The organism is Chroococcus sp. FPU101, from assembly GCF_017312365.1.
GTDB lineage: Bacteria > Cyanobacteriota > Cyanobacteriia > Cyanobacteriales > Microcystaceae > Chroococcus.
Map to the genome: position 1 here is coordinate 57,672 of NZ_BLJI01000010.1, position 87,537 is coordinate 145,208.

76 protein-coding genes, 2 tRNA genes and 5 pseudogenes (1 of these 83 cut by a window edge) are annotated in these 87,537 nt (G+C 37.9%); 47 read left to right on the forward strand and 36 right to left on the reverse strand.

The window, feature by feature from the left end; all coding sequences use genetic code 11:
- Positions 1-1,783 carry the 3' portion of a DUF3536 domain-containing protein gene (locus CFPU101_RS11265; protein WP_206815445.1) on the forward strand. 797 nt of this gene lie to the left of the window's left edge, so only the last 1,783 of its 2,580 coding nucleotides appear in the window; the start codon falls outside the window, past its left edge; the stop codon is at positions 1,781-1,783.
- 59 nt (positions 1,784-1,842) lie between these two features.
- Here the strand turns inward: CFPU101_RS11265 and CFPU101_RS11270 are convergent, their stop codons facing one another.
- Positions 1,843-4,677 carry a CARDB domain-containing protein gene (locus tag CFPU101_RS11270; protein WP_206815446.1) on the reverse strand — a complete coding sequence of 945 codons (2,835 nt, stop codon included), beginning with the start codon at positions 4,675-4,677 and terminating at the stop codon, positions 1,843-1,845.
- Positions 4,678-4,921: 244 nt separating this feature from the next.
- Here CFPU101_RS11270 and CFPU101_RS11275 point away from each other — a divergent pair, with 244 nt between their 5' ends.
- The 4 genes and pseudogenes from CFPU101_RS11275 to CFPU101_RS11290 all read left to right on the forward strand — a co-directional run bounded on the left by CFPU101_RS11275 (position 4,922) and on the right by CFPU101_RS11290 (position 9,545).
- Positions 4,922-5,863 carry an SGNH/GDSL hydrolase family protein gene (locus CFPU101_RS11275; RefSeq protein ID WP_206815447.1) on the forward strand — a complete coding sequence of 314 codons (942 nt, stop codon included), beginning with the start codon at positions 4,922-4,924 and terminating at the stop codon, positions 5,861-5,863.
- Positions 5,853-6,380, forward strand: a complete 528-nt coding sequence (locus tag CFPU101_RS11280) for a carbonic anhydrase (RefSeq protein WP_206815448.1) — start codon at positions 5,853-5,855, stop codon at positions 6,378-6,380. Before CFPU101_RS11275 ends, CFPU101_RS11280 begins: the two co-directional genes overlap by 11 nt.
- A 60-nt stretch (positions 6,381-6,440) precedes the next feature.
- A pseudogene (locus CFPU101_RS11285) lies at positions 6,441-8,167 on the forward strand (succinate dehydrogenase/fumarate reductase flavoprotein subunit).
- A gap of 169 nt (positions 8,168-8,336) precedes the next feature.
- Positions 8,337-9,545 (forward strand): M20 family metallopeptidase, encoded by a 1,209-nt coding sequence (locus CFPU101_RS11290; RefSeq protein WP_206815449.1) that lies wholly within the window; start codon positions 8,337-8,339, stop codon positions 9,543-9,545.
- On the opposite strand, the gene CFPU101_RS11295 is transcribed toward CFPU101_RS11290, so the two are convergent.
- The gene (locus tag CFPU101_RS11295) at positions 9,542-11,287 is read right to left on the reverse strand and encodes a bifunctional diguanylate cyclase/phosphodiesterase (RefSeq protein ID WP_206815450.1); all 1,746 of its coding nucleotides are present in this window, start codon (positions 11,285-11,287) and stop codon (positions 9,542-9,544) included. The two genes, CFPU101_RS11290 and CFPU101_RS11295, sit on opposite strands and share 4 nt — an antisense overlap.
- 310 nt (positions 11,288-11,597) lie before the next feature.
- Here CFPU101_RS11295 and CFPU101_RS11300 point away from each other — a divergent pair, with 310 nt between their 5' ends.
- The 3 genes from CFPU101_RS11300 to CFPU101_RS11310 all read left to right on the forward strand — a co-directional run bounded on the left by CFPU101_RS11300 (position 11,598) and on the right by CFPU101_RS11310 (position 13,149).
- Entirely contained in the window at positions 11,598-12,173 is a 576-nt protein-coding gene (locus CFPU101_RS11300) for a hypothetical protein (protein WP_242577877.1), read from the forward strand.
- A gap of 126 nt (positions 12,174-12,299) precedes the next feature.
- Complete coding sequence (locus CFPU101_RS11305; protein WP_106456661.1) at positions 12,300-12,623, forward strand: phasin family protein; 324 nt, start codon at positions 12,300-12,302, stop codon at positions 12,621-12,623.
- Between the two features lie 7 nt (positions 12,624-12,630).
- The gene (locus CFPU101_RS11310) at positions 12,631-13,149 is read left to right on the forward strand and encodes an FKBP-type peptidyl-prolyl cis-trans isomerase (protein WP_206815451.1); all 519 of its coding nucleotides are present in this window, start codon (positions 12,631-12,633) and stop codon (positions 13,147-13,149) included.
- 144 nt (positions 13,150-13,293) lie between these two features.
- Here CFPU101_RS11310 and CFPU101_RS11315 read toward each other — a convergent pair whose 3' ends face one another.
- The gene (locus tag CFPU101_RS11315) at positions 13,294-14,073 is read right to left on the reverse strand and encodes a DUF4079 domain-containing protein (RefSeq protein ID WP_206815452.1); all 780 of its coding nucleotides are present in this window, start codon (positions 14,071-14,073) and stop codon (positions 13,294-13,296) included.
- A 357-nt stretch (positions 14,074-14,430) separates the two neighbouring features.
- Between CFPU101_RS11315 and CFPU101_RS25570 the strand changes: the two genes are divergently transcribed.
- The 3 genes from CFPU101_RS25570 (at position 14,431) to CFPU101_RS11325 (ending at position 16,641) form a co-directional block, all read left to right on the forward strand.
- The gene (locus CFPU101_RS25570; protein ID WP_242577878.1) at positions 14,431-14,673 is read left to right on the forward strand and encodes a hypothetical protein; all 243 of its coding nucleotides are present in this window, start codon (positions 14,431-14,433) and stop codon (positions 14,671-14,673) included.
- A gap of 62 nt (positions 14,674-14,735) precedes the next feature.
- A complete protein-coding gene (locus CFPU101_RS11320) occupies positions 14,736-15,311 on the forward strand; it encodes an RnfABCDGE type electron transport complex subunit D (protein WP_242577879.1) in 576 nt (191 codons plus the stop codon).
- Between the two features lie 25 nt (positions 15,312-15,336).
- Entirely contained in the window at positions 15,337-16,641 is a 1,305-nt protein-coding gene (locus CFPU101_RS11325; protein ID WP_206815453.1) for a DUF2330 domain-containing protein, read from the forward strand.
- A 57-nt stretch (positions 16,642-16,698) separates the two neighbouring features.
- On the opposite strand, the gene aqpZ is transcribed toward CFPU101_RS11325, so the two are convergent.
- Positions 16,699-17,484 carry an aquaporin Z gene (gene aqpZ, locus CFPU101_RS11330; protein WP_206815454.1) on the reverse strand — a complete coding sequence of 262 codons (786 nt, stop codon included), beginning with the start codon at positions 17,482-17,484 and terminating at the stop codon, positions 16,699-16,701.
- Positions 17,485-17,841: 357 nt separating this feature from the next.
- Here aqpZ and hisG point away from each other — a divergent pair, with 357 nt between their 5' ends.
- The gene (hisG, locus tag CFPU101_RS11335; protein ID WP_206815455.1) at positions 17,842-18,474 is read left to right on the forward strand and encodes an ATP phosphoribosyltransferase; all 633 of its coding nucleotides are present in this window, start codon (positions 17,842-17,844) and stop codon (positions 18,472-18,474) included.
- A 17-nt stretch (positions 18,475-18,491) separates the two neighbouring features.
- Here hisG and CFPU101_RS11340 read toward each other — a convergent pair whose 3' ends face one another.
- From CFPU101_RS11340 to CFPU101_RS11350, 3 genes are all read right to left on the reverse strand, one after another.
- Entirely contained in the window at positions 18,492-20,132 is a 1,641-nt protein-coding gene (locus CFPU101_RS11340; RefSeq protein ID WP_206815456.1) for an alpha-keto acid decarboxylase family protein, read from the reverse strand.
- Between the two features lie 190 nt (positions 20,133-20,322).
- Positions 20,323-21,192 (reverse strand): HEAT repeat domain-containing protein, encoded by an 870-nt coding sequence (locus CFPU101_RS11345; protein WP_206815457.1) that lies wholly within the window; start codon positions 21,190-21,192, stop codon positions 20,323-20,325.
- Positions 21,193-21,204: 12 nt separating this feature from the next.
- On the reverse strand, positions 21,205-21,417 hold the full coding sequence (locus tag CFPU101_RS11350) for a hypothetical protein (protein ID WP_242577881.1): 213 nt from the start codon (positions 21,415-21,417) through the stop codon (positions 21,205-21,207).
- 147 nt (positions 21,418-21,564) lie between these two features.
- Here CFPU101_RS11350 and CFPU101_RS11355 point away from each other — a divergent pair, with 147 nt between their 5' ends.
- Positions 21,565-22,827, forward strand: coding sequence for a HEAT repeat domain-containing protein (locus CFPU101_RS11355; RefSeq protein ID WP_206815459.1), 1,263 nt, complete (start codon positions 21,565-21,567; stop codon positions 22,825-22,827).
- A 155-nt stretch (positions 22,828-22,982) separates the two neighbouring features.
- Positions 22,983-23,489 carry a YHS domain-containing (seleno)protein gene (locus CFPU101_RS11360; RefSeq protein ID WP_206815460.1) on the forward strand — a complete coding sequence of 169 codons (507 nt, stop codon included), beginning with the start codon at positions 22,983-22,985 and terminating at the stop codon, positions 23,487-23,489.
- Between the two features lie 325 nt (positions 23,490-23,814).
- Here the strand turns inward: CFPU101_RS11360 and CFPU101_RS11365 are convergent, their stop codons facing one another.
- The 3 genes from CFPU101_RS11365 to CFPU101_RS11375 all read right to left on the reverse strand — a co-directional run bounded on the left by CFPU101_RS11365 (position 23,815) and on the right by CFPU101_RS11375 (position 29,440).
- On the reverse strand, positions 23,815-25,866 hold the full coding sequence (locus tag CFPU101_RS11365; protein ID WP_206815461.1) for an NAD(P)H-quinone oxidoreductase subunit 5: 2,052 nt from the start codon (positions 25,864-25,866) through the stop codon (positions 23,815-23,817).
- A gap of 295 nt (positions 25,867-26,161) precedes the next feature.
- Positions 26,162-29,173, reverse strand: a complete 3,012-nt coding sequence (gene sbcC, locus CFPU101_RS11370; RefSeq protein ID WP_206815462.1) for an exonuclease subunit SbcC — start codon at positions 29,171-29,173, stop codon at positions 26,162-26,164.
- A gap of 108 nt (positions 29,174-29,281) precedes the next feature.
- Entirely contained in the window at positions 29,282-29,440 is a 159-nt protein-coding gene (locus CFPU101_RS11375; protein ID WP_206815463.1) for a hypothetical protein, read from the reverse strand.
- A 266-nt stretch (positions 29,441-29,706) separates the two neighbouring features.
- On the opposite strand from CFPU101_RS11375, the gene CFPU101_RS11380 reads away from it, so the two are divergent.
- Positions 29,707-30,732: a 2OG-Fe(II) oxygenase gene (locus CFPU101_RS11380; protein ID WP_206815464.1), complete on the forward strand. Its 1,026-nt coding sequence runs from the start codon at positions 29,707-29,709 to the stop codon at positions 30,730-30,732.
- A gap of 2 nt (positions 30,733-30,734) precedes the next feature.
- On the opposite strand, the gene CFPU101_RS11385 is transcribed toward CFPU101_RS11380, so the two are convergent.
- Positions 30,735-31,421, reverse strand: a complete 687-nt coding sequence (locus tag CFPU101_RS11385; protein ID WP_242577883.1) for a chemotaxis protein CheB — start codon at positions 31,419-31,421, stop codon at positions 30,735-30,737.
- A gap of 169 nt (positions 31,422-31,590) precedes the next feature.
- On the opposite strand from CFPU101_RS11385, the gene CFPU101_RS11390 reads away from it, so the two are divergent.
- Positions 31,591-32,319: a Crp/Fnr family transcriptional regulator gene (locus CFPU101_RS11390; protein ID WP_206815465.1), complete on the forward strand. Its 729-nt coding sequence runs from the start codon at positions 31,591-31,593 to the stop codon at positions 32,317-32,319.
- A gap of 36 nt (positions 32,320-32,355) precedes the next feature.
- Here CFPU101_RS11390 and nirD read toward each other — a convergent pair whose 3' ends face one another.
- The 5 genes and pseudogenes from nirD to CFPU101_RS11415 all read right to left on the reverse strand — a co-directional run bounded on the left by nirD (position 32,356) and on the right by CFPU101_RS11415 (position 37,605).
- Positions 32,356-32,718: a nitrite reductase small subunit NirD gene (nirD, locus tag CFPU101_RS11395; protein WP_206815466.1), complete on the reverse strand. Its 363-nt coding sequence runs from the start codon at positions 32,716-32,718 to the stop codon at positions 32,356-32,358.
- Between the two features lie 152 nt (positions 32,719-32,870).
- Complete coding sequence (nirB, locus tag CFPU101_RS11400; RefSeq protein ID WP_242577885.1) at positions 32,871-35,429, reverse strand: nitrite reductase large subunit NirB; 2,559 nt, start codon at positions 35,427-35,429, stop codon at positions 32,871-32,873.
- Between the two features lie 153 nt (positions 35,430-35,582).
- Positions 35,583-36,035: pseudogene (locus CFPU101_RS11405) on the reverse strand (DUF29 domain-containing protein).
- 19 nt (positions 36,036-36,054) lie between these two features.
- Positions 36,055-36,264 carry a DUF2809 domain-containing protein gene (locus tag CFPU101_RS25575; RefSeq protein ID WP_242577887.1) on the reverse strand — a complete coding sequence of 70 codons (210 nt, stop codon included), beginning with the start codon at positions 36,262-36,264 and terminating at the stop codon, positions 36,055-36,057.
- Between the two features lie 327 nt (positions 36,265-36,591).
- Positions 36,592-37,605: a glycoside hydrolase family 10 protein gene (locus tag CFPU101_RS11415; protein ID WP_242577889.1), complete on the reverse strand. Its 1,014-nt coding sequence runs from the start codon at positions 37,603-37,605 to the stop codon at positions 36,592-36,594.
- 116 nt (positions 37,606-37,721) lie between these two features.
- Between CFPU101_RS11415 and CFPU101_RS11420 the strand changes: the two genes are divergently transcribed.
- On the forward strand, positions 37,722-39,974 hold the full coding sequence (locus tag CFPU101_RS11420; protein WP_206815467.1) for a PBP1A family penicillin-binding protein: 2,253 nt from the start codon (positions 37,722-37,724) through the stop codon (positions 39,972-39,974).
- A gap of 6 nt (positions 39,975-39,980) precedes the next feature.
- Positions 39,981-41,893, forward strand: a pseudogene (locus CFPU101_RS11425) (ABC-F family ATP-binding cassette domain-containing protein).
- Positions 41,894-41,990: 97 nt separating this feature from the next.
- On the opposite strand, the gene CFPU101_RS11430 reads toward CFPU101_RS11425, so the two are convergent.
- The 5 genes from CFPU101_RS11430 to CFPU101_RS11450 form a co-directional block, all read right to left on the reverse strand.
- Positions 41,991-43,319, reverse strand: a complete 1,329-nt coding sequence (locus CFPU101_RS11430) for a vanadium-dependent haloperoxidase (RefSeq protein ID WP_206815468.1) — start codon at positions 43,317-43,319, stop codon at positions 41,991-41,993.
- Positions 43,320-43,531: 212 nt separating this feature from the next.
- Positions 43,532-44,362 (reverse strand): metallophosphoesterase, encoded by an 831-nt coding sequence (locus CFPU101_RS11435; RefSeq protein ID WP_206815469.1) that lies wholly within the window; start codon positions 44,360-44,362, stop codon positions 43,532-43,534.
- A gap of 79 nt (positions 44,363-44,441) precedes the next feature.
- On the reverse strand, positions 44,442-45,443 hold the full coding sequence (egtD, locus tag CFPU101_RS11440) for an L-histidine N(alpha)-methyltransferase (protein WP_206815470.1): 1,002 nt from the start codon (positions 45,441-45,443) through the stop codon (positions 44,442-44,444).
- A gap of 134 nt (positions 45,444-45,577) precedes the next feature.
- A complete protein-coding gene (locus CFPU101_RS11445; protein WP_206815471.1) occupies positions 45,578-46,960 on the reverse strand; it encodes a UDP-glucose/GDP-mannose dehydrogenase family protein in 1,383 nt (460 codons plus the stop codon).
- A 64-nt stretch (positions 46,961-47,024) separates the two neighbouring features.
- Entirely contained in the window at positions 47,025-47,960 is a 936-nt protein-coding gene (locus CFPU101_RS11450; RefSeq protein ID WP_206815472.1) for a UDP-glucuronic acid decarboxylase family protein, read from the reverse strand.
- 346 nt (positions 47,961-48,306) lie between these two features.
- On the opposite strand from CFPU101_RS11450, the gene CFPU101_RS11455 reads away from it, so the two are divergent.
- The gene (locus tag CFPU101_RS11455) at positions 48,307-48,768 is read left to right on the forward strand and encodes a GNAT family N-acetyltransferase (RefSeq protein ID WP_206815473.1); all 462 of its coding nucleotides are present in this window, start codon (positions 48,307-48,309) and stop codon (positions 48,766-48,768) included.
- Here the strand turns inward: CFPU101_RS11455 and CFPU101_RS11460 are convergent.
- The 6 genes from CFPU101_RS11460 to CFPU101_RS11485 form a co-directional block, all read right to left on the reverse strand.
- Complete coding sequence (locus tag CFPU101_RS11460) at positions 48,740-49,486, reverse strand: sensor histidine kinase KdpD (protein WP_206815474.1); 747 nt, start codon at positions 49,484-49,486, stop codon at positions 48,740-48,742. The two genes, CFPU101_RS11455 and CFPU101_RS11460, sit on opposite strands and share 29 nt — an antisense overlap.
- A gap of 21 nt (positions 49,487-49,507) precedes the next feature.
- Positions 49,508-50,092 carry an L-threonylcarbamoyladenylate synthase gene (locus CFPU101_RS11465; RefSeq protein ID WP_206815475.1) on the reverse strand — a complete coding sequence of 195 codons (585 nt, stop codon included), beginning with the start codon at positions 50,090-50,092 and terminating at the stop codon, positions 49,508-49,510.
- A 7-nt stretch (positions 50,093-50,099) separates the two neighbouring features.
- A complete protein-coding gene (gene prmC, locus CFPU101_RS11470; protein WP_206815476.1) occupies positions 50,100-50,996 on the reverse strand; it encodes a peptide chain release factor N(5)-glutamine methyltransferase in 897 nt (298 codons plus the stop codon).
- A gap of 6 nt (positions 50,997-51,002) precedes the next feature.
- The gene (locus CFPU101_RS11475) at positions 51,003-51,794 is read right to left on the reverse strand and encodes a Tic22 family protein (protein WP_206815477.1); all 792 of its coding nucleotides are present in this window, start codon (positions 51,792-51,794) and stop codon (positions 51,003-51,005) included.
- A 275-nt stretch (positions 51,795-52,069) separates the two neighbouring features.
- Positions 52,070-52,143: transfer RNA gene (locus CFPU101_RS11480), tRNA-Pro, on the reverse strand.
- A 110-nt stretch (positions 52,144-52,253) separates the two neighbouring features.
- Complete coding sequence (locus CFPU101_RS11485) at positions 52,254-52,778, reverse strand: GNAT family N-acetyltransferase (protein ID WP_206815478.1); 525 nt, start codon at positions 52,776-52,778, stop codon at positions 52,254-52,256.
- Between the two features lie 444 nt (positions 52,779-53,222).
- Here CFPU101_RS11485 and CFPU101_RS11490 point away from each other — a divergent pair, with 444 nt between their 5' ends.
- Together CFPU101_RS11490 and CFPU101_RS11495 are read left to right on the forward strand one after the other, a co-directional pair.
- The gene (locus CFPU101_RS11490; RefSeq protein ID WP_206815479.1) at positions 53,223-54,089 is read left to right on the forward strand and encodes an alpha/beta fold hydrolase; all 867 of its coding nucleotides are present in this window, start codon (positions 53,223-53,225) and stop codon (positions 54,087-54,089) included.
- 320 nt (positions 54,090-54,409) lie between these two features.
- A complete protein-coding gene (locus CFPU101_RS11495) occupies positions 54,410-54,721 on the forward strand; it encodes a DUF6679 family protein (protein WP_206815480.1) in 312 nt (103 codons plus the stop codon).
- A 150-nt stretch (positions 54,722-54,871) separates the two neighbouring features.
- Here CFPU101_RS11495 and CFPU101_RS11500 read toward each other — a convergent pair whose 3' ends face one another.
- From CFPU101_RS11500 to CFPU101_RS11505, 3 genes are all read right to left on the reverse strand, one after another.
- Positions 54,872-56,515, reverse strand: a complete 1,644-nt coding sequence (locus CFPU101_RS11500) for an MBL fold metallo-hydrolase (protein ID WP_206815481.1) — start codon at positions 56,513-56,515, stop codon at positions 54,872-54,874.
- 36 nt (positions 56,516-56,551) lie between these two features.
- A complete protein-coding gene (locus tag CFPU101_RS25985; protein WP_277988746.1) occupies positions 56,552-56,674 on the reverse strand; it encodes a hypothetical protein in 123 nt (40 codons plus the stop codon).
- A gap of 101 nt (positions 56,675-56,775) precedes the next feature.
- Positions 56,776-58,686, reverse strand: coding sequence for a sodium:proton antiporter (locus CFPU101_RS11505; protein WP_206815482.1), 1,911 nt, complete (start codon positions 58,684-58,686; stop codon positions 56,776-56,778).
- 476 nt (positions 58,687-59,162) lie between these two features.
- Here CFPU101_RS11505 and CFPU101_RS11510 point away from each other — a divergent pair, with 476 nt between their 5' ends.
- Complete coding sequence (locus tag CFPU101_RS11510) at positions 59,163-60,791, forward strand: glycosyltransferase family 39 protein (RefSeq protein ID WP_206815483.1); 1,629 nt, start codon at positions 59,163-59,165, stop codon at positions 60,789-60,791.
- Between the two features lie 137 nt (positions 60,792-60,928).
- Here the strand turns inward: CFPU101_RS11510 and CFPU101_RS11515 are convergent, their stop codons facing one another.
- On the reverse strand, positions 60,929-61,318 hold the full coding sequence (locus CFPU101_RS11515) for an AbrB family transcriptional regulator (RefSeq protein WP_206815484.1): 390 nt from the start codon (positions 61,316-61,318) through the stop codon (positions 60,929-60,931).
- 278 nt (positions 61,319-61,596) lie between these two features.
- Here CFPU101_RS11515 and CFPU101_RS11520 point away from each other — a divergent pair, with 278 nt between their 5' ends.
- From CFPU101_RS11520 to glgA, 4 genes are all read left to right on the forward strand, one after another.
- Positions 61,597-62,040: an RrF2 family transcriptional regulator gene (locus tag CFPU101_RS11520; protein WP_206815485.1), complete on the forward strand. Its 444-nt coding sequence runs from the start codon at positions 61,597-61,599 to the stop codon at positions 62,038-62,040.
- Between the two features lie 14 nt (positions 62,041-62,054).
- Complete coding sequence (locus tag CFPU101_RS11525) at positions 62,055-62,444, forward strand: GFA family protein (RefSeq protein WP_206815486.1); 390 nt, start codon at positions 62,055-62,057, stop codon at positions 62,442-62,444.
- A 9-nt stretch (positions 62,445-62,453) separates the two neighbouring features.
- Positions 62,454-63,461 (forward strand): adenosylcobinamide-phosphate synthase CbiB, encoded by a 1,008-nt coding sequence (cbiB, locus tag CFPU101_RS11530; RefSeq protein WP_206815487.1) that lies wholly within the window; start codon positions 62,454-62,456, stop codon positions 63,459-63,461.
- A 158-nt stretch (positions 63,462-63,619) separates the two neighbouring features.
- Positions 63,620-65,095 carry a glycogen synthase GlgA gene (gene glgA, locus CFPU101_RS11535; protein ID WP_206815488.1) on the forward strand — a complete coding sequence of 492 codons (1,476 nt, stop codon included), beginning with the start codon at positions 63,620-63,622 and terminating at the stop codon, positions 65,093-65,095.
- Between the two features lie 84 nt (positions 65,096-65,179).
- Here the strand turns inward: glgA and CFPU101_RS11540 are convergent, their stop codons facing one another.
- The 3 genes from CFPU101_RS11540 to CFPU101_RS11550 all read right to left on the reverse strand — a co-directional run bounded on the left by CFPU101_RS11540 (position 65,180) and on the right by CFPU101_RS11550 (position 67,424).
- Complete coding sequence (locus tag CFPU101_RS11540; RefSeq protein ID WP_206815489.1) at positions 65,180-66,895, reverse strand: diflavin flavoprotein; 1,716 nt, start codon at positions 66,893-66,895, stop codon at positions 65,180-65,182.
- A 113-nt stretch (positions 66,896-67,008) separates the two neighbouring features.
- Positions 67,009-67,209, reverse strand: a complete 201-nt coding sequence (locus CFPU101_RS11545; RefSeq protein ID WP_242577891.1) for a type II toxin-antitoxin system HicA family toxin — start codon at positions 67,207-67,209, stop codon at positions 67,009-67,011.
- A 5-nt stretch (positions 67,210-67,214) separates the two neighbouring features.
- Positions 67,215-67,424 carry a type II toxin-antitoxin system HicB family antitoxin gene (locus tag CFPU101_RS11550; RefSeq protein WP_206815490.1) on the reverse strand — a complete coding sequence of 70 codons (210 nt, stop codon included), beginning with the start codon at positions 67,422-67,424 and terminating at the stop codon, positions 67,215-67,217.
- A gap of 64 nt (positions 67,425-67,488) precedes the next feature.
- Between CFPU101_RS11550 and CFPU101_RS11555 the strand changes: the two genes are divergently transcribed.
- The 8 genes and pseudogenes from CFPU101_RS11555 (at position 67,489) to CFPU101_RS11590 (ending at position 75,529) form a co-directional block, all read left to right on the forward strand.
- Positions 67,489-70,572, forward strand: coding sequence for an alpha-mannosidase (locus CFPU101_RS11555; RefSeq protein WP_206815491.1), 3,084 nt, complete (start codon positions 67,489-67,491; stop codon positions 70,570-70,572).
- A 20-nt stretch (positions 70,573-70,592) separates the two neighbouring features.
- Positions 70,593-70,799: pseudogene (locus tag CFPU101_RS11560) on the forward strand (DUF167 domain-containing protein); the annotation flags it as partial.
- A gap of 55 nt (positions 70,800-70,854) precedes the next feature.
- Positions 70,855-71,001: a hypothetical protein gene (locus tag CFPU101_RS11565; protein WP_206815492.1), complete on the forward strand. Its 147-nt coding sequence runs from the start codon at positions 70,855-70,857 to the stop codon at positions 70,999-71,001.
- 107 nt (positions 71,002-71,108) lie between these two features.
- Positions 71,109-72,638: an ABC transporter permease subunit gene (locus tag CFPU101_RS11570; protein WP_242577893.1), complete on the forward strand. Its 1,530-nt coding sequence runs from the start codon at positions 71,109-71,111 to the stop codon at positions 72,636-72,638.
- A 232-nt stretch (positions 72,639-72,870) separates the two neighbouring features.
- Positions 72,871-73,610: pseudogene (cbiM, locus tag CFPU101_RS11575) on the forward strand (cobalt transporter CbiM).
- 16 nt (positions 73,611-73,626) lie between these two features.
- The gene (locus CFPU101_RS11580) at positions 73,627-73,962 is read left to right on the forward strand and encodes a PDGLE domain-containing protein (RefSeq protein ID WP_206815493.1); all 336 of its coding nucleotides are present in this window, start codon (positions 73,627-73,629) and stop codon (positions 73,960-73,962) included.
- A 4-nt stretch (positions 73,963-73,966) separates the two neighbouring features.
- Positions 73,967-74,740, forward strand: coding sequence for a cobalt ECF transporter T component CbiQ (cbiQ, locus tag CFPU101_RS11585; protein WP_206815494.1), 774 nt, complete (start codon positions 73,967-73,969; stop codon positions 74,738-74,740).
- A gap of 6 nt (positions 74,741-74,746) precedes the next feature.
- Complete coding sequence (locus tag CFPU101_RS11590) at positions 74,747-75,529, forward strand: energy-coupling factor ABC transporter ATP-binding protein (RefSeq protein WP_206815495.1); 783 nt, start codon at positions 74,747-74,749, stop codon at positions 75,527-75,529.
- Between the two features lie 53 nt (positions 75,530-75,582).
- Here the strand turns inward: CFPU101_RS11590 and CFPU101_RS11595 are convergent, their stop codons facing one another.
- Positions 75,583-75,996, reverse strand: coding sequence for a nucleotidyltransferase family protein (locus tag CFPU101_RS11595; protein ID WP_206815496.1), 414 nt, complete (start codon positions 75,994-75,996; stop codon positions 75,583-75,585).
- 187 nt (positions 75,997-76,183) lie between these two features.
- On the opposite strand from CFPU101_RS11595, the gene thrC reads away from it, so the two are divergent.
- The 4 genes from thrC (at position 76,184) to CFPU101_RS11615 (ending at position 79,744) form a co-directional block, all read left to right on the forward strand.
- A complete protein-coding gene (gene thrC / locus CFPU101_RS11600; protein ID WP_206815497.1) occupies positions 76,184-77,488 on the forward strand; it encodes a threonine synthase in 1,305 nt (434 codons plus the stop codon).
- Between the two features lie 79 nt (positions 77,489-77,567).
- Positions 77,568-77,843, forward strand: a complete 276-nt coding sequence (locus CFPU101_RS11605; RefSeq protein WP_206815498.1) for a MoaD/ThiS family protein — start codon at positions 77,568-77,570, stop codon at positions 77,841-77,843.
- Between the two features lie 34 nt (positions 77,844-77,877).
- Positions 77,878-78,237 carry a hypothetical protein gene (locus CFPU101_RS11610; RefSeq protein ID WP_206815499.1) on the forward strand — a complete coding sequence of 120 codons (360 nt, stop codon included), beginning with the start codon at positions 77,878-77,880 and terminating at the stop codon, positions 78,235-78,237.
- Between the two features lie 154 nt (positions 78,238-78,391).
- The gene (locus CFPU101_RS11615) at positions 78,392-79,744 is read left to right on the forward strand and encodes an AAA-like domain-containing protein (protein ID WP_206815500.1); all 1,353 of its coding nucleotides are present in this window, start codon (positions 78,392-78,394) and stop codon (positions 79,742-79,744) included.
- A 1-nt stretch (position 79,745) separates the two neighbouring features.
- Here CFPU101_RS11615 and CFPU101_RS11620 read toward each other — a convergent pair whose 3' ends face one another.
- A complete protein-coding gene (locus tag CFPU101_RS11620; protein ID WP_206815501.1) occupies positions 79,746-79,949 on the reverse strand; it encodes a hypothetical protein in 204 nt (67 codons plus the stop codon).
- A gap of 134 nt (positions 79,950-80,083) precedes the next feature.
- Between CFPU101_RS11620 and CFPU101_RS11625 the strand changes: the two genes are divergently transcribed.
- From CFPU101_RS11625 to CFPU101_RS11665, 9 genes are all read left to right on the forward strand, one after another.
- Positions 80,084-80,764 (forward strand): TIGR04283 family arsenosugar biosynthesis glycosyltransferase, encoded by a 681-nt coding sequence (locus tag CFPU101_RS11625; protein WP_206815502.1) that lies wholly within the window; start codon positions 80,084-80,086, stop codon positions 80,762-80,764.
- 173 nt (positions 80,765-80,937) lie between these two features.
- Complete coding sequence (locus tag CFPU101_RS11630; RefSeq protein ID WP_206815503.1) at positions 80,938-83,250, forward strand: DUF3769 domain-containing protein; 2,313 nt, start codon at positions 80,938-80,940, stop codon at positions 83,248-83,250.
- A gap of 347 nt (positions 83,251-83,597) precedes the next feature.
- The gene (locus CFPU101_RS11635; protein WP_206815504.1) at positions 83,598-84,149 is read left to right on the forward strand and encodes a response regulator; all 552 of its coding nucleotides are present in this window, start codon (positions 83,598-83,600) and stop codon (positions 84,147-84,149) included.
- Positions 84,150-84,401: 252 nt separating this feature from the next.
- Positions 84,402-84,704 carry a hypothetical protein gene (locus CFPU101_RS11640; RefSeq protein WP_206815505.1) on the forward strand — a complete coding sequence of 101 codons (303 nt, stop codon included), beginning with the start codon at positions 84,402-84,404 and terminating at the stop codon, positions 84,702-84,704.
- 209 nt (positions 84,705-84,913) lie between these two features.
- Positions 84,914-85,390, forward strand: coding sequence for an NAD(P)H-quinone oxidoreductase subunit N (locus tag CFPU101_RS11645; protein WP_206815506.1), 477 nt, complete (start codon positions 84,914-84,916; stop codon positions 85,388-85,390).
- A gap of 28 nt (positions 85,391-85,418) precedes the next feature.
- The gene (locus CFPU101_RS11650; RefSeq protein WP_206815507.1) at positions 85,419-86,024 is read left to right on the forward strand and encodes a VWA domain-containing protein; all 606 of its coding nucleotides are present in this window, start codon (positions 85,419-85,421) and stop codon (positions 86,022-86,024) included.
- A gap of 13 nt (positions 86,025-86,037) precedes the next feature.
- Complete coding sequence (locus tag CFPU101_RS11655; RefSeq protein WP_206815508.1) at positions 86,038-86,628, forward strand: VWA domain-containing protein; 591 nt, start codon at positions 86,038-86,040, stop codon at positions 86,626-86,628.
- Positions 86,629-86,648: 20 nt separating this feature from the next.
- Positions 86,649-87,164, forward strand: a complete 516-nt coding sequence (locus CFPU101_RS11660; protein WP_206815509.1) for a salt stress protein, Slr1339 family — start codon at positions 86,649-86,651, stop codon at positions 87,162-87,164.
- Between the two features lie 64 nt (positions 87,165-87,228).
- Positions 87,229-87,299 (forward strand) — tRNA-Gly (locus tag CFPU101_RS11665).
- Positions 87,300-87,537 lie beyond the last annotated feature (238 nt).

Sequence of the window (87,537 nt, forward strand, 5' to 3'; positions counted from 1 at the left end):
TGACACCGATCATTTAGTAGGACGTGTGGCACAAGCGATTAAAGGGGATCATCGACCTTCGCAGTTAATTAGTGCAGCAACCGATGGCGAAACCTTTGGTCATCATAAAGCAGGTACCGAAAAATGTTTAGCTTATGCCTTTACCCATGATTTCCCGAAACGAGGCTGGGTTGTCACGAACTATGCACATTATCTAAGTATATGTCCGCCGACTTGGGAAGTTGAACTAAAACCCGTGACCGCGTGGAGTTGTTCACATGGTGTAGAACGCTGGCAGGATGATTGTGGTTGCGGTGGTGGGGGTGACTGGCATCAGAAATGGCGTAAACCTCTCAGAAATGCTCTAAATTGGTTAAGGGATCAACTAATTAAAGTATACAAAGAAAAGGGAAGCATTTTACTGAGAGATCCTTGGTTAACTAGAGATGAATATATTCAGGTCATTTTAGATCGTTCTCCAGAAAGCGTAACCGAATTTCTGATGCGTCATCAAAAATATTCTCTAAGCGATGCTGAAAAAATTGATGCTCTGCGGTTATTAGAGATGCAGCGTCATACATTATTAATGTATACGAGTTGTGGCTGGTTTTTTGATGAACTGTCTCGACCCGAAGGAACCCAAATTTTACGTTATGCGGCACGTGCTTTAGAATTAGCGGGTGATATCGCAGGAATTCACTTAGAATCAGAATTCGTTCTTCGTCTAAAACTTGCGCTGAGTAATGTCGAGATTTTTGGTCATGGGGCCCAAGTCTATCAACATTTAGTCCTACCCGCACAAATTAGCTTTAAACAAGTTGCGGCACACTACGCGATCAGTTCTTTGTTTACCACCTATCAGCCTCTACAACGGGTTTATTGTTACGATGCTGAAAAATTAGATTATCAGAAACAGCAGATCGGTTCTTTAACTCTAGCAGTTGGTCAAGTTGGTTTAACTTCGGAAATTACATGGGAAAGTCATAATTATATTTTTGCTGTCTTGCATATGGGAGGTTGGGACTTCCATTGTTGTATTCAACCTTTTAACGGAAGATTGCGTTACACACAAATTAAAGAACAGTTATTTACTTCTCTTAAACAAGCTAGTGCCGCTAAGATGATCATTGAGATGAGTCAACTGTTTGGTAATCAATCTTTTGATCTACAACATCTGTTTGCTGAAGAACGACACCGCATCATGCAGCAAGTGACCAATCATACTAAGCAGCGTTTAGATCAGCTTTATACTCAGGTGTATCGGGATAATTATGGAATTTTAGTCGCCTTCCAACGCGATGAATTACCCGTACCCCAAGAATTACAGGTTGCTGCCGAAATTGCGATCGCCTATCGGTGTCTAAAAACGATCACCGCTTTAGAACAAACTACTGATGATCCCCAAACGATAGGAACTCATTTAGTCGAATTATCTGCGATCGCCCAAGAAGCCAATCACTTACGCTGTAATTTGAGAATACCTGAAGCCAAGCAAACCTTAGAACGTCTAATTTTACAGTTACTTTGGCAAGTATTACACGATGACGATCCCACTTATTTAGAAACCAAAATCGAGTTAATGAGTCAAACGATCGCCGTCGCTAATGAGCTACATTTAGGTGTATCTTTAGCCAAAGCACAGGAACTTTATTACAACTGTTTATTTGAGGACATTGTACCGTTCTGTTTCGGAGAAAAAGCGGCTCAAAATCATTATTCTTACTGTCGTTGGACACCCTCTCAGATTTTACCTTTATTGGGATTGGGACAAAAGTTAGATATTGATGTCAGTGCTTGGTTATAGTGATTTGCATCTAATGAAAATAGAGACGAAATATTTTTCTCGTCTCTATCCCATTTGATCTAAACCGCTTCCCCATCAGTGAAATAGGAAGGGAATACTAAACCTGTTACATAATCAAAACTTGTCAGCGAAGCTTGCTCATACTGAATTTGATTAGAGATATGAACCGTTTTTCTGAGGGTTGTTGACGGCTCAGATGATTCAAAATCATGAGGAGCAACGGTTGGGGCTGAGGTGTGAGTTAAGGTTAATGAATCAGGTGTTGACGCTAGAGATGCTTGTAAAGGTAAAGAATTTGTTGTTGGAGCAGTGGGGCTATTTTCGGCGGTTGATGACAAAATTTGTCTGACTTGAGCATCCGTTAAACCAGCTTTCGCACTGAGCATCAAGGCAACAACACCCGCAACATGAGGAGTAGCCATAGATGTTCCACTATAGGAATCATAGCCATTATTTGGAACCGTCGAGTAAACATCAACACCAGCAGCAGTAACATAGGTTAAACGAGTTCCACCAGCGCGGTTAGAGAAATCAGCCATTTGATTGTATCTATCTACAGCACCGATCGCTAAACCCCATTGAGTCGCATAAGCCGCAGGAAAATGACCCATCGTAGTAGAGTCGCCATCATTACCTGCTGCCATCACTACAATTGCGCCTTTACTGCTGGCATACTGTACAGCCGCCTTCAATTCGGCATCATCATCACTGCCCCCCAAACTCATATTAATCACCTTCGCACCGTTATCGGCAGCATAGCGAATTCCTCTAGCAACACCACTATCAGAACCCGAACCTGAATCACTGAGAACCTTAACGGGCATAATTTTCGCATTATAGGCAATTCCCGTAACACCAAAACTATTTTTCACAGCAGCAATTGTCCCTGCTACGTGGGTACCATGGCTGTGGCCATCCATCGTATTATTATTGTTGCTATCAAAGTTCCAACCCCAATAATCATCGACAAAGCCATTACGATCGTCATCAATGCCATTACCATTAATTTCACGTGTATTACGCCAAATATTACTACTTAAATCAGAATGATTGCGATCAACTCCTGTATCTAGCACAGCAACGATAATACCTTGTCCTGTATATCCTTTCGCCCATACTTCGGGTGCGTTGATTAAATCGGCTCCCCAATTATTGCCGCCCAAATTGGGTACACTCGGAAAAGGATTTTGTCCGAGAGCTTTAGCGACAGCCGCCGACGCATTGACTAAACCATAGCCATTAATTGAACTATAACCATCCAAAGAAGGGTTAATTTGGATTGTTCTGTAAAAAATGTTATTATTTTCGTTCTTTTCGACAATATCATTATTGCCATCAGCTTGAGCAATTAGATAATAGGTTCCACCAGCAAGCCTAGAACTCAGTGGAATAGAGGCGGTTTCAGTAACAGAGGTGTTAGGATCGATCGAATAAGAGGAAACTTGATCGAGATAAGTATCTGCGGCATCAAGAATCGTATCTCTGGAAAAGTAGAATTTAGTATCACTACCATACCAACCCGTTGAAGCATTACCCTGATTTTTGAGGGTAAACGTTACAGATAGTGCATCCCCCGCAGTTACTTGTTGAGGTGCGACAAGACTGGTAATTGTTAAATCCGCTTTAGGGGCTTCGGTAATGTTAATGGCTCGATAGAATACATTATTATTCTCGTTGCTTTCTAAAACAGAATTATCACCATCAGCTTTAGCAAATAGATAATAAGTACCAGTTGTGAGACTTTCATCTAAATGAACATAAGAAAGAGTGCTAGTTTGAGAGGCACCAGCAGCCAAAGAATAAGCATAATCATAGCCTAAGTCGAGATCAGAGCTATCTAATGTGGTATTCGTCGATAGATAAAAATTCGTATAGTTGCTATATCCTGCTACACCTGCGTTTCCTTGATTTTTTAAGGTATAGCTAATATCGATATAATCACCGCCTACTGCTGATGTAGGTGCTGAGAGATTAGAAATCACTAAATCGGGTTTAGTAACAGTAATAATTTTGCTCGTAATGTTGTTGTTTTCATTAGTTTCTACAACCGTATTATTGCTATCTGTTTTAGCAATAAAATAATAAGTCCCACCTGCTACATTTTCATCGATTGAAAACCAATAAGACTCAGTGAACGATGCTCCTGGATCTAAAGCATAGAGATAATCAGTCGCTAAATGGATATCTGAACTATCCAAAGTAGAATTAGTTGAAAGATAAAACTTCGTTTCACTACTAGACCAATCTGTTGCGGCTGTACCTTGATTTTTAATCGTATAGCTAAAGTTGACATAACTCTCTCCCGCAGCAACCACAGTCGGCGTAGTGAGATTAGTAAACATTAAATCAGGTTGGGGCGTTGTTGTCAGCGTGATCGCTTTAGCTAAGACGTTATTACTTTCGTTACTTTCAGCAATTGCATTTTGTCCATCTGCTTTAGCGAGTAGATAATAAAGTCCACCCGTTAAATTATTATTAAAAGTAACAGAAGCCGATTCTACTCGTGAGGCTCCCGCAGCTAAAGAAGACACCGCATCAGTACCGAGTAAGGTATCTGTACTATCAAGGATATTATTTCTAGATAAGTAAAAGCGAGTAGAGCCAGCAGATGTTCCCGTCGCACCACCTAAATTTTTGATGGTATAGTTAAAGTTTAAAGTACTTCCAGTCACCGCCGAGGCTGGTGTGGCAATTTGACTAATCCTTAAATCGGGGAGAGTCACTGCCTGTGTTGAAAAGTTCGCAGCATCAGTATATTGTTTTAGGGTAGTCTCAAACTGATCATGCTCAAAGCTTGAACCTAAAGAATTAGAATCAGAAATCAAGTTATTGGTTTGAAGAGGATCTAAGGTGAAAGCTGAAGCACCTGCATCGATCAAAGCGTTGTCAAACATTTCTGTAGCTCCTAGTAGTGTCTGTAGAGGTTAGGGTTCAATCCGTTGAAAGCTGAAAAATACTACTTCATTTCAATCGGTTTGTTTTCTAATCAATCGCCCTTTAGTCTCTCTGTTTTATAGACTAAAGATGAATCGAGAAGAAGTAGGGAAGATCAAAAAAAAATGAGACTTACGAGTTGATAATGATTTAGGGAAGCTAAAGTCTGTAATTAATATCATTGTAATATTTCAAGTGAAACGAGTGAACATTTTTGTAATTTTGTTGGGAATTCTAGTCGGTGCGATCGCGTTACTAGAAGGTAGTTTACGATATGTTGGTTTTGGCAATCCTTTACTTTATCAAGCCGATCCAGAAATGGGTTATATTCTATCGCCCAATCAAAATGTACGCCGCATGAATAAACAAATTTTAATCAATAATTATTCAATGCGAAGTGATTCTGTGGTCAACAAACGTCCTGAGAATACTTTAAGAATCTTTTTACTGGGAGATTCGATCGCAAACGGTGGCTGGTGGACAGATCAAGAAGAAACAATCTCATCTTTAATTCAAAAACACTTAAAAAACTCTAAATATTCTCAAATCGAAGTATTAAATGCTTCTGCTAACTCTTGGGGGCCAAGAAATCAACTTGCTTATCTAAAACGTTATGGTTTATTCGACTCCCAAGTTGTCATTTTGCTGTTAAATACGGATGATTTCTTTTCTAGCCTTCCTAGTTCTGAGAAAGTTGGCAATGATATTAATTATCCTAATCATAAACCTGCATTAGCTATTAGTGAACTATTGAATCGCTATCTTCCATCGGCTAAAACCACTAAAGATAACAGCCCAAAGCTTAAAGAAAAAGACAATGAAAAAAATAATTTAGCTGCAATTCAAGACATTTATCAAGTTTGTCAAACCAATCAAGCTCAATTAATCATTGCAGTAACACCATTATTACGAGAAGTTGAACAATCTTCTAAAGACTATGAGCAACGAGCCAAAAAACGTTTAACAGAATTCACTCAATCACAATCTATTCCTTTGATTGACTTTCTCCCACGCTTTAAACAAATTAATCCTCCTAATTCGATTTACCGCGATACCATTCATATTACACCCGATGGAAATCAAATTGTGAGCAAAACTTTAATAGAAGAAATTGATAAAATCATCAAGGAAAAAAATGATGACTAATTGCTCTTATCAACGACGTTGGATACTTCACTCATTATTGAGTGCTTCAATACTTTTACCATCCTTATCTTTTTCGCGTTCAGTGGCTGCGGTTCCTCTTCAGCCTAAAGTTTTAGTTTTAAGTTGTATTGACTATCGCTTTTTTGAAAACGAACAAATCTTTTTAAACGACAAAAATTTAGCACATCAATACGACTGGACAGCCTTAGCGGGAGCTTCTTTAGCCTTATCTGGTTTTCCCCATTCTGAAGATGCTACTGCTTTTTGGGATCAACTGGCTATATCTGAAAAACTACATCACATTAAAAAAGTAATTATTATTGATCATCAAGATTGTGGGGCATATGCTCAAAAAATAGACACGAATTTGAGTAAAAATCCCGAACAAGAAAAACAAATTCATCGTCAATACCTCAGCCAAGCCTATCAAGAAATCCTCACCCGTTATCCTCAGCTTGAAATTGAATTATATTTCGCCACCCTCGCTGGTGAATTTATAGAAATTTTCCCTAATTGAATCGCTCAATCCCTCAATAAATAGGTCACTATAGAAAGAGAACGCTCTAGACGATCCAAAATGAGAGAACACGATGTAGTCATTGTCGGCGGTGGTTTAGCTGGTTGTCGCGCCGCCTTAGAAATTAAACGCCTTGCCCCAAATACTGATGTAGCTGTTGTTGCAAAAACTCATCCCATTCGTTCCCATTCGGTAGCCGCACAAGGAGGCATCGCCGCCACCCTGAAGAATGTTGACCCTACTGATACTTGGGAAGCTCACGCTTTTGATACGGTTAAAGGCTCGGACTATCTAGCGGATCAAGATGCTGTAGCAATTTTAACTCAAGAAGCCCCAGATGTACTAATCGACTTAGAACATTTAGGCGTTTTATTTTCGCGTCTTCCCGATGGCAGAATTGCACAACGCGCCTTTGGTGGACATTCCCACAACCGAACCTGTTACGCTGCCGATAAAACAGGTCATGCCATCCTACACGAATTGGTGAACAACCTGCGTCATAACGGTGTTCATCTCTATGACGAATGGTATGTGATGCAACTCATTCTAGAAGAAGGAGAAGCTAAAGGAATTGTCGTCTATCGAATTCGCGACGGTTCATTAGATGTCATTCGGGCGAAAGCGGTAATGTTTGCCACTGGAGGTTATGGCAGGGTTTATAATACCACCTCCAACGACTACGCCTCCACAGGAGACGGGTTAGCGATGTCCGCAATGGCTGGTATTCCCCTCGAAGATATGGAATTTGTGCAGTTTCACCCCACAGGGCTTTATCCAGTCGGTGTTTTAATTTCGGAAGCTGTACGGGGAGAAGGGGCGTATCTAGTCAATAGCGAAGGAGAACGCTTTATGCAACGCTATGCTCCCTCGCGGATGGAACTCGCACCCCGTGATATTACTTCTCGTGCTATTACTCTTGAAATTCGTGCTGGACGCGGGGTTAAAACTGATGGTAGTGCAGGTGGGCCGTTTGTTTATCTCGACTTACGGCATATGGGACGCGAAAAAATTATGAATCGTATTCCCTTTGCATGGGAAGAAGCGCATCGACTGCTAGGTATTGATGCGGTGGTCGAAAAGATGCCAATTCGTCCGACGGTACATTATTGTATGGGGGGAATTCCCGTTAATACTGAAGGGCAAGTACGTCGTAGTTTTGATAGTTTAGTCGAAGGGTTTTTTTCAGCAGGTGAATGTTCTTGTGTTTCGGTACATGGTGCTAATCGTTTAGGAAGTAATTCTCTGTTAGAATGTGTGGTCTATGGACGACGCACAGGACGAACGATCGCGCAATACGTTCAAGGTCGTAAGTTTCCTAAAATTAATGCCGAACTGTATTTACAAGAGGCTCAAAAACGGATTTCTGATTATTAGAACAACAAGGAACGATCCGAATTGGAGATTTACGACAACAATTTCAAGATTGTATGACGGAACATTGTGGTGTTTTTCGGAGTGAAGCAGTGATGCAAGAAGGCTTAAAAAAACTACAACAATTGAAGCAACAATACAATCAAATTTATCTAGATGATCAAGAGCCATGCTGGAATACAGAAATCATTGAAGCGATGGAATTACAAAGTATTATGATGGTCGGTGAAATTATTCTAACTTCAGCGGCCCAACGTAAGGAAAGTCGCGGTGCACATTCGAGGGAAGATTATCCTGAGCGAGATGACGAACATTTCTTGCAACACACTTTAGCGTATTATTCTTCGGCGGGAATTGATATTAATTATATGCCTGTTGTGATTAATATGTTTGAACCACAGGAAAGAAAATACTAACAATTTGCTCATTTGAGGTAAGGGATCAGCATAAAAATGTATTAAATCCCTTACGCTTTCTTAAAATAAGTTAACCTTTTTGTGGAGCATAATAAATGTCCTCGTAAAATGCTCATTTATCCATCAAATTCAGGTTACACTAGGGATCTAACGGCTCAATTGATGTACTATGCTCTCCACTATTCCTTCTTTAGCGGCTGATTTATCCCAAATTCGTTTAGAAATTCGTGCTTTACAAGGTCAGTTAGTGACTTGGCGACGACAGTTACATCAAAAGCCAGAACTCGCTTTCTCTGAATGTCTCACTGCTGAATTAATTGCCCAAAATCTAAAAAAAATGGAGATTGATTTCATGAGCGAAATTGCTCAAACAGGAATTGTAGCTACTATTAGGAGTGCCTATCCTGGCCCTGTTTTAGCGATTCGTGCCGATATGGATGCGCTACCTATTCAAGAAGAAAATAAAGTAGATTATCGATCGCAACATGACGGAAAAATGCACGCTTGCGGTCATGATGGCCATATAGCGATCGCACTAGGAACGGCTTATTATCTCTCGCAACATCGTGACACCTTTTGCGGTACCGTTAAAATGATCTTCCAACCCGCAGAAGAAGGGCCAGGCGGTGCAAAACCGATGATCGAAGCAGGTGTACTATACAATCCTGATGTTGATGCGATTATTGGGTTACACCTTTGGAATAATTTACCCCTGGGAACCGTTGGCGTACGAAATGGCGCGTTAATGGCGGCTGTTGAGACATTTCGAGTCTTGATTCAAGGTAAAGGGGGACATGGTGCAATGCCTCATCAAACCGTTGATTCTATTGTAGTCGGCTCACAGATTGTTAATGCTCTACAAACGATCGTCGCTCGTAATATTAATCCAATTGATTCAGCCGTTGTTACAGTCGGGAAATTCCATGCGGGGAGTGCCAATAATGTAATCGCCGATACGGCCCTATTAGAGGGAACGGTTCGCTATTTTAATCCTGTCTATGAGAATTATTTTAAACAACGTTTCAAAAGCATAATTGAGGGAATTTGTCAAGGAACTGGAGCCACTTACGAGTTAGATTATGAGCAACTTTACCCACCTGTGATCAATGATGCTCAAATGGCTGAGTTAGTTCGCTCTGTCGCAGTAGAAGTTGTAGAAACGCCTGCGGGAATTGTGCCAGAGTGTCAGACGATGGGGGGTGAAGATATGTCCTTCTTTTTACAAAAAGTGCCTGGATGTTATTTCTTTTTAGGTTCAGCTAATTCTGAAAAAGGTTTAGCTTATCCCCATCATCATCCCCGTTTTGATTTTGATGAAACCGCTTTAGCGATGGGTGTTGAGATTTTTGTACGATGTGTTGAAAAATTCTGCGTTTAGTGCCATTGCGGATCTTGTAGTAATTTTTCGGCATCTTGTGAGGATAATGGTTTAGCAAAAAAATCGCCTTGTCCATAATCACAAGCTAAATCGGTTAATTGAGAAAACTGTGTATTTGTTTCTACTCCTTCAGCTACGACTTTCATCTTTAGAGCATGAGCTAAAGTAATAATTGCTTTTACAATTTCTAGATAATGATTATTAGTTTGTTGTCCAACGATGAAAGAACGATCAATCTTCACAACATTAAACGGGAATTGATGTAAATAGGAAAGTGATGAATAGCCTGTCCCAAAATCATCTAAACACAGTTCAATATTAGAATGACTAAGATCGATTAAAATTGCTCTTGCTACCTCGATATTTTCGATGAGATTACTTTCCGTGATTTCAATTTTTAAGCAAGATGGATTAATTTGAGATTGATTGAAAGTCTTTAAAATATGCTCGACAAGGTTTTGAGCGCAAAGTTGTTGATAGGATAGGTTAATACTAATTTTTAAATTAGCATGATTTGGATAAGCCTTTTGCCATTTCTGGAGTTGTTGACAAACTTCTTGAATTACCCAGATTCCTAGTAAAACGATTAAGCCTGTTTGTTCAGCAAGGACAATAAATGAATCGGGTAACAGTAAACCTTTTTCGGGGTGTTGCCAACGAATAAGGGCTTCAAATTCAGTAATTTTATGATCGATTAAAGACACAATCGGCTGATAATATAACACAAATTCTTGTTTAGCAATCGCTTGACGCAATTCAATTTCTAACTGTAATTGTTCAAGTGCCTTTTGACGCATTTGTTTGTCAAAAATAGCATACTGACTTCCTTGTTTTTTTGCATGATTCATAGCCATATCAGCATTTCTAAGAATTGCTTCAGCATTCGTGTACTCATTTTCTTTTAAAGCAATACCAATTTTTAGATTAATTAAAATATCTTGCTCATTAAAAATAAAAGGTTTAGCTGACTCTTGACAAATATTAGTAACAATCTGAATCACTTCTTGAACTGAGGTAATTTCAACTAATAAAATACTTAATTCATCACTACTTAAGCGAGCGATTATATCATTCGACTTCAGACAAGTTTTTAACCGTTGAACGAGATTAATTAAAAGTTCATTGCCTTGTAAACTTCCTAGAATATCATTAATTATCTTAAAATTTTCAAGCTCTAAAAATAAAACTGAGAAATTATGTTCAAAGTGATTTTGTGATTGTTCTAAAACTTGCTTAAGCTGTTCTAAAAATAAAACTCTATTTGATAATTGGGTTAAAGTATCAAAGTTTGAGGTCATTGTTAACTGTTGTTGCTCACTAATAACTCTAGCACTGCCATATATTAAATTTTCTGCTAGATAAGGAACTGCCGTCCAAGCTAAAACATGATAGGTACCATCAGCATAACAATAACGATTTTCAAAATAAATTAACTTTTCTCCTTGAGCTAGCTTTTCAACTTGTTCTAGGGTTTTTTCGCGATCATCAGGATGTACAAAATCAACATAAGGTTTAGAGATTAATTCATCAACTGAATATCCTAAAGTTTGAGCAAAAGTTAGATTAATCTGACGAAAATACCCTTGAAAATCAGCAATACATAACAAGTCCAAAGATAAATCAAAAAAACGCTGATAATAAATTTTCTCGTCATCTGTCTCTAATGAATTAGGCTTTTTTCCTTTGTTGATCTCAGATAAAATACGATAGTTCAGCCCATAATTAGTACTTAGAATAAACATTCCTCCTAAGGTTAAACTTGCTAGGTTTAAAAAAATTAAAGAATCAAACATAAAAAATTAATAACTCAATTATAATGAAAAATTATATATTATAATGTTGATAGCTAGATAGCACTCAATAATGTTAATTTAATTTCACTACTTTTTCAAAAAAACAAAATTAGAAACACAGGCAGCGAACAAGAGCAATTTTTGATTCATTAATATATATTTATTATACTAATGATCCTTAAGGTAGATTTATGGACTTATGGCTTGATTGAATGTCTCTTACAATGTTATAAAAAAATTATGTTTTTCATTAATAAACATGATTTCAGAAAGCGAGATTACAAATATCCTTAACAATTACTTTGGGAGTGAAACGATTACACGTCCGTCTCCTGAAGTATGGCAAGTTGATACAGATCAATTACGTTTATTGCTTCTGCTCTCCTCAGATAAATCGTGGATCAGAATTTTAGTGCCAATTGTTCCCATACAAACAGCCCAATCTTACCTTATTGAGTTACTAGAAGCAAATTTTGATTTAACTCAAATGGTACATTTTGCTATCCACCAGGATGTGTTGTGGGGTGTGTTTCAGCACTACTATTCAACACTATCCCCCCAAGATTTAGAAGCAGCGATTCAGCAATTGGTTTGGCTACATCAAAATGGAATTAATGAATGTTTTAATCTTTTAGTCGAAAAACAAGTCCGCCAAATTATTCGCGCTTCTAAGTTATCTGGGCAAAGCTTAGAAGCAACATTACAAAATCTTAATCGTTTTTATGAAGAGGGGATGCTGGGTGGTTTAGATCAAGATCCTGAAGAACGAGAACAATTTTTAAACGCTTGGAAACTACAGCTAGAAAGACTTTGGGATGCTGAAAGTAATGTTTAGCTAAAAACTTTCGTAATTTCCGCCACTTTAAGATCGGGTTATCCCTCTTTAGTGAGTTTAAGTTTAGGCTAGTAGATTTGATAGGATAATGGGGATTCACTCTATGTGGAGATAAATAGGGTTCACATGGATAATAATGATTGGATTAAACAACTGTTAATGGTTGGGATCGGGACAACTTCTCTAGTCGCGGAAAAATTAAAAGAAGCGAGTGATCAATGGGTCAAAGAAGGTAAGATCAATCCTGATCAGGCTAAAGTTTTTGTTGATGATTTTATGAATCAACTGAAAACAGAACAAGGTGGGTTTGAAAAACAACTCGAACGACAAATGCGAAATATCTTACAAGATTTAGGGGTTTCGCGTCAGTCAGAAGTCGATGAATTGCGCGGAAGAATTGATCGATTGGAACGACAAGTCAGAGAATTAGAGAATAAACTTTGGCGATAGTGTTTTTATGAAAGAAATTTTAGTTAGTTTTGGGATCGTTGCCTTCTTTGGTTTCTTGCTTATTTTGTCTTCGATCTTCAATCTTGGCAAGCAACCGACAGCGATTGCATCCTCATTGAATTTCACTCCCACAGCCATCCTCGCAGCTAATTCAGAAAAGGAAACAAGTAAAATGGATTTAAGTAACGCGACAACCACACCTTCGGGACTCAAATATATTGATCAAGTCGTTGGAGAAGGTGCTACCCCAAAAACGGGTCAAAACGTGACAGTTCATTACACGGGAACCCTAGAAAGCGGTAAAAAATTTGATAGTTCAGTAGACCGAGGAACACCGTTCAACTTCAAAATAGGGGTCGGACAAGTAATTAAAGGTTGGGATGAAGGCGTAGGAACGATGAAGGTTGGCGGTCGTCGTACTTTGATTATTCCTTCAGAATTAGGCTATGGTGCGCGAGGTGCAGGTGGCGTAATTCCTCCGAATGCGACTTTAATTTTTGATGTCGAATTAATTGACGTAAAGTAATTTTTGTGCTAAAAAGCCTGTCTTAGATTAATGAAGTACGCCAAGGATTAAAATCCCTGTCTTATAGCTCAAGTCGGTTAAAACCGACTAACTATATAAGATAAGAGTCCATTAAAATGGACTTATTCTTTGGCGGTACTTACCTCAAAAATCGAGAATTTTGTCATAATCCAGCTTTATTTGAGCAAATTTTGACGAATCGATTGAGGATTGTCCATCAGGACAGGTTTTATTATTAAAATCACACTTATAGATATGTGGTTTTTGCCAACTTAGAGGAATTTCGAGCAGATCTCTTGATCCTGTCATTCCTTGTCCGATGAATAGCAATAAAGCAACACAATTGAGAACAGTATGGATCATGCGCCAACGGTGGGAGCGATCTTTATAGATATCTTCAACGATCGCCAATGAAAAAATCATCAGCATTGAAGCCGCCATCCCTATATAGTAGTGTGACCAATACCATTGATTAGACAGGCGATACACCCCATTTTGACAGCCTAAAATAATTAAACCCATTCCCGTTAATGTGGCAAAAATTGCCCGCCACTGTTTTGAACGAGCGCGATACAGCAAAAACAGGGAAACAACGGTCAAAATAAACATCAAAACAATAAAAATCACTTGAAAGATTTGTAGGGTGCCATCTTTTTGTTGATCGATCCATCCTTTGTAACCGTAGACGACAGAATAAGCTAAAGCAACAAGATTAACACCAACGACAGAAGCAGCTAACCATCGTCCAATTTTCAGATGTTCTGAGCCAACAATGGGCGGAATTTTACTTTTACCACCATCTTTACTTTGTAAACGTCTTTGACGGGTTTGCCAAGCGAAGTTTACTGATATACCAATGATAGGAAAAACAAAAGCAACCGCTAAGACAGGGTGGATAAGGGAAATAAAGTCTTCAAATTTCATAATTATATTTGTAATAAATGATCAGAGTAGCTTGTTTTAGGTAATACGTCCCTATCGATCACATTGGATTGAGTACGATATTAAGAACTTAACTTTCTATTCTGAGATGTGGTTGAGAAAATGAGCCGAAAAACTTAAAAAAAACTGAAAACACATTGTAACTACATTTTAGTCGCCATTTTCATCGCAAAAAAGAAGTTTTTGTTACTGTTGTTATTGAAACTTTACATTAATAGGATTGACTAAATACAAGAATATTGCTGATCAAAATAGTTGTTACGGAAAGTGAAACAGGAACTTGAGCATTTAAAAGTCAATGTCATAATTGGAAAATTAACAATCGATGAATCTTTGCTCATGTTTTTCTCGTTTAAAGATGCGCGTGATTATCAAATTTTGTTTTTGTCATTGTTCCTTAGTTTAGGAATTATGACTCGTGCTTGGACAATTAGGATTGATTGTGTTGTGGTTGCTTTAATCAGTTGTTTACTCACACAGTTTATTTTAACTTGTTGGTCAGTTAATGAACTAAAACAACAGGAAAGTTTTTTTTTGAGCAATGGAGTTTTAAGTTTAAAGAATTTCCTATCTCTAATTTAAAAAGTGCTGTTATTACTGCGTTAGGACTAAGTTTATTACTGCGAGTTAATGATGTTAAAACAATGGCGATCGCTGGATGTTTAGCCATTGCTAGTAAAATTTTCTTTCAGTCAAAAAATAAACATTTTTTTAATCCTGCAAATTTTGGACTTATTACAACTCTACTCTTAACTAAAGATGCTTGGATATCCATTGGGCAATGGGGAAGTGATTGGATTTATTTATTGTTGTTTTTAGGTCTAGGAGGAATTGTCTTAAGAAAAGTTGGACGATGGGATACTTCAGTCATTTTTCTTTTATCCTACTCAAGTTTAGAACTGATTCGTAATGTTTGGCTAGGATGGAGTCTAGACGTATTGCAACACCATTTAATGAACGGTAGTTTACTGGTTTTTGCTTTATTCATGATTACTGATCCTCGTTCAATTCCTAATTCTCGAACCAGCCGTATTATTTGGTCAATCTGTTTAGCTGTTCTCGCTTTTATCTTGGAACACAAGTTTTATTTAAAAACGAGTTTCTTGTGGTCATTATTCCTGTTATCTCCTCTTACTCTTATTTTAGATCAGGCATGGAAAGAAGATGAATTTCAGTGGAATACGTTTAAGTCTAAACAAAAACTAAAATCAATTATGTAAATTTTACATTGAATTCTACAAAAACATGAAAAAAATCAGTATTATCTTATTCACCCTATTTACTCTTTTCTTACTCACTAAACCTGCTTTAGCCTTTTGTGGCTTTTATGTAGCTAAAGCTGATCAAAGTTTATATAACAAAGCTTCTCAGGTAGTGATTGCTAGAAATGGACAAAGAACCGTTTTAACAATGGCAAATGATTATCAAGGAGATGTCAAAAACTTTGCTCTTGTTGTCCCTGTTCCCGTTGTCCTAAAAGAAGAGCAAGTTAATATAGGAAATTCTAAAATAATCGAAAGATTAGACGCATTTAGCGCACCGAGATTAGTAGAATATTTTGATCCAGATCCCTGTATTGTTTATAACAGAAGAGAAGTTTTTCCGTCAGCACCATCTGTATCTGAAGACCGTGTGAGTCAAAAAGCTGCTAGTAATAGTGCGTTAGGTGTCACTGTCGAAGAACAATTTACAGTCGGTGAATATGATATTGTCATTCTTAGTGCTAAACAATCAAATGGTTTAGAAACTTGGCTTAGACAAAATGGTTATCAAATTCCTAAAGGTACGAGTGCTTTACTAAAACCCTATATCCGCCAAAATCTAAAATTTTTTGTCGCTAAAGTCAACTTACAAGAATTTGCTAAAACGCGATTTAGTTCACTGCGTCCCTTACAAATGGCTTATGAATCTCCTAAATTTATGCTACCCATTCGTTTAGGGATGATTAATAGCCAAGGGGAACAAGATTTACTCATTTATCTGCTTTCCCCTAAAGGAAGGATTGAATTAACAAATTATCGTACTGTTAAAATTCCTTCCGATGCTGATATACCTGAATTTGTACAAAAAGAATTTACTGATTTCTATAAGGCTATGTTTGGGAAAAGTTATACCCAAGAAGGAAAAAAAGTGGCTTTTCTCGAATATGCTTGGGATATGAGCAGTTGTGATCCTTGTTCGGCTGAACCTTTAAACTCAGAAGAATTAAGAAAAGCGGGCATTTTTTGGCTCAATGAGCATCAAGATTCTAGTGTTTTTATCACTCGTCTTCATGTGCGTTACAGTAGAAATAAATTTCCAGAAGACTTACAGTTCCAAGAAACCGCTAATCAAGAATCTTTTCAAGGTCGCTATGTAATGCGTCATCCATTTAAGGGTGAACTTAGATGTAGTGCTGCACAAGGCTATAAAAATAGCGTTCGGACTCGTCAAGAACAAGAAGCGCAAACCTTAGCTAGATTAACGGGATGGGATATCAATCAAATTCGGAGCAAGATAGAGTTTATAAAGAGTAGTTCTACTCCTTGGTGGCGCAATTTGTGGAATTAGACCAAAAAATCGGGTGAGAACTAACTCACCCATTATTTAAAAAAGAGTGTAATAGAATTAGCTATTAATTAATTCTCTTTCAGCCGCCAAACGAGCCGCTTTTTCTTCTCTAGTTTCATCAAAAAAGCCATTGTAAAGCCATCCAGCCAGAAGCGCACCCACAATGGGAGCAAACCAGAATAACCATAGTTGACCAACTAATGCTCCATTGCCACAGAATAAAGCAACCCCTGTACTTCTAGCAGGGTTTACTGAAGTATTAGTAACAGGAATACTGATTAAGTGGATGAGAGTTAACGCTAAACCAATAGCGACGGGTGCAAAACCTTTAGGAGCGCGGGCATCAGTAGAACCTAAAATGATGATTAAGAACATAAAAGTCATCACCACTTCAGTAATTAAGCAAGCAATCAGATTAAATCCATTAGGAGAATGATCACCATAGCCATTAGTTGCTAGAGGATTAGAACCTGATAGATCTAGCTTACCGTTACCACTCGCAATGATGTAAATAACTAAACCCGCAACGATCGCACCAACCACTTGAGCGATAATATAAGGTAGTAATTCTGAACTAGGAAAACGCTTACCCGCCCACAGACCAAAAGAAACAGCAGGGTTAAAATGTCCACCCGAAATATGACCAACAGCATAAGCCATTGTTAAAACAGTTAAACCGAAGGCTAAGGATACCCCAACCAAACCGATACCCAAGTTGAACCCAAAAAGAGTTCCTTCAGACGTTTTGTTTGCTCCAGATACGACAGCAGCAAGAACCGCACTACCGCAACCACCGAGGACAAGCCAAAATGTCCCTATAAATTCAGCGACATACTTTTTCATGCTTTTTTCCCGAATATGTTATGTAAACATTTTAAGTAGAATATAATTTAACAGAAAATAGTTATTTTGTCATAGTTACTTTTTTTAATAAAGTCTAGACCCTAGATTCTAGTTACCCCACGACTGCATAGAATCTTGTAAAGTTCCCGTAAAGATCGTTCATAGAAATGTGTTAATCTTTACATTTTTTTAATAGTTTGCCAATCGATATTGTTCAAGCTGAAAGATAAGAGATTAATCTTGACTAAAAATGTTTCAAAGAAGACTTTTAGTTAAATGGCTTACTAATTTATTAACTTGTCTTCCCTTAAATGTCACTTCTCCCCCACAATAGTAATAGATTGACCAACAGACTTTATGATTACGATCGCACTCCCTAAAGGCGCACTTTTAGCCGACAGTATTAAACTCTTTCAAGCCATCGGCCTAGATTTTAGTGCTTTTCTGGACTCCCGCAACCGACAGTTACAAATTACTGATCCAACCAATACGGCTTTAGCCGTTTTAGTCAGAACCCATGATGTTCCAGTTTATGTAGAATATGGACAAGCGCAATTAGGTGTCGTTGGCTATGATGTTCTACTTGAAAAAACACCTGATATCGCTAATTTAGTTGATCTTCGATTTGGCGTATGTCGAATGTCCTTAGCAGTTAAAGAAGCCAGTGCTTATCGTAGACCTACTGAATTACCCCCCAATGGACGAGTTGCTACTAAATTTGTCCACTGTGCTAAAGAATATTTTCGTCGTTTAGATCTTCCAGTCGAAATTATTCCCTTGTATGGTTCAGTAGAATTAGGGCCAATTACGGGAATGTCTGAGGCAATCGTTGATTTAGTATCTACAGGAAAAACCCTAAAAGAAAATGGTCTAACTGAAATTGATATTTTATTCAACAGTACAGCTAGACTCATCGCCCATCCTTTAAGTTATCGTCTCAATCAAGATCATTTGTGTGATTGGGTAGAAAAATTACGCTTACAGGTTTAATCAATCATTAACTCACGTTATTTGATTTTTTTGCTTAAAGCATCGCCTAATCTTTTAAGAGCAGGGGAAATATCTTGGCTATCAAGATGTACCTCTAGAAGACAGAAGCTATTGAGATGAGCTTGACTTTTCACAAGAGCTTCTTCTAATTCATCTTCGGTATGAATATCAAATCCCAATCCATTGCCAAGCACTTTCGGTACTAAATGATAGTGCCAAGGTAAGAGATCATTAAATTTACCATCACAGATCGGGCGTTCCGTACCGTAACCATTATTGTTGAGTAGGATGATGATCGGGTTGAGCTTATAACGTGCGATCGTCGATAACTCCATTCCAGTCATTTGAAAAGCCCCATCCCCCACAAGAACTAAGGGTCTAACATTTGGGTTAGCTAATTGTAGCCCAATACTAGCGGGAACAGCAAAACCTAATGAAGCATAATAGGCAGTAGCCATAAATCTACTTCTGCCGTGAATGAATAAATCAGCACCAGCAAAAAGAGCATCCCCGACATCGGCTACCACAATTAGCTCGTTGTTGCTTAAAAATGAATTAATCCTTTGAAACAACCGTTCTACAGTGATCGCTTTGTCCTTCACTGGAGAAAAAGCAGGGGGAATTTTAACAGGATTTGAGGTGGTAATTTCTCGACGTTGGATGTTAGCTTTGAGTAATCCTCGAACAGCATCTACTAACTCAATATCTTCATAGTTATGAAATTGAATAGAGGTTTTTTCGCTAGTTACATAAATAGAATTTTTGGGATTGAGATTAGCTGTAAAAATTCCTAAATTAATATCCGTTAAGAAAGTACCAAGCATGATCAGACAATCACTTGATTCTACCTGTTGGCGAGTGTATTCATTCCCCATTGCCCCGCCGTAGAGTCCGATATAATTTTGATGGAGTTCATTAATAACTGATTTTCCCATTAGCGTTTCTGCTACTGGAATATTTGTCTTTTCAACTAACTGCAACAGTTCTTCTTGTAACCCAAATCGATGAATCTCCACTCCAGCTAGGATAATAGGATGTTGAGAGCGATTAATCAAGGCGGTCGCTTCTTCAATAGCTTCGGCTAATATATTGCTATTAGAAATATGAGGACAACTAAAGATTGAACCGTGAGAAGGTGCGATCGCTAAAACTTGGTCACGAGGTAATTCTATGTAACCTGGTAATTTATAACGGTTAATCGCGTCCAAAACCCGCTCAATTTCCTGACAGGCTGTATTAGGATTGTCTAAAACCGCCGAAGCAACGGTTAATTCTTGAAAAACGCGATATTGAGTGTCGAAATTGCGTACCTTATGATGTAATAAGGGGTTTTTGATCCGTTCGCTGATCCCAGGAGAGCCACTAATAACTAATACGGGTGATTTTTCCGCATAAGCTTGGGCTGTGGTGTTAGCCACTTTTAACCCACCCACGCAATAGGTGACACAGACTACTCCTAGTCCCTTCAGACGAGCGTAGGCATCTGCTGCATATCCTGCCCCCTGTTCATCGCACGTATTAATTAACTCAATTGGGCTTTCTTCGATTAGTTTGTCAAATCCTAAAACAAAATCCCCTGGTACTCCGAAGATATGGCGAACACCTAACTCGTAAATTCTTTCGATGAGATAACTACCGATCGTCTTTGAGGCTTTCATGAGTGTACCTGCCATCTTCATTGTTTATTTATATTCTATCGCTGCCACCTTAGCGATTTTCTGTCACAAAAAAAGCAATTTCTAGAGCAAGTATAATTAGTTAGCCAACAGGATCAGTTAATGAAAGATGAACAAAAAACTAATAGAGACGCAATCTATCACGTCTCTACAATACAGGGAATTGCCATGATCAATCATCATCGGCTTGTTTTTCAAGTTGAGAAATCGCTAACTTAATAATCTGTTGGATAGATGGCTCTAATTCTTGGTTTAAAGCCTTCTGTAGCGGTTCTATGGCAGATGATGCACCAATCTTCATTAAAGCTAAAGCGGCTGATTTACGGCTTTCTGAAGCTGAATGATGCAACATTTCAATTAGATGGGGAATTGCTGGCTGATAAGCTAATTTTCCCATCGCTGCGGCGGCTTCACTTCTGACATTTTCTGATGGATCATCTAAAGCGTTAACTAAAATCGTTAAAGTTTCCTCATCTGGATCATCTTCTGCCAGTTTAGCCAATGTTCCAATCACTGCCGATCGCACTTCCACCGACTCAGATGAAAGCCCAGGATATAGCCATTCTTTGCTCTCTGCGCCGATGAAAGATAATGCCCAAGCTGCATGACCTTTTGTGCTTTCGGGATGCTCTGGAGAGCCTAAAATTTTTAGTAGTGCTGGAACTGATTCTCTTCCCATTCTGGCTAAGGCTCCAATGGCTGAACCTTTAACCACTGTATCCTCATCGTTAAGTAGTGCATGAATTAAACTCGGTACTGCACTCGGATCAGAAATTAGCGTCAAGGTTTTGCCACTGGCGCGACGGACTACTGGATCGCTATGGTTGAGTAACGCAGTTTCTAAAAAAGGGGTGGCAGGTTTCCCAATTTCTCCAAGGGCTTCCGCAAAGCCAAGTCTAACCATGCCGCGTGTATCCCCCAAGCATTCGATCATCTGTTGCAAGAGGTTTTGATCGGTTGCGTCAAAGGTGCCTTGAGCAATTTCTTGATTGATCCGCTTCAGCAGTGTATCGGTTTCAGCGTGAGATAAAGGATTACTCATAAATACTTTACTTTAATTGTTCGCCTGCTGATGACGGAGAGCTTCTAAAACTGAGTCAATTTTAGCCAGTTCGGGTTCTAGTTGAGCCAACGTTTGTGATTTTGGAAGTTTTGCCCGTTGTGCTGCGATAAGGGTTTCATTTAAAAGACGCTCTCTATAGGCTTCTAGTTCTGCGATCGCTTCGGTGATTTCTGTCGAAGAGATAGGAGTTGTTTGATCAGACATCGTTTTCATTGCTCAATAATTCCAGTTCTCATCATCCCAAAACCTGCTCATGATCGCTAGTGAATGTAAAGTAACGTAAAGTCTTTTTAAGCTTGTCAGTCACCCCCCTAAAATAAGGTTTGGTAGATTTAACAGATAACAAGGTTTATGGATACGCGCTTTTCCAATATTTTTAATCTGACACAAGACCAAGCGATCGCTCTTTTACAAACTCCTCTAGATGATCTTGAAGATAAAACCGATCGCTACATTGCCGCGTCTCATTTGGTGAATTTTCCAGGGGAACGAACCGTTAATGCGTTAATTGAAGCGATCCACAATCCAGATCCCCATTTATATAACAAAATTACACGCCGTAAAGCGATTGAAAGTTTAGGAAGATTAAAAGCAAATGTCGCATTACCTGTGATCTGTTCTTGTTTGTCAGATGAAGATATTTATACTGTTGAGAATGCTGTCTGGGCGATCGGTGAAATTGGTACAGAAGATGAGACGATTTTAGAAGAAATTGCTAAGCTTTTAGACAAACCCCAACAAAGTTACCGCGTTATTATTCAAACTTTAGCTAAATTTAATTATCAGCCTGCTTTAGATAGAATTAGACCGTTTGTTAATTCCGATAACGAACCAATTGCTAGTTCTGCGATCGCTGCTGTGGCTCGTTTTAGTGGAGATTATAGCCAAATCGATCAAGTAGTGGCGTTCTTAAAGCATCAGAATGTGAACGCCAGACGTGCTTGTATTCAAGATCTGATTGATGCTAAATATTATGATGCAATTCCTCAAATAGCCCGTTGTGCTGTTTCGATCGTTTTTCGTCTGCGGGGGATTCGTTTGTTAGCCGATGCAGGAAAAGAGATAGGAAAAATTACTTTTACTCAAATTGAACCCTTTTTAGATCAAATGATTAAAGATCATCCAAATGATTTAGATTTAGTTCATGAGTATCAAGAAATCCCCCCTACAGAGTTTTTAATTCAAGAACTTTATAACACTGATTTCGGACGCTGTTATTTAGCCACTAAAACTTTAATCGATAATTATGGCGAACAGATTGAAGCAGAACTGATCAAAAGCTATAACGATGAAGCGCATAACGACTATGGAGCGCATTATCATGTGATTAAACTCTTAGGATGGCTAAAATCTGAAGCGGGTTATGAGATTGTTGTCGAAGCGTTAAATAATCGTCGTCCTCAGTTCCAAAAATCCCGTACTGCTGCTGCGATCGCTCTAGCTAATTATGGTGATCAAAAAGCAATTCCTTTAATTCAAGAAGCTTTAAATACTAAGGTTTGGGAATTAAAATACGCCTGCTTAATGGCTTTAAAAGAATTAGGTGAAGAAAATCTACAATCTTATGTGATTGATGAGGATTATTGGATGGTGAAAGGGAAGGGAAATCAGTAGACTTTGAGTATCAAACAAATTCTTATTTTTTTCCAATACATTTCTCAGCAAAAACTCACTTTCCTTAGAAAAAAGACTGCTAATCTAAATCTGACTTGTTATTCTTCGGCAAAAAAGTATTTATGAAGACAAAATATCTAGCTACGATAGCAATTATGGGCTTGCTCACTTTAGGATTTAGTAACAGTATCAGTGCCTCAGTCACCCAAAATTCTTCTACGTTTGGATCTGTTCTCTCTCAGGATATAGCCCAAGCTGATCTCACCCGCTTTCCTGCATATTACACAGAGAATGGTGCAGCCCTAGATGGACAAGATGTCGTTGCCTACTTCACACAGAGCGCTTCTGTACAAGGCAATTCACAATATTCTTATCAGTGGAAAGGGTCTACTTGGCTTTTTTCAAATACCGCCAATCGGGACTTGTTTGCTGCAAATCCTGAAAAATATGCACCTCAGTATGGTGGCTATTGTGCTAAAGCGGCTGCAGGTGGTGTATTGGCAACGACAGTTCCTACGGCATGGAACCTGCGTGATGGCAAATTATACCTCAACTATAGCGCGGATGCTCAAAAAGAATGGAAGCAGGACACGGCCAACAAGATCGCTAAAGCAAATGCAAACTGGCCAAGGATTCTCGATAATGAAACCCTAAAACAATAGTTTCTTTTTTTAGCAAAGCGGCCATGGCAAGCACAAAGCTATGGCTTTTTTATGCGGGCTTTGTTAGAGTAATCTCGCTTACTATTTGAAAAGCAGTAAGCACTTGGCAATTATAAAGATAAAAAGGCTATTCTTTTGATTCAAGAAGCTTTAAATACTAAGGTTTGGGAATTAAAATATGCTTGTTTAATGGCTTTAAAAGAATTAGGTGAACAAAATCTCATCTGATGTGACTGATGAAGATAATTAGATCATGAGAGATAAAGGCTAATTCATTAGGATAGTTGGTTAGTAGAGACGCAATAGATCACGTCTCTACAGTCGGTTAAGTCAGACTAAATACAATCACTAAACCTAACACCGCCGCAAAAACGATGAGAGCATAGAATTGTACGCGACCGTTTTCGAGGTATTTTAAGCCTTCACCACTAACAATGGTGGCTAAACCCGTTAAATTTACCGCACCATCAATGACGCGATAATCAACTTCCATGATTTGACGGGCTAGACGGCGACATCCTTGAACAAATACTCTGTCATAAATATCATCGAAATACCACTTATTCAGGGAAAGTTGATATAAAGCGGGGTATTTTTGTGCGATCGCTGCTGGATCGATTTTCTTCTGTAGATACATTAAAACAGCCAGCGTAATCCCAATCAAAGATATACCGACTGAAGATCCTGCCATCAAACCAAACTCAGTCCAATCAAAATGACTGACTTCTGATAAGACTTCGCTAGGTGCATGGATAAAATGCTCAAAATCATTATCCCAAGGTTTACCCAATAAACCAATCAATACCGAAGGTACGGCTAGGGCAACAAGAGGAAAATACATGGTAAAGGGAGATTCATGAGGAGTGCTACTATGTGCATGATCATTATGATCATCATGGATATCGCTTTCTAATTCTTTGATATCCATTGCCCCAGGTCCAAAAGCGGGAATTGCGCCTGCTGCGGCTAAAAGTTGTTTTTGAATGCCTTTATCGGTACCTCTAAATCCCCCTTCAAAGGTGAGGAAATACATACGGAACATATAAAAAGCCGTCATCCCTGCGGTTAGCCAACCCACTAACCAAAGTAGGGGGTTTGCTTGAAAGGCTAAACCGAGAATTTCATCTTTTGACCAAAAACCCGCAAAAGGAGGAATACCAGAAATCGCTAGAGTACCGATGAGGAAGGTAATAGAGGTAATGGGCATATATTTGCGTAAACCACCCATTAAACGCATATCTTGGGCTAAAATCGGCTCATGTCCCACGACGGCTTCCATACCATGAATGACTGAACCCGAACCGAGGAATAACATCGCTTTAAAATAAGCATGAGTCATTAGGTGGAATAAACCTGCTGTATAACCGCCAATTCCCATCGCCATTACCATGTATCCAAGTTGAGACATGGTGGAATATGCCAAACCTTTTTTAATATCATTTTGGGTTAGGGCGATCGTTGCACCTAAAAAGGCGGTAAAACAACCTGTCCACGCGATCGTACTCATCGCTACGGGAATGTTTTCAAATACAGGGTACATCCGCGCAATGAGAAAGACCCCTGCTGCTACCATCGTCGCGGCGTGAATTAAGGCTGAAATGGGTGTTGGGCCTTCCATTGCATCGGGTAGCCAAACGTGTAGGGGAAACTGTGCAGATTTAGCAACAGGCCCTAAAAAGACAAGAATAGCGAATAAAGCAGCTATTGCAGGGGCTAATGTTCCAGATGAGACTAATGCTTCTAAGCGATCGCCCATTACATCAAATTCAAAGCTACCAGTCGCCCAAAAGAGACCAAGCATCCCTAAGAGTAAACCAAAGTCCCCAACGCGGTTCGTGACAAAGGCTTTTTGACAAGCATCGGCGGCGGCTTTGCGGTAGAACCAAAAGCCAATGAGCAGGTAGGAACACATTCCCACCAATTCCCAAAATATGTACACTTGTACCAGATTGGGACTGATCACTAAGCCTAACATGGAGGAACTAAATAAGCTTAAATAGGCATAAAAGCGAACATAACCAGGGTCATGTGCCATATAACCATCGGTATAGATCATGACCAAAAGTGCCACTGTAGTAACAATGACGTTCATCAAGGCACTGAGATGATCGATCGTATAACCCATTTTTAAATGAAAATTTCCAGCCGCGGCCCACTCAAACATCTGAGTATAAGTCTCATGGCCTTGAATTTGGCTCCACAGCAGCGCAAAGGATAGTACCATCGCGGCACCGAGGAGAGAAACAATAAAAATAGCGTTGATTTGTCGAAGTTTGACTGTTATTTGACTGAATGACAGTAATCCAATCCCAACTATCATCGCTCCGATAAGGGGAAGGACGGGAACTAGCCAGGCATACTGATAAAGAGTTTCCATTGCGTAAAGCCTACTTAATATTTCGTTACTATGCTTTATCCCTAACCATTTTGACACATAGCGTTTCTAAGAGTTGTCTATTTAAAGACTAGGTTTATAATTTTTTCCTTTAAAACTTTCCTTTATAATTCTATTTCTAATATACAAAACTCTTCTTGATGACATTTTTCATTTATACAAGAGATAAAAAGTAGAGACGGGCCATGGCGCGTCTGGTACAGAATCATAATATGAATAGTAATTATTGAAAAATCCTATTAGAAAGCGGTTTTATACTGAGCCTTCATCCACTGAGTTAGCTAGATAAACTCAGTTTTGAGCCTTGATTGGTTTTATAGACTTCAATCCGATTTTGGAAGGCTTCTTTAAACTGTGGCATATGGGTCACGGTTAGAATACAAGAAAAATCATTGGCAATCGCGTTAATAGCAGCAATTAAGCGATCGCATCCTTCACTGTCCTGTGTCCCAAATCCTTCATCGATAATTAGTAGTTGTAATGCGGTGCCTGCGCGTTGAGCTAATAATTTGGCTAAGGCTAAACGAATTGAAAAGTTAATCCGAAATGCTTCACCCCCTGAGTATGTTTCATAGGGTCTTTTTCCTTGAGTATCAGCAATATTGATTTCTAAGGTATCGATTAGTTTAGAGTTTTTTTTCTTTCCTGCTTTTTGCGTTAAAAACTGTACGTGTAATTGATTTCCTGTTAATCTGGCTAAAATATGATTAGTTTGTGCTTCTAATTGAGGTAAAACATTTTCAATCATGATTGTTTGAATACCATTTTTTCCAAAGGCTTTAGCTAGTTCGTCATGAACTCGATATTTGTTGTTAATCTCTTTTAGTTGTTTTTTAGTTTCTATTTGCTGAGTTTTTAAGGCTTCTAATTGAAGTGAAGCAGCTTCTAAACGACCTTTTTGTCCTAAAAGCTCATCAAGTTTTATACGTCTATTTTGAATGGATTGATTTAAAAGTTGTAATTCTTCACGATAGTCTTTAATTTGACTGACTTGTTGTCTAAGTTGTATTAATTCTTGTCTAATAGTTGTCTGTTCAAATTGTCTTTGTTGTAAGATTTTCTCTAGGTTCTGATATTTTTTTTCTAACTCAGGGTATTTTCGTTCGGCTTGTTTAAGTTCGTTATAACGTCCTTGAGAGTTTTGCGCTTGACGTAGGGCATTGGTGATATTGAGATGTTGCGATCGATCATATTCTAGTTTTTTGAGTTTTTCTTCAACTTCTTGAATTTTGATTTGGGTTTCCGAACTTTGTTGTAAATGTTGAATTGCTCTTTGTAGTTCCTCTATTTGATTGACAATTTGCGGTTTTTCAGTATTAATTGCTGTTTGACGACGTTGTGCGTCATCAATACGAGTTTGTTTAATTTCTGCCCATTTCCAGTTTTTTTCCTCACCTTTTAGCAGTGCGTGAGTTTGTTCATCATATTTTAAATTGGCTATTTCCTGATTGATTAACTGTAAATCTATTTGTAAATCTTGAGCATAATTTTTGTTCAATAAATCTAATTCTATTTTTTCAATTTCAGAAATAACTTTTTTTAACTTATTAGTTGTTTCATTTCTGGCTTCTAATTGCAGTTCTAACTGAGTAAAATCTTGTTGTAATTTCTGATAAGGTTCTAACTCTAGCTGTAAAATATCTTCTTCTAGCTGTAAATTTTGTAAATCTCTTAGACAATGTGTAAGTTGTTCTTTCAATTCCCAAACAGTATCTTGTAGATTTTGATGCTGATTTTGGGTTTTTTGAATTACTTGATTTAGATGATGATGATCAAGTTCTTGTTCACACAAAGGACAATTTGCATTAGGAATTGATAAAATATCTAATTTTTTAATTAACTCATCTATTTGTTTTTCATAAAGTCGTTGTTGTTCTTGTAATCTTTGTTGTGCTTCTTTTTTATCGGTTCTTTTCTCGACAACTCGCTTAATATAATTTTTCTTTTTATCTAATTCTTGAATTTTGGTATCAATAGTAATCGCTTTTTGACGAATTTGTGGAAACTTTGCTAAATCTTCTTCTAACTGTATTTGAGTCAATGCTAGTTGTTCTAATTTAGCATTAAGTTGTGCTTTTTTGCGTTCAATTTCTGTATCTATTGTTTGCCGACGTTGTAATAAAGGTGAAACTCTACTATGTAGTTTCTCTAAATCATTAATTTTGTTGCGAACTTGTCGTAATCTTTCTAAAGCTTTTTTTATTTCAGGTTCTTGACTTAGTGTTTGTAGATTTTCTTGCTCTTGTTGTTGCAGAAGTTCTAATTTACTTTGTTTTTTTTGAATCTGTAGCCTAAGCTCATTTTGTTGATGTACTAGCTGTTGTTCTAAACTTTGCTTTTGCTGCTGTAAATCTTGAAATACTTGGAATTTTTCTAAAAGTTTCTTTTCTTGTTGGTCTAAATTAATATAATAATGATATTGTTCTAAAATTTCAGTTGATTTTTGTAAGATAGTTTCTTGTTCTGCTAATTGATTTCTTAAATCCGATTTTTCTTTAAATAATCGTTCACAGTCTAGTGTAATATTTTGCTCTTGAGTTTGTTTCCATGTCAGTTGTTGTTCCCAGACTTGACGTTGATTTTCTCTAGCCTGTAAGTGTTGTAAATTTTCTTGATCTTGTTTTTGTAACTGTTGTAACTGTTCGATTTCTGACTCTAAATTTAATAATTGTTCGGTAATGGTTTCTTTTTGCTTTAATTGTTGTTCAATCGGTAATAAACTATTTTCTAATTGTTCAGCTTGCCCTTTAAACTGTTTAGATAAATCCTTTGCTTGCTCGGCTAACTTTTCATATTGATCTAATTTCAGCAAATCTGCTAATATTTGTTTACGCTCATTAGGACGGCGTTGCATAAATTCATCGGCTCGCCCCTGACGTAGATAAGCTGAATTAATAAAAGTATCGTAATCAAGCTTTAAACACGCCACAATCTGCTCTTGTGTTTCCCGTATTCCTTTTCCTGATAAACTGCGAAATTTCCCTTCATTCTCAATTTGTAAATCTAATGAACTGTTTTTCCCTTTCTGACGAGTACGAATTACGCGATAGGTTTGTTCATTGCAGATAAATTGAAAATCAACTCGTACAAAATCCGCCCCCGTGTGCATCACATCTTCTTCAGTTGCAGCACGACTTTCACCCCACAACGCCCAAGTAATCGCTTCAAGTAAAGATGATTTGCCCGCACCGTTAGCACCGCAAATACAAGCAGTGTGAAATCCCCTAAAGTCTAGGGTTGCTTCTTGATAGCTTAAAAAGTTTTTGAGGGTGATGTGTAGAGGAATCATTAAATCAAATTATGAAGTGACAAGGTGAGCAGTCATAGTACATAATTATTAATTTAACAGAAAAAGGGAATGCTGTAACGATTCCCACATTTCAAGATTAAAAATTTTTCATCTTAGGTTGAGTAAACTAAGCATCGGTAGTAAGCTAATCGGTGCAGGAACCATTTCACCGCGAAAATCAAGTATTTGAACTAAAATGAGGTAGGCCAGTGCTATAAAAATTGAAATAGCTCCAGTAATGATGGCAACGATTTTACCCTTTTCCATATTTTGATCGGTTAAAATGACTTGTTAACCATTTTAGCGAAGAGAATGAACTAACTGACAAGATCAAAAGTATCGTTTGGCTTAGATTTTTATTAACATACAAATCGTTTAATTTAATCTACTCTTTGGAGGAGCCTAGGTCACATCTTTGTTCATTAAAAAGAGAAACAATTCAGTATTTTTTCTAGTCACCTCTCATGATGTGATACAGTAAAGACGACTGTCTATAATTTTCTCAAAACGCTTTGTTCATTGATAGAATTAAAATGTTTATTAACCCAACTGTCTTAAACAATTTAGATTTATACCAACAAAAATTTTTAAATGCTCAACCGTTTAAGTATCTGGTCATCGAAAACTTTCTTCAAGAAGATTTAGCACAAAAGTTATTAGATGAGTTTCCTGTCTTTGATCCTCAAAAAGCGATGAATGAAATGGGCTATGTTGGTGGGAAAGCCGTTCACGAAAACCTAAAAGAAATTAGTCCTTTATATGCCAAGTTTGCTCATTATGTTGGTTCACAAGAATTTTTAAGTGTCGTTTCTCAAATCACAGGGATTGAAAAACTCATTGGCGATGAAACATTTTTTGGCGGCGGGACTCATGAAAATTTACACGAACAGGATTTAGATGCACACGTGGATTTTAATTATGATGAGAGAAGGTGGTTACATCGACGTTTAAACTTAATTGTATTTTTAAATCATGAATGGGATGATAGTTGGGGTGGTTTATTAGAACTTCATTCCAATCCACGAGATCCAGAATGTAATCAAGTTACCGCTTTTGCCCCTCTGTTTAATCGTTGTGTTTTGTTTGAAACAAATGAGTATTCATGGCATGGTTTTCCTAGAATTAATTTACCCGAAGATAAACGACATATTAGTCGAAAATCTCTATCAATTTATTTATATTCTAAAGACCGTCCACAAGAAGAAATAGCACCTCCTCATGCAACTTTTTATATTAATCGTCCTTTACCTTCTTACATTCAGCCAGGTGTTACTCTAACTGAACATGATTATCAAGTGATTAGAAGTCTCATGCAAAGAAGAGACGATATGATCGATTTTTATCACAAAAGAGAATTAAAACAATCTGCTGAAAAGCATAAATATATTTTTTCCTCTACTCTAGATCCTTTTGAAGAATTAAGAAGCAATTATGATCGTTTATCTAGACACTATCATGATTTGCAACAACGTTATCATGATTTGTATAACAGCAAAGCAGGAAAAGTTTTAAGAGTTTTATCTAAAGTCAAAAACAAGATTCAAAAAGCAATCAGATAAATCTAAGCACTTTTTTCATGAGTACAATTGACTAAATTCATTAAAGCTGGAGCGATCGCATTCAACGGTAACACCTGATCCACTTTTTTTGTATCAATAGCCGCTTTGGGCATACTAAAACATTCCGACGTGTTTTCATCTTGGGCAATAACGACACCACCGTGTCTTTTAATCGCTAAAACGCCTAATGCTCCGTCACTCATTCTACCCGTGAGGACAACAGCGATCGCTCTACTCTTGTAACTGTTAGCTAGTGACCAAAATAGTTTATCAGCAGCAGGACGAGCAAAACTCACTTTAGCTGAATCAGACAAAGATAGGGTACCATCTAGATTAATCAGTACGTGCTTATTTGGAGTTGGTGTATATACCTTTCCTCGACGTATTAACTCGCCGTCTTCTGCTGGTTTAACTCGTAAAGCAGTGCGATCTCTAAGAATTTCAGTCAGATGGCTAGGAAGATTTGCGGGCAGATGTTGAACAATAACAATAGCGGCAGGAAAGTCAGACGGTAGGGCAGACAAAATAGTACTGATCACTTTTAGTCCCCCAAAAGATGCAGCGATACCGATCACATTGTAGGGAACATCAGGGAAGTGAGAGAAAATCCGATGTCTTGGCTGACTTAACGCTTGTTTTTTTAAAACTTGGTCAGATAATAGCCAACTATTGCTAACAGAAGTGTTCATCAAATCAATCAGTAATGAGTTATTGTACTAAGCTCACAACTTCATTTTACTAAATTAAAGCTCTATTATGTACGCTATAGTACATAAAAATTCGTCTTAAGTTAGAGGTCATCTCCTGTAGGTTCGTTAGGGTTAAGACAGAATCTACTAAAAAAATCTGCTAATTTTTATGTCATCTTCTCCTGAACCTAGACAAAATCGGCTTTTAGCTACACTGCCCGATGAAGAATACGAAAATTTTCTATTCAACTTAGAATTAGTCACCTTAGAGTTTAAAAAAATTCTCTACGATGTTAACCAGCCAATTCAATATGTTTATTTCCCATTATATGGCGTTGTCTCATTAGTTACCATTATGGAAGATGGTTCAATTGCTGAAGTGGGTACAGTTGGTAATGAAGGCTTTGTGGGTTTGCCTGTTTTTTTAGGTGCTGAACAAATTCCAGGGCAAGCTTTCGCCCAAGTCCCAGGCTATGCAATGCGAATGGATACTAAAGTCTTTAAAGACAAGGTAAAGTCAGAAACGGTACTGTTTAATATGCTGCAACGCTATACTCAAGCATTGTTTAACCAAATCGCCCAGTCTGCGGCCTGCAATCGTTTACATACTATTGAAGAACGTTTCTGTCGCTGGGTACTGATGACCCAAGATAGAGTACAGGCAGACCAATTTCCCTTAACTCAGGAGTTTCTCTCCCAAATGTTAGGGGTACGTCGTGCTGCTGTAAATAAAGTAGCAACTACGATACAAAAAGCAGGATTGATTCAATATCAACGCGGTAAGATGACTATTCTAGACCGAGAGGGGATAGAATCATCTTCTTGTGAGTGCTATGGTATTATCAAAGCCGAGTTTGAGCGTTTACTCAATAATCAAAAAAATGTAGGACAAGTTTAGCTCATCCTACAACAAGTGTGTAACCAAATCTATATCTTAAAAACAGCTTTCTACTTTAACTCTTCCCTCATCTATGCGTACTGAGTAAGTAGGGATTTTTACGGTGTCATCATCGAGACATTCACCTGTTTTTAGGTTGAAGTTTTGTTTGTAAATGGGTGAAGCGACTTTAATGATTCCTTTGCGATCGCCTACTAAGCCTCTCGATAGTACATATGCCTTACTAAAAGGATCATAATTACTGAGTGCGTAAACTTCTTCAGTTGCACCAACTCGGAAAATCGCAATTTGTTCGCCATTGACTAAAGCACAAACTCCTGTATCGGGTTGAATATCTTCTATTGAACAAACATCAACCCATTGTTTAATTTGTGCCTGTTTTTCTAATGCTTGTACCATGATTGAACTCCTGATTGTTTATGCAAGGTTTGAAGGATTAGGGTTTGGTAACTAAACCCCTACGATTTTTAGATCCTATATAGGGAATTGGTCTCCAAGCCCAAAAAATCAAAGGGGCGGTTTAGAGACTAAATCCCTACTAAAAATAAAATTTAGACAAGACTCATGACTTCTTTTTCTTGTTGAGTAGCGGGGCGTTTTTGTCCGCGTTCTTCAACATAAGCTAAACTAGGATCGCTTTGGTCACTATTGACAAAATGACGAAAACGTGCTGTTTTAATCGGATCTTCAACGGTTGTTTTCCATTCACATTGATAAGTATCCACTAAACTTTGCATTTGGGCTTCTAATTCGGCTGCAATTCCCAAAGAATCGTCAATAATCACCTGTTTTAGATAATCAATTCCTCCATCTAGTTTATTGAACCAAGTCGCGGTTCTTTCTAAGCGATCGGCTGTGCGAACATAGAAAATGAGGAATCGATCTAAATATTTAATCAGCGTTTCTTTATCAATATCAGTCGCTAATAAAACCGCGTGTTGGGGTTTAATTCCGCCATTACCACATACATAAAGATTCCATCCTTTTTCAGTTGCAATGATGCCAAAATCTTTACTTTGTGCCTCAGCGCATTCGCGGGTACATCCAGATACCGCCGATTTTAGTTTATGAGGAGAACGTAAACCACGATAACGTAATTCTACTTCAATAGCTAAACTGGTTGAATCTTGTACCCCAAAGCGACACCATGTACTACCTACACAAGATTTTACCGTTCTTAATGCCTTACCGTAAGCATGACCCGATTCAAAACCCGCGTCTACTAATTTTTTCCAAATTAGAGGTAATTGATCGACTCTTGCACCGAATAAATCGATTCTTTGTCCTCCAGTGATTTTAGTATAAAGTCCAAATTCCTGAGCAACTTCTCCTAATGCAATCAGTTTATCGGGTGTAATTTCTCCCCCTGGTACTCGCGGTACGACTGAATAGGTACCATCTCTTTGAATATTGGCTAAATAGTAATCATTAGTATCTTGTAAACCGACATGAGGAGTACTCAAAATATGTTCATTCCATGTCGAAGCAAGCATCGAAGCAACAGCAGGTTTACAAATTTCGCACCCCTTTCCTTGACCAAATTTCTCTAGAAGTTCACCAAAGCTTTTGATTTGATGGAATCTCAATAAGTGATACAATTCCTGACGAGAATAAGCAAAGTGTTCACACAGATGGTTATTAACTGCTACTCCTGCTTTTTTCAGTTCAGTTTTAAATAAATCCGTCACTAGAGGAACACAACCACCGCAACCTGTACCTGCTTTCGTACATTTTTTCAGTGTGGGAATATCTCTGATACTATCTTCTCGAATAGCGCGGCAAATATCACCTTTTGAAACATTATTACAAGAACAAATCTGTGCAGTGTCGGGTAAGCTATCAACTCCCATCGTCGCTAAAGCTGCTTTTCCTTCACGGGGAGGCATCAATAAATCTTCGGGATGAGGGGGTAAAGTAATTTGATTTTGGACAAATTGTAACAGAGTTCCGTAGTCTGATGCGTCGCCAACTAAAATACCACCGAGTAGATACTTGCCGTCTTCTGAGAGAACTAATTTTTTATAAACACCTTGTCGGGAGTCAACAAAAGTTACATCTTTTGCACCCGATGTTTTACCGAAATGATCCCCAAAACTAGCAACATCTACCCCTAATAATTTTAGTTTGGTAGACATATCCGCGCCCGTAAAACTGTTATCATTGTTACCATTTTTGCTAAAGCGATCAGCAACAACTTCAGCCATTTTGTACCCTGGTGCCACTAAGCCATAAATTCGGTTTTGATGCAGCGCACATTCACCAATTGCAAAAATATCAGGATCGGAGGTTTTACAAGCATCATCAATCATAATACCGCCTCTTTCACCGATGGTTAAATCACTCTTTCTGGCTAAATCATCTCTGGGACGAATTCCAGCAGAAAAGACAATCATATCTGTCTCTAATTCTGTGCCATCAGCAAAGACCATTTTAGTCACTTTGCCATCATTATTAACAATTTCTTGGGTGACTTTATTCGTGTGTACCGTTAACCCTAATTCCTCGATTTTTGCTCTTAAAACCTGTCCACCCAAATCATCAACTTGAACAGGCATCAAACGCGGCATAAATTCAATAATATGAGTCTCTAGACCCAAGTTGTGTAAGGCATTGGCACATTCTAAGCCAAGTAATCCTCCTCCAACAACAACCCCAGTTTTACACTGTTTCGCATAAGCCGAAATCTGTTCTAAATCATCAATGGTTCGATAAACAAATGTCCCTGTAGCGTCATTCCCTTTGATGGGGGGGACAAACGGATAAGAACCTGTCGCTAAAACTATTTTATCGTATTCTATTTCTACACCATTAGCAGAAATCACCTTTTTTTGTTCTCGATTAATGGTTTCTGCTTTATCCCCAATATAAACTTTTAAGCCATTCTCTTGATAGAACCCTGGTTCAACTAAAGATAAATCTGCTGCGGTCTTCCCTGCAAAGAAACCACTCAAATTAACGCGATCGTAAGCTACTCTTGACTCTTCACAAAAGGTAATGATATTCCAATCTTGATGGCCTTCTTTTTTAACCATCAACTCTAGGAATTTATACCCAACCATCCCATTACCAATAACAATTAAATTCCGTTTAGCAACCATAACTGCTTCCATAACTCCATCTATCGCAATCCTAAAGGAAATTTTTAGGGATTACTAGATGGGTGATGAAAGAACCAAAATATATCAATCCGTTTTTTGCATGAGAAATGAAAATGTTGATTAACAGCCTTCTAAATATACTCTTCAGTAATTTAGCTTATTAAATTAAGGTAGCCAATTCTTATCTAATAATTGCTCTAAAGTATAAGGACAAGTTGTAGGAAAAGTATTTAAACGAGTTTTCTGAATAACATAACTTAGTGCATCCTGATAGATAACATTCAACTCTTGTTCTAAATGCTAGCCTAGATTAGTTGATAAATGTCTTCGTAATTGAGTGCGTAAACTAACTATTTCTGCTTTCCAATGAGCCGAATTATTTTGATACTTTTCTGACCAATATTACAGCACTAAAAGATGTTTAATCACCTGTTCTAATAAGCTTACTGCTTTATTTTTATCTTTTTTGCTCAATCTTTATAATTCCTCAATTAAATTCTCTACATCTAGTTCATCTAAACGATTAGCTTTCAGAAGCTTTATAGTTTCTTCTAACCACAAATGTTCATCTACTTCGTAGAGATTTTTTAAACGGGTTTTCGCGGTTGACCTAGACATAGTATTTTAAAAAAAACAATCACACTTTATTATACATAACAATTTGCCTAAGCCACCACCAACCAATTAAACAACCGAGCGCATAGTAAAGAAAATCCCATTCAGAAAAAGTTGTCCCTAGTAAAAGACGGCCCAAAGTATAAGAACGAAGTAGCTGTAATAAGAAAAAATGCCACAATTGTAAAAACTCTAACAAGCTTGTAACAATAAAAACTCCGATAGGAATCATAATAATTGATTGTTTATTCTAAAAAAATGCCAAGAAAAACAAACACCAAAATACTTCATACCATACCGCAGCAAAAGAATTATTTAACCAGTCTTCACCCCAACCTCGATAATATTTAGAGCATAAACCTAGTAGAGTAACAATGAAAAGGGATATGATAATTGATGAGCGTCGAACCTGATACATTTCTAAAATTGCTTCCTTTGTGTCATTAAAAGTTTAATTCAAATTGCTATTATAGACAATACAAATAGAAATGATTGTATCTGATTTCTTTGGGTATATAAAATAAATTTGGAAGTGTTGCTAGGGAATAAATTATTACATTCACTTCTCTAATAAAGCATTAATAAATCTTCGTTCCCAACAAAAAACGGAGAAACCATAACCAGATTCATTAACAACTTTAATTTGCTCTTTAATTTCTTTTTCTGTCGCATTCCAAGGAGCAAAAATCCCGATCGCTACAGGAACAAATCGAGACGCTTCAGCAACTCCAGAGGTATTAATAGTTTGTTTAACTTCTCTGGAAGTTTTTCGATAAACTTGAATAACTATTTCATCGATATAGCCTTTCTTAATCCATCTTATCCAATCTTGATTATAACGATTGACTGAAAAAGCATAGGGATTAGGGGATAAACTAAAAATAAGTTTAGGATTTTTCTCTTGTATCAGTTGATGAACTTTTTGAGTTAGAGTGGTTAAATCTTTTTGACGTTGACCAAATGGTATAGGAATTGCCCAATGATCATCGAATTGGATTCCTTCGATATCATATTTAATAATTTCATTGATCATGCTTAGAATATAGTTCTGTACTTCTGGATGTGCTGGATCTAACCAGACAAAATGATCGATAATTGTTTTCCCATTAGGTGTTTTCAGTAACCAGTCTGGATGTGATTTGGCAATTTGACTATTAGGCGGTAACATTAAACCATATTCTAACCAAGCATAGACTTTTAAACCTTGACGCTTTCCTTCATTAGCTACAGATTTTAAAGGATTTGTCAAAGGTGGAGCTAAAAATAAACAGGTAATTTCTGTATTTCTAAGCTTACTGTGTGAGGGATATAGCGTACCCCAATTACCGTAAACATTTACATATATTCGGTTATAGCCAGAACGAGAGAGATGATTTAAAACATTATCTAGAAGTGTTGTATGGTGGAGAAATGCTGTACCAATATCGGTTAACCAAACACCTCTAATTGTTTGAAAGTCTTTTGATGTACGCTCAATGGACGGTGCGGGTTTAACTAATAAATATACTGCCATTAGTACAAAAAGAGTGACAAAGCCAAGCCTAAATTTCTGCTGACTGATTTTAGAAAGCATAGTTTAATGATGTAATCTGTTTGATCATTCTGACAAATCTATGAGTGCTTTATGCAGTCCCTCACAGGTCTAAATAGTGTATCGCTATAATAGACATTGAAATTGTATTAATTGAGATGACAAATCAGCCACCTGATCCCCCAAAAAATCAGCTTACTCAGATGCTAACCGTAGCAATTCAAAAGGCTAGGGTTAATTTTAATGGTTTATCCCTAAAAAAAGACGCAAGAGTCCCCGAATTGCAGATCCAAGATGGAGAAGATCAACCTGTACAAAATTATCCTTTAGTTGGGGATCGCTATACGGTTGGTCGTAGTTCTAGTGCTAGTGATATTGTCATCCGTAATCCGATCGTCAGTCAAGTTCATTTTTCCCTACAACGCGATAAAAAAAATCCCAATTGTTTCTATCTTCAAGACGAAAACTCAACTAATGGAGTCTATTTTAAAAAACGTCGTCTGAAAAAACCTTTTTTACTTCGTCATGGTGATACGATTACGATCGCCCCACCGACATTAACGAATGCAATTAATATTTCCTACTACAATCCGCCCCCTGTTTGGGTCAAGGGGTTAAGATATGGATTGTATGGCGTTAGTGGAGTTGCAGGTCTGTGTGCTGCGCTCATTGGGGTAGAATGGTTTAAATATCCTGTCTATCCGTTACCCAATGGGGTTAGCGAACCCGTTGTTATTTACGCTAGAGACGAAAAAACGCCACTCAATCCAGTACAAGCCGAAAATCATCGTGAAATAGATAAATTATCCCAATTTTCGCCTTATTTACCGAAAGCGGTACTCGCTTCTGAAGATAGTCGTTATTACTGGCATTTTGGTGTCGATCCCTATGGTATTACACGAGCAGTCGTTGCTAATATTCGCGGAGGAGGGATCAAAGAAGGTGCAAGTACTCTCACCCAACAGTTAGCGCGAAGTCTATTTTCTGAGGTGGGTAGACAAAATAACGCCAGTCGTAAATTACGTGAAATGGTAGTTGCTTTAAAATTAGAAGCGGTCTACAGTAAAGACGAAATCCTGAGAAATTATCTTAATAAAGTTTATCTCGGTGTCGGTAACTATGGCTTTGAAGATGCAGCCGAATTTTACTTCGATAAATCAGCTAAAAATTTAACTTTATCTGAAGCGGCTACTTTAGTGGCCATGTTACCCGCACCAAACCTGTATAATCCAGTACAAAACTACGATCGCTCTGTACAATTCCGAAACCGAGTGATTAACCGCATGGAAAGCCTTAGAATGATTAGTGCGGATGAAGCAGATCGGGCAAGACGATCGCGTATTGAAGTGAGTTCAAAAGCTAAACAAGCCCTTTCTCAAATTATCGCCCCCTACTTTCATAGTTATGTCTTTCAAGAATTGCGGGAATTACTCGGAGAAGATTTAGCCAAAGAAGGAAACTTTATTGTAGAAACGGGACTTAATCTAAGTTTACAAGCCAAAGCGGAAAAAGCCCTCAAAAACAACATTAATAGCAATGGTTCTCGTTTTGGCTATTCTGAAGGCGCAATGGTAACAATTAATCCGAAAAATGGCGAGATTTTAGCCCTCGTCGGTGGTGTAGACTATAAAAAAAGCCAGTTTAATCGCGCTACACAAGCCAAACGACAATCTGGATCAACCTTTAAAGTATTTGCTTATGCGGCTGCCATAGAAGATGATAGATCACCGAGTAAAGTTTATTCTTGTGATGCCCTATTATGGAAAGGACAACGCTATAAAGCCTGTGAACGGAGTAGCGGAAATGTCGATATGTATCGCGGGTTAGCCCAGTCGGAAAATGCGATCGCTCTTAGAATTGCCAAAGATGTCGGTTTAGATCAAGTGATTTCTGTCGCTCAAAAAGCAGGAATCAAATCACCGATTAAAGAGACTCCAGGGCTAGTTTTAGGGGAAAATGAGGCGACTGTTTTAGAAATGACGGGGGGGTATAGCATCTTTGCTAATCAAGGTATATGGACACGTCCCCATGCAATCAGACGCATTTTAGACGGGGGTGATTGTACGAATAATGAGAATATTGATACTTGTCGTGTGATTTATGAATTCTCACAAGATCCTGAAGCGACACGTCAAGTAATTTCCCCCGAAGTTGCCCGTACCATGACACAAATGATGCAAGGTGTAGTTCAAGGTGGAACAGGAAAAGCGGCTAATATTGGAGTAGGTGCTGCAGGAAAAACAGGAACAACTGATAAGAATGTGGATCTGTGGTTTATTGGTTATACAACAAATGCTCAATTACTGACGGGAATTTGGCTAGGAAACGATAATAACTCACCAACACGGGGTAGTAGTGGACAAGCGGCTCAACTCTGGGGAAGTTATATGAAAACAATTATTCAAGATTAAGATAATATGGCTGTTTTTACACTGCGATCGCTTAAAAAAGATTTTGGGATTAAAGAAATTCTCAAAGATGCGAGTTTTAGCCTCAATGAAGGGGATAAAGTCGGACTCATTGGGACAAACGGTTCGGGAAAATCAACTTTACTGAAAATGATTGCAGGAATTGAACCCATTGACGGCGGCGAAATTTGGATTAATTCGGGAGCTAAAGTTATTTATTTACCCCAACAGCCTGATTTAGACGAAAATCGCACCGTTTTAGCACAAGTTTTTGCTGATAGTGGCGAACAGATGTCGTTAATTCGAGAATATGAAGAACTTTCAGCTAAACTCGCTCATAGTCCTAAAAATTCAGATGAACTTTTGTCACGTTTGTCAATAGTAACGCAACAAATCGAAATATTAGGCGCGTGGGAACTCGAAAGCAATGCTAAGATTATTCTCTCTCAACTCGGTATTCAAGACTATGAGGCGAAAATCGGCAGTCTCTCAGGAGGTTATCGTAAGCGTATTGCCCTTGCGACTGCTTTACTGTTGAACCCGATGTTTTACTGATGGATGAACCGACAAACCATCTTGACGCGCTATCAGTCGAATGGTTACAGAGTTATTTAAAACGTTTTCGCGGTGCATTACTACTCATTACACACGATCGCTATTTCTTAGATCAAGTCACAAATCGGATTATCGAAATAGATCGCGGTGATTTATATTCATATTCAGGCAATTACGCTTATTATCTGGAAAAAAAAGCCGAATCAGAAGAGTCCGCAGCCAGTAGCCAACGCAAACACGCAGGAGTCTTAAGACGGGAATTAGAATGGCTAAAACGGGGGCCAAAAGCCAGAAGTACCAAGCAAAAAGCCAGAATTGACCGTATTCGGGATATGCAGGGACAAGAATTCAAACAAACACAAGGAAAAGTCGAAATTACAACCGCAGGTCGTCGAATTGGAAAAAAAGTAATTGAATTAAACAATTTGAGTAAATCTTATGATGAGCGTACACTAATTAAAGATTTTACCTATATTTTTAACCCAGAAGACCGCATTGGGATTATTGGCAGTAATGGCGCAGGAAAATCAACCTTAATGGATATAATAACAGGTCGGGTTAAACCAGATTCAGGTACACTAGAACTCGGTTCGACTATTCATATCGGCTATTTTGACCAACATTCTGAAGACTTAAACCTAAATGAAAATCAACGAGCGATCGACTATCTTAAAAGTGTTGCAGAATTAGTTAAAACAGCCGATGGTTCTATCATTACAGCATCTCAGATGTTAGAACGGTTTTTGTTTACCCCCAATCAACAGTATTCACCTATAAAGATGCTTTCGGGGGGAGAAAGACGGCGACTATTTTTGTTACAGGTTCTGATGAGTGCGCCAAATGTCTTGATTTTAGACGAACCGACGAATGATCTTGATGTACAAACCTTGGGAGTTTTAGAGGAATATCTTGAAGACTTTAATGGGTGTGTCATTGTAGTATCGCATGATCGCTATTTTCTCGATCGTACTGTTGATACGATATTTGCCTTCGAGTCTGGTGGCGTTTTAAAACAATATCCTGGTAACTATTCAGTCTATCTTGACTACAAAAAAGCCGAAGAAGATACCAAACGAAACGAAACTCAAGAGAAAAAAACAAGTACAAAACCTAAATATCAAACTCCATCTGATAGTGTGACAAAACCGCGTAAACTTTCCTTTAAAGAAAAACAGGAATACGAAAAGCTAGAAAAACAGATCCCTGAAATGGAAGCACAAAAAGAAGAATTAGAAAAGAATTTGTATAATAATCCTCCGAGTGAGTATAGCAAAATGAAACAACTCACCGAACATTTAGGACAATTGACACAAGAAATAGATACAGCAACCGAAAGATGGTTAGAACTCGCTGAATTGATCAATTAACAGTAGAGACGCACTATAGTATATTGTAGGAGTTTGGTTACCAAACCCCTACGGAAATCTATACCTGATCTAACAGCATTCATTGCTGTAAAAAACCTCAGTTTAACTGCTGTAAGCAATTATCATAAATAAATTGAGCAATTTGTTTGCCTGACTCAATTCCAGCATCTGCATCAAACTGCCAGTGAACCCCTAGATAAACTCGACTTCTACCATTCTCAAGAATCGCTTGCGACAAACTATTAAAGTGAGCTTTGTAAAAAGGACGAATTGACCCATCTACATCAACGTTTTTGCCGTTAAATTCATCTGATACAAAGTCAAACGGAATATTGTCATTGTTATAGAACAAGCGAACTATATCTAAAGAAGCCGCACCAAAGGTCGCATGACCCGAAGGATAGGCAGGAAAATTAGGGGTAAAATTCTTACCACCTTCTTGATTGCGATTCGTATTAGGCGCGCCTAAAGGTAACCAGAAAGGATCACCTATTGTTGATAAATTGCCATCTCCCAGACCCAAGGGCCCCCATCCAAGAGAGGCTTCCCGAACACCTAGCACGGGTCGCCACAAACTGTAGAAGTATTTAGAATACCAACACTGAATACCCGCATCTGCCATCGCCATATTAACCAAAGCAAAAAGACGTGCATTTTGTCCAAGGGTATTGGACATTTTTATAGCAATTTCTCGCACAATTTGATTGTAGAGTCGTGGTGGTGTTCCGAGTTTTGGAGTGCCATCGTAACCCCAGTAGATGCCGATTACAGTTTCGCCTACTGTACGTGTGCTATTAATTGACGCACCTTTTCCTTTAACATCATTGTAATCTGTTGTATATTGAGTATCAGTTAATGCTGGTGGAGGAGTAGCGACAAAGGCCGCACCACTGGGAATCCCAAAAGTTTCTACCTCACCCCAATTTGCTCCTAAAAACCCTTGAGTTGGATTAAGTGGGTCAACACGGTGCTTACCAGGTAACTGACTCGGTGCATAGGGAATATTTTTATCTGAACCATCATCTTTACGAGCCTCCAAGATCGCATCAGCGACAATTTGACCTTGCACGCGACCGTTTTCAATCGCTGTTAGAGAGCCTGTTCCTGTTAATGTAGCCATGAAAGATTCATATTCTTCAAACAAATCTTGGCTTTGCTTAGAATACAGGTTGCTAAGAGTGATGTAAGCGGCTGTTGCGATCGCTGCATCTTCAGAGGCACCCATCGGCGCATCTGGCAAGCCTTCCAGATAAGGACTATATTTTTTAGCAATGGTGTTAAAAGCATCATACATCGCTAAATGAACAATCGCTAATGCACGAGACGATCCTGTTGGGCCTCCCTGTTCTGGAGCAAATGGTATTGTACTAAAATCATCTGCTAAAGCTTTTAAAGCCAGATCATTCCAATGAAGAACTGCATCCATATTTTTAGAATCCTTTAGAAATCTTCAAAGATTAACTACAAAGGAATACGTTCTAGTTGCGGAAAAAATGGTTTTGTTTATAAAACATAACAATCAAAACCCAAATTTTTATTACTTCTTAAATATGAATTTGTCAATAATTTTGATTAAAAAACTTTCTACTGTAGAATAATTCTTTAAAATTTGCGTTTAAAATCTGTTTTAATTGATTTCTACTTTAAAGTAATAACCGTAATTTCTGGAGGACAAAAAAAACGACCTGGAAAATAAGTACCAAGTCCTCGATTGACATACAATTGGTTACTACCGATACAATGATATCCCTGCGCCCATTCCCAATGTTTAACGACTTGCGAACATTCTCTCAAATAAGGAATAAATTTTTGTACTGATTTTGGTAGGATTTGGCGTAAGTGTTGCCCGATAATTGGTGCAGATCCCAAACCAGGAATAAAAACTTGTCCACCGTGAGTATGTCCTGATAATTGTAAATCAACGCGCCATTTTTTTAGGATTTCTGCGGTATCAGGATTGTGTGATAAAACAATTCTAGGTACATTTGGATTCAGTTGATCCATGATTGCTAAACCAGACTTAAAATCCCGTGACCAATAATCCGCTAATCCAACAATTGGAAAATCTAGCCCAAATGGTGTAGCGATCGCATTCCAGAGTACCTCTATTCCCGCACTCTTTAAAGCCTTCGTTACTTTTGTTCCAGCATTAGGATAATAAATATCATGATTGCCCAGACAAGCAAAAATTCCGTTTTTACTGTGGAGGGATTTTAAGCGGTAACTTAAGACTTTAATTGGTGTGGGTTCATCAGTAATATAATCGCCAGTTAATAGGACTAGATCAGGATTTTCTTGATTACTGATACATATTGCTTGTTCTAATAACTGATCACTAAGACAAAAACCATCATAATGTAAATCAGAAAGTTGAACTAATTTTAGCCCTACTAAACTAGATGGTAAATCAGCGATTGCGATCATTAACCGTTCAACTTTTAAAGGTTCTACCCAAATTGGCGATAACATTTAACTTTTTCCTCCTCACCTTCACTTATAAGGTACAGGTTGCGGTTATTGTTTTGACGCTTTTGTATTGTTCAACACCTTATCGACACTGACACAGAATCAAACCAAACCATTTTTGAGGATCTGTCCAACTTTGAAGCGGTTTTAATCCTTGAGTTTCTAAATATTGTTCCATTTGAGATAAATTAAATTTACGAGAAATTTCAGTTTGAATTGTTTCACCCTCTTGAAAGTCTACCGTTAAATCTAAAGCCGCTAAATAAACAGTATGAGATTTTTGACAGATCAGGTGCATTTCGATTTGATGTTCTTGGGTATTATAAAAAGCCCAATGTTTGAATAGACTCAGGTCAAAATTTCCTTGAAAACGTTGATTGAGATGATTCAACATATTTAAGTTAAAAGCGGCGGTAATTCCTTGACTATCATTGTAGGCAGCTTCTAAAATTTCTATCGGTTTTTGTAAATCAATTCCTAATAAAAAATATCCCGATTGTAAGGCTGCCGTAATTTGAGCAAAAAAGCGATCACATTCAGTTTGAGAAAAATTCCCTAATGTACTTCCTAAAAATAAAACCATTTTTGAGGAAGAGGAACGAGAGGAAAGCATTTGTAAAGCAGCTTCGTATGTTCCGACTATTCCTTGAATTTGTAGACCCTTATAGTCATTTAATAATTGTTTAGCACTATCTTCAAGGATAGTTCCACTAACATCTATGGGTACATAACATAACGGATAATCAAGAGATTGATAAACATCGAGCAATAAACGTGTTTTTGTCGAACTGCCACTACCAAGTTCAATTAATTCACAACTTCCTGTATATTTAGCAATTTCTTGAGCATAATTTTGTAAGATTTCGGCTTCGGTTCGAGTTGGATAATATTCACTTAAATCGCAAATTTTTTCAAACAACAGTGAGCCTTGTTCATCATAAAAATAACGTGGAGGTAAGATCTTAGGTTGTTGTGTAAGACCTTGAATCACATCAAAACCATTATCAGAGGTTTGTGTATGATCTTGAATATATTTAATTTTTAAACGAGTATTTAAGTAATTATTATCTTTTATTAAAGTCATAAAAAATTCCGTTTAGTTGTCTAGAAAAGAAAGGGTTTGGCAACTAAACTGCCGACCGACGCGCCATCGCACGGCGAGTCACAAGTGGCAGTGCATTCCGCACCCCTAGTATGAATAATGTTTTAAATTAGAAATTAATGTCCAATGCCTACATAACGGAAGCCACAATCTTCTAGTGTTTTTCGATCTAAAAAGTTACGACCATCAATGATTACTTTATTAAACATGGATTTAGCCATTTTTTCATAGTTTAGACTCAGGAATTCTTTCCAGTCGGTGACTAAAACAAGAGCATCACAACCATCGGCTAACATTTCGGGATCAGTTTCAATAAACACGTTAGATAATCCATGACTTAAGCCACTTTGGGAGACAATTGGATCATATGCTTTTACTTTAGCCCCTAGACGATTCAGTTGTTCAATTAGTGTTAAAGAAGGGGCATCCCTCATATCGTCTGTATCGGGTTTAAACGTTAATCCCAGTAAACCAACTGTTTTACCTTTCAAGATTTTGAGTTCTTGTTGTAATTTTTCGATCGCAATCACGCGCTGACGTTGGTTTACTTGAACTGCTGCATTGAGTAATTCAGTTTGGAAACCATAATCATCAGCAGTATGAATCAAAGCGGATACATCTTTCGGGAAACAAGAACCACCCCAACCGATACCTGCTTGTAAAAACTTGTTGCCAATGCGCGAATCTAAACCAATTCCTTTAGCAACTTGTGTCACATCGGCACCAACGCGATCGCAAATATTAGCCACTTCATTAATAAAGCTGATCTTCACCGCTAAAAAAGCATTAGCCGCATATTTGATCATTTCAGCCGAACTTAAATCGGTGACGACGACAGGAACATTAGGTAATGAAGCATCCTCAGCAAATTTACGTTCAACAATGGGGGTATAAAGTTGTTGCATCATTGCGATCGCTTTTTGACTATTGCTGCCTAAAACAATGCGATCGGGATTAAAGGTATCATAAACTGCTGAACCTTCTCGTAGGAATTCTGGATTACTAACAACATCAAAATCAGCATGAAGGGGTTCAGGAAGTCCGCCACCCCCTGCGGTTACTAGGGTTTTTTGACGTTCTTCAATACCATCTAAAACAATGCGTCTTACCCAGTCCCCTGAACCGATGGGAACGGTTGATTTATTGACGATCACTTTGTAGCCACCGTTGAGATGCGCCCCAATTCCACGCGCTACAGCTTCGACATAACGAGTATCACTTTCACCAGTGGGTAGAGGAGGCGTTCCTACAGCGATAAAGAGAATTTCGCCATGTTTGACACCTGCCCCTAAATCGGTAGAAAATTCTAAACGTCCAGATTGGGCCGAGGATTGCATCAATTCAGACAGTCCAGGTTCATAAATCGGAGACTGTCCCGCTTTCATTAGTTTAACTTTCTCTTCATTATTATCAATACAAATAACATGATGACCACAATGGGCTAAACAAACACCTGTTACTAAACCGACATAACCTGTACCGATAACACAAACGCGCATAGATTAACTCCTATGTATGAAAATAGTTTGCTTTAGATTTTGTGACAATTATTTGATGTTAATTTTACTGATTTTGTTTGATTCGTGCGCTAAAGTCCTCAATTGTTAGTTTGAGTCCTTCTTTAAGGGGAACAGTTGGTTCCCAACCTAAATAGGTTTTAGCACGAGTTATATCTGGTTGGCGTTTTTTCGGGTCATCTTCTGGTAAAGGATTAAAAATTAATTCAGCTGAGGGATTAATCATATCTTGGATGATTTGAGCAAGTTCTAAAATGGTATATTCACCCGGGTTCCCAATATTGATCGGGCCAATATAATCACTATTCATTAAACGGATAAATCCTTCTACTAAATCAGATACATAGCAAAAACTACGCGTTTGTGAACCGTCTCCATAGATGGTTAAAGGTTTGCCCCGCAACGCTTGAGCAATAAAGTTACTGACAACTCGACCATCATTTTCGAGCATTCTTGGCCCGTAGGTATTAAAAATGCGAACCACTCTAATATCTACGCCGTGTTCCCGATGATATTCAAAGGCTAGTGTTTCCGCCACTCGTTTTCCTTCGTCGTAACAAGCCCGTAACCCCGTACAATTGACGTTACCTCGATATTCTTCGTGTTGAGGATGAACTTCGGGATCTCCATAAACTTCGGATGTTGAGGCTAGAAAAAATCTCGCTTTCACCCGTTTGGCTAATCCCAACATATATAGTGTTCCAAGTACATTAGTTTTAATCGTTTTAACGGGATTAAACTGATAATGGATTGGTGATGCTGGACAAGCCAAGTGATAGATCTGATCGACTTCTAAACGAATGGGTTCAGTGATATCATGACGCACCAGTTCAAAATAAGGATGATTAAGCCATTTAAAAATATTCCGTTTGTCACCTGTATAAAAGTTATCTAGGCATAGAACCTCATGCCCTTGTTCCATCAAGCGATCAATCAGATGGGAACCAATAAAACCAGCACCGCCTGTAACTAGGATTCTCATGTAACTGACTGTTAAAATAATGAAATTAATCTTAAAGTACCTTTGGTAGGCAATTTTGGCAAATGTATTTTTGATCAATCCGATCGCTGATCACAAAGTTGGGCTTTTTCATGCAGGTCATTGACTTTATACCTACGCGTCAAGATATACTAACAATTCCCCTAAAGAATGATTGAGATTTCCAATAAATATCATTACAATTTGATGAATAATCGAATAATATTTAAAAATGTTCAATATTTTTAATGAATCAAATCACTTATTTTAATTAAACCGATTCATTAAGATTGTTTTTAAAGGGTTAAGCATCTGTTTCTCTCGTTGAAAATTCTAGGATTGCTCTAAGATGAATTCTTGTCATATTCAATTCTGTAGCGATAAATCTAAAGTAGATTTACATCAACTCCAAGAACTCTACAACAGTACTGCTTTTTGGGCGCAAAATCGTCCTCTAGAAAAGTTAGAAATAGCCATTGCTTGTAGTCATCCAGTCGTTACGGTTTGGGATGGCTCAAAAATGATTGGTTTTGCTCGTGCGACATCTGACGGTGTTTATCGCGCTACAATCTGGGATGTCTTAATTCATCGTGACTATCAAAAAAAAGGTTTGGGGCGTAAGTTAGTTGAAACAGTTCTAGCTCATCCTCATGTTAATCAAGTTGAAAAAGTTTATTTGATGACGACTCATCAACAAAATTTCTATAAAAGAATAGGTTTTCAAGAGAACATAAGCACAACAATGGTTATTTGTCAAGAAGATTTTGAACGTTTACCTCAGATTACTGAAGTGTCATCCCAGTTGATTTAATTGGCAAGATTATCTCGATCATTGTTAAATAATTTTGCTCAAGCTCGGGAGAAAGTTTTTTCAAAAACAGTTCGCCCCCCATTAGTGTGAGCAGTTTTTCTGATAGTAGCAATTTTAAGTTAAGTGAATACTCGACATCGCTTGTTTTTTGCCACTCATCAATCGAACGTTCTGACTTAATTTGGATTAAACCCAATTGATTATTCTGGGCAAAACTCGATCTAACTTGAATGGTACCTGTTTCAGAAATGCTAATTACTCCATCAATCAACAGAAAAAGAACGTGTAATAAACGCGATCGATCCGCAATCACAGAAACATCGGAAGGGATAAAATTTAATTTTAAATTGCGATTAGCTGCCTGTAAATAAGTGAGTTGATACAAATCCCAAAAAACTTGTTTAAGGAAAATTGATTCTAAATGAAGCGGAATTGTACCATATTCAATTTTAGAAACATTGACAAGATCATCAATCATTTTGAGGAATCTTTGTCCTGCTTGATACGCTTGAGCAACACAATCTCGTTCTTCTTCTGGACTTTCACACAGATCCGATAAAATCAATTGATGTAGCCCCATCATTGTCGAAAATGGCGATCGTAATTCATGGGCAATGCGTCCCAAAAAACCCGTTTTGACCTGATTAAGCTGTGTTAGCATTTCGCATTGAATTTTAGTTTGTTCTAGTTCTGCTTTTAATGCTTCAATTTCATCCATAAAATCTAAATCATATTGTTTTTATACATCCAGTCTAGTCTCACCTTGGCGTAAAATCTGCCATCCCTGTGAAGTCCATTTAGCAACTGTTGAAGGAAGACCACTACCGATATAATCCTGTTCAGATAAATCTAAAACAAATACATCATTAAAAATTTCTGCAATTGCTGTGGATGTAATTAAAGGATTTTCCCCAGATAAATTAGCACTGGTTGTCGCTAAAGGCCCTGTTTGTGCCAACAGTTTTCGAGCAAGTTCATGATTAGGCACTCTAATTCCAATTGTAGAAGGATCGAGGGGATTCATCACCGCAGGAACTTTTTCTGAGGCTGGTAAAACGAGCGTAAGTTGTCCTGGCCAATATTTTTGAGCCACTTGTTGCCAAATACTTTTTTCTTTCTCGTTTCCTGTGACATACGACCATAAATCGTCTGCTGTTGCCCCGATCAAAATTAAAGGTTTATCAGGGGGGCGTTTTTTCGCTGCAAAAATTAGATCCGAGTACATCGGCAAAGTGGCTAAAGCAGGTACTGTATCAGTCGGGAAACTAATGACTTGACCTGTTCTAGCTTGATTAATGATTTCTGATAAGGTAACTTTGGGCATATTTTTACTATCGTCGATAGGCTCTAACAAATCGATCAAATCCTGCTAAATCACAAATAATTTGCATATTTTCATAATCTCCCTGTTGTTCTAAAAGTTCGATCACTTCTTGTCCTTGTCCTGCCATCATTTCGATAAGCCAAACTCCTCCAGAGTGGAGATAATGGGGGGCGGTTTGCACTAAATGGCGAATGGCCTCCAAACCATCTTGACCCCCGTCTAAAGCGATCTGAGGTTCATGTTGAGCGACTTCAGGCTCTAGAGTCGGTATGATTTGAGAAGGGATATAGGGCGGGTTGGCAATCATTCCACTAATTTGACCTTTGAATGCTTCTAGAGGTGTCCACCACGACCCCTGTAATAATTTAATTCGCTCTGCAAATCCTAATCGATTAATGTTCTCTTGAGCGATCGCTAAAGCTGCTGAACTAATATCTACTGCATATATTTGGGCATTTGTCAATAGATCTGCTAAACCAATTGCAATCGCACCACTACCCGTCCCCAAATCGACCCAAATTCCTTTTTTTAAATTAGGTGAAGGGTTTTCCGTCGCTTGTCGGGCTAAATCAATGATTAATTCAGTTTCAGGACGGGGAATTAAAACCGACTCAGAAACATTTAAAAGATAGTGTCGCCAATGAGTTTGACCAATCAGATATTGAATAGGGATACGCAAAGAAGTGCGTTTTAAAAGGAGTTGTGTCAGTTCATTTAGGGGGTATTTTAAAGAAATTTGCGATCGCGCACTCAACGTTTCTAACCTCAAAGATAGGCTATCTAAGTCAGTGACTTCGAGTAATAGCCAGTCTATTTCTTGAGGAGAAACCGAAGCTGCGATCGCTTGTTGTTTAGCTTGCTCTCGCCACAAACTAAGGTCTTGCCCTGAACAAAAGAACAACACTTTGAATTATTTTTTCGGGGTAGGTTGTTGAGGAGCAGGACGAGTTTGAGTAGCAGGAGCGGGTTGTGGGCTACTAGGTGCATTTTCCCGTGCAAAACGAATCGCCTCTTCTGAAGGAACTAACATAATTCTGGTTAGAGCTTCATCATTACTTTGCTGGAGAGTCGCAATTACACTTTCTAGTGGAACGACATCTATTTTAACGGTGGGAGCTAAATCAGGTTTTTCTTTCTTAAAGCGTTCCACCATTTCATTTAAAACTGACTTCTCAAAAAAGAAAGGAATAATCTCTTGATTATTTTGATTAATCGTCAAATAACCCCCATCTTTGCCCGCTTTGGCGACAAATAAAGGAACTCCCCCTTGATATTGTTCGCCATTAGCGGTTAAAACTTGTTTAGCCCCTTCGACTTCAGTTGAAGAAGGAACATAACTAATAACTAATCCATCGGGCTGTTTTTGGGTACTTTGTAGTTTATAAACTTGAGCTAAGGAAACGGTTTGAATTTTGACTTTACTCGCTACATCGGGTTGCTGCTGTTGTAGCTGTTGATAAAATTTTTGCGCGTCTTGCTGGTTGATGAAAATACCCGCGACTTTTTTATTATCTTGACCCACTGCGACTAATGGAATTCCTTTTTCATCTGCGATCGCAAATACAGGTACAGTTTGTAAAGCTTTTACTACTTGATCTTCGGGTAAAGCAATTGCTTTTAAACCTGTGCCGAGAAAAGAAGTCAGCAATGCTCCGCCAACTAAGCTTAGTGTCGCCGTCCAACGGACTAAAGTTTTTATCATAATCAACCTCAAATTTATTTTTTGAAAACTAGATTTTTACTCTTAAGGGTTAACTCACGGCTTCTTTGTAGGCGGTTGTTTAATTTGTGACTGTCTAACACAGTCGATAGTTTCTTCGGTTTAAACCAGTGTCGCATCAGTTAAAAATTAATTAACTGTTTAATATTTGCCCATGATACACGATCAAAAATAAATCGGCTGGTTAACCCCCAACCTCTCATAGCATAAAAGCCTTTGATGACAAGGCTTTAGCTTTTTCTATTTAAAATTGTTAATCGGGATGACAGGATTTGAACCTGCGGCATCCTGCTCCCAAAGCAGGCGCGCTACCAAGCTGCGCTACATCCCGTTTTGACACCGATTACTAAATGTATCACACTATTCTTTTTTAGTAAATAGTTTTTAGCTTTCAGTTACCAACCCTTCGTTTTCATACGGATGACTGGTAACTGATCACTATTAATCAGGATACCAAAACATCCCCTTGATCCCTTCTGGATCGAGCATAAAACCCAAACGTCGATAAAAATCAACGACTTGAGGATCAGCAAACAGAGTAATATTGCTGATGTCCTCACTCCGTAGTTTTTTAATCATGTATTTCATCAGTAGCTTTCCAAGACCTTTTTTTTGAAAGGCTGGATGAACAACTACATCCCAAATCGTCGCATTAAAAGCGTGATCCGAAGTGGCACGAGCAAACCCGATGAGTCGTCGTCGGTTTCCTCGTATTTCCCACATTGAGCCAACAAGAAAGCTAAAATTGATCGCTTTTTTGACTTTACGCAAAGGACGACGCGCCCATCCGACTGAGTCACAAAGTTCTTCTAACTCATAGAGATCGATATCTCGTTCGGTACTAAAAACAATCTGAGATTGTCCTAAAGCATCTCTGGAGACTTCTACCAGTTCACCGGGGAACTGAGGGGATTGGGATGTAGTCGCGGGGGTCGTGTTATTAAACAATCTTTTCCAAAAAACCATGCCCACAAGGCTTAGTCTTGATGTTGCCTTTAATCTATAGTTTCTAATTTTTCGGATTAATATCCTATCTAATTAGTTTACAAGTTTTACCTTTACAGGATGAACTATACACCCTCCATCCCATTGCGATTAAACGTTTGGGACGACAGAAGCGTTTCGGAAAGAGACTAAATTAAATGTTACTTCGCGCTCCTTGATTTCTGCTAGTCTAGATGATGGGTTAACTCTGAAAGAGGCTAGAGGCGCACTCTTTGAAACTCAACTAGACAGGATTTTCACCCTTTTTAATTAGGTCAAAGGCCATCAGAAATTTAGATCGATTCTATCACAAACAAATAGCTATACAATCGGCATTTAACAGGTTTTTTTAAAAAGAATGTAACTTTCTCCAAAAAAATTCTTCTTTCATAGTTAATGGATTCTACTTTGGGTTAGCATAAAAGTATGCCGACCATAGATATTCAAGGGATACCCCACGCTTACGAGCTATATCCCTCTTCTGTTGCTTCGTCTCGTCCTGTCTTAGTTTTTATTCACGGCTGGTTATTGAGTCGCCACTATTGGAAACCTTTAGCCACCCGCCTCTGTAAGCATTATCAGTGTCTCACCTATGATTTGAGAGGTTTTGGTGAGTCTATCCTAACTAGGGATGACAATGCCTCTGTCTTTAGTTATACTTTAGCGGCATACGCTAATGATTTAAAAATCTTATTGAAAAAATTAGAGATCGATCAGGCTTGGTTGATTGGTCATTCTCTAGGAGGTAGTATCGCTTTATGGGGTGCGGATATCTGCCCAGAACAAGTTCAAGGTGTAATTTGTTTAAACTCAGGAGGTGGAATTTATCTAAAAGAAGAGTTTGAACGGTTTCGCTCTGTGGGTAAGCGAATTGTTAAGCAACGTCCTGTTTGGTTATCTTCTATACCTTTACTTGATTTAGTATTTGCTCGTATGATGGTCAAAAATCCTTTACCTCGCCAATGGGGAAAACAACGCCTGATTGACTTTTTTAAAGCGGATCAAGCGGCGGCATTAGGTTCTTTGCTAGAATCGACGACTGAAACTGAAGTTCATCTTCTCCCCCAAGTCGTATCGCGTCTGAAACAGCCTGTTTATTTTCTCGCGGGACAAAACGATAAGGTCATGGAATTGCAATATATTCATCATCTAGCTAGTTTTCACCCACTTTTTTGCTCTTGTGAGGGAAATGTATTAGAAATACCTAATTGTGGTCATATGGCAATGCTTGAACAGCCTGACATAGTAAAAGACAAAATAACACAAATCCTAAACCAATATGTCAAGGGTTGATCTCTGTCTGTTGAAACCCTAATTTAGACTGTTAATGGCTCTAAATTTATGCCACAATAGATTTTAGAAAACAATATAATATATCAACAACAAACGTCTAAAATTGCTACTTTTTCTAAAGCTTTCAAAAATCCTAAATCAATTTCTTCTTTCGTTGTCATACAATTCGTTGGAAGACATTTCGTTGCGATACACTTTCGTCAATCGACTCTCACGGTTAATTCTTTTTAAAAACAGGATTTTCCGTTCTGTTGAGGACTAACACCCTTGTTATTCCCTGTTTTTGAAGTAAGACAAAACTATTGGCTTAGGAGAAACCCATGTTACACCGCAAGATTTATCAATTATGTACAGAAGGGCGAGAAGTGAGCGTTTTCTTGCGGGATCAACAACGCTGGATCGATAATGCGATTATTCTCTCTCTAGAAGGGGATTTAGTGACTATTCGTTATGAAACAGAAGAAGATGACGAAGTTTCCTCTTGGGAAGAAATGGTACGTTTAGAAAGTATCGGTTCGGTTAGCACTAAACTGTCCTCTGTGTCAAGACTTAGCTCAGAAATTCTCGTCTCCGATGACTGCCCCGAAGCAGAACAAATTTATCCTCATTTCCCTGATTCTAATCAAGATTAGAGATTTTATTGACTTATCGTTCAAAATTTAATAAGGACTTGAATGGATCTTGAGCAGTGTTAGCTAGTGTTATATTTTTGATTTGTCATCGCTTAACCTGACCATTGATCAGCATTTGAGTCCTTAAAGCGTATGGTTTAAACGCATTTTCTAACCGTCTTCAATGGGTTCAAACACAGGACAATAGCCTTCAGGGAGGACTTTTAGCCCATAAAGCGGTGAATTTGGATTCCAACACCGTTGACCTTTTTGATGACAACAAGCTTGACAACAATCAATCGACTGTAAACCTCTTGTTAGACTGACTTCGCTCAATAATTCTCGTTGAGACAATCCTCTGAGAATTAGATCTTCTCCCTGCCATCGCGCCTCAACTAAACCTGTATCCGCAAAATGAGTCCATCGCGGATCATGGCTAATAGTATCAGGTAGAGTAATCGTTACGCTGGTTCCAATCTCATTTAATTCACCTTCATAACTACTAGGGGTGGGTGGTAAAGGTTGGATAAACTTTTCGCCTATAGGTAATTCTACTAAAGCTCCCACGCTTGGCAGGTGCAGTTGATAGCGGTTTTGTAACTCTTCTAAACTCGTAAGATCAGCCAGATAATTTGGTGAACCGTGAACAAAAATAACGTGTTGTGGGCGTAAATTATGTATCAGTTGCGTTGTATTACGGCTGTCACTGTGTTCAGATAGCAAATAGGTTTCAACTTGACAGTGACGAGAACGTTTTAAAGCTTTGATGACGGGATGATCGAGTGTAATAAAATGTTGCAAATGTTCGGGGATCAATATCAACCATTGACTCGAAGCATCTGAACAATACTGCTGTAGATGATCGATCTGATCAGTTAAAACAATACAAGGTGTTAGCCCTAATTGATCTCGCTTTTCTTCCGTTAGTCGTCCCATTCTTGGACAGATCCGTTCATCCCAGAATAGCGGTTGATGTTTGGCGAAATTTTGAACCGATGAAGGAAATTCGGGCAATAAATCTAGATAGGCATCACAAGCAGTGGCGATCATGCCTTCAACCCAAATATCTAAATCACGTCCTGTAAATTGATGGTGCGATCGCAATAATTTCAAGATTTCCTGACCCAAACCCAAAGTCGGTACAGGTAGCAGAATGTTTTTCTGTTGACTCACTACCTGATAGAGTCGCGTCATCAATTGTTTTTCTTGCTGACGGCGATGGGGGTGACGCATTGTACCATAACTTCCTTCAATAATCAAAACATCGGGAGCTAATCCGCGCAGTAACTCAACCGATAAGCCCTCAACGAGTTGGAAGTTAGATAAAGAAAAATCGCCCGTGTAGAGCAGTTTATAATTACGTTTTGGCGTTTTATAGGTCAATAGTAAAAGAGCCGCCCCGGGTAAATGCCCTGATGGAAAGATTTCAGCCGTTAAATCAGGAAATAATTTAATCGGTGAGCGCCATTTCCAACCCTGACAAAAAGTCGGGATCTCTTCTTCTTCAGGCCAATTTAAAGGTAATAATTGAACCGTTACATCGCTGGCATAGATGGGCAGTTGTGGATAAGCTTGATGTAAAGCGAGTAAGCCTTTGGCGTGATCTTCATGGGCATGACTACAAAACACCCAATCAACGGGGGGTTTTTTGCCTGTTTTTAGAGCTTGGATATTTTCTAAACCGCAGTCTAATAAGATACGGTAGGGGCCCATTTTGACCAATAGACAAACACCTTCATGACCATGACCCACACCATAGGTCGAACAGGATAGTAAAGCCCCAGATTCAGCGAATGTTGTGCGATATTGACTCATGCTGTCATTAGTAGGACAAGGGAGATAAGCAAGATTTTAATGAGCCGTACCATTCCCATCATAATTATCAGTGTCGTAGTAGCCGTTTTTAGTACCGAAAAACAAAGCACTGACCGTAAAAAGGACGGTAAGAATTACAATAATAGTTTTGACATCCATGACTAAATACTCCTCAATCTAAAAAACGTTAGGTATCTTAACTTAATATTACTGTTAGAAAATGTCGATCAGCCAAGAAGCAAGGAAAAATTTAATGGATGCTAAGAGCGAATTGATTCTAAGTCGGGTTTAGCAACTGAAGCAATGGGAAGATCTTCAACTTCGGGTAACCTTAAGAGAGCAGAGCGTAAAGAGGGAACACCGCCCGAAAGACGTTTCAGGAGTTGGGAACGAGGATCATAAAGTAGATAAATTAACTCATCTTTGGGTTGCCATTGATCACTCGTTGTAACAATGTGTAACGAATTGTCTCTTTTCAGTAATAAAGGTAACAGTTCACCAGAACGGATCAGAGCTTGTAAATGAGCTTGTTTGAGCGAAAGTTCTTCATCTGGAATCGTTGTTCTACCTAATTTATATTGACCTTCATTAATATATTGATTCCAAGTTTTCAGAGAAAGATTTTCGACTAAAGCTTGATTGACTTTACTGGTAGCTTTATCAAGTGCCTGACGGGGAAAAGCAGCTAACACTCTAGGGGGTTCAAATTCTTCGATAACTCGTTGTGCTAAAACTAAATTCACCTCTCCATTATTAGTGAGAGCGATAAAAGTTCCAATCGATTCTATTCCTGCTTCTTCTAAAACCGTTGGATTTAAACCACTACTTTGAAAAACAGGTAAATTTTCGGCCTCGGCTTTTTGGCAAGCTTCGGCATCGGTATCAATTAAAACCACTGATTCTCCCTCTTCTTGGATTAAATGCCCTAATAAACGTCCTAAAGGACTACAACCAATAATCACAGCACCTGTCGCCTCAGATGAGGTAATTTTTAACCAACGGGCAATCCAACGGGCGGTTAATCCTTGAATAAATACGGTCATAATAATGGTGAGAAAAACTAAAGCTTTAATCGAGTCGCCCCCGTTAATCCCTTGGCGCGTCAAAATAATGGCAAAAAGAGAAGCAATTGAAGCTGAGACAATCCCTCGCGGCCCAATCCAAGCAATAAAGAGTTTTTGCCGCCAATTTAACTGACTACCGATCGTACATAACGCAATACTCAAAGGACGCACGACCAACATCAGAACTAATACGGTTAATACACTGCCTCGACCTAGTGCAAATATACTAGCTATTGAGAGATCCGCCGCCAGTAGGATAAATAAAACTGAGACACATAAAACCGTTAATTGTCCCTTAAAACGCCGTATCAGTCTTTCTTCGGGTAAAGCAGACGCTCTTAAGACAATTCCTGCTACAACAGTCGCCATTAAGCCCGATTCGCTACGGCTGTATTGGGATAAGCCAAATAATCCCCAGACTCCTGCTAGAACAACCAAATTTTTTAATTCTTCAGAAAGAACATTCGCTCTTTTAAGGAAAAATCCGAGCAACCAGCCTAAACTGCCGCCAATAAACGCCCCAATTCCTAGACGCAAAATTAATCCGTTCAAAATTTCGACGGGAGTCGCGTTGCTATCGAGTAGGGTGTCTAAAACCACAACGGCTAAAATCGCACCGACAGGATCAATTAAAACCCCTTCACCTTCAAGAATAGTTGCTACTCGACGCTCCACCGCAACCTGTTTCAGCAGAGGACTAATGACGGTTGGCCCTGTCACAACGACTAGAGAAGCATATAAAAACGCGATCGCCCAGGGAAACTCAGCTAACCAATGGGCTGCCATTCCACCACCGATAAAAGTAATCAGCGTTCCAAGGGTGACTAAATTGCGTAAACTGCCAGAAACACGCCCTAACTCACGCAAGGATAAATTTAAGCCTCCTTCAAACAAAATCACTGCAACGGATAGGGCTACAATTACCTCTAATCCGATACCGAGTTGATGGGGGTGCAAAATTCCTAAACCGTCTTTGCCGAGAATCATACCAAACAAGAGAAGAAATACAATACTCGGAACTTTTAAATAAGCGGCGACAACTTGCGCGCTGATTCCCGCGAGAACGGTAATAACGATTTGTAGAGTTAGGTTGAAAGAATCTTCCATAACTTGTTTAGGATAGGGTGATCAATGATTATTACTGACTAAAAGTTAAAAGTGATTTTATTTGATGCTTGATCATAACGATGCGATCACTAAAATAGTTTTGATATATGATCTAAAAATGTTTTCATCTTAGGATTAAATCAAAAAGAATGCTGGAAATTTCTTATTTAAGTAAATCACGCAGTAGAAAGATGGATGATTTCAGGATCAAGCTCAGTAAAATTGATTAAGGCTTTAACCACACAGTAAAGGAGTTCTTTTATTTAGATGTTTAAGGAATAGAGGAGAACCTGTCTTAGAGCAACTGACTGCAAAGTGATCGTTTTATTGATTTCGGCTATTTTAACATCGAAGGTTATCAATCATTTTGGTGAAAACTCTTAATAACCAGACAATTGCTTGAGAAATATTCGACAATTAATCTAGAGGCTAGAGGATCTCTAGGGTGTCATCCCGTTACTATTATTAATATAATTATGAGTCGTCAAACATTCGCGTGGGGTCGTTCAAGTTACAAATTGCGTCAACAAGACGGTTGGTTAGAAGTTTTTTGTTTAATAGGCTTATTGATCGCTGCCTTAATTCTTTTTACGATTAATTTAGGAAATCTATCTTTAAGAGATTGGGATGAGGGAACAGTCGCTCAAGTGGCTAAGGAGATTTGGCAAGCTCCCCACGATTCTTTAAAGTGGTTATTTCCGACGTTTTGGGGCGAACCTTATTTTAATAAACCCCCTCTGATTCACGATTTAATTGCATTGACCTATCATATTGGTGGTGTTAATGAATGGACGGCTCGTTTTAGTGGCGCATTTTTGACGGCTTGTTCGGTTCCGCTATTGTACCTTTTGGGAAGAGAAGTTTTTCCATCGCGCTTTCCCTCCTTTTGTGCCGCTTTGATTTATCTAACTTTACTTCCAGTAGTGCGTCATGGGCGTTTAGCGATGTTGGATGGGGCGGTACTTTGTTTTGAAATCTTGATGATTGGTTGTGCCTTACGATCGCGTCGTGATTTACGTTGGTCAATTGGCATTGGTTTAGGGTTTAGTTTACTGTGTCTAACGAAGGGGATGATGGGCGGTCTAATTGGTTTTCTAGTGCTGGTTTTTTTAGCCTGGGATACCCCTCGACTCTTGACTTCTGCTTATTTTTGGTTTGGTTGGTTATTGGGCAGTGTACCCGCTTTAGCTTGGTATTTAGCCCAATGGACGCATTATGAGAAAGAATTTATTGATGCTCTTTTTGATCAACAGATTAACCGTGTGGGAGAGACGTTAGATCATCATCGCCATCCTGTTTGGTATTATCTTTTAGAAATTGTTAAATACTCGTTTCCTTGGCTTTTGTTTGCGGTTGCAGGACTACAGTTAGCTTGGCAGGATCGTCATTACAGTTGGGCGAAGTTGGTTTTAGTGTGGAGCGGTCTTTATTTTGGGGTGGTTTCGTTGATGGCAACTAAACTACCTTGGTACATTCTCCCCATTTATCCCGCTTTAGCCTTAGCTGGTGGAGCAATTTTGAGCGATTTACGAGATTGGCCCAAAGAACGTTCTTATCCTCGTTTCTGGCGGGTGCTTTTTACAATTGTTGCGATCGCAGCGAGTGTGATTTTTTTATGTTTGCTGTTTAATCAAACGTTTGGTTTAATTCCATCACCTCATTTTTCTTTAACGTTATTAGCGGCTTCTTTGGCGATGACGTTGGGTGTCAGTGCTAGATTGATGAAACAGAAGTCTATACAGTTTATTGTGGTTCTGTTTTGGGGGCTGTATGTGTCTTTGCTGTTATTTGTCAATTCTCCCTATTGGGTTTGGGAGTTAGGGGAAGCTTATCCTGTTAAACCTGTCGCAACGATGATTAAAAAGCAGTCTCTTCCGACAGACCAAACTATCTATACCTTATTTGATTATGAACGTCCTTCTTTAAATTTTTATAGCGATCGTCGGATTATTCCTCGTTCTGCTGAAGAATTACAAGAATATTGGCGTAACAACTCTAAACCTTATTTATTGGTTCCTCAGACTGTTCTTTCGGATTGGTCATTAGAAAAGGTTCAGGTTATAGGTAAAGCCGAGCCAGATTGGGTTTTGATTACTAAAGCATAAACTCTCTTATCTAGCTTAATTGAGGTTATCTTTGCTCATTAGGAAAAGAGTAAGATAACCCACAAAAGTCCAATAGATCTTATTATTCGGGCTATTAAAGAAATTGTTTTGCTTTTAAATTTAGATCTTTTGTCTAGTTACTCTTCTTCATCAGATGCACCGACTTGCTTGAGATGAATATGCTTTCTTCCAAGAGTAATTTCAAATTCATCGCCCGAAGCTAAACCCATTTTTTTAGTATAAGCCGAGCCAATTAAGAGATTACCATTGGATTGAACACTAATCTTATAGCTTGCCGAGCGTCCTCCTCTGCCATTGCCATTGATACTACTATCTAATTCAATGCCTTCTGCATCAATTAAAGCATTGAGAAACTTCATCATATTAACTCGCTCAACACCGTTTTTAGTCACGGTATAGTAACCACAGGCTTTCGCTTTTTTTTCTTTGCTCAAGTTGCCCAGGTCTCTTACTTTTTCCAATAGGTCGAGTCCAGTTAAAGGTTCAGGTTGTGTAATTTTAGCCATTAACGTTTTCATATAGTAATGATCGATTAGATAAACTCAGTAGGTCGTTAGTGAATAAATCTCTACGACAAAAAATGATATAGTTTTGTTAGGCCTATATCTTGAGATGACTAACAACAAGCCAAATAAATTTACTTGTAGTCTCAATTAATATTAATACATTATTTTCCATCAATAAAGCAAAAAATTTTTGATAATTTACAAATGTTTGGCTTTTCGTCTTCTTAAGGGTTAGTCAATGAGATGAGATCTGTATCCTTTAATAGTAAATGTAATAAATGAAGCTAACAACTCGCGGTCACTATAGCGTAAAAGCGTTGTTGGATCTGACACTACAACCTAATTATCAACCCACCTCAGTTAAAGCGATCGCATCTCGACAAGAGATCCCCGCACCCTATTTAGAAAAGCTTTTAATTGAACTTCGTAAAGCTGGGTTAGTCAAGTCAGTTCGTGGGTCACAAGGTGGCTACCAATTAGCGCGTAAACCGAGTCAAATATCGCTTGGACAAATTCTTGATGCTGTCGGAGAAACGGTTAGTCCTTTACCCCGTTATTATCCTGATATTGGACAAGCAGAAGATTGGGTTACATTTAGTCTTTGGAAACGACTTCATCAGAAACTAAAAGAGGCACTTTATAATATTACTTTAGCGGATCTTTATTACGATGCTCGTAGCTGGGAAGCTGCTACTGGTGGGGAATCCAGCTTTATAGTTTAAAGGAAAAAAAAGATATGACTTTTTCTGAAAAATATGTGACTTATGAGGGAGGATGTCATTGTGGAGCGATTCGGTTTTGTGTGATGGTAAAAGAGCATCTAGCTGTAGATTGTAACTGCACAATTTGTCGGAAAAAAGGTTTTATTCATCTCATTGTACCCCCTGAGCAATTTACCCTATTAAAAGGGGCAGATTCTTTATCTACTTATACCTTCAATACTCAAGTAGCCAAACATCATTTCTGTCGTATTTGTGGGATACATCCTTTTTATCAACCGCGCTCTCATCCTAATTTTATTGATGTCAATGTACGTTGTTTAGATGATGATGTTTTATCTAATTTTGAAATTAGGGCGTTTGACGGTGCAAACTGGGAAGAAAATATACATAAGCTTCAAAAATAGTTTTGCTACATGACAGGGATACTCGAAGCTTTATTACACCACGATGGAAAATTTTACCAAACAGTAATCATTTTAGTTTTGGCTGCTCTTTTAGATTATCTCATCGGTGATCCTCGTGATTGGTTACATCCTGTACAAGTGATTGGCTGGGTAATTTCTGGCTTAACTCAAAGCCTCATTAAGACTACTGAAAAAAAATATTTACGCCGTATAGCGGGTATTACGATCACAGTAATTATATTGATTAGTAATTGTGTACTTGGTTGGTTAATTCCTTGGCTATTGATCAAAGTCCATCCTTTACTCGGAATGACTAGCCAAATTATTCTCCTAGCGAGTTGTTTTGCAGCACGTAGTCTTAGAAATGCCACAGTTGATGTTTTAACACCTTTAGACAAAGGACAAATTAAATTAGCCAGAGAAAAACTTAGTCAGTATGTAGGTAGAGATACTGAAGAATTATCTGAAACAGAAATCAAAAGAGCGATTTTTGAAACGGTTACAGAAAATGCAGTTGATGGAGTAACGGCACCGTTATTCTATGCGATCGTTGGTGCTTTGATTCCGAGTTGTGGTAGTGTTCCTCTAGCTTTAGCTTATAAGGCACTTAGTACGCTTGATTCAATGATTGGCTATCAAAAAGAACCTTTTACGGATATCGGGTGGTTTAGTGCTGTCTCAGAAGACTATGTGACTTGGTTACCCTGTCGTCTGACAGTTTTAACTTTAGCAATACTTTCAGGAAGACCAAAACAGGTATTAAAAATTTGTTGGCGAGATGCCCCTAAAGATCCTAGTCCTAATTCAGGTTGGAGTGAATGTATTTATGCGGCGATTTTGGGAGTACAAGTTGGTGGAATAAATACATACAAAAATACTATTAAAGAAAAACCCTTGCTTGGTGATCCCATTCAACCGATTACATCTGAGATTATAAATCAAGCATTAAGATTAACCCGTATTTGTTTTCTGTTGTGGTTAGCGGTGGGTGTAATGCTAATTCTGCTAGTTTCTTAAATTTACCGTGAACTATCTGATTACTTATTTAATAACATTGTTTTCACTCCCGAAAGAGAGGTTAGACAGACTAGAGGATGTTGTATCTTCTGCCTATTTCAGAGAAAATAGAGCAAAATTAAGTTTTGTAACACGACTATAAAAAGCGAGGACTAAAAATGTATATCGTTCACATCGCCTCAGAATGTGCGCCAGTGATTAAAGCAGGAGGTTTAGGGGATGTTGTCTATGGTTTGAGTCGAGAACTCGAAATTAGGGGAAATTGCGTCGAACTGATTTTACCGATGTATGATTGTATGCGCTATGACCATATCTGGGGCTTGCATGATGCTTATCGTGATCTGATGGTACCTTGGTATGATGCGACGATCAATTGTTCGGTTTACTGCGGTTGGGTACACGGTAGACTTTGTTTCTTTATTAAACCGAATTCTTGGGATCAGTTTTTTGATCGTGGGTGTTATTACGGATGTTCTGATGATGATCTACGATTTGCGTTTTTTTGTAAAGCAGCCTTAGAATTTTTGCTAAAAAGTAATAAGCGTCCAGATGTTATTCATTGTCATGACTGGCAAACGGGTTTAGTTCCAGTCTTGCTGTTTGAAATTTATCAACATCATGGAATGTTGAATCAGCGAGTAGTCTACACCATCCACAATTTTAAACATCAAGGCGTTACAGGAAATGAAACCTTAATTGCTACTGGACTTAAGCAATTTTCCTATTATTATAATTATGCTCGTCTGCGAGATAATTTTAATCCCTTTGCTATCAATATGATGAAGGGGGGGATCGTTTATTCTAACTATATCACGACCGTATCGCCTCATCATGCTTGGGAAGCGCGTCACATGGATGTAAGTTACGGATTAGGTCATACTTTGCATTTACATCAATCTAAGTTTGGTGGTATTCTCAATGGAATTGATTACGGTGTGTGGAATCCTGAAGATGATCGCTATGTTCCCTATCCTTTTGGAACGGATTCTTTTGCCGAGAAAGCCAAAAATAAAAAAGCTTTGCGAGAAAGACTTTTATTAAAGGATAATGATAAACCGATCGTTTGTTTTATTGGGCGTTTAGACGAGCAAAAAGGCGTTGATTTAGTCCATCATGCTATTTATTATTCTCTAAGTAGGGATACACAGTTTGTTCTTTTAGGTGCAGCTACAGAAAAAAGGATTGATGATCATTTCCGACATGAGAAGAATTTCCTAAATGATAATCCTGACTGTCATTTAGAATTAGGGTTTAATGAAGAACTTGCTCATTTAATCTATGCAGGTGCGGATATTATTGTTGTACCGAGTAATTTTGAACCCTGTGGACTAACACAAATGATCGGTTTAAGATATGGTACTATACCTGTTGTCCGAGGGGTTGGTGGATTAGTTAATACGGTGTTTGACTGGGATTATGAGCAGAATTTACCACCCGAAAAACGCAACGGTTTTGTTTTCTATCAAATGGATTATGGTGCGTTAGAATCTGCGTTAGGTCGTGCTATTGATTTGTATACACAAAATCCCCAAGTCTTTAAACAGTTAGCAATACAAGGAATGGAATATGATTATTCTTGGAATCATCCTGGTGAGCAATACGTCGAGTTATATGATTTAGTTCGACACAAATAAAAAGAATTTGGCGACCAAACCCATACCATAATATATGTTCCATCCGTAGGGGCTTGGTCTCCAAGCCCAGAAAACGAATTAATCTTAATAATAATTCCCGACTTTGCGATGATGGACGGCTGTTAAACCTTCTGGGTTAGAAACGCGACCATTTGTAACTTTGCCATAGACTAGCCAATGATCACTACATTCCATACGGCTAACAACTTCACATTCTAAATATGCAAGGGCATCACTTAGAATAGGTGAACCATTAACCGCAGCTTGTGTTTTAACACCAGCAAAACGATCTTCACCTGGAGAGAACCGTTTAAGGAAGTGTTTCATTAAAGGTTGATAGTTTCCCTCTTCTAAAATATTTAATACAAATGTATCATGCACTTGTAAAAGAGACTCGATTGCGCGATCTTTAGCTACAGCAACGGTAAACCCTGGGGGATCAAAGCTTGCTTGTGTTACCCAAGAGGCGATCATTGCCCCTGATAATTCTCCTTTTTTAGCAGTTATGAGATACAAACCACCGCTAATACGCCCCATTGCTTTATCTAAGTCGGTGTCTTGTAATTTCCGTTGCTTGACTTTTTTGTCTTGGGTTAGGGTTTGCCCTAAGTCGGTTCCAGACTCTTCACAAAGTTGATAAACTGCTTCAGTGGGAGCTTCTGATAAACGGATCGGCTTAAAAGCTTGAACTAAGCCATTATCGATAAACTTACGCTGTAGTGGAAAAATGGGTTCATCATCACCCCCAAATGATTCAAACATCCCGATATACTGTTTATCGTGGATTGCGGCAAGGATTGTATTTAGATTTGTGGTAATTTCTTTTTGAGTAGGAGGCATTCCCAGAATAATTCCTTCACTTCTACCAACTAATTCTCGCACTTCTTGAGGATCTGCTGATTTAAGATCCATCATTTCCACAGCGACACCTGTTTTAGTCAATCCTTTGGTGATAGCTTGGGAAAGACGATCGCTATATCCATAATCTGACACATAAAACACCGCAACGGTTTTTTCACCTTTACTCTGTTCTTGACTCCAATGACGATAGCGTCTGAGGAGTTCATGTAGATTATATTTGAGTAAGGGGCCATGACCATTAGCAATCATGTTAATTACGCCTAGTGCTTCCATACGTTTCATTGCTGATAAGACAGAACGCGCATTAGGAGCCATTAAGCACTCATAATAAAAGTAATAATCTTCTTCGATGGCTTTTAAATCTTCATCAAATAAGTGATCGGAACAGTAGTGCATTCCAAAGGCATCACAAGTAAATAGAATACCGCTACCGTGATCATAGGAAAAGATTGTATCAGGCCAATGTAGGTTAGGAGCATTCACAAATTCTAAAACATGACCGTTACCGAGGTCGAGGCGATCGCCATTTTTGACGATTTCGCGTTTAAAAGGTTGATGGACAAAACCTTCTAAGAACTGTATCGCAACTTTTGCTGCGACTACGGTAATTTGAGGAGCCAATTGTAAGATATCTTGGACTAAACCACTATGATCGGGTTCCGTGTGGCTAATAATCAGGTAATCTATCTGTGTTGGGTCGATTAGTCCAGTAAGCGTATCTATATATAGTTGACGGAATTTAGCATGAGAGGTATCAACGAGAGCAATTTTTTCACCTCGAATCAGGTAAGAATTATAAGTTGTCCCATTTTGTAAACCGAATTCAATATCAAAGCGATCACGATCCCAGTCTAAGGAACGAATCGCTGTAATATCATCTGATAGATTAGCGGTTTGTATGGTTAGGCGTTTTTCAGTTTTGATAGGTGTTGCGACCATTTACCCCTCTTTGATTACAATTCTTTACTTTTATTGTGACACGCGGAAGGTCTATGCTGCTAAAAGAGAATCTTATAGTTAGTCTAAGGTTTGCTTAATGATCTAATCAAGAGTCACTCCTGATTGCTTTTCGATTGCTTTGGAGTGCTAATAGGAATCACTTTACCTTTATTGGTAGGAACAATTGTAGTTCGTTTTGTTTCAGAGTTATAAAGTTTTAGGTGAGAACCACTTTGAGAAATTTCAATAAATTCATTTTCTTTAAGTTGTTTGATGACTTTTCTAGCAGTCAAACGAGGAGATTTAGAAGACATATTTTTTAAATGCTCAGACTTACCATTTCTAGAGAATGATTCATTTTGACTAAATCATTAGGAATTGGCTCTAATAAAAGATGAATTGCTTCTTTAAGATTATCAATTGCTTCTTTTTTAGTTTCTCCACAGGATGATATAAAATTTAATTCAGGACAAGTTGCGGACAAGGACTGAGCTTTATTGTCGTATTCTAAAATTACTTTAATTTGCATAATTAATTTTGTAATTTATTTAACACTAGATTAACTAAATTTTATTGTAACTCTATTTATGTTTATGTTTAATTCTGAAATTTTACAATCAATTATTGAGACTCTAGATAAATTGCGCCAATTGGTACAAATCGATGTTCAAGAAAATTGGTATTATTTAGACCAAGATTCATTAATAGATGAGATTGATTTAAAGAAAGCAAAACCCGTTCAACTCAATGATAAAAGATATATTACTTGGTCATCGGGTCGTCAAGTCCAATGGTTAATTCAAAAAATGAGATTTCCATCTAATCTAAAAAATTATCCATTACAACATCTTACCGCAAGACTTATTTTAACTTGGTGGGCTGAAGATGCCAAAATTTATATTAATGGAAAATTAGTTCAAGAAGGAGATTTATTTGATTCGACAACTCGATTACTCCTAACAACTGATGTTCTTCCAGAACAAGAAATCATTATAGCCTTACGTTTAGTGAGTCCTATTCATGACATTGGGGCGTTAATGCGTTCTATATTAATTTTTGAAAAACCAGATTTTATCGATCCTGCTTTTGTCGCTGATGAGTTAACTATTTTACACAATTATTTCAAAATTTTTGAACCTGAAAAACTAGAAAATTTGTCTATAGTATTAAATCAACTTAATTGGAATACTGTAGCAGAACAAGAACAGTTTAATCAGATTTTACTAAAAATAAGAGAACAATTACAACCTTTAGCTGATTCAATTAAAGAAAGACAATTTCATCTATTAGGTCATGCACATTTGGATTTAGCGTGGTTATGGCCAATCCAAGAAACTTGGGAAGTCGCTCAAAAGACATTTAATTCTGTTTTAAATTTGCAAAAAGATTTTATTGACCTTAAATTTGGTCATTCTAGCCCTGTTTTGTATGAATGGATTGAAAAAAATCGTTATGAGCTATTTAAACAAATTCAAGAAGCATATAAAGCTAAATCGTGGGAACTTTTGGGGGGAATGTGGGTAGAACCAGAAGTTAATTTAATTTCGGGAGAATCATTAGTACGTCAGTTACTTTATGGACAAAATTATTTTAAAGAAAAATTTGGCACAATAACAAAAGTAGCTTGGTTACCTGATACATTTGGTTTTCCTTGGCAACTTCCCCAAATTTTTAAACAAGCAGGAATTGAATATTTTGTTACAGGTAAATTGCATTGGAACGATACGACAAAGTTTCCTCACAGTGTATTTTGGTGGCAGTCTCCTGATGGAACACAATTATTATCTTTGATGTCTCCTCCCAATGTTGCGGGAGTAATGGATACAAACCCAATTGTGATGACAAATTATGCTATTAGTTGGGAACAACAAACAGGTTTAAAAGATGCGTTTTGGTTGCCTGGTGTGGGTGATCATGGTGGTGGCCCAACACGTGATATGTTAGAAGTACAACAACGCTTCTCAAGTTCACCTTTTTTTCCTCAAATTGGTTTCACAACAGCAGAAGAATATTTATCTAATTTACCAACGGAAAATTTACCTGTTTGGAATGATGAATTATATTTAGAATTCCATCGAGGCTGTTATACAACCCATGCTGACCAAAAATATTATAATCGTTACTGTGAAGGATTGTTATATCAAGCTGAATTGTGGTCTAGTTTAGCGAGTATTGCTTTAAAATTACCCTATCCTAAAACTGCTTTAACTGATGCTTGGAAAAAAGTATTATTCAATCAATTTCATGATATCTTACCTGGTACTTCGATTCCTGAAGTGTTTGAAGAAGCAAATCAACAATGGAACGAAGTTATTGAAATAGGAGAAGAAATTTTAGAAAGTTGTTTACAGTTTATAGCATCTCAGATTATTCTTCCTAATCCTCCTTATACAGATGCCAAACCTATGGTTATTTTTAATTCTTTAAACTGGATAATAACAGAAGTTGTTGGTCTTGATATTGCTTCAGAAAACTGGGATGTTTATGATGTGGAAGGGAATCAAATTTCTAGTCAAATTACCTTAGATAATCAATTACTGTTTTTAGCTGAAAATGTACCCTCTATCGGATATCGTTTATTTTGGTTGTGTCCGAGTGAAAGGATTGAACAAAAGTTAAGAACTCCATCAGAATTTATTTTAGAAAATGATTATCTTCGAGTAATAGTTAATCCAGAAACGGGAGATTTAGATAGTATTTTTGATAAGATTCAACAAAAAGAAATATTAAAGGGGGCAGGAAATCAATTACAAGCTTTTCAAGATAAAGGACAATATTGGGATGCGTGGAATATCGATCCAAATTATCAAAATTATCCTTTACCTGCCAGTCGATTAAAATCAATTGATTATTTATATTATGGTTTAATCCAATCTCGAATTAGAGTAATTAGGCTCATAGGTAGTTCGGAATTTATTCAAGACTATATATTACAAGTTAATTCACCTATTTTAAAAATTAAAACAACAGTTAACTGGAAAGAAGAATATATTTTAGTTAAAGCTGCTTTTCCATTAAACTTAGAAAGTGATGTTGTTACTTATGAAATTGCTTGCGGTACAATTGAACGTTTAACTCGTTCTGAAACTGAAGCAGAAAAAGCAAAATGGGAAGTTTTTGGACATCGTTGGGCTGATTTAACGGATGTTAATCAAAATTATGGAGTAAGCATTTTAAATGATTGTAAATATGGTTATGATAGCCAACCCAATCAAATTCGTTTAACCTTATTAAGAAGTTCAAAATGGCCAGATGAAAAAGCAGATTTAGGAAAACATTCTTTTACTTATGCGATTTATCCTCATATTGGAAATTGGCAAGAAGCAAAAACAGTTATTCGCGGTTATGAGTTAAATATTCATCCAAAGGTAATTTTACCTTCATTATCTGAATTCAAGAATAAAGATAATGGCAAATTTCCTCATACTAGCTGTTGGTTAAATTTAGGCTCAGACTCAGATCATTTAATTTTAATGGCATTGAAACAAGCAGAAAATGATGAAAATAAATGGATAGTTAGATGTTATGAAACTGAAGGAGAAACAACAAAATTAGAATTAAATGGTGAATTAAACTTAAAGTTATCATTTTCTGTTAATCTCTTGGAAGAAAATATAGATAATAATCATTTAATAATTCATCCTTGGAAAATTGTTAGTTACTTTATTGAAAAATGAAATTATAAGTTAAAGTAAAATCTAACTCTAAACAACAAAGAATTGAAGAACTAGCAGATGGCAACTTAGTTATTTTATTGAAATTGCCGCCTGTTGATGGAAAAGCTAACCAAGAATTGATACAACTTTTAACCAAAAAATATCAAGTTGCTAAATCTAAAATAATAATTAAGACTGGAACAACAGCCAAAATTAAATTAATTAAAATCCAAATCGACGAAAATTAATTAAATATTTAGGTATAGAATAAAAATAAGCTTCATCCTGCCGAAATCATTACTTATGGCTGCTAAAACGACAAAAGAACCGATATTAATTCTCAAAAATGTGGGAAAAGCATATGAACAGCCCAACCGACAACTAATTAGTATTATAGATAACATTAATCTAGAATTACGCCAAGGTGAAATAGTCGCTTTATTCTTTTAGTCATTGTCAGAACTGCTTCTCATTTTGTTGGCAAATATGATCCAGATTTTTCAATTTCTACAGATCTTAGTCAGCTACCGAGTTATACGCTACAAACTTTGATTAGAATGATAGCAGCTTATTGTCTATCTTTGGTTTTTACCTTAATTTATGCCTATTCTGCCTATCATTCTTCAATGGCTGCTAAGATTTTATTACCTTTATTAGATATCTTACAATCAATTCCAGTTTTATCTTTTTTACCAGGTGTCGTTTTAGCCTTAATTGCCGTTTTTCCTGAGCAACGAATTGGAATAGAATTAGCGGCTATTTTGCTGATTTTTACGGGAATGGTCTGGAATATGACTTTTAGCTTTTATCAATCTCTGATGAGTATTCCTGAAGAATTAATAGAAGCAGCGAAAACCTATCGTTTAAACTTTTGGCAACAATTCTGGACGCTAGAATTACCTTCAGGGGTTATCGGTTTAATTTGGAATAGTGTCATGTCAGTCGCGGGTGGCTGGTTTTTTCTAATTGCCATAGAATCATTTACATTAGGGGCTAAAGATTTTAGGCTACCAGGTCTGGGATCATTTTTAGGAATTGCTGCCAGTGAGGGTAATTTTCCTGCTATTTTGTGGGGATTAGTCGTGTTAATTGGTGTTATCATTATCATTGATTTTTTGATTTGGCAGCCTTTGATTGCATGGTCAGAAAAGTTTAAATTTGAAACGGTAGATGCTCAAAATGAACCCGAATCTTTTATTTTAGATTTTATACGACGATCACCAACTCTTCGTTTAATTAGCGATCGTTTTCTTAAACCATTTTCTCAAAGTTTCGATCAAAACCTTACCAAATCATTAACGACGAATCCTAAAACCCTGAACTCACGCCATTCATCCGATATTGGTAAATGGGTAGAACGAATTTTTGTCGATGGGTTTGCTTTTATCGTTTTGTGGGGAACTTGGGAAGCGGTTTTATTATTACAAACATTAGGCTGGGAAAGTTGGCAAAAAATCATTACAGGGGCAATCTTTACCACCTTACGAGTGATTTTTGCTTTAACTTTATCTTTATTATGGACAGTACCCGTAGGGGTGGCAATTGGTCGAAATCCTCATTTAGCAAAAATTTTACAGCCTATTGTACAAATTGCAGCATCTGTCCCCGCTACAGCCTTATTTCCCGTGTTATTGCTCTATTTAGCCAAATTAGGTGGCGGTTTACAAATTGGTTCAGTCGCACTGATGATGTTAGGTACGATGTGGTACATTCTATTTAACGTCATTGCTGGAGCGCAATCGATTCCTTCCGATTTATTTGAAGCAGCTAAGGTTTATCGTCTTTCTTTAATTCAACGTTGGCAAACTGTTATTTTACTTGGTATTTTTCCCTATTTAGTCACAGGAATCATTACCGCAGTCGGTGGGGCGTGGAATGCGAGTATTGTGAGTGAATATGTTCATTTTCAGGGTAAAATCTTAACTACGACTGGTTTAGGTTCAACAATTTCTGAAGCAACTGCACAGGGAAATTATGCTTTACTTCTCGCCGCTACCGCAGTAATGTCACTATTAGTCGTTTTAACCAATCGTTTTGTCTGGCGTAGACTATACAAATTAGCACAAGAAAAATATCGTCTATTATAAGGTAATTTTTAAACTTAGTGAAGGTCAAAGGCTAGGCTATCATAACCTAAGTTTTTGAGTTGGTTACATTTTTGTCATGGAAAAAAATATAGAAAAATTTAAGGTCGAAAACCACTAAAATCCCTAAAAGGGGGATTGCATCTTTGCTAATTTCATATCTACTATCAAATAGAACACTTTAAGTCTATCTTTAGCACTACATCAACTTCAGGTTTTAGGAGAAGGCTTGTAGATGAGTAATCCTTTTATTTTCACCCCAATATCAAGCCAAGTCATTCCGTCCTATCTAGCCCTGCATATTCCTGATGGCTTCTTAAATTTACCCGTGAGTCTTGTAACTTGGGTAATTGCGATCGCGCTGATTACAGTAGCATTAGGAAAAGTTCAAGACCAATACAAGGAAAGAACTGTGCCTCTAATGGGTGTTTGTGCAGCGTTTATTTTTGCGGCACAGATGATCAATTTTCCCATTCCAGGAGGAACATCAGGACATCTTTTAGGGGGAACTTTAGCAGGTGTTTTATTAGGGCCTTGGGCGGGAACTTTAGTAATGTCCGTCGTTTTTATTGTTCAAAGCGTTCTCTTTCAAGATGGTGGTTTAACGGTTTTGGGCGCGAATATCTTTAAATGGGTCTAATTGGCACTTTTGGCGGCTATTATCTCTATAAAGCTCTTCGGAAAGCTCTAGGTTTTCAGACTTTGCGAGGAATGACAATTGCCGTTGCGATCGCTGCTTGGGTTAGTGTAGTCGTTGCTGCGTTTATTTGCGCCATCCAACTAGCCCTATCAGGTACTGTTCCTTTCAATGTTGCCATCACTGCAATGTTATCATGGCACTTTTTAATCGGGATCGGTGAAGCTGTAATTACTGCATTAGCTGTTACTTATATTTGGCGAACACGTCCTGATCTAATTTATGATCCCCCGCGTCGCTCTACTTTTAATTCAACTGGTTCTTATATTTCACGTTAATTGAGGTTCAATTCTTATGCGAAATCGCGCATTTATTTTCACAGGTTTAGCCATTGCTTTAGTTATTGGTGTTTTCTTGTCTCCTTTTGCTAGTTCTGATCCAGATGGTTTAGATCGCGTCTCAGAAGATTTAAAATTTACAGATAAAGAAGATCCAGAAGCCCCCGCCTCTAAGTTACCCTTTGCTAACATTTTTGATGGCTACGCCCTCAAAGGGGTTCCTGAAGGCGTTGCTACTCCGTTAGCGGGCTTAGTCGGAACGCTTGCTACTTTTGGTATTGCTTGGGGTATTGGACAACTCGCGGTACGTCGTTCAAATCCATCTGATTCCTCTAATCCTCCTTTAGAATAAGCTGATGCTATTACATATTGGCGCATTTAGGTTAGATGTTGATAGTCAACGTCTAACGCTATGGCATCATCTCGCTCCGCGTACCCGTGTTTTTTGTGCCTTTTTCTTTGTTTTTGCTAACGCTCTAACTCCTAATGAACAATGGTGGACATGGGCGATTTATGGTTTTAGTCTGGTAATCTTAATTTTTTTAAGTCAGGTTACTTTCCTAGTATTGTTGCGTCGTGTCGCTATCGAATTGACTTTTATTAGTACAGTTTTACTCGGAACGCTATTTCGAGATGGAGGAACAGTTCTTTGGTCTTGGGGTTGGTTACAAATCACAACGGCAGGGTTAAATATATTAGGAAGTGTTGCCCTTAAAGCGTTTTTGTCACTTCTGATGTTGAATATCCTGATTTTGACGACTTCTATTCCTTCGCTATTACACGCTTTAGCAGATTTAAAAGTCCCTCCGCTTTTAGTTGCAATTTTATCTTCAATGTATCGTTATATTGCGGTTTTGATTGATGAGTTTGACTCGATGCGTCGCGCTGCACTCTCTAGAAATTTGATGGCAAGCAAACAATGGCAACGTTTAGTTATCGGAAATATGATCGGTTCGTTATTTATTCGGACTTATGAACGTGGCGATCGCATTCATCAGGCGATGTTATCACGTGGCTATACGGGTTTACTTCCTGTCACTCAAGATTATAAAATGGGGAAGATTGATTATTTGTCAATTGTTTTAACATTTCTTATTGTTTTGCTAGGACAGTTTATTTACTTACGTTAACTCTTAATGCACCATAATCCGATTGATATTGCAGATCTCTTTTATACCTATCCCGATGGCACACAAGCCCTTAAAGGAATTAGTTTATCGATTCGATCAACCGAGCGTGTAGCATTAGTAGGGGCTAATGGTTCGGGTAAATCGACTCTTTTACAGCACCTAAACGGGATTTTACTCCCCCAAGAGGGAACTATCCAAGTCGGACAATATCCAGTGAGGGCAGAATATTTAAAAGATGTTCGGAATTTCGTCGGATTAGTGTTCCAAAATCCTGATGATCAATTGTTTATGCCGACGGTGTGGGAAGATATTACCTTTGGCCCCATGAATCAGGGCATGAGAGGGGATGATTTAAGCCATCGTTGTTATCATGCCATGCACGCGGTTGGAATTGATCCCGATGTTTATCGTCATCGTAATAGTAACAATTTATCTGGTGGGGAAAAAAAACGAGTTGCGATCGCAGGTGTGCTTGCCATGCAGCCTCAAGTACTTGTTTTTGATGAACCCACCGCCCAACTCGATCCCCGTTCCCGTCGTCAATTAATCCAACTGATGCAAACATTACCCCAAACCCAAATCATTGCCACACATGATCTAGATATGGCTTTAGATTTGTGCGATCGTACTATTATTCTCAGTCGGGGTCAAGTCGTCGAAGATGGGCCAACCGAACAAGTTTTGAGTAATCCTGAATTTCTCGAACAACACTATCTAGAAACGCCTCTTTCTTATAGCCGTCCCTATTGCCTAGTAAAAGATGCACCCTTAGTCAATCTCCACCATTGATTAGCTTAACTCCATCTCTCTCGAATCGCTTGTAAAATATCTTGCAAGCGTTCTCATAGTTCAATAGCTTTGTGCATAATCTTATTACGGTAAGCTTCTTTTAAGCTATTGTTAGTGAAAACACATACTTCAAAACTTAACAAATCTCGTAAATCCATCCTAAAGCCGCTTAAATCTAACAGGGTTTTATCTGACTGTAAATCAACTAAAAAATCAAATTCATTATTTTTTCTTCCTCCTTCATCTTCAGTTAAAGAAAAAATTCTAATGTTTGATATCCCATACTGAGCAGCTAAATCTAAAATTTCTGGTTTATGAAATTGAATAGCCGCTAAACGACTCCGAAAAATAACTGATTGATCTTGATTTTGGGTTAAATGCTCTAAATGCTTTGAGAGAAATAACTGTTCCTCAAATGACAACTGTTTAATTTCTTCTAGGATAGAGTTTAAAACTGGGCTATTCATTATTAATTCTTATTTTTGTGGCGTTATCTATTTCCCAATGTTAGCACTCTTATTTAAGTCAGCCTCTTAACCGTGTTTCCTGTATAAATTTATACCCGACTAAATTTATCGGATATGTTTGACTAATTTTTTGAGGGTGTGATAGGATTCATTCAACAAGTTGACGGAAAGCATAGAGAGAAAAACGATGACCCAGGCGACCAATACTTTAACTTCTACTTTTACCCCCACTTTTACAAAACTGATTTCTAAAGAAGGTGGTAAGGAATATCCCCTCAAAGCAATAAATATCTGTGAAGAAACCTTTGCACCGTTAGAAGTTGCCTACGACTATGATTTAATTCGTCGTTTAGTGAGTCGGGAAAGTATTCAAGCAGGGCCAAACTCTATTTGGCGTTATCGCGCTTTCTTACCCGTAGAAAGTGAAAATCCGATTGATGTCGGTACGGGGATGACTCCTTTAGTCAAATCAAATCGTTTAGCGCGTCGTCTGGGCTTAAAAAATCTCTATATTAAAAATGATGCCGTCAATATGCCCACCTTAAGCTTTAAGGATCGGGTTGTTTCTGTTGCGTTGACTCGCGCTAGAGAACTTGGGTTTACCACTGTATCTTGTGCTAGTACAGGAAACTTAGCTAATTCTACCGCAGCGATCGCGGCCCATGCTGGTTTAGATTGTTGTGTGTTTATTCCCGCAGATTTAGAAGCGGGTAAAATCTTAGGTACCTTAATCTACAATCCTACCGTGATGGCAGTTAAAGGAAACTACGATCAAGTCAATCGTCTCTGTTGCGAAGTGGCTAATACACATGAATGGGGATTTGTCAATATCAATTTACGGGCTTATTATTCTGAAGGTTCAAAAACATTAGGTTTTGAAGTTGCTGAACAACTTGGCTGGAAACTGCCTGATCATATTGTTGCTCCTTTAGCCTCTGGTTCACTTTTTACCAAAATTCATAAAGGCTTCCAAGAATTTGTTAAAGTTGGTTTAGTTGAAGATAAACCCGTTCGTTTCAGTGGCGCACAAGCAGAAGGATGTTCACCCATTGCCCAAGCATTCCGTGAAGGACGTGACTTTATTTCACCCGTCAAACCCAATACAGTCGCTAAATCGATCGCTATTGGTAACCCTGCAGATGGTGTGTATGCCTTAGATATTGCTAGAAAAACAGGTGGTAATATCGAATCTGTGACCGATAAGGAAATTATTGAAGGAATTAAACTACTAGCGGAAACTGAAGGGATTTTTACCGAAACCGCAGGTGGAACAACGATCGCAGTTCTTAAAAAATTGGTTGAAGATAAAAAAATTGATCCCGATGAAACCACCGTTGTTTATATCACTGGAAACGGTTTAAAAACCCAAGAAGCAGTACAAGGTTATATCGGTGAACCCCTACTTATTGAACCCAAATTAGACAGCTTTGAGCGTGCTTTAGAACGTTCTCGCACTCTAGAAAGACTTGAATGGCAACAAGTTTTAGTCTAATTCTTGAATAAATTGTTTTTGGTCATTAGATGTTTGATGCCTGTTTAATTTGTACACCTAAGAGCAAAGTTAACGAAAGATGTCTGTAAAAGTTCTCATTCCCACCCCTTTACAAAAATTTACCAACGATCAAGCCACTATTGAATGTACAGCGACCACAGTCGGTAGTTTGATTGATTCTTTAGAACAAAATTGCCCAGGTATTAAGGCGCGTTTGTGTGATGAAGAAGGGAAACCCCGGCGTTTTCTCAACTTTTATGTCAATAGTGAAGATATTCGCTTTCTAGAAGGTGTTGATACACCCTTAGCTGATGGTGATGAAGTCAGTATCGTTCCTGCTGTTGCGGGCGGTTAATCATCTTTTTATCCAATTGGGAGACTTTTTTAAAATGAAGTTTGCTAATTTGTTTTTAGCCATAGCCGTAGTGTCTGCCTTTTTCGGGTTTGTCACTACTGTCAAAGCAGATACTATAAAAGCTCGTTGTGATGTCTATCCAAAAGGAGAAGACCGCGCTACCTCTTCGGGTTTGTGTACTTTTTCGCAACGGCAAGGTGCAGTTAGTATCCAACTGGAAAATGGCCAATGCTATGACCTTCTCCCTGTGGGTGATAGACTAGGGAATTATCAAGATCAAAATGGTCGTCCCGCCTATCGTCAAGCTGGACTAAGCGACAACGGACAAATTTATCGCCTCGCCAATGAATCTATCTATGTTTATTGGGATACCGAACCCTATAGACAAAATTAAGGAAATGTATCAAAACGTCACCTTATAAAGCCTATATGGTTAAAAGTTCAATCATCAGTTTTATCAATTAGTCAAAGATTTACTAGACACGTAGGATTAATATGATTGCTGCACAATAAAATGTAATCATATCAATACTAAGTTAGGTCAAAGAATGAAACCGCAAGGATGGGATGAATTTCTCAAACAAATTACTCAAAATTATGAACTGCATGGAAAATTAAAAGAAATTTTCCTCGTTCGTTTCGCCTACGAAAATTGGCGTAAGTCTGATAAAGAAATTTGGGAACTTGCAGAAGCGGCGAGTCATGAAACATACAAAAAACAAATGACCGAGGTTTACAAGTATTTTTCTGGTGATAAACCCAATGGATGTCCTGAACTTGAAATCAGCAGTAAAGGCCCAGGTAAATTTCAAATTTTGCGAGAATGGCTTAGAGATATCAAGTATGTTGAGTGGCGACAAGCAGGAACCATTGATGCAAAGCATTTGAATTTAGCTTTGCCTAATTCAAATCATACGACAATTTATATCGAAAGACCTCCTATTGAAACAGATTGTTTTCAAGAAATTCATAAGTCTGGGGCATTACTTCGCATCAAAGCCCCAGAGAAAATGGGTAAAACAACGCTGATTAAAAAAATTCTCAGTTATAGTGAAGCATCTAATTTTCATACCGTTTATCTCAATTTGCAAGTTGCTGAAGGTGCAATGTTTGTTACATTAGACAAATTTTTGCGTTGGTTTTGTGCCAATATTACGCGAGAACTTCGTTTAAAACCAGAATTAGATGAATATTGGGACGAAGACTTATTTGGAAGTTTAGTCAGTTGTCAAACTTATTTTCAAAACTATTTATTAGAGCAACTCGAAGAGCCTTTAGTTTTGGGAATAGATAACTTACATCGTGTCTTTGAATATCCTGAAATTGCTAAAGATTTTTTACCAATGTTGCGTCATTGGCATGAAGAAGCGAAAAATGTAGAGATTTGGCAAAAACTCCGTTTAGTTTTAGCCAATTCGACAGAAGCCTATATCCAGTTAGATGTCAATCAATCCCCGTTTAATGTGGGGAGACAGGTTAAATTACCGGGCTTTAATCTAGAACAAATGATGCAGTTAGCTCAACAATCTGGCTTAGAACAAAATGAAACAATAAAAGAGTTTGCCAAGTCTTTAATTAAATTAGTTAATGGTCATCCTTATTTAGTCAAGCTGGCTTTTTTTGCTATTCATCAAGACAAATTAGCACCCGAAAAAGTTTTACAGGATGCCGCAACCCAAGGAGGCATTTATGGTTCTTATCTATTACGTCACTGGGAAAACTTACAAAAACAACCCGAATTAGTAACGGCTTTGCAAAAAGTAATCGAAAACCCTACAGGTGTTCAATTAGAACCAATTTTAGCTTATAAATTAGAGGGAATGGGTATAGTGACGATCGCAGGCGATTTAGTTCAGCCCAGTTGCGAGTTATATCGTCTTTATTTCAAAGATCATTTATAGATTAATAAGCTAAAGCTTCTAATGTCTCCCGCAAATAGCTATTGACACGCTCATCTAAATTATTTTCTTGGGTGGACTCATTGCTGATTTGTTCTTCTTGCCAGCGTTTAAAACCTGAACTATCGACGATCGCAGTTTTTAGATTTTCCCAAAGATTCTGATCTTGGTCGAGTGGAAAAGTAGAAGAATGAGTAACATTAGCCATAATTATTACCTAATTATTAAGTTAATACTAAGATAACGCAGTTCCCGACTAAAATTCTGATACTAATTACACCATTGAATCTAAAAAAAGGAATTTTTGAGCAAAATCAGTAATCTTATTAACAAACTTTTCTTATGTCTTCCCTTAGTGTTATTATCCCTGTTTTCAATGAGGCCGAGCAAATCGAAGCAACTGTCTTACCTCTGTTGAAGAATTTAGATATTGAAATCATTATTGTTGATGGGGGAAGTACCGATCAAACGATTGAAATTGCTCAAACTCTTGGTCTGAAAGTCATTGTATCACCTGAAAAAGGTCGCGCTCATCAAATGAATTACGGTGCTAGAGTTGCTACAGGAGAAATTTTCTTATTTCTTCATGCCGATACACGTTTAAGTCAAGGATATCAAAAAGTTATTGAACAAACATTATCCTTGCCAAGAGTGATCGCAGGTGCTTTTGAATTAGCTATTGATGGCGATGAAAACTCACTGAGATGGCTCGAAAAAATGGTCAATTTGCGATCGCGTTTGTTGTCTCTTCCTTATGGAGATCAAGGAATTTTTCTAAAAGCCTCGGTTTTTTATGAAATGGGTGGATTTGCGCCAATCCCCATTATGGAAGATTTTGAGTTGATTCAACGTCTGAAGAAAAAAGGCAAAATCTGGATCGTTCCTCAATCTATTCTGACATCAGGACGACGATGGCAAAAATTAGGAGTTTGGCAAACAACATTAATTAATCAATTGATTATACTGGGTTATTACTTAGGCATTCCACTCCATCAGTTAGAACATTTGTATCGAAAAAAATGAAGAAACAAGACTTTTAAAATGAGGAGTCTGATGATACAGTGGATCAGGCAACGCGAAAAAGGAACAAATACTTATAGTTTTTTCGTCTAGACCGATTGTTTCTCTTGTGTCTTACTAAGGTCTGATTAAAGATAAGCGATCGCATATCCTACTATAAAACTGACATTTGAAAGATGACTTTATTTTGGTTGCCGCTTATCCCTGTTGCGATTACTCAACCTGTAACGGTTAATCCTCCTCAAGATCATCTAGTTGCTCAAGCTTTAAGAACTGATACAACTCAAAAACCTTTAGATCCCGCTTCAGGAGTTGTTGAGCATTATTACGATTTACCCCAAGCGATTCCTGATTTACCGAATAACGTTCCCCCCCTATCGCAACAAGGTGACGCATCACTGCTAAAACTAGATCCGTCGACAAAAACCGTTGTTGATGGTTTAAATCAAGAGGTTTTTCCAGAAAAAAATACGATCGCTAAAATTATTGTCACCGCTAAACAAACTGGAGAAACTCAAGAATATCAAGTCCCATTAATCACTCAAACATCACCAGGAACGATTCGAGATGCAGTACAGAACGATTCAGCAAACGACGAAGTAGTCACGCTGGAATTAACTTCAGACTATCAAGAATATGACGAAGAGCAAAAGGTGATTACAGCGCGGGGCAATGTAACCATGCGCCTATCGAATGGTATTCTGACGGCAGATCGTTTACAAATCAATTTAGTCGAAAAATTAGCCGTAGCTGATGGACAAGTGATTTTAACTAGGGGACAGCAGGTATTACGAGGCGATCGTTTTGAGTATTATTTAGTACAAGATCGGGGTGTGGTTTTTAATGCGAATGGTGAGGTTTATCAACCGACAACCCAAGAAGATTTTGCTACCACTTTACCCAATGATGCAAGTGCGGGTGCGGCATCTTTTCAGGTATTGGGCGATCGCTTATCTTCAAATCAACCTTTAGAACGCGTTACCACCAATGAGGGATATCAATTTGTCTATGGTCGTAGTCCGAACATTGTTGGCCAAAAACCCCTTCAGAATACAACTGGTGGCGCGGTTAACCGACTCCGCTATCAAGCAGAACGTTTAGAGTTTGAGGGTGGGGTCTGGAATGCGACCAATATGAGGATTACCAATGATCCGTTTTCGCCACCTGAATTAGAAATACGCGCTAAAACGGCTACTTTTCGCAATATTGAGCCTCTAGTCGATGAATTGCGCTTAAGTCAATCACGAGTCGTTTTTGATCAACGAGTTGCTGTACCTACTTTTCGCGATCGTCTTCTGTTTGACCGTCGTAATCGTCGCCCCAGTGCCTATACAATTGGTTATGATGGACGCGATCGCGGTGGCTTATTTATTCAGCGTAATTTTGCGATTATTGATACTCCTAGAGTCAGTTTTGATCTCAATCCTCAATATCTAATTCAAAGGGTGATTTCGCCTGATTCATTTCCTGATTCTAATCCCAATAACGAAGATACGGGGCCGTTTGCGCCTTCTGCATTTGGTTTATTAGCTGATTTAAGTGTAGCGATCGCACCACGCACCGAATTTTTAGGCCGTGCTTCTTTATCTAGCTTAGATTTAGACAATTTTGCTGATAATGTGCGCTCTAAAGTGCGTCTTCGTCAAAGGATTGGCGATTTTAATAATCCTTATTTACTGAATATAGAGTATAACTATCGTGAAAGATTGTTTAATGGCTCTTTAGGATTCCAAACGGTTCAACAAAGTTATGGCGCGATTCTACTCTCACCAACGATTTTTTTAGGAAATACGGGCATTAGTCTAAGTTACCAAGCGTCTCTTCAAAATGTTAGTGCAGATACCGATCGTCTTGATTTATTACCTCGTAATTTTACCGATCTAACGATTAATTTGACACGCTTTCAAGGTGCCATTACACTTGGCAAGGGCTTTCTACTTTGGTCTAAACCTCCATTACCACCGACTCGGGATGCTGGTTTAAGATTTACTCCTACTCCAGTTGTTCCTTATGTGCAATTAATTACTGGAGTCACTGGAGTTAGTGGATTTTACAGTAATGGCGATAGTCAATTAACCTTAACAACCAGTGTGGGTTTAGTTGGTCAGTTTGGGTATTTTTCACGAACATTTTTTGACTATACAGGCTTTAATATCATTTACAGTAAAGGATTTTATAACGATTTATCACCGTTTTTGTTTGACCGTTTTGTTGATGATAGTGTTTTATCTTTTGGAATTACGCAACAAATTGTCGGCCCTTTGCGGATTGGCTTTCAAACTTCTTATAACTTAGATAGTGGAAAAGAAATTACCACCGATTATTTTATTGAATGGAGTCGTCGGACTTATAGCCTTCTCCTTCGTTACAATCCTGTGCTGGAATTAGGTTCAATTAATCTTAGAATTAGTGATTTTAACTGGGTTGGTAATCCTGGTTATTTTGAAGATTCTGGAATCCGCCCTGTGATTAATGGAGTAACCCGATAAGTAATGCTTATTACACCGATAAACCATTTATTGTCAATATTTCTTTACAAACTTTAATATTATTGTTACATTATTGTATAGATAGATAATTCGCAACAAGACAGCAGAGTATAAACTGACAAGATTTGTTTCGGTATCTCTCCCATTGACATTGAGTTCTCCTACAACAGCTTTAACCTCTTCTTAAAATAGTAGAGGTTTTTTTGTGTGTTACTTTTGGCTTGATAACGGGAAAGATAAGAGAGAAGACAGCCAATATTTTTTTAACCTTTTAAATGAGTCAATTTTCCTGCTGTCTAGTGGTTAGTCATAACCAATCTTAATTGTCTCTTGGAGCGGAGTTAATTGTGTCAAGCCATAAAATTTTAGTGATTGATGATAGTAAAGTCATCAGAATGCACGTTAAAGATATGTTACCTACGGGTAATTTTGATGTTCTTGAAGCGAAAGACGGTTTAGAAGGATACAATCTAATTCGCTCCGAACAGCCTAACCTAATTATGTTAGATTTTCTCTTACCGAAAATGAGTGGTTGGGAAGTCTATCAAGAAATTCAAAAAGAATATCATTTTAAGTCTATTCCTCTGGTGATGATGTCTGGGCGTAAAGAAGAAGTCGTCGAAAAAATTCCAGAACCTTTTGAATATTTCGCTTTTATTGAAAAACCCTTTGATCAAAACCAGCTTGTAGAAGCCATTAAAGAAGCAATGACGAAGGCGAAAAAACATACAAAACCATATGCAATGGCAGCTTATAGTACACCTGAATCAGATTATGATGATTCGTCATCAGAACTACAAATTTTAAAAGCAAAAGTGACTCAATTAGAGACAGAGATGGCGCAGATGAAAAAACAGATGTCTCAATTAGTCGCTTTCATTAAAAAGAAATTAATGTAAAATCATTGTTCCTAACAAGCTGTAGAGACGTGCCTATGCACGTTTTTTGTTTAATGCAATAGTTACTTTATAAATCTTCAATCTAAAAGAACAGTACTTTGACTCAAAGTGCATCAAGCCTCTGTGTTAGTTAATTCCAGTATAAATAACTAATTTTTAATCGTGATATGATTGCAAATGTATTAGAAATGTTCTATGATTAAATTGCGGATAAATTAAAATCAAAATTATCGTTACCGCCAATGACAGACAATGATGTTGATTAACAAGCTTAATATTTATTCCAAGACAACAACTCTAGCCGAAAGCCAAATCGTACTTAAGCCTTTTATCGACTTGTATTTAGATCTAGCTGGATGGTATGCTTTTGGTCATCATGATCCACAAGCGTTTTTAGATGCCGTTGTTAAGCAACAACCTTTTGAACAATTTTCGACCGCTCAAGTTCAATTAACGTGGGCAATATTTGATGGTAACAACTTTGAAGTGACTGAAGTTCCAAGTAGTGAGTCTATAGCAATCACTCTACTAGAGGACTGGGGCTTATCTTGTTAATAGAAGGGGTATGTCATGTGTCCTTTAGACTAAAATCAGTGACCTACCCATCCTTATTTTTTTCTCCTCATCAATAGAGAATAAGGAATTATCAATATTTGACTTAACTCTTCTCTATCACAATTGTCAACTTAAGCCATACTTTTGAAGACAACCTTGTTTATAATTTTGAACAAGATAGATATTTTTACAGCAATCTTAAGGACAGTATGGCATTACTCACCACAGGAAGATCTTTTATTCGTTCAGTTGAACAAAACGGCGCAGTTGCCATCTATGCCCCCCTAGAGGGTGGTTTTGAGGGACGCTATCAAAGACGCTTAAGAGCTTCGGGTTATGAGATGTTAACCCTTAGTGCCAGAGGTTTAGGAGATTTAGAAGCCTATTTAACAGGTACTCATGGCGTTCGTCCTCCCCATCTTGGTAAAAAAAATATAGCTCAAGAAGGGGCCGTCGGGCTAATTTATTATGTTGCCCCTATAGCAAATTATCCTTTAGAAACTCTTCCCAGCAACGCAAAAGGTTTAGTCATCTGGCTTTTAGAAGGGTTTATTTTGTCACAAACTGAACTTGAGTACCTAGCTAACTTACCAAAACAAAATTCTCGGATTAAAGTGGTAATAGAAATGGGAGGCGAAAGATACTTCCGTTGGCAGCCATTACAAGATGTAATTTTGGCAGCTTAACTAATTAATCTAAAGCTGGAGTGACTTTATGGTACAAAATCGAGACTATACCCTAATTATTGACAAAAGCGGTAGCATGGTCAAAATTGATCAGCTTGGGGGGAAAAGTCGTTGGAAACAGATGCAAGAGTCTACTCTAGCTTTAGCAGGAAAATGTGACATGATCGATCCTAATGGAATTACCGTTTATCTGTTTTCGGGTCGCTTCAAACGCTACGATAATGTTACAGCCTCTAAAGTTGAACAAATTTTTATCGAAAATGAACCGATGGGTTCAACAAATCTGGCGGCTGTATTAGAAGATGCTGTAAATCACTATTTCCAAGAGAAAGCTACTGGGAAAGCTTCGACTGTTGGGGAAACTATTTTAGTTGTAACCGATGGCGAACCAGACGATCGTAAAGCAGTGATGAAAGTTATTATCGATGCTTCACGACGCATGGAAAAAGATGAAGAGTTAGCGATTTCTTTTATTCAAGTTGGACAAGATAGCGATGCAAATCGGTTTTTGCAAGCGTTAGACAATGAATTACAAGGTGTAGGAGCAAAATTTGACATCGTAGACACGATTACAATGGACGATATGGAAAATATGACTCTATCTGAAGTGTTGTTAAGTGCGATCGCAGATTAAATAGGTTTTAATTATGATTCAAAATCGAGACTATACCCTAATTATCGACAAAAGCGGTAGCATGGCGAAAATAGACGATATTGGAGGTAAAAGTCGCTGGAAACAGATGCAAGAATCGACATTAGCTTTAGCCATTAAATGTGAATCACTTGATCCAGATGGAATTACCGTTTATACTTTTTCGGGTCGCTTTAAATGCTACGATAATGTCACTTCGGCAAAAGTTGAACAAATTTTTAGTGAAAATGAACCGATGGGTTCAACAAATTTAGCGGCTGTATTAGAAGATGCAGTTAATTGTTATTTTAAAAATAAGTCCTCATCTGGAGAAACTATTCTTGTAATTACAGATGAAGAACCAGATGACCGTAAAGCGGTGATGAAAGTTATAATAGATGCCTCCCGACGCTTGAATAAAGATGAAGAACTAGCAATCTCTTTTATTCAAGTTGGACGTGATATTGAAGCAACACGTTTTTTAAAAGCTTTAGATGATGACTTACAAAGTGTTGGAGCCAAATTTGATATTGTAGACACTGTTACAGTAGAAGATATGGAAAATATGTCGTTATCAGAAGTTCTACTCAACGCTATTACAGATTAGACAGCAGGAGGGATAACATAATGAGTGAATTAGATGATTTACTCTCTCAACTCAAAGCGGAATATACTAACCAAGAAGAACCGCAGTCTATGACTAAATCTCCTATTATTCCCTCAAAGACGACACCTAAACCAACTTGCTCCTCAGTTGATAACTTATTAACTCAACTTAAAGGAGAAATTAAGGACAATCAACCGCAACCTACTACCTCAAAAAAAACATCCTCGCATAGTCGTTTTACTTCTCCAGTCGAACCAAACCTATTTCAAGAATTGCGTTCTGAGTACCAAGACAAAGACCAAATTGAAGCAGAACGCCAACAGCAGGAAATTAAAGAAAAACAGCGATTAAATGAACAAAGAGACCAAAAAAAACAAAAAGCTCTTAAAGAAAAAGCTCAAAATTGGCTAAAACAGCTAAATTCCAAATCAGATGAAGGAAAATGGTTCGAGGAATTTTCTTACTCCTATGACTCTAAAATTGAAGCAGCAATGCAATATTTAGAAGCCTTGCGTGAAAGCGGCATGAATATTTAAAAAAGTCTAGCAGATTTTAAGGTTTTATGGTATACTAGATAAAGTGAAAAAATAAAAAAATCACGCGGGTGTAGTTTAGTGGTAAAACCTTAGCCTTCCAAGCTAATGATGCGAGTTCGATTCTCGCCACCCGCTTATAAGACATAAAGTCACTAATTATTGGTCGTTCTATTTACAACGAGTAATACGGCACTAGCTTAAGACATTTTTTTGATGAGCTTAACTTTTTTTAGTTTTTGGACAAATTAATGTATAGCACTACAAAGCGTGTTTAGGACAATTATAATCTAGTATGCTCAAAAAAATGGTCAAGACCAAGTAAGAAGTATGCCTAGTGCCGATAGTTACGATCACAGAAAAAAAGCAGTTGAAG

Coding starts and splice junctions, on each gene's coding strand:
- CFPU101_RS11270 (WP_206815446.1), bottom strand. CDS start 4,677: ATGTTTGACAACGCTTTGATCGATGCAGGTGCTTCAGCTTTCACCTTA.
- CFPU101_RS11280 (WP_206815448.1), top strand. CDS start 5,853: ATGATGACTAATTGCTCTTATCAACGACGTTGGATACTTCACTCATTA.
- CFPU101_RS11290 (WP_206815449.1), top strand. CDS start 8,337: ATGCTCTCCACTATTCCTTCTTTAGCGGCTGATTTATCCCAAATTCGT.
- CFPU101_RS11295 (WP_206815450.1), bottom strand. CDS start 11,287: ATGTTTATTCTAAGTACTAATTATGGGCTGAACTATCGTATTTTATCT.
- CFPU101_RS11300 (WP_242577877.1), top strand. CDS start 11,598: ATGATTTCAGAAAGCGAGATTACAAATATCCTTAACAATTACTTTGGG.
- CFPU101_RS11305 (WP_106456661.1), top strand. CDS start 12,300: ATGGATAATAATGATTGGATTAAACAACTGTTAATGGTTGGGATCGGG.
- CFPU101_RS11310 (WP_206815451.1), top strand. CDS start 12,631: ATGAAAGAAATTTTAGTTAGTTTTGGGATCGTTGCCTTCTTTGGTTTC.
- CFPU101_RS11315 (WP_206815452.1), bottom strand. CDS start 14,073: ATGAAATTTGAAGACTTTATTTCCCTTATCCACCCTGTCTTAGCGGTT.
- CFPU101_RS25570 (WP_242577878.1), top strand. CDS start 14,431: ATGTTTTTCTCGTTTAAAGATGCGCGTGATTATCAAATTTTGTTTTTG.
- CFPU101_RS11320 (WP_242577879.1), top strand. CDS start 14,736: ATGGCGATCGCTGGATGTTTAGCCATTGCTAGTAAAATTTTCTTTCAG.
- CFPU101_RS11325 (WP_206815453.1), top strand. CDS start 15,337: ATGAAAAAAATCAGTATTATCTTATTCACCCTATTTACTCTTTTCTTA.
- aqpZ (WP_206815454.1), bottom strand. CDS start 17,484: ATGAAAAAGTATGTCGCTGAATTTATAGGGACATTTTGGCTTGTCCTC.
- hisG (WP_206815455.1), top strand. CDS start 17,842: ATGATTACGATCGCACTCCCTAAAGGCGCACTTTTAGCCGACAGTATT.
- CFPU101_RS11340 (WP_206815456.1), bottom strand. CDS start 20,132: ATGAAAGCCTCAAAGACGATCGGTAGTTATCTCATCGAAAGAATTTAC.
- CFPU101_RS11345 (WP_206815457.1), bottom strand. CDS start 21,192: ATGAGTAATCCTTTATCTCACGCTGAAACCGATACACTGCTGAAGCGG.
- CFPU101_RS11350 (WP_242577881.1), bottom strand. CDS start 21,417: ATGTCTGATCAAACAACTCCTATCTCTTCGACAGAAATCACCGAAGCG.
- CFPU101_RS11355 (WP_206815459.1), top strand. CDS start 21,565: ATGGATACGCGCTTTTCCAATATTTTTAATCTGACACAAGACCAAGCG.
- CFPU101_RS11360 (WP_206815460.1), top strand. CDS start 22,983: ATGGGCTTGCTCACTTTAGGATTTAGTAACAGTATCAGTGCCTCAGTC.
- CFPU101_RS11365 (WP_206815461.1), bottom strand. CDS start 25,866: ATGGAAACTCTTTATCAGTATGCCTGGCTAGTTCCCGTCCTTCCCCTT.
- sbcC (WP_206815462.1), bottom strand. CDS start 29,173: ATGATTCCTCTACACATCACCCTCAAAAACTTTTTAAGCTATCAAGAA.
- CFPU101_RS11375 (WP_206815463.1), bottom strand. CDS start 29,440: ATGGAAAAGGGTAAAATCGTTGCCATCATTACTGGAGCTATTTCAATT.
- CFPU101_RS11380 (WP_206815464.1), top strand. CDS start 29,707: ATGTTTATTAACCCAACTGTCTTAAACAATTTAGATTTATACCAACAA.
- CFPU101_RS11385 (WP_242577883.1), bottom strand. CDS start 31,421: ATGAACACTTCTGTTAGCAATAGTTGGCTATTATCTGACCAAGTTTTA.
- CFPU101_RS11390 (WP_206815465.1), top strand. CDS start 31,591: ATGTCATCTTCTCCTGAACCTAGACAAAATCGGCTTTTAGCTACACTG.
- nirD (WP_206815466.1), bottom strand. CDS start 32,718: ATGGTACAAGCATTAGAAAAACAGGCACAAATTAAACAATGGGTTGAT.
- nirB (WP_242577885.1), bottom strand. CDS start 35,429: ATGGAAGCAGTTATGGTTGCTAAACGGAATTTAATTGTTATTGGTAAT.
- CFPU101_RS25575 (WP_242577887.1), bottom strand. CDS start 36,264: ATGATTCCTATCGGAGTTTTTATTGTTACAAGCTTGTTAGAGTTTTTA.
- CFPU101_RS11415 (WP_242577889.1), bottom strand. CDS start 37,605: ATGCTTTCTAAAATCAGTCAGCAGAAATTTAGGCTTGGCTTTGTCACT.
- CFPU101_RS11420 (WP_206815467.1), top strand. CDS start 37,722: ATGACAAATCAGCCACCTGATCCCCCAAAAAATCAGCTTACTCAGATG.
- CFPU101_RS11430 (WP_206815468.1), bottom strand. CDS start 43,319: ATGGATGCAGTTCTTCATTGGAATGATCTGGCTTTAAAAGCTTTAGCA.
- CFPU101_RS11435 (WP_206815469.1), bottom strand. CDS start 44,362: ATGTTATCGCCAATTTGGGTAGAACCTTTAAAAGTTGAACGGTTAATG.
- egtD (WP_206815470.1), bottom strand. CDS start 45,443: ATGACTTTAATAAAAGATAATAATTACTTAAATACTCGTTTAAAAATT.
- CFPU101_RS11445 (WP_206815471.1), bottom strand. CDS start 46,960: ATGCGCGTTTGTGTTATCGGTACAGGTTATGTCGGTTTAGTAACAGGT.
- CFPU101_RS11450 (WP_206815472.1), bottom strand. CDS start 47,960: ATGAGAATCCTAGTTACAGGCGGTGCTGGTTTTATTGGTTCCCATCTG.
- CFPU101_RS11455 (WP_206815473.1), top strand. CDS start 48,307: ATGAATTCTTGTCATATTCAATTCTGTAGCGATAAATCTAAAGTAGAT.
- CFPU101_RS11460 (WP_206815474.1), bottom strand. CDS start 49,486: ATGGATGAAATTGAAGCATTAAAAGCAGAACTAGAACAAACTAAAATT.
- CFPU101_RS11465 (WP_206815475.1), bottom strand. CDS start 50,092: ATGCCCAAAGTTACCTTATCAGAAATCATTAATCAAGCTAGAACAGGT.
- CFPU101_RS11475 (WP_206815477.1), bottom strand. CDS start 51,794: ATGATAAAAACTTTAGTCCGTTGGACGGCGACACTAAGCTTAGTTGGC.
- CFPU101_RS11485 (WP_206815478.1), bottom strand. CDS start 52,778: ATGGTTTTTTGGAAAAGATTGTTTAATAACACGACCCCCGCGACTACA.
- CFPU101_RS11490 (WP_206815479.1), top strand. CDS start 53,223: ATGCCGACCATAGATATTCAAGGGATACCCCACGCTTACGAGCTATAT.
- CFPU101_RS11495 (WP_206815480.1), top strand. CDS start 54,410: ATGTTACACCGCAAGATTTATCAATTATGTACAGAAGGGCGAGAAGTG.
- CFPU101_RS11500 (WP_206815481.1), bottom strand. CDS start 56,515: ATGAGTCAATATCGCACAACATTCGCTGAATCTGGGGCTTTACTATCC.
- CFPU101_RS25985 (WP_277988746.1), bottom strand. CDS start 56,674: ATGGATGTCAAAACTATTATTGTAATTCTTACCGTCCTTTTTACGGTC.
- CFPU101_RS11505 (WP_206815482.1), bottom strand. CDS start 58,686: ATGGAAGATTCTTTCAACCTAACTCTACAAATCGTTATTACCGTTCTC.
- CFPU101_RS11510 (WP_206815483.1), top strand. CDS start 59,163: ATGAGTCGTCAAACATTCGCGTGGGGTCGTTCAAGTTACAAATTGCGT.
- CFPU101_RS11515 (WP_206815484.1), bottom strand. CDS start 61,318: ATGGCTAAAATTACACAACCTGAACCTTTAACTGGACTCGACCTATTG.
- CFPU101_RS11520 (WP_206815485.1), top strand. CDS start 61,597: ATGAAGCTAACAACTCGCGGTCACTATAGCGTAAAAGCGTTGTTGGAT.
- CFPU101_RS11525 (WP_206815486.1), top strand. CDS start 62,055: ATGACTTTTTCTGAAAAATATGTGACTTATGAGGGAGGATGTCATTGT.
- cbiB (WP_206815487.1), top strand. CDS start 62,454: ATGACAGGGATACTCGAAGCTTTATTACACCACGATGGAAAATTTTAC.
- glgA (WP_206815488.1), top strand. CDS start 63,620: ATGTATATCGTTCACATCGCCTCAGAATGTGCGCCAGTGATTAAAGCA.
- CFPU101_RS11540 (WP_206815489.1), bottom strand. CDS start 66,895: ATGGTCGCAACACCTATCAAAACTGAAAAACGCCTAACCATACAAACC.
- CFPU101_RS11545 (WP_242577891.1), bottom strand. CDS start 67,209: ATGTCTTCTAAATCTCCTCGTTTGACTGCTAGAAAAGTCATCAAACAA.
- CFPU101_RS11550 (WP_206815490.1), bottom strand. CDS start 67,424: ATGCAAATTAAAGTAATTTTAGAATACGACAATAAAGCTCAGTCCTTG.
- CFPU101_RS11555 (WP_206815491.1), top strand. CDS start 67,489: ATGTTTAATTCTGAAATTTTACAATCAATTATTGAGACTCTAGATAAA.
- CFPU101_RS11565 (WP_206815492.1), top strand. CDS start 70,855: ATGGCTGCTAAAACGACAAAAGAACCGATATTAATTCTCAAAAATGTG.
- CFPU101_RS11570 (WP_242577893.1), top strand. CDS start 71,109: ATGATAGCAGCTTATTGTCTATCTTTGGTTTTTACCTTAATTTATGCC.
- CFPU101_RS11580 (WP_206815493.1), top strand. CDS start 73,627: ATGCGAAATCGCGCATTTATTTTCACAGGTTTAGCCATTGCTTTAGTT.
- cbiQ (WP_206815494.1), top strand. CDS start 73,967: ATGCTATTACATATTGGCGCATTTAGGTTAGATGTTGATAGTCAACGT.
- CFPU101_RS11590 (WP_206815495.1), top strand. CDS start 74,747: ATGCACCATAATCCGATTGATATTGCAGATCTCTTTTATACCTATCCC.
- CFPU101_RS11595 (WP_206815496.1), bottom strand. CDS start 75,996: ATGAATAGCCCAGTTTTAAACTCTATCCTAGAAGAAATTAAACAGTTG.
- thrC (WP_206815497.1), top strand. CDS start 76,184: ATGACCCAGGCGACCAATACTTTAACTTCTACTTTTACCCCCACTTTT.
- CFPU101_RS11605 (WP_206815498.1), top strand. CDS start 77,568: ATGTCTGTAAAAGTTCTCATTCCCACCCCTTTACAAAAATTTACCAAC.
- CFPU101_RS11610 (WP_206815499.1), top strand. CDS start 77,878: ATGAAGTTTGCTAATTTGTTTTTAGCCATAGCCGTAGTGTCTGCCTTT.
- CFPU101_RS11615 (WP_206815500.1), top strand. CDS start 78,392: ATGAAACCGCAAGGATGGGATGAATTTCTCAAACAAATTACTCAAAAT.
- CFPU101_RS11620 (WP_206815501.1), bottom strand. CDS start 79,949: ATGGCTAATGTTACTCATTCTTCTACTTTTCCACTCGACCAAGATCAG.
- CFPU101_RS11625 (WP_206815502.1), top strand. CDS start 80,084: ATGTCTTCCCTTAGTGTTATTATCCCTGTTTTCAATGAGGCCGAGCAA.
- CFPU101_RS11630 (WP_206815503.1), top strand. CDS start 80,938: ATGACTTTATTTTGGTTGCCGCTTATCCCTGTTGCGATTACTCAACCT.
- CFPU101_RS11640 (WP_206815505.1), top strand. CDS start 84,402: ATGATGTTGATTAACAAGCTTAATATTTATTCCAAGACAACAACTCTA.
- CFPU101_RS11645 (WP_206815506.1), top strand. CDS start 84,914: ATGGCATTACTCACCACAGGAAGATCTTTTATTCGTTCAGTTGAACAA.
- CFPU101_RS11650 (WP_206815507.1), top strand. CDS start 85,419: ATGGTACAAAATCGAGACTATACCCTAATTATTGACAAAAGCGGTAGC.
- CFPU101_RS11655 (WP_206815508.1), top strand. CDS start 86,038: ATGATTCAAAATCGAGACTATACCCTAATTATCGACAAAAGCGGTAGC.
- CFPU101_RS11660 (WP_206815509.1), top strand. CDS start 86,649: ATGAGTGAATTAGATGATTTACTCTCTCAACTCAAAGCGGAATATACT.